The sequence below is a fragment of the Gynuella sp. genome, assembly GCF_050297175.1.
GTDB lineage: Bacteria > Pseudomonadota > Gammaproteobacteria > Pseudomonadales > Natronospirillaceae > Gynuella.
On the sequence record NZ_JBNKSF010000011.1, the window covers coordinates 1 to 115,343 of the forward strand.

General features: G+C 48.5%; 89 protein-coding genes and 5 tRNA genes (1 of these 94 running past the window's edge). 45 read left to right on the top strand and 49 right to left on the bottom strand.

Annotated features, from left to right (window positions below; genetic code table 11):
• From ACQY6I_RS03795 to ACQY6I_RS03835, 9 genes are all read left to right on the top strand, one after another.
• A partial coding sequence (locus ACQY6I_RS03795; RefSeq protein WP_428240144.1) for a thioesterase domain-containing protein occupies nt 1-1,132 on the top strand: 1,132 nt, incomplete at its 5' end.
• Between the two features lie 187 nt (nt 1,133-1,319).
• Nucleotides 1,320-2,216 (top strand): NAD(P)/FAD-dependent oxidoreductase, encoded by an 897-nt coding sequence (locus ACQY6I_RS03800; protein ID WP_428240145.1) that lies wholly within the window; start codon nt 1,320-1,322, stop codon nt 2,214-2,216.
• Nucleotides 2,217-2,691: 475 nt separating this feature from the next.
• Entirely contained in the window at nt 2,692-3,564 is an 873-nt protein-coding gene (locus ACQY6I_RS03805; protein WP_428240146.1) for a UbiA family prenyltransferase, read from the top strand.
• A 758-nt stretch (nt 3,565-4,322) separates the two neighbouring features.
• Nucleotides 4,323-6,953 carry an aminotransferase class III-fold pyridoxal phosphate-dependent enzyme gene (locus ACQY6I_RS03810; RefSeq protein WP_428240147.1) on the top strand — a complete coding sequence of 877 codons (2,631 nt, stop codon included), beginning with the start codon at nt 4,323-4,325 and terminating at the stop codon, nt 6,951-6,953.
• An 18-nt stretch (nt 6,954-6,971) separates the two neighbouring features.
• Complete coding sequence (locus ACQY6I_RS03815) at nt 6,972-9,686, top strand: PEP/pyruvate-binding domain-containing protein (RefSeq protein ID WP_428240148.1); 2,715 nt, start codon at nt 6,972-6,974, stop codon at nt 9,684-9,686.
• A gap of 8 nt (nt 9,687-9,694) precedes the next feature.
• Nucleotides 9,695-10,327: a CDP-alcohol phosphatidyltransferase family protein gene (locus ACQY6I_RS03820; protein ID WP_428240149.1), complete on the top strand. Its 633-nt coding sequence runs from the start codon at nt 9,695-9,697 to the stop codon at nt 10,325-10,327.
• Nucleotides 10,320-10,865: a CDP-archaeol synthase gene (locus ACQY6I_RS03825; protein ID WP_428240150.1), complete on the top strand. Its 546-nt coding sequence runs from the start codon at nt 10,320-10,322 to the stop codon at nt 10,863-10,865. The genes ACQY6I_RS03820 and ACQY6I_RS03825 overlap by 8 nt, the downstream gene beginning before the upstream one ends.
• Nucleotides 10,866-10,881: 16 nt before the next feature.
• The gene (locus ACQY6I_RS03830; protein ID WP_428240151.1) at nt 10,882-11,787 is read left to right on the top strand and encodes a phosphatidylserine decarboxylase; all 906 of its coding nucleotides are present in this window, start codon (nt 10,882-10,884) and stop codon (nt 11,785-11,787) included.
• A 64-nt stretch (nt 11,788-11,851) separates the two neighbouring features.
• Nucleotides 11,852-14,554, top strand: a complete 2,703-nt coding sequence (locus tag ACQY6I_RS03835; RefSeq protein WP_428240152.1) for a PEP/pyruvate-binding domain-containing protein — start codon at nt 11,852-11,854, stop codon at nt 14,552-14,554.
• Between the two features lie 236 nt (nt 14,555-14,790).
• Here ACQY6I_RS03835 and ACQY6I_RS03840 read toward each other — a convergent pair whose 3' ends face one another.
• The 5 genes from ACQY6I_RS03840 to ACQY6I_RS03860 all read right to left on the bottom strand — a co-directional run bounded on the left by ACQY6I_RS03840 (nt 14,791) and on the right by ACQY6I_RS03860 (nt 18,269).
• On the bottom strand, nt 14,791-15,066 hold the full coding sequence (locus ACQY6I_RS03840) for a hypothetical protein (RefSeq protein ID WP_428240153.1): 276 nt from the start codon (nt 15,064-15,066) through the stop codon (nt 14,791-14,793).
• 330 nt (nt 15,067-15,396) lie between these two features.
• Nucleotides 15,397-16,140 (bottom strand): ABC-2 family transporter protein, encoded by a 744-nt coding sequence (locus ACQY6I_RS03845; RefSeq protein WP_428240154.1) that lies wholly within the window; start codon nt 16,138-16,140, stop codon nt 15,397-15,399.
• Nucleotides 16,130-16,855 carry an ABC-2 family transporter protein gene (locus ACQY6I_RS03850; RefSeq protein WP_428240155.1) on the bottom strand — a complete coding sequence of 242 codons (726 nt, stop codon included), beginning with the start codon at nt 16,853-16,855 and terminating at the stop codon, nt 16,130-16,132. Before ACQY6I_RS03850 ends, ACQY6I_RS03845 begins: the two co-directional genes overlap by 11 nt.
• Nucleotides 16,848-17,771, bottom strand: coding sequence for an ATP-binding cassette domain-containing protein (locus ACQY6I_RS03855; protein WP_428240156.1), 924 nt, complete (start codon nt 17,769-17,771; stop codon nt 16,848-16,850). Before ACQY6I_RS03855 ends, ACQY6I_RS03850 begins: the two co-directional genes overlap by 8 nt.
• A gap of 243 nt (nt 17,772-18,014) precedes the next feature.
• On the bottom strand, nt 18,015-18,269 hold the full coding sequence (locus ACQY6I_RS03860) for a hypothetical protein (protein ID WP_428240157.1): 255 nt from the start codon (nt 18,267-18,269) through the stop codon (nt 18,015-18,017).
• A 278-nt stretch (nt 18,270-18,547) separates the two neighbouring features.
• Between ACQY6I_RS03860 and ACQY6I_RS03865 the strand changes: the two genes are divergently transcribed.
• Complete coding sequence (locus ACQY6I_RS03865; RefSeq protein WP_428240158.1) at nt 18,548-18,751, top strand: transposase; 204 nt, start codon at nt 18,548-18,550, stop codon at nt 18,749-18,751.
• Between the two features lie 339 nt (nt 18,752-19,090).
• Here the strand turns inward: ACQY6I_RS03865 and ACQY6I_RS03870 are convergent, their stop codons facing one another.
• The 3 genes from ACQY6I_RS03870 to traF form a co-directional block, all read right to left on the bottom strand.
• A complete protein-coding gene (locus ACQY6I_RS03870) occupies nt 19,091-20,503 on the bottom strand; it encodes an FAD-dependent oxidoreductase (protein ID WP_428240159.1) in 1,413 nt (470 codons plus the stop codon).
• Nucleotides 20,504-20,655: 152 nt separating this feature from the next.
• On the bottom strand, nt 20,656-23,334 hold the full coding sequence (locus ACQY6I_RS03875; RefSeq protein WP_428240160.1) for a molybdopterin-dependent oxidoreductase: 2,679 nt from the start codon (nt 23,332-23,334) through the stop codon (nt 20,656-20,658).
• Between the two features lie 197 nt (nt 23,335-23,531).
• Nucleotides 23,532-25,106 (bottom strand): conjugal transfer protein TraF, encoded by a 1,575-nt coding sequence (gene traF, locus ACQY6I_RS03880; RefSeq protein ID WP_428240161.1) that lies wholly within the window; start codon nt 25,104-25,106, stop codon nt 23,532-23,534.
• A gap of 297 nt (nt 25,107-25,403) precedes the next feature.
• Between traF and ACQY6I_RS03885 the strand changes: the two genes are divergently transcribed.
• From ACQY6I_RS03885 to ACQY6I_RS03895, 3 genes are all read left to right on the top strand, one after another.
• Nucleotides 25,404-26,003: an LPP20 family lipoprotein gene (locus tag ACQY6I_RS03885; RefSeq protein ID WP_428240162.1), complete on the top strand. Its 600-nt coding sequence runs from the start codon at nt 25,404-25,406 to the stop codon at nt 26,001-26,003.
• Between the two features lie 19 nt (nt 26,004-26,022).
• The gene (locus ACQY6I_RS03890) at nt 26,023-27,264 is read left to right on the top strand and encodes a flagellar assembly protein T N-terminal domain-containing protein (protein ID WP_428240163.1); all 1,242 of its coding nucleotides are present in this window, start codon (nt 26,023-26,025) and stop codon (nt 27,262-27,264) included.
• 269 nt (nt 27,265-27,533) lie between these two features.
• Entirely contained in the window at nt 27,534-28,721 is a 1,188-nt protein-coding gene (locus ACQY6I_RS03895) for a tetratricopeptide repeat protein (protein WP_428240164.1), read from the top strand.
• A gap of 345 nt (nt 28,722-29,066) precedes the next feature.
• On the opposite strand, the gene ACQY6I_RS03900 is transcribed toward ACQY6I_RS03895, so the two are convergent.
• The 4 genes from ACQY6I_RS03900 to ACQY6I_RS03915 form a co-directional block, all read right to left on the bottom strand.
• Nucleotides 29,067-29,378 (bottom strand): hypothetical protein, encoded by a 312-nt coding sequence (locus ACQY6I_RS03900; RefSeq protein ID WP_428240165.1) that lies wholly within the window; start codon nt 29,376-29,378, stop codon nt 29,067-29,069.
• A 27-nt stretch (nt 29,379-29,405) separates the two neighbouring features.
• Nucleotides 29,406-29,481 (bottom strand) — tRNA-His (locus tag ACQY6I_RS03905).
• A gap of 37 nt (nt 29,482-29,518) precedes the next feature.
• Nucleotides 29,519-29,595 (bottom strand) — tRNA-Pro (locus ACQY6I_RS03910).
• 82 nt (nt 29,596-29,677) lie between these two features.
• Nucleotides 29,678-29,752, bottom strand: a tRNA-Cys gene (locus ACQY6I_RS03915).
• Between the two features lie 1,525 nt (nt 29,753-31,277).
• On the opposite strand from ACQY6I_RS03915, the gene ACQY6I_RS03920 reads away from it, so the two are divergent.
• A complete protein-coding gene (locus tag ACQY6I_RS03920) occupies nt 31,278-32,096 on the top strand; it encodes a hypothetical protein (RefSeq protein ID WP_428240166.1) in 819 nt (272 codons plus the stop codon).
• A gap of 103 nt (nt 32,097-32,199) precedes the next feature.
• Here the strand turns inward: ACQY6I_RS03920 and ACQY6I_RS03925 are convergent, their stop codons facing one another.
• Nucleotides 32,200-33,225: an AraC family transcriptional regulator ligand-binding domain-containing protein gene (locus ACQY6I_RS03925; RefSeq protein ID WP_428240167.1), complete on the bottom strand. Its 1,026-nt coding sequence runs from the start codon at nt 33,223-33,225 to the stop codon at nt 32,200-32,202.
• A gap of 56 nt (nt 33,226-33,281) precedes the next feature.
• Nucleotides 33,282-34,250: an alpha/beta hydrolase family protein gene (locus tag ACQY6I_RS03930; RefSeq protein ID WP_428240168.1), complete on the bottom strand. Its 969-nt coding sequence runs from the start codon at nt 34,248-34,250 to the stop codon at nt 33,282-33,284.
• 318 nt (nt 34,251-34,568) lie between these two features.
• Here ACQY6I_RS03930 and ACQY6I_RS03935 point away from each other — a divergent pair, with 318 nt between their 5' ends.
• The 18 genes from ACQY6I_RS03935 to ACQY6I_RS04020 all read left to right on the top strand — a co-directional run bounded on the left by ACQY6I_RS03935 (nt 34,569) and on the right by ACQY6I_RS04020 (nt 59,481).
• Nucleotides 34,569-35,192 (top strand): glutathione S-transferase family protein, encoded by a 624-nt coding sequence (locus ACQY6I_RS03935; protein WP_428240169.1) that lies wholly within the window; start codon nt 34,569-34,571, stop codon nt 35,190-35,192.
• A 397-nt stretch (nt 35,193-35,589) separates the two neighbouring features.
• Complete coding sequence (locus ACQY6I_RS03940; protein WP_428240170.1) at nt 35,590-37,218, top strand: M28 family metallopeptidase; 1,629 nt, start codon at nt 35,590-35,592, stop codon at nt 37,216-37,218.
• A gap of 306 nt (nt 37,219-37,524) precedes the next feature.
• A complete protein-coding gene (locus tag ACQY6I_RS03945; protein WP_428240171.1) occupies nt 37,525-38,166 on the top strand; it encodes a LysE family translocator in 642 nt (213 codons plus the stop codon).
• A gap of 304 nt (nt 38,167-38,470) precedes the next feature.
• On the top strand, nt 38,471-38,665 hold the full coding sequence (locus ACQY6I_RS03950; RefSeq protein WP_428240172.1) for a hypothetical protein: 195 nt from the start codon (nt 38,471-38,473) through the stop codon (nt 38,663-38,665).
• A 955-nt stretch (nt 38,666-39,620) separates the two neighbouring features.
• On the top strand, nt 39,621-39,785 hold the full coding sequence (locus tag ACQY6I_RS03955; protein ID WP_428240173.1) for a hypothetical protein: 165 nt from the start codon (nt 39,621-39,623) through the stop codon (nt 39,783-39,785).
• Nucleotides 39,782-42,739, top strand: coding sequence for a sensor histidine kinase (locus ACQY6I_RS03960; RefSeq protein ID WP_428240174.1), 2,958 nt, complete (start codon nt 39,782-39,784; stop codon nt 42,737-42,739). The genes ACQY6I_RS03955 and ACQY6I_RS03960 overlap by 4 nt, the downstream gene beginning before the upstream one ends.
• Nucleotides 42,736-44,190, top strand: a complete 1,455-nt coding sequence (locus ACQY6I_RS03965; protein ID WP_428240175.1) for a sigma-54-dependent transcriptional regulator — start codon at nt 42,736-42,738, stop codon at nt 44,188-44,190. Before ACQY6I_RS03960 ends, ACQY6I_RS03965 begins: the two co-directional genes overlap by 4 nt.
• A gap of 1,088 nt (nt 44,191-45,278) precedes the next feature.
• The gene (pcnB, locus tag ACQY6I_RS03970) at nt 45,279-46,646 is read left to right on the top strand and encodes a polynucleotide adenylyltransferase PcnB (RefSeq protein ID WP_428240176.1); all 1,368 of its coding nucleotides are present in this window, start codon (nt 45,279-45,281) and stop codon (nt 46,644-46,646) included.
• A gap of 7 nt (nt 46,647-46,653) precedes the next feature.
• A complete protein-coding gene (folK, locus tag ACQY6I_RS03975; protein ID WP_428240177.1) occupies nt 46,654-47,133 on the top strand; it encodes a 2-amino-4-hydroxy-6-hydroxymethyldihydropteridine diphosphokinase in 480 nt (159 codons plus the stop codon).
• Nucleotides 47,134-47,211: 78 nt separating this feature from the next.
• Nucleotides 47,212-48,009 (top strand): 3-methyl-2-oxobutanoate hydroxymethyltransferase, encoded by a 798-nt coding sequence (gene panB, locus ACQY6I_RS03980; protein ID WP_428240178.1) that lies wholly within the window; start codon nt 47,212-47,214, stop codon nt 48,007-48,009.
• Nucleotides 48,006-48,872, top strand: coding sequence for a pantoate--beta-alanine ligase (gene panC, locus ACQY6I_RS03985; protein WP_428240179.1), 867 nt, complete (start codon nt 48,006-48,008; stop codon nt 48,870-48,872). Before panB ends, panC begins: the two co-directional genes overlap by 4 nt.
• Nucleotides 48,873-49,163: 291 nt before the next feature.
• Nucleotides 49,164-49,544: an aspartate 1-decarboxylase gene (panD, locus tag ACQY6I_RS03990; RefSeq protein WP_044619035.1), complete on the top strand. Its 381-nt coding sequence runs from the start codon at nt 49,164-49,166 to the stop codon at nt 49,542-49,544.
• 122 nt (nt 49,545-49,666) lie between these two features.
• Entirely contained in the window at nt 49,667-51,301 is a 1,635-nt protein-coding gene (pgi, locus tag ACQY6I_RS03995) for a glucose-6-phosphate isomerase (protein ID WP_428240180.1), read from the top strand.
• Between the two features lie 750 nt (nt 51,302-52,051).
• On the top strand, nt 52,052-53,443 hold the full coding sequence (locus tag ACQY6I_RS04000) for an SWIM zinc finger family protein (protein ID WP_428240181.1): 1,392 nt from the start codon (nt 52,052-52,054) through the stop codon (nt 53,441-53,443).
• On the top strand, nt 53,437-54,924 hold the full coding sequence (locus ACQY6I_RS04005; RefSeq protein WP_428240182.1) for a DUF5691 domain-containing protein: 1,488 nt from the start codon (nt 53,437-53,439) through the stop codon (nt 54,922-54,924). The genes ACQY6I_RS04000 and ACQY6I_RS04005 overlap by 7 nt, the downstream gene beginning before the upstream one ends.
• Nucleotides 54,921-56,000, top strand: coding sequence for an AAA family ATPase (locus ACQY6I_RS04010; protein ID WP_428240183.1), 1,080 nt, complete (start codon nt 54,921-54,923; stop codon nt 55,998-56,000). Before ACQY6I_RS04005 ends, ACQY6I_RS04010 begins: the two co-directional genes overlap by 4 nt.
• An 11-nt stretch (nt 56,001-56,011) precedes the next feature.
• Entirely contained in the window at nt 56,012-58,288 is a 2,277-nt protein-coding gene (locus tag ACQY6I_RS04015; protein ID WP_428240184.1) for a DUF5682 family protein, read from the top strand.
• Complete coding sequence (locus ACQY6I_RS04020; RefSeq protein WP_428240185.1) at nt 58,276-59,481, top strand: VWA domain-containing protein; 1,206 nt, start codon at nt 58,276-58,278, stop codon at nt 59,479-59,481. Before ACQY6I_RS04015 ends, ACQY6I_RS04020 begins: the two co-directional genes overlap by 13 nt.
• Before the next feature lie 455 nt (nt 59,482-59,936).
• On the opposite strand, the gene ACQY6I_RS04025 is transcribed toward ACQY6I_RS04020, so the two are convergent.
• Nucleotides 59,937-60,839: a DMT family transporter gene (locus ACQY6I_RS04025; protein ID WP_428240186.1), complete on the bottom strand. Its 903-nt coding sequence runs from the start codon at nt 60,837-60,839 to the stop codon at nt 59,937-59,939.
• 562 nt (nt 60,840-61,401) lie between these two features.
• Between ACQY6I_RS04025 and ACQY6I_RS04030 the strand changes: the two genes are divergently transcribed.
• Genes ACQY6I_RS04030 through ACQY6I_RS04040 form a run of 3 tightly spaced genes read left to right on the top strand, consistent with a single transcriptional unit; the run spans nt 61,402 to nt 66,207 of the window.
• Nucleotides 61,402-62,364, top strand: a complete 963-nt coding sequence (locus tag ACQY6I_RS04030) for an ABC transporter ATP-binding protein (RefSeq protein ID WP_428240187.1) — start codon at nt 61,402-61,404, stop codon at nt 62,362-62,364.
• The gene (locus ACQY6I_RS04035; protein WP_428240188.1) at nt 62,354-65,260 is read left to right on the top strand and encodes a Gldg family protein; all 2,907 of its coding nucleotides are present in this window, start codon (nt 62,354-62,356) and stop codon (nt 65,258-65,260) included. Before ACQY6I_RS04030 ends, ACQY6I_RS04035 begins: the two co-directional genes overlap by 11 nt.
• A gap of 11 nt (nt 65,261-65,271) precedes the next feature.
• A complete protein-coding gene (locus ACQY6I_RS04040) occupies nt 65,272-66,207 on the top strand; it encodes a DUF4340 domain-containing protein (RefSeq protein WP_428240189.1) in 936 nt (311 codons plus the stop codon).
• 68 nt (nt 66,208-66,275) lie between these two features.
• Here the strand turns inward: ACQY6I_RS04040 and ACQY6I_RS04045 are convergent, their stop codons facing one another.
• A complete protein-coding gene (locus tag ACQY6I_RS04045) occupies nt 66,276-66,941 on the bottom strand; it encodes a hypothetical protein (RefSeq protein WP_428240190.1) in 666 nt (221 codons plus the stop codon).
• A 136-nt stretch (nt 66,942-67,077) separates the two neighbouring features.
• Here ACQY6I_RS04045 and ACQY6I_RS04050 point away from each other — a divergent pair, with 136 nt between their 5' ends.
• Nucleotides 67,078-68,043 carry a patatin-like phospholipase family protein gene (locus tag ACQY6I_RS04050; RefSeq protein ID WP_428240191.1) on the top strand — a complete coding sequence of 322 codons (966 nt, stop codon included), beginning with the start codon at nt 67,078-67,080 and terminating at the stop codon, nt 68,041-68,043.
• Here ACQY6I_RS04050 and ACQY6I_RS04055 read toward each other — a convergent pair.
• Nucleotides 68,018-69,028, bottom strand: coding sequence for an ABC transporter permease (locus ACQY6I_RS04055; protein ID WP_428240192.1), 1,011 nt, complete (start codon nt 69,026-69,028; stop codon nt 68,018-68,020). The two genes, ACQY6I_RS04050 and ACQY6I_RS04055, sit on opposite strands and share 26 nt — an antisense overlap.
• A gap of 4 nt (nt 69,029-69,032) precedes the next feature.
• A complete protein-coding gene (locus tag ACQY6I_RS04060; RefSeq protein WP_428240193.1) occupies nt 69,033-69,911 on the bottom strand; it encodes an ABC transporter ATP-binding protein in 879 nt (292 codons plus the stop codon).
• Nucleotides 69,912-70,248: 337 nt separating this feature from the next.
• Here ACQY6I_RS04060 and ACQY6I_RS04065 point away from each other — a divergent pair, with 337 nt between their 5' ends.
• Nucleotides 70,249-71,016 carry a DnaT-like ssDNA-binding domain-containing protein gene (locus ACQY6I_RS04065; protein WP_428240194.1) on the top strand — a complete coding sequence of 256 codons (768 nt, stop codon included), beginning with the start codon at nt 70,249-70,251 and terminating at the stop codon, nt 71,014-71,016.
• Nucleotides 70,970-71,698, top strand: coding sequence for a replication protein P (locus ACQY6I_RS04070; protein WP_428240195.1), 729 nt, complete (start codon nt 70,970-70,972; stop codon nt 71,696-71,698). The genes ACQY6I_RS04065 and ACQY6I_RS04070 overlap by 47 nt, the downstream gene beginning before the upstream one ends.
• Before the next feature lie 56 nt (nt 71,699-71,754).
• Here the strand turns inward: ACQY6I_RS04070 and eutC are convergent, their stop codons facing one another.
• The 17 genes from eutC to rlmE all read right to left on the bottom strand — a co-directional run bounded on the left by eutC (nt 71,755) and on the right by rlmE (nt 89,618).
• Nucleotides 71,755-72,522: an ethanolamine ammonia-lyase subunit EutC gene (gene eutC / locus ACQY6I_RS04075; protein ID WP_428240196.1), complete on the bottom strand. Its 768-nt coding sequence runs from the start codon at nt 72,520-72,522 to the stop codon at nt 71,755-71,757.
• On the bottom strand, nt 72,519-73,922 hold the full coding sequence (locus ACQY6I_RS04080; protein WP_428240197.1) for an ethanolamine ammonia-lyase subunit EutB: 1,404 nt from the start codon (nt 73,920-73,922) through the stop codon (nt 72,519-72,521). The genes eutC and ACQY6I_RS04080 overlap by 4 nt, the downstream gene beginning before the upstream one ends.
• Before the next feature lie 157 nt (nt 73,923-74,079).
• Complete coding sequence (gene pnp / locus ACQY6I_RS04085; RefSeq protein WP_428240198.1) at nt 74,080-76,194, bottom strand: polyribonucleotide nucleotidyltransferase; 2,115 nt, start codon at nt 76,192-76,194, stop codon at nt 74,080-74,082.
• 290 nt (nt 76,195-76,484) lie between these two features.
• Entirely contained in the window at nt 76,485-76,754 is a 270-nt protein-coding gene (gene rpsO, locus ACQY6I_RS04090) for a 30S ribosomal protein S15 (RefSeq protein WP_428240199.1), read from the bottom strand.
• 155 nt (nt 76,755-76,909) lie between these two features.
• Nucleotides 76,910-77,827 carry a tRNA pseudouridine(55) synthase TruB gene (gene truB / locus ACQY6I_RS04095; RefSeq protein WP_428240200.1) on the bottom strand — a complete coding sequence of 306 codons (918 nt, stop codon included), beginning with the start codon at nt 77,825-77,827 and terminating at the stop codon, nt 76,910-76,912.
• A complete protein-coding gene (gene rbfA, locus ACQY6I_RS04100; RefSeq protein ID WP_428240201.1) occupies nt 77,817-78,206 on the bottom strand; it encodes a 30S ribosome-binding factor RbfA in 390 nt (129 codons plus the stop codon). Before rbfA ends, truB begins: the two co-directional genes overlap by 11 nt.
• Before the next feature lie 116 nt (nt 78,207-78,322).
• Nucleotides 78,323-81,025, bottom strand: a complete 2,703-nt coding sequence (gene infB / locus ACQY6I_RS04105; RefSeq protein WP_428240202.1) for a translation initiation factor IF-2 — start codon at nt 81,023-81,025, stop codon at nt 78,323-78,325.
• A gap of 27 nt (nt 81,026-81,052) precedes the next feature.
• Nucleotides 81,053-82,546 (bottom strand): transcription termination factor NusA, encoded by a 1,494-nt coding sequence (nusA, locus tag ACQY6I_RS04110; RefSeq protein WP_428240203.1) that lies wholly within the window; start codon nt 82,544-82,546, stop codon nt 81,053-81,055.
• A gap of 14 nt (nt 82,547-82,560) precedes the next feature.
• Nucleotides 82,561-83,031, bottom strand: a complete 471-nt coding sequence (gene rimP / locus ACQY6I_RS04115; protein ID WP_428240204.1) for a ribosome maturation factor RimP — start codon at nt 83,029-83,031, stop codon at nt 82,561-82,563.
• Nucleotides 83,032-83,222: 191 nt separating this feature from the next.
• A tRNA-Met gene (locus ACQY6I_RS04120) sits at nt 83,223-83,299 on the bottom strand.
• Nucleotides 83,300-83,370: 71 nt separating this feature from the next.
• A tRNA-Leu gene (locus ACQY6I_RS04125) sits at nt 83,371-83,456 on the bottom strand.
• 19 nt (nt 83,457-83,475) lie between these two features.
• Entirely contained in the window at nt 83,476-83,847 is a 372-nt protein-coding gene (gene secG / locus ACQY6I_RS04130) for a preprotein translocase subunit SecG (RefSeq protein ID WP_428240205.1), read from the bottom strand.
• A gap of 17 nt (nt 83,848-83,864) precedes the next feature.
• Nucleotides 83,865-84,614 carry a triose-phosphate isomerase gene (gene tpiA, locus ACQY6I_RS04135; RefSeq protein ID WP_428240206.1) on the bottom strand — a complete coding sequence of 250 codons (750 nt, stop codon included), beginning with the start codon at nt 84,612-84,614 and terminating at the stop codon, nt 83,865-83,867.
• A gap of 123 nt (nt 84,615-84,737) precedes the next feature.
• The gene (gene glmM / locus ACQY6I_RS04140) at nt 84,738-86,075 is read right to left on the bottom strand and encodes a phosphoglucosamine mutase (protein ID WP_428240207.1); all 1,338 of its coding nucleotides are present in this window, start codon (nt 86,073-86,075) and stop codon (nt 84,738-84,740) included.
• 1 nt (nt 86,076) lies between these two features.
• Nucleotides 86,077-86,922, bottom strand: coding sequence for a dihydropteroate synthase (gene folP / locus ACQY6I_RS04145; RefSeq protein WP_428240208.1), 846 nt, complete (start codon nt 86,920-86,922; stop codon nt 86,077-86,079).
• Between the two features lie 73 nt (nt 86,923-86,995).
• Entirely contained in the window at nt 86,996-88,936 is a 1,941-nt protein-coding gene (ftsH, locus tag ACQY6I_RS04150; protein WP_428240209.1) for an ATP-dependent zinc metalloprotease FtsH, read from the bottom strand.
• Between the two features lie 49 nt (nt 88,937-88,985).
• Nucleotides 88,986-89,618, bottom strand: a complete 633-nt coding sequence (rlmE, locus tag ACQY6I_RS04155; RefSeq protein ID WP_428240210.1) for a 23S rRNA (uridine(2552)-2'-O)-methyltransferase RlmE — start codon at nt 89,616-89,618, stop codon at nt 88,986-88,988.
• 113 nt (nt 89,619-89,731) lie between these two features.
• On the opposite strand from rlmE, the gene yhbY reads away from it, so the two are divergent.
• Nucleotides 89,732-90,043: a ribosome assembly RNA-binding protein YhbY gene (gene yhbY, locus ACQY6I_RS04160; protein ID WP_428240211.1), complete on the top strand. Its 312-nt coding sequence runs from the start codon at nt 89,732-89,734 to the stop codon at nt 90,041-90,043.
• Here yhbY and ACQY6I_RS04165 read toward each other — a convergent pair.
• Together ACQY6I_RS04165 and glyA are read right to left on the bottom strand one after the other, a co-directional pair.
• The gene (locus ACQY6I_RS04165; protein WP_428240212.1) at nt 90,033-90,953 is read right to left on the bottom strand and encodes a DMT family transporter; all 921 of its coding nucleotides are present in this window, start codon (nt 90,951-90,953) and stop codon (nt 90,033-90,035) included. The genes yhbY and ACQY6I_RS04165 overlap by 11 nt on opposite strands.
• 136 nt (nt 90,954-91,089) lie before the next feature.
• Nucleotides 91,090-92,352 carry a serine hydroxymethyltransferase gene (glyA, locus tag ACQY6I_RS04170; protein WP_428240213.1) on the bottom strand — a complete coding sequence of 421 codons (1,263 nt, stop codon included), beginning with the start codon at nt 92,350-92,352 and terminating at the stop codon, nt 91,090-91,092.
• A gap of 324 nt (nt 92,353-92,676) precedes the next feature.
• Between glyA and ettA the strand changes: the two genes are divergently transcribed.
• From ettA to ACQY6I_RS04185, 3 genes are all read left to right on the top strand, one after another.
• On the top strand, nt 92,677-94,335 hold the full coding sequence (gene ettA / locus ACQY6I_RS04175; RefSeq protein WP_428240214.1) for an energy-dependent translational throttle protein EttA: 1,659 nt from the start codon (nt 92,677-92,679) through the stop codon (nt 94,333-94,335).
• Between the two features lie 60 nt (nt 94,336-94,395).
• Nucleotides 94,396-95,496, top strand: coding sequence for a diguanylate cyclase domain-containing protein (locus ACQY6I_RS04180; protein ID WP_428240215.1), 1,101 nt, complete (start codon nt 94,396-94,398; stop codon nt 95,494-95,496).
• 168 nt (nt 95,497-95,664) lie between these two features.
• Entirely contained in the window at nt 95,665-98,358 is a 2,694-nt protein-coding gene (locus ACQY6I_RS04185) for a P-loop NTPase fold protein (protein WP_428240216.1), read from the top strand.
• A gap of 9 nt (nt 98,359-98,367) precedes the next feature.
• Here ACQY6I_RS04185 and ACQY6I_RS04190 read toward each other — a convergent pair whose 3' ends face one another.
• The 7 genes from ACQY6I_RS04190 to ACQY6I_RS04220 all read right to left on the bottom strand — a co-directional run bounded on the left by ACQY6I_RS04190 (nt 98,368) and on the right by ACQY6I_RS04220 (nt 107,709).
• Nucleotides 98,368-99,201, bottom strand: coding sequence for a carbon-nitrogen hydrolase family protein (locus ACQY6I_RS04190; RefSeq protein ID WP_428240217.1), 834 nt, complete (start codon nt 99,199-99,201; stop codon nt 98,368-98,370).
• Complete coding sequence (locus ACQY6I_RS04195) at nt 99,201-103,067, bottom strand: YhdP family protein (protein ID WP_428240218.1); 3,867 nt, start codon at nt 103,065-103,067, stop codon at nt 99,201-99,203. The genes ACQY6I_RS04190 and ACQY6I_RS04195 overlap by 1 nt, the downstream gene beginning before the upstream one ends.
• Nucleotides 103,068-103,179: 112 nt before the next feature.
• The gene (gene rng / locus ACQY6I_RS04200; RefSeq protein WP_428240219.1) at nt 103,180-104,667 is read right to left on the bottom strand and encodes a ribonuclease G; all 1,488 of its coding nucleotides are present in this window, start codon (nt 104,665-104,667) and stop codon (nt 103,180-103,182) included.
• Entirely contained in the window at nt 104,664-105,248 is a 585-nt protein-coding gene (locus tag ACQY6I_RS04205; protein WP_428240220.1) for a Maf family protein, read from the bottom strand. The genes rng and ACQY6I_RS04205 overlap by 4 nt, the downstream gene beginning before the upstream one ends.
• 2 nt (nt 105,249-105,250) lie before the next feature.
• Nucleotides 105,251-105,745, bottom strand: a complete 495-nt coding sequence (gene mreD, locus ACQY6I_RS04210) for a rod shape-determining protein MreD (RefSeq protein WP_428240221.1) — start codon at nt 105,743-105,745, stop codon at nt 105,251-105,253.
• Nucleotides 105,742-106,611: a rod shape-determining protein MreC gene (gene mreC / locus ACQY6I_RS04215; protein WP_428240222.1), complete on the bottom strand. Its 870-nt coding sequence runs from the start codon at nt 106,609-106,611 to the stop codon at nt 105,742-105,744. Before mreC ends, mreD begins: the two co-directional genes overlap by 4 nt.
• Nucleotides 106,612-106,674: 63 nt before the next feature.
• Nucleotides 106,675-107,709, bottom strand: coding sequence for a rod shape-determining protein (locus ACQY6I_RS04220; RefSeq protein ID WP_044619076.1), 1,035 nt, complete (start codon nt 107,707-107,709; stop codon nt 106,675-106,677).
• A gap of 251 nt (nt 107,710-107,960) precedes the next feature.
• On the opposite strand from ACQY6I_RS04220, the gene gatC reads away from it, so the two are divergent.
• The 3 genes from gatC to gatB are packed head-to-tail and all read left to right on the top strand — an operon-like array spanning nt 107,961 to nt 111,169.
• Complete coding sequence (gene gatC, locus ACQY6I_RS04225; protein WP_428240223.1) at nt 107,961-108,248, top strand: Asp-tRNA(Asn)/Glu-tRNA(Gln) amidotransferase subunit GatC; 288 nt, start codon at nt 107,961-107,963, stop codon at nt 108,246-108,248.
• A gap of 28 nt (nt 108,249-108,276) precedes the next feature.
• The gene (gene gatA, locus ACQY6I_RS04230; RefSeq protein ID WP_428240224.1) at nt 108,277-109,722 is read left to right on the top strand and encodes an Asp-tRNA(Asn)/Glu-tRNA(Gln) amidotransferase subunit GatA; all 1,446 of its coding nucleotides are present in this window, start codon (nt 108,277-108,279) and stop codon (nt 109,720-109,722) included.
• Nucleotides 109,723-109,735: 13 nt separating this feature from the next.
• Nucleotides 109,736-111,169 (top strand): Asp-tRNA(Asn)/Glu-tRNA(Gln) amidotransferase subunit GatB, encoded by a 1,434-nt coding sequence (gene gatB, locus ACQY6I_RS04235; protein ID WP_428240225.1) that lies wholly within the window; start codon nt 109,736-109,738, stop codon nt 111,167-111,169.
• 42 nt (nt 111,170-111,211) lie between these two features.
• Here the strand turns inward: gatB and ACQY6I_RS04240 are convergent, their stop codons facing one another.
• The 5 genes from ACQY6I_RS04240 to ACQY6I_RS04260 all read right to left on the bottom strand — a co-directional run.
• The gene (locus ACQY6I_RS04240) at nt 111,212-112,033 is read right to left on the bottom strand and encodes a crotonase/enoyl-CoA hydratase family protein (protein ID WP_428240226.1); all 822 of its coding nucleotides are present in this window, start codon (nt 112,031-112,033) and stop codon (nt 111,212-111,214) included.
• 319 nt (nt 112,034-112,352) lie between these two features.
• Nucleotides 112,353-113,357: an ABC transporter substrate-binding protein gene (locus tag ACQY6I_RS04245; protein ID WP_428240227.1), complete on the bottom strand. Its 1,005-nt coding sequence runs from the start codon at nt 113,355-113,357 to the stop codon at nt 112,353-112,355.
• Between the two features lie 93 nt (nt 113,358-113,450).
• The gene (locus tag ACQY6I_RS04250; protein WP_428240228.1) at nt 113,451-114,410 is read right to left on the bottom strand and encodes an ABC transporter permease; all 960 of its coding nucleotides are present in this window, start codon (nt 114,408-114,410) and stop codon (nt 113,451-113,453) included.
• Nucleotides 114,410-115,288, bottom strand: a complete 879-nt coding sequence (locus ACQY6I_RS04255; protein WP_428240229.1) for an ABC transporter permease — start codon at nt 115,286-115,288, stop codon at nt 114,410-114,412. The genes ACQY6I_RS04250 and ACQY6I_RS04255 overlap by 1 nt, the downstream gene beginning before the upstream one ends.
• A gap of 10 nt (nt 115,289-115,298) precedes the next feature.
• Nucleotides 115,299-115,343, bottom strand: the end of a protein-coding gene (locus ACQY6I_RS04260; protein WP_428240230.1) for an ABC transporter ATP-binding protein. The gene runs 771 nt beyond the window's last position; 45 of the gene's 816 nt are visible here — the last part of the coding sequence; its start codon lies beyond the right edge, outside the window — the gene reads right to left on this strand; its stop codon occupies nt 115,299-115,301.

Genomic DNA, 115,343 nt, shown 5'->3' on the forward strand with positions numbered 1-115,343 from the left:
TTATATGCAGCCATCCAGCTTTACCCGGATCGAATCCATTCCCTTGACCGCCAATGGCAAGCTGGATCGACAGGCATTACCGGAACCGGTTTGGGTCGATGAAGACAGTTATCAAGCACCCGAAACCGACCTGCAACAACAGCTGTGCGACATATGGCAGCAGGTATTGGGCCTGGAACAAGTGGGTATTCAGGATAACTTTTATCACCTGGGCGGAAATTCGATGGCCACCACACGATTGGTATCTCTGATCAATGAACAGTTCAACTGTCAGCTGTCACTTGCAGACGCATATACCCATCCGACTATCGCCCAGCTCAGCGGACTGCTATCGGTACCACAGCGCGATTTATCACTGGTTAAAACGCTAGCATTTTCACAACCTGAATCACCTACCCTGTTCATGATCCATCCGGCACTGGCTGGATGCGAAGTGTACTATTCCCTGGCTGTGACCCTTTCGTCTCACTTTAACTGCTACGGGCTGGATAACCACAATCTGCTAAATAAGGACAAAATCGAAACATTAAGTGATATGGCGAAAACTTATCTGCAGGCAATCGAGGAGACATACGCTCTTTCGCAAACGGTGTATCTGTTGGGTTGGTCCTTAGGTGGTCAGGTCGCACTGGAAATAGCCGCCATACTGGAAGGCAGAGGCTTTAAAGACATACAGGTCTTTTTGTTGGATTCGTTCTTACCAGCCGGTCATTTCGAACTTCGCAACTACGACATTAAGTCCGGCATGGCACAGGTACTACGCAACAATGGTTATGAGGAAAACCAAATTGAATCGGCGCTGGATAACATCATGGTTGAACAGGGAATCTCAGCTTCAAAGTTATCCAGAGATCTAATCTACACAAACGTTACGCTATTCAAGGCCTGCCATGCATCACCGGATGAATACCGTATTCATGAAGAAGGTCTGGTTAGCATGGAGACAGACATGTTGAATGCCAGAGATAACTTCCTTTCAACGTCTGTTAAAACCGAGGTTTCCATCTACAGGCTGGAACAAAGACATCACTATGATTTGCTGGATGAGAAAGAATTGATTTCCAGCGTACTGTTTCAGAGCTTACCGCAACCGGTCGTGGAGGAAATGGTGGACCAATTAGCCCTATCCTGAGGCAATAAAGAAGACATGAAAATACTGATAATCTCATGTCACTGTTTATGACGTAGTACCGATAGACTCATAGTCAGTAAAGTCATGCAGTGATTATCAAAAAGGGTGGCTGTCCACTACCGCCCCGGCAGATTGTCAGTTTTTTCATAGACGAAGTATCAACTAACAAATATGAGAAGCCAAATATATGAATTACGATGCAATAATTGTTGGTGGCGGTTTTGCCGGATTATCCGCTACTTTAACGTTGGCCCGGGCACGTAAAAAAGTCGCGCTAATCGATGCCGGAAAGCCCCGTAACCGATTTACCCGGGCGTCACATGGTTATCTGGGGATGGATGGCAAATCACCCGAGGAAATAAAAGCACAATGCCTTGAACAACTACAGATTTATCCAACGATTGAGTTTATTTCCGCCGAGGTTGTCAGTGCCCTAAAAGGGAGTGGTGGTTTTGTATTGAACCTGAAAGGTGATCGAGAGATCCACGCAGCACGCCTGGTGTTGGCGACTGGTGTTAAAGATAAGCTACCACACCTTACCGGCCTTGAAGCTCGCTGGGGAATATCTGCTCTGCATTGCCCCTATTGTCATGGGTTTGAAGTATCCGACCAGCCACTGGGAGTCATGCACAGCCATTTCGTCTCTTCGCATCAGGCGATGATTATTCCCGACTGGGGCCCAACCACGTATTTCACTCAAGGACTGTTTAAGCCGGACAGACAGCAGGAAGCAATATTTGCAGCTAAAAAAGTCAGATTAGAGTCCTCACCCATTGTGGAACTGCTGGGTAATGCCCCTGACCTCGAAGCGGTTAAACTACAGGATGGCCGAGTGATACCGCTCAAAGCCCTTTTTGTGACACCAACAACGACGATGGCTAGTCCATTGGCAGAGCAGCTGGGATGCGAATTTGATGAAGGCCCGTTCGGAAAGTATCTGCGCGTCAACGAATGGAATGAAACAACCGTAAAAGGCATTTATGCCGCCGGAGATATGGCACATGCAGCACACAATGCTATCTATGCAGCTGCTGGTGGAGCAACCGCCGGTGTTGGTGTACACCAGTCTCTGATTTTCTCGTAGTCTTCAATCCAATGTCCTGCGGCAGTGAGGTTCCGTGCCGCAAGACATGTCATCGGATATGGTCACGGTAAAGCCCGTGTATCGCACATACATAGCGATGCCGACCTAACGCCTATCCACTATATATGTCAGTGAACCAGAAAATACCAGCCTGCTCAATCCATCCGCGATGTGACTGCTGGATGGTCACCTTCCAACAAAACCCCCGTTTTTACCCAACACTGCAAACTCTGATTTACACTTTAATCACAATCGCACATTCAACAGGCATTTATGATACCTCATATTAGATGTAACATGGCGATTAAAATTAAGAAACCTCTGAAAAATGGCTTTTTCGCGCAGGACGCTATCAGCCTAAATCTCACATCCCCATTTACGCCCGTAAATTGCGGGGTTGCGAGTGGTACTTCCTCGCCCGCATCAATACTATTCCTATTTTTCAGAGACCCTTTAATACATAATGGAACTGAATTTGCTGAAAGCTCTGTATCTCTATTCAAGGGAACGCTGTCCACCCGCTATTTTATTGGTTATCGCTGTTACTTTATCTATCTCAGTACTGGACGACTGCGATTCTGTTCTATCCATTTCAGCGCTGTTCATTTCGGCTACGCTATTTTTATTTTTGATCCGCTTGAGTGATGACATCTGCGATCTGCCAATTGACCGGGTTGCTCATCCAGAGCGTTTACTATGCCGTGATCAGAACAATCTCAGAAAGCTCAAGCAGTTTCGGTTGCTCACCATACCATTGATTTTCTTCATAACCCTGCCAACAGCTAAAGACACGGTATTGACCGCCGTTTTCTTACTGTCAGTATTACTGGTGTGTTGGTTGTTTTTTGTATACAAACCCAAATTACCGACACTTGTTCATACTTTCTTACTGAATGGTTCACTGACCCTCCCCCCTCTCCACTCAAGCTTATTGATAAAAGGTTATATAGATACCTTTGCCATGTATATGGCTATATACCTCTGGCTGGGAAGCTTTGCACATGACCTGTCCCACTCACTGGTAGACGTACGCCAGACATCTATCAAGAAGATCAAACCGCTTAATCGAATCAGCCAGACTGGTTTGGCCATTTTGTCGTTAGTTTCTTTTTCTGCCTGCGCGGCAACAGGTGTTCTTATGTATGAAAAAAAATTCGCCGAGCCTGCATTTTTAATCCTATTATTGATCAATTTTTTTATTATGTTTTACCTGGAATTTCTTCTGATAAAAAAACCGGATCACTCTACTTCCAAACCTTTTTACATATTTGGCTTCGTATTTTTTCTTTCCCCAGTATTAGCGGGAATAGCATCAAAGATCATAAAAACCACATTCTTACACATATAAAATTTTCAGACAGACAGACAGACAGACAGACAGACATTTACAACACCTATCATACAAATTATTGATGAATGTCTCTCAGAATTTTCCTAACATAGTAATACAAGTATTTATCCATCAAATCCCATCAAGGCCATATGTATAAAATAGATTTTTTTCATAATGATGCATCAATATCAGGATTCATCATTCGTTCTGTGTCTTCCATGTATATTTATTTTCCATGTCTTATTTTAGACTGCTTTTCCAATTCCGGGAATTTGTTGTATTAGCATTCAACTGATACTCGGAACTTAATCAGCATTGGCGAGTATGGATACGGCAAATCCAACTTAGGGCTTTCAAATCAGAACCCCAACAGTTATGGCACCTTAAGTCCAGCCAAAGAATTGAGGGGCCTCTGAAAAATAGCAATAGTTTTGATGCAAGCGAGGAAGCACCCATCGCAACACCGCAATTTACGGGCGGATGTGAGATGGGGGCTGACAACGTCCTGCGCGAAAAAAGCCATTTTTCAGAGGTTCCTTAACATCCGGTTTCTTCGATATTGACGAACAAGTGCCCAACGGCCACGAAACCTGATCATCTACAACCCTGCAGACGTATCACTACATCTTCTGCATACACAAGCCTATTCCGATCATGAACGAATAATCACTGGCTTTTATTTTTACAGACACTTCAGTGACTGAAGATAAGTCACGATTTTTTTTCCTGAATCCACTAGGGAAAGCATTTTTTTTGCAAAGAGAAACTACGATATGAACCAGCACTTGAATATTGAACGCACAAAATTACTTGAACTGATTAACTTCAACAAAACCATTACCAAAGCCCGGGGATCGTATCTTTATAGTGATATAGGCGATGTTTATCTGGACTTTACCAGTCAGTTTGGCGCAGTGCCTTTCGGACATAATCCAGATTTTTTGTGGCAAACAATGATTGCGCAAAAAGCTATTGAACCAGGTGTGATGATTCAGCCATTTAGTACCAAAGGCGCCAGCCAGTTATCGGACTTACTTATCCGGTTCGCTCCGGGGGATCTGGAATATGTAACCTTTGGCTGTACGGGTGCCGAGGTGGTGGAAGTCGCGATTAAAATGGCTAAAGCCAAGACCCAACGCAATGCCATTCTCTCTACCGAAAATAGCTTCCATGGCAAGACGATGGCAGCCGCACTGGCAACTGGGAACAGCTACTACAGCGAATGTTTTTATCCTCCCAGCGAGGCTTTTGCTCATGTCCCCTACAGTGATATCGAAGCCCTGGAAAACGCCCTGGCAAGCAAACAATACGCAGCATTTATCGTTGAACCCATTCAAGGCGAGGGCGGCATGGTCGTCCCGCAAGATGGCTATTTGAAGGCGTGTGAACAGCTGTGCAGAAAACATGGCACGCTATTGATTGTCGATGAAGTACAAACCGGTCTGGGGCGCACGGGCAAATTGTTTGCGTGCGAGCATGAAAATGTGGAGCCGGATATTCTGCTCATTGCGAAAGCACTCAGTGGCGGCCTTATTCCTATCAGTGCCTGTCTCGCCAATAAACGAGCGTGGAGCAAAGACTTTGGTCAACGTCATAGCGCCACATTTGCCAATAACCATCTGGCAACAATGATTGGCTGCAAGGTGATGGAAAAACTGACAGGTGAACCGGAAATTCTCCACAATATCTGCGAGTCGGGAAACTATCTTCATCAACGACTGACAACATTGATCACAAAATTTCCAGTCGCATTTGCTGCTGCCAGGGGCCGAGGTCTGATGCGAGGACTGGTACTGAAGGATTGGGTCGATGAAGAATCTTATTTGTGCCCGACTATTTCTGGTCAGGGCTTCATAGTGCCGCTTGTGTCCGCTTATCTACTCAACCGTCATCATATTTTCACCATGCCGACTCTGAACGATAACAACGTACTACGCCTGCAACCGAGTTATCTGATTACGCATGAAGAAATTGACACATTGATCCAGGCGCTTGAGGAAGTAGGCTCCCTAATTGCCGAGGGCAAGTTCTCTGAACTACTCCGTGCCGCCATCGGACTTAAACCACAACCCTCTCAGATCACTACACGCCCTTACAAAAACCAAACCATTGTTCCAGTGGGAGAGAAACTGGGAACCTTCTGTTTTTTCGTCCATCCGGTCACAGAAATGCATACCATTGATTGTATGCCGGGAGGCAGAAATGCGTATAACGCTATTGAAACAGAAAAAGTATTAAACTGGCTGGACAACGCCAAATCGCTTTACGGAGAAGCCGCGCCAGCCTATTACATGCCATGCATCCCCTCAGCCAAAGGTGGTTATGTGGATGGCTGGTTGATCAGCAGCTTGTTGACGCCGAAGGATATGATGCGACTGCCCAAGGATAAAAAAACCCGCCTGATGGACAGTTACATCGGTATCGCCCAGGAGAAAGGTGCCAATGTTATCGGCCTGGGTGCGTTTACTTCGGTGATTACCCGCAGTGGTACTACCGTGGCTAATTGTGGAACACCGGTCACCACGGGCAATGCCTTTACTGCACTCACCAGCACTGACAGCTTACGCCAGATCTGCCAGGCCAGAGACATCGACACAGGTTATATGACACTTGGCATCGTTGGTGTTTCAGGTTCTGTCGGGCGTTTGTGCTTTCTGGATATCGGCGCAGAGTTTCAAAAAGTCTGTTTGATCGGAAATGCGCGTAATCTGAATAATGTGGAAAAACTTGAAGTGGTAGCGGGTGAATTCATACTGAAGCTGTTTACCACTCATATCTCCAGTCCACTGAGACCCATATTCCAGACCCTGGCTGAAGCAGGTATCACCCACCATCTGATCAATTCATTCGGTACTGATCAGGGTAATAATTATCCAGGCGAACAATTCCGCCAGATATATCTGACCGTACAGCAGAAATACCAGGATCATCACGGCGACCTCAAAAATTTTCCGCTGCTGTTAACCAATGATATCGAAAATACTCTACCCATCTGCGATGTGGTCATTACGGCAACCAGCAACGGTGAGGCATTTATCCAGCCGGAATTACTTACTGAAGGAGCAATTGTCTGCGATGTCGCAAGGCCCTCTGATCTGCAACAGGAAGTCAAACAGAAACGCGCCGATATCACCGCTTATGATGGCGGATTGGTTCAACTGCCGGCAGCTCTTCGCTTTGGTGGTCCAAATATCGCTGAGCTGGATTTAGGTATCACTCTTGCCTGTCTTGCCGAAACAGTAATCCTTACCATGTCACAGGTCAAACAGAGCTATAGCCTCGGCGGTGTATCCTCCATTGAAGAAGCCAGAGACATATTTCAAATGGCAAAAGAACACGGATTTAACACCCATCTATATGAGGAAGACATCATAGGTCCGGTGTTATCTAAAGAATATGCGTAATTCACAAGGAGTTTTGAGATGTCAGATACTGCTCAGTTTCCCCTGGTTATTCACTGGAACCAACCACTACCAGACTCTACTGGATCACCGTTGTTATTAAGAAAAAATCTCGGCGGTAAAGGGGCTGCCTTATGGGATCTACTCAATGTAATGAAGATGCCGGTACCTCAGTTCTGCTGTATCACTGCCAGCGCGTTCACAACGACCCTTGAGCATAATAATCTGCCTGCTTTGATCGACTGGCTGGATCATCCGACCCGGCCACTCCCTATGACTGAACAGGATATTCGCACCCGAATTCTTAATTGTGACATTCCCGATACCATCATTTTCGAGATAACAACATTCCTCCAGCAATACCCGGAAAATTATTTTGCGGTGCGTAGCAGCGGAACTGTTGAGGATGGTACAGAGGCATCGTTTGCGGGTTTGTTCCAGTCCATACTGAATGTACGCCATTTGCCTGATGTACTCGACGCTATAAAAAACTGCTGGTGTTCGCTGTTCAACGAGCGGGTGCAGACTTACATGTCCAAACAGCGTACCTCGGTCCCCTTGGGGTTAGCACTGGTACTGCAACGATTGGTACCGGCCGAAAAAAGCGGTGTTCTGTTTACCGTCGATCCGGTTCACGGTGCCGATACAGAAATCCTGATTGAGGCAACATTCGGCCTCGGAGAGGCGTTGGTGTCCGGTGCAGTGACACCCGACCTTTACCGATACGACTGGTACCGCGAAAGCGAGTGTGATCGGATCATTGCGGAAAAAGAATATCTTTATGTCAGAATTGACAGCGCCCCTTTCATCCAGCTTGAAGCCATCGATGCTGAACAGGCAACACAACCGGTACTATCCACTCAGGAAGTCAGTGAGTTGGCCAGACTGGGACTAAGCATTCAAACTCAGACTGGTTTTCCGGTAGATATCGAATGGGCCCTGGTAAACAATGAATTTTTTATTCTGCAAAGCCGACCTATCACCCAGTTTGGCTATGCTGCCATTCCCGGCGAATGGACAACAGCCGATTACCGTGATGGAGGCGTTTCTTCCAGCATTTGCACGCCTTATATGGCCTCTTTGTACAAATACGTCATAGATTCCACCATGGGCACTTATCTACAACATCTGCATCTAGCGGAAAAAACTGTCAACGTCTGGCAGAGAAGCTTTTTTGGCCGGCCCTACTGGAACCTTGGTGAAGTGAAAAAATGTCTGGCCAAAATTCCCGGCTTTAATGAGCGGGTCTTTGATGAGGGACTGGGTATCACTCCTCGCTACAAGGATGACGGCGTGGTGACCAAAACGACCCTGAAGAGCCTGGTCAATGGCATCAGAACTTTAACGATCATTAATGCCAGCGTGAAGCGTAAACTAAAAGCATCGCCACAGTTTGCCAGACAACAGCGAGCACGCCTGCAACAGTTGGCAGCAACAGATTTCAGCGCCATGTCCGACCCGGAACTGTTTGGTTGTTATGAGACATTTATCCAACAGGAATATTTCGTGAGTGAATCGACCTATTTCGATTTTATTTACGACAATACCAACTTGAATGGTCTGTTCAAAGAAGAAGTAGAAAAAACCTCTTTCGATATGAGTCAGTTTCCACTACTGCTCAGTGGTCTTTCCGGGGTATCGCACATGGCCCCTATTGAGCATTTATGGAAACTTAGGGATCAGATTCTGGCACAGAAAGATACCCGCGACTATTGGCTCAACAGCAGCGTGACCAGTATTGTCAAAGACCTGAATGACAATCGGCAGGAATATCATCTCAATGATGTCCGGCAGTATCTGGATACCTTCGGACATCATTCCAGACAGGAACTCGATCTGCTGGTACCCCGCTACGTGGAAGACCCGGCGTATGTGGTAGAGCAATTACAAGACGTTTTGTTACAGACTACCGACAAGGATCCGAGATCCCGTAATCATGCACAACAACGCAAAAACCAAGCCGTTCGGGAGGCACTGATACAGGCAGCTCCATTACGCAAACGCCGCTCATTAAAGCGTAAGCTGAACCAGGTTCGAGAGTTTTTGTGGTGGCGCGAAGAACTGCGTGATCTATCAGTACAGTTTTATCTTTATGTGCGAAAAATAACAATGGAAGTCGAAAAACGACTATTAACAGCCGGCGCACTGCAACAACCGAACGATACTTTTTTTCTGGAAATGGCCGACCTGATTGCCATCATCCGTGGCAACATGACGGTTGAAGAGGCTCGTAAAACCGTTATCAGAAACCGCCACTACTACCTGAGCTTCGCCCACTACGACATCCCTGATGAAGTGGGCGAACGCTACGGCAGCTTCGCCAGTTTCTCCACGCGACAGGATCATCAGGATGACCCCAATGCCATCACAGGAGTGGCTGGCAGCCCCGGTACGGTGACTGGCGTTGCTCGTGTGATCGCGGATATCAATGACGCTGACCGGCTACAGCCGGAAGACATTCTGATCACACGCAGCACTGATCCCGGTTGGACGCCCAAGTTTTCCATGCTCAGTGGAGTCGTCACAGAAACCGGCGGCATATTGTCCCATGCCGCAGTGATCTGTCGCGAATATGGTATCCCTGCAGTGCTAGCCGTCAAACACGCAACCCGCACGATCCAGGATGGTGAGACCATTACCATTGATGGCAGCCATGGCCGGGTAATACTGGCAGACCCATCCACGCCGGCAAATTCCCCTGCGTCCCGCGTAGCAGAGACAGAAGCCATGGTGTAAAGGATATTATGAAACTCATTGGTATTTATAACGCTCCGGCATGGATCACCTTGCTCGGCCTGAGTTCAGCCATGTTCAGCTGTTTTCTCGCCTTGACCGGACACCATGCCTTTGCCTTGGCAGCTCTGATCTGGGCAGGCATCTTTGATTTGTTTGATGGCATGGTGGCACGTAAATGCCAGCTGACAACCCAACAGTCGCGGCTGGGCATGCACCTGGATTCTATCGTCGATGTCATAAGCTTCGGCATTACACCGGCCATCATTGTGACCAGCTTGCACATCACCGGTTGGAGTTTTCTCATCGCGGCATTTTATGTCTTTGCCGCTACCCAACGGCTGGCATACTTCAACGTTATGCAGGAAGACAGTCCTCAACCACTGCAATGTTACCTGGGTCTACCGGTTACCTTTGCAGCACTTATTTTTGGTGTCGGCCTGGCACTCATGTGTTTTCTCCCCGACGCTATGAATATTTACTATCCCAACGGTCTGCTACTGATCACCGCTCTATTGTTTGTCACCCCATTTAAAATGCCCAAACCCAGAGGAATGGTCTATCTGTTCATGCCGGCACTGGCAATCCTGTTTACCGGTTTCTGGATATGGCAGGGAATCTATGGAGGAAATCATTTTGTCTGAAGTCATCATCACTGCACTGTGGCTAATGGTGCCACTCATTTTGTCCGGTTCGTTCCACATGCTGGTCGTCAGAAAGAACTGGTTTTCAGCCTGGGCTACACCTATTCATGAACAGGCCTTCGGTCGCAACAAAACCTGGCGCGGAGTCGCGGTGATGATTCTGGGCACCATTCCTGGCACCGCTCTTTTCAATCTGGCTACTCCTCTGGCCGGGAATATTATTCTGGTTGATATCACCCAGGTACATCCATTTCTTCTCGGATCACTGCTTGGACTCGGCTATGTTATTGCAGAGCTCCCCAACTCTTACATTAAACGCCGTCTGAATATTCCGCCCGGACAACAGGCATCGCGTCATGCATTCTGGTTCACGCTGCTGGATCAGGCGGATTCCGCCATCGGCTGTGCCTTGGTGTATGCGATCCTGACTGATATCCCGATTGCAGTGTTTATGTGGATTATTCTGCTCGGCCCACTGGTACATTTAATCGCCAACGTCACACTGTACAGCGCCGGCCTGCGAAAACGTCCTTTTTGAACCGGAACTAACCTTCATGTCCACCTCACTCGTGCAATATGTTAACCGGGAAACATCCAAACAGGAGACAGAACGGGTTTATGGTGAACAGGAACTGATGTTTCTGTATCACAACAGACTTGGAATACTGATGCGCAAATATCTGATCCGAAAACCATGGTTCAGCCATTTCAATGCCATCCCTAAAAAAGTCTGGTTCAGTCGTAAACGGATTCCGCATTTTGCGAAGACATACGGAATTGATATTCTGGAAGCGGAAAAACCTCTTGATCAGTATCAAACCCTTGATGAGTTTTTCAGCCGTCGGTTGAAACCTACAGCACGGCCACTCTGCCCTGATCCATCGGTGCTGATTTCGCCTGCCGATGGGCGCGTATTCGCCTATCACATTGATCAACACGCGGTTATGCAGATCAAGCAACACCCGGTTGCAGTAGCAGAACTGCTGCAGTCGAACGAAATGGCAGCAGCACTTTCTGGCGGAACAGCGGCGGTGGTGCGACTGGCCCCGAAGGATTATCACCGATTTCACTTTCCTTGTGACGGACAGCTCATAGAGGCACAGGCTCAGCCTGGTCCGCTGGAGTCAGTTCATCCGATTGCGCTGAGCGGTGGTGCCCGGAGTTTCCTGAATAAACGGGTCATCAGTATTCTTCATTCCACGATGTTCGATACACTGATCATGGTTGAGATCGGCGCTCTGACCATCGGCACCATTGAACAGACATATTCCGGCAATCAATTTCATCGTGGTCAGGAAAAAGGTTATTTCCGTTTTGGTGGTTCTACGGTGGCATTACTATGGGGCGCAAACGGACCAGTGATTGATCAGGATATTCTACACAACTCCAGAAATGGTATGGAAACCCTGGTCAAATTCGGCACCCGAATAGCCACCGCATCTCATTACACTTCTGACTAAATGATTGTCATATTAAGTATCAGCAACCTTTGCCCATTACCATGAAACCTTTATCCGGATCATCATGACTCATTATATTATCGATTCCAAAAACTACGCGGTCTATCCCAATGTCCCATTGGGTGGCAAAGCCAAAAACCTGTTCCTGCTACAGTCTGCCGGTATCCAGGTACCCGAATTCATCTGTGTGTCAGCACAGGCTTATACCCAGGTCACCGCTCACATTCAGACGCAAATTAATACCTGGCTGGATGCCTGTGATTTTAATTCTCTGGCCTCACTGACCACGACATCACAAGCCATCAAAGCGTTGATTCTTGGCTGCGATCTGGATAATGATTTCACGACACAACTCGACCACAGCCTGCAGCAACTGCAACCCTGGGGCCGTTTTTCAGTCCGCTCATCAGCAGTCAACGAAGACGGCGCACAAAGCTCTTTTGCCGGCCAACTGGGCACCTGGTTAAATGTCAGCCGAGAGAATCTTGTCGCTCGTATCAAAGACTGCTGGGCCAGCGCGTTTGAACCAGGCATCCTGACTTATATTCACAAACGAACAGACACCCGACATGACTCCAATGCGGTGGCAGTGGTCATCCAGCGCATGATTGACGCTGGCAGTTCTGGCGTTATGTTTCAGGCAGATCCACAGCACGGTATTGATAAACTGGCCATCGTGGCCGGATATGGTCTAGGTGAAGGCATCGTCGGTGACAAAGTGGAAACCGACGCTTATCTCTATCATAAGCAGACTGGGGAATGGCAACTGACAATCAATGAGAAACAGCGATACCTGTACTACCACCCCGAAGGCGGTACCCGCGAGTGTGTACTGGACGAACATCTTCGAACCCTGCCGGTGCTGACGGATTCACAACGATTTGAACTGCTGCAGGCATCAAACCAAATTGCCACCCTCTACGACAGTTACCAGGACATCGAATGGTCTTACGATCAGGACGGTCAGCTGCACATACTGCAATCACGGCCTATCACCACCATTCCACAAGGAGATGAGCGTGTCTTTGACAACAGCAACATCATCGAAAGTTACCCTGGGGTGATATTGCCGATGACGTTTTCAATCGTCCGATTGGACTATTACCATTGCATGAAAGGCACCATGCAGAAACTCGGTATACCTGCCAATACTATCGACCGCCGAGAAGAAATTCTGAAACACTTGGTGGGCTACATTAATGGCCGGGTATACTACAACATCAGCAACTGGTATCGGGTGTTTCTGACACTGCCTTATTTCAAACAACGGTTCATCCAATACTTTGAACAGATGGTCGGTACCGATGGTTCATTTTCAGAAACATTAGATGATGCTCCTTTGAGCCGCATTGAAAAGTTCAAAATCGCAGTCAGGTTTCCGCTCAAGTTTTTATACCACTCTCTGCGCCACAACCATTTGATCAGCCAATATTTTTCCACGACCGGCCAGATCCGCCAGGAATTCGAGGCGATCGACTTGGCCAACGCCGGTTCCGATGAACTGATCGGAGCACTGCAAAACTTTGTGGATCGTTTTACCAAAGCCATGACCGTGCCATTATTAAATGACTTCTTCGCCATGTTTTTTATGGCCATCAGCCGGGAACAATTTACCAAAGCCGGGCTCGCCGACGGCGAAAGACTAATCAACCAACTGCTGGCCAATCAATACATTGAAAGCACCAAGCCGGTTGACTCGTTGACGCAACTGATTCACCTGGTACGAGCAGATGCCGGGCTTTGTACATATCTGCAAAACCTGCAACAGCAACCTGAACTGAACCAGCCCGACCATCTGGCGCGGGTATTAATGCAACAGGGCTACAAAACGTTCTCACGGCAACTCAAACAACATATTGATCACTATGGCCATCGCTCTCCCAGAGAACTGATCATGGAAGCCAATACCTTTCGTGAGAATCCGTTTCAGTTGCTGGCCATTCTGGTGGAATCCGCTTCCCAGAGCGAACCAACCACTCCTGAAACAGATGACACCGGACAACAGCTTGAACAAAGTCTACAAAACCACAAGCGTGGCTGGTGGTTAAAATGGCTGCTCAAAAAAACCCGTCAGGCCATCGCCCATCGTGAAGCAACCCGGCTGGACCGGGGACTGCATTTTTCTTTTTTCAGAACCCTGCTGCATCGGATTGGTGACCGCCTGGTCAATGAAAATATACTGATAGCCAGAGACGATATTTTTTACCTGACCGTATCGGAACTCAACGATTATCGCCAGGGTTGTGCAGTCAATGATGACCTCAAACGCCTGATTGAACTGCGTAAAAACCAAGTACAACGATGGCAGCAGAAACAACAGGAAGGCAAGATATTCACGCGCGGCAGTGTCTATGCCAATACCATTCCCGACAACCATCTGCACCTGCAGGTCAATCCCGATAGTCTTAAAGGCGTTGGCTGTTCTGATGGTGAGGTCAGCTCAGTGGCGCGCATCATCAGTGATCCCAGTCAAGAAATGGATATCAAAGGTAAAATCATGGTATCGGAAACCACCGACCCTGGCTGGGTATTTTTGATGACCTTATCAGCAGGACTCATTTCCGAGCGCGGCAGTCTGTTGTCGCATACAGCCATTATTGGCCGGGAACTCGGCATCCCCACAATTGTCGGAGTCAAAAACGCAACCCGTTATATTCAGGATGGCAGCACCATCAGCATGAATGGAAAAACCGGTGAGATACACTTACAAACAACTGAAGACATAGCGACTTCAGCCGCAGCACAACCTGCTGTTTCCGAAGCCTGAATCTGGTAAGACAAATGAGGTTGGGATTGCCGAAGCACAAGTCGGTGCCCGACCTCTGTCTTTTTTGGGCTTTAAATATTTTTAAAGCTTCCTATACGTTGGTTCCATACAAACCAATTTCTGCAAACGTGGCTTTGAAACTACCGTAAATATCTTCATCGGCTTCATATAACGCTTGATGATTGGCGATACACTCGATGTCTCAGGAAGGCGATTGCTTTTAAGCGTATGCGCTATTAACGCCAAAAAAGTGCTGGCAGCATCTGAACGCTCATAAAACCCAAAGTCGCCATTAATGACATAATCACGAACCCCAAAGATGTAATATTGGAATGGCTTTTAGGCAGCCAATAAAGATCTTCAGACCGCCTAAGCACATGATCTTTGTGCTTAGGCAACATCTCAGCATTACTCTTACCGATAAAAATATCATAGGCGTGTGCAACATCGAGATCTTTGATAAGACCAAATGAAGATTCGATCCAATCTTCTTCAGTCGGTATTTGACTCATCGGGAAGGCACTTCATCTTGAGCCTGGATACTTTTTCGTACAAAAAGCTTAGGGAGCTTGCTGGAATAGTTCATTGGCAATACAACTGGATTTGTAGTTTATTTCATCAATAGAAAGTTTAAGTGAAATATATAAAAAATCTGTACACTTCCAGTGGTTTACTTCTGCTTCATTGTAGTCACCAAAAAAAATATTATGATAACCAAGCCAAGACATCTGCTGTTCAAAAATTGTTTGTCACTGACATCAAAATTTTTCTGACGCAATTTCAAGTAATAACTGCGGATCTTTATAAATTCTTCGAATGATAAAATCCGCATACCGGCGCCTCTAGCTTGCACTGTTATAACGATACATTAACCATTGCCAGGCCTTCTCCTGAAAAAAATACAGCATTAGTGTAATAGCAAAAAATACAGATAAATCTTGAATCGTCGAGTGCGTAATCAGTCCTATTGGTTTCCATATCAACAAACCCAGAGGAACGATAAATTTAATAACAATACCAAAAGGCACAGGAAAGTGCTCCGGTTTGAACTGGGCTAGGGAAAAAATATTAACAAATATGGCATTTAATGGCCCTGGATTTACCTTGCTCGCCAATAATGATGAAATGATCAGTAATCCGGAAAAAAGTATTATATTTGCCATAATCAGTAGGATGCAGGTTTTCATAATAGAATATATATTGATATCTGGTAATCCATAAATAACCAGCACTGTTCCAACAACAATATTCAAGACATCTTTTACTGAAAAATCGTCCAGACAATAATATAGCTTCGTATTAATTGGAGCTAAAAAATAGCGATCGAGCAAACCTTGTCGAAAATTGACAGGCAAGGCCAAAAGTTGGTTTAAATAGAACGTTCTTGAAACCCCGACGAGCAATCGCTGTATACCCAACACAAGAATTACTTCATAACTTTGGATTTTTAATATATCTCCCATCAAGAAACTAAGAAAAAAGTATATGGCGACTACTTCAACAATCGCTCCCATTAAGTAAAAGAAAAGCTCCAACTTAAGAAACTGAAAGGTTTTTATTTGATGAAAAATGAGCTTAGCTACCATACGCCATATATTTCCTTTGAAACGCAATTTCTAAATACTTGGATATCATATAGGTTATTATTAATACTCCACCTTGTGCAGCAACCAGGGTAGATGGTAAGTCGGATAGGACGAATACTTTTGCTGGGACATACACATAGTACGGGAATGGTGTAAACAAAATAATATTTAAAATCCAACTGGGAAGATAATCCAGTGGAAACATCGTTCCTGACAACGGTAGAAGCAGAGCAAACCAAAAGGAAATTATTCCCATACTTTGAACTGTCCAGGCAGAAATCAAACCCAATATAATTGAAATATTAAATTGTATTAGTACTGAAAGAAAAATGGAGGCCAATCCGGGCAATATGCTTAGATGTTCATACTCAAATCCCATATAGATAACCATCGCCAATACCACCAGCAGTGTTGGTATAACAAAAATCAACATAGCTATTCTGGAAAGAAAATAGGTGTACCGAAAACTTCTGGGAAGAATCAGGATATGTGAAATTTGGCCGGATGAGACGTCTCCGGCAAGTTGATTGGCTGTCCATCCATTGACAACTTGTGAAATAAAAAAAACAAGTAGATAGTATGTTGATATACTTTCTGATCTTACAATAACGGCAGATATTAATGGCAAAAGTCCATACAACATAAAAACGATGATATTGACTTTATAGGTCAGCAGCTCTTTAAGCCGCAAAAAAATATAAAGTAAACTATGCATGATCCAGATTCTTGGTTGAGATAATGTTCATGATGGATTGTGAGAAAGTCTTTTCTTCCTGTCTTATAGAAATTACTCTGATTTGATGGTTTTTTCTCAACTTATTAAGCTCTTCTGGAATGTCTGACATGTCGCAAATTATTTCATGAAGAGTCTCATCTGTGTTGTTCTCGTAACAGATTCTATATTGCGAGTCTGGAGAGCGATTATTTACGATCTCAGAAAGAAAGTCGTTAAACACCACTTCCCCTTCAGACAGCCCTACCATTCTGCTGCAAGTATGACTAATATCTTCCATATTATGTGAGGACAGCAGGATCAATGATTTTTCTTCTTCATTTACCAGTCGAATGTACTTTCTGAATGTCAATTGTGTTTCCAAATCCAAGCCTATTGTCGGTTCATCGAGTAATAATATTCTTGGCTTGTGCAGCAGTGACTTAATCAATTCACATTTCATTCGCTCTCCAAGGCTTAGCGCTCTTGCTTGTTTTTGCAGTAAATCTGTTGCGCTGAATAAGTCGGCTAACTTTTCGTATTGTGATATGCAGCTTCTTTTCTCTAGTCCATAGATATAGCCATGAAGTTTAAATGAGTCACACACGGGTAAATCCCAGCTCAGGGAGTCTTTTCGACCCGATAAGAAAGCAATATTAGACAGAAGGGATTTGTTTTTCTTAAAAGGATCCTCACCCAGAATGCTGATTTTTCCTGAAGAAGGATAAAGCAACCCACAGATTAACTTCATCAATGTTGTCTTACCTGCGCCGTTATTGCCAACAAGGCCAATAATCTCAGGAGAATCGAACGCTAGGCTTATGTTTCTAAGTGCGGATTTTTTAACCTTTCTTGATCTGAAGAATCCATCTCGATAGTTGACTTCGTAATTCTTACAGAGTTCATGTATCTCAATCATTAATATATTGACTCGATTTTTCAATCATATAATTGAATGCCTCTTCAGGATTGCAGGACAAAAGGTCACCAGTTATTCTGCCTTACTTCTGATAAAAAACATCCTGTAATGAAGATTTTTAATTGGACAATATTTCTGAAAATTCTTCATCCAACAGTTGCCAGTCAGGCCTGCCAACAACTTCTCGAATTAAAATAAAACTACAGGGTGAAACTATTTGAGATTTCTTCCGTTGGGTAGTCTCTAATGTGTTTTTGATAAACTTGCAAACATCACCGATTCGCTCCTATAAGCTACCTTTAACCTAATTAACATCCTCTTCAGGCGCAATTGAGGCAAATAATCTAAAAGTACATATTTACCTGAAGATGTCAGTCCTCCACTACTGGCGGAGCGGGGTCTATCTAAATTGGGAGTACAATTCCCTGATTTTTGGATCTTTTCTTGTTTTAAAAATTCTTCCCACTTCTGAATTTCCTGGTCTGTAAATTGTGTCATTTACAAACCTCTATTGATCCAGTCTGTACGATAAGGGGGGCTTTGAATTCTAAAGCGGAGACAATGTATTTAAGTCTTTTTTTGCGAACAATACACCAAAAGTACCAGGGCAATTCTGAAAACACCCAAAACATGAGGTAATTTGGGCATAATCGATCCGTAAAGGAACGCATCATGTCTCAACTTAGTTCTTCAGATGCGGAAAACCAGGCGATACAAAAACAGGCCCGACGCGAAAAGTTTCTGGCTGAGATCGACACATACTATCCTGGAGTAATATGGAAAAACCTAACCTGCGTTATTACACCAACCCCCTTCCCTTATCCCGTATGCTCCGGATTCATTGCCTGCAATTATTTTATAACCTGAGCAACCCGGAGATGGAAGATTCTCTCCATAAAATCGAATCTACGTGCTGGTTTACACGCATCACTATAGATACCGCTCCAGATGAGACCACCAGCCTAACGTTTCGTCACTGACTGGAAGCATATTGTTTAGGGGACCTCTGAAAAATAGGAATAGTGTTGATGCAGGCGAGGAAGCACCACTCGCAACACCGCAATTTACGGGCGTAAAGACGACATGAGACTGGGGCTGACAACATCCTGCGCGAAAATAGGTCTTTTTTCAGAGGTTTTCTGACAGTTTTATTCTTGTCAATTTGATGTACGTGGTTCAACTGTGTTTCGATCAGGTCAGGATAAACCTGAAGTATCTGCCCGAAGGAATTCAATACCTACCGTTGGTAATACTGTCCATCGATTGTAACTAATGATCTTAGTTGTTAACGGGTGACGATGTGTCGTTTCGACGCGCGCTCAGGCTTCACTGTGCAGAATTTCCCGGATCAAACTAGCGCAGGAGCCGCAGGTCGAGGCTGCGCCAGTTGTATGGGTAATACTGCCAAGATCTTTGCAGCCGTTTTGAATAGCGTCGCGGATGTCACCTTTGTTGACCCGATTGCACCGACAGACCCAGGTATCATCGCTCATACTGGTGATATCAAATGTGGATGATGGACGAAAGGCTTCGGGCAGAATCATGTATTCCGGTGGGCCGGGCAACTCCATCTGATCCACCATCAGCGGCAGCCACTGGTCATAATCTTTGCTGTCTCCCACCAGCACTGCACCGAGCAGACGTTTTCGATTTGAACTCAGCACCACTTTCCGATAGCTCTGGTTTTCCTGATCCTGCCAGCTCAGACAACAACAATCCGGTGTGCGGCCATGGGCGTCACCAATAGCTGCCACGTCAACTCCGAGCAACTTAAGCCGGGTACTCATGTCAGCGCCGTTGAAACATTCATCCGTTTGCCCGTTGAGATGAGCCACAGCCACCCTGGCCATTTCATAACCGGGGGCTACCAGGCCAAAAATACGGCCATTACGCAAAGCACACTCGCCAATGGCATAAATGTCCGGATCAGAAGTCTGACAAAACTGGTTGATTACAATACCGCCGCGTTCACCAACCGCCAGGCCGGCCTGACGGGCCAGGTCGTCCTGAGGGCGGATACCCGCAGAGAATACAATCATATCGGTTTCGAGGTACGTGTTGTCAGCGAAATTCATGCGATATCTCTGTTCGGTACCAGCAATGATTTCGAGAGTGTTTTTGCCGGTGTGAACACCCACTCCCAATGCCTCGATCTTCTCCTTTAGCAGCGCCCCTCCCTCGGCATCGAGCTGCACCGCCATCAGTTGCGGCGCAAATTCCACTACATGGGCTGTCAACCCCAAATCGTGAAGAGCCTTAGCAGCTTCCAGTCCCAACAGGCCCCCACCAATAACCACACCCACACGGCTCTGACGGGCGGAGTCCTGGATGGCCAGTAAATCTTCAATGGTCCGGTAGACATGACAGTGGGGCTGATCCCTGCCAGGCACGGGTGGTACAAAAGGAACCGACCCAGTGGCCAGAATAAGTTTGTCATAGGCATATTCGTGACCTTCTTCGGTTCTTACTTTTTTGCCTTTTCGGTCAATCTGACAAACGTTACAGGACATGCTGACTTCGATGCCGTAACTACGGTAAAAATTATCATTGACCAATGAAAGATCGCTGCTTCCCTGACCGGAAAAAAAACTGCTCAGATGAACACGGTCATAGGCCGGCCGCGGTTCTCTACCAAGCACCTGAAGATGATACTGCGACTGAGAGGTGAGGAGTTCCACGGCTTTGTGACCGACCATGCCGTTACCGATAACCAAGAGTTTCTGCTGCTTCACTGAAATGTCCTGTCATTGTTGCTGCACGAGATTACAGCAATCCATATGCCCGTCGGGTCTGTGGTACCTCTCAATAGGTAATGCCGGATGGTGACGGGCGCGTAATGAGATGATTTTGGGTGGTGATGGTGCAAACCAGATACAGAATTGGCCTACGTGCTTTCCAGTTCCGACATTAGCTCCTGCTGAGTCTGCAACAGTGCGCGAATTTCGGGCAGGCATGAACCACAATTGGTACCAGCCCGGGTGCAATGACCCACTTCTTTTTCACTGCTCAGACGCTGAGACTGGATCGCATTGATTATCGTATTTTTACCGACAGCATGACATGAGCAGACCGTTTCTCCGGGATCGTTAGCAAGCTGTTTATCATCGCTCAACAACATGGCCATTTGTGCGCCATCCAGTGTGGAGCGGTTGAATAGCTCTGTCAGCCACTGACGGTTGAACGGATCTTGCTGTTGTACCAATAATGCCGCAATCAATTGTTGCTGATGTAGTAAAGACAATCGAAGTGTCATCGGCTCAGCGTGGCGCTGCGTGATGACTTGTAAACCATCCGGAATGACAGATAGTTGTTGGAATAACCATTTTTGCCAATTGTCGATGGTTTCGTCTCCTGCCAGATGGTAGATAAAACCGAATGACGTCCGTTCCCGCACGCAGTAGTCGACTTCCGGCAGCGGCAGGGCTTCCCGGGTCAAAAGCTTGGCCTGCCAGACCGGTAGCCACGCATGAATCCTAACCGGTGTGTGTTTGGATTCCGGCTGGCCGGAGAAAGGATCCACCGCTGGATTAACCACGGCTCCCAACCAGGCAGAATTGGCCAGTTGCCGGCTCCAGTGAATTGGAACAAAAACCTGCTCGGGTCGAATCCGTTTGCTGATCATCGCTCGTACCCGGATGTTTCCCCACTGGCTGCCAATACTGAGCCAATGACCCGTACCAACGCCATATTGCGCGGCAGTATCAGGATGTATTTCCGCCCAGGGCTCTGAACGATGACGATTGAGGGTCACTGACAGTTCGGTACGTGTCATGGTATGCCAGTGGTCACGACTGCGACCGGTGTTCAGCTGCAGAGGATATTCTTCGTTAACCGCATATTGAGGTGGTTGGCTGGTAGCAGCAATTAACTGTGCCTTGCGATTCGGAGCGAAAAAGCCACCGTTCTTGAACAGTCGTTTGCAACCATCAGGATATTGTTCATTGACTGGCCACTGAACGGGTAACAGGGTGTCATATTCATCATCGCTGATCTGGGCGAGAGCAGAAATATCAAAATCTCGGCGTCCGTGATTTTGATATCCGGACAATCGGGCGTGTTCACGAAAAATATCTGCTGGAGATGTAAATTCAAAACCTTGCCGAAAACCCATGGCGATGGCAACGTCACAAATGATCCGCCAGTCCGGACGCGCTTCTCCTGGTGATGGCAGCAAACGTCTTTGGCGTGAAATCCTGCGCTCGGAATTAGTCACCGTACCATCTTTTTCTCCCCAGCCTGCAGCAGGCAATAACACATCGGCAAATGCTGACGTATCTCCCTGGGCCACAACATCGGACACAACAACGAATTCGCATTGTTGCAGCGCCCGGCTGATTATCGAAGCATTGGGCATACTGACGACTGGATTGGTGGCCATGATCCAGATCGCTTTGATTCGTCCGCTGTCAACGGCTGAAAACAGATCCACCGCTTTTAAACCAGCTTGCCGGGCGATGGTCGGGCTGTTCCAGAATTGTTGAACGGTGGCGACATCTTCTTCTTTGAAGTCCATGTGCGCAGCCAGCGTGTTGGCCAGCCCACCGACCTCACGCCCCCCCATGGCGTTGGGTTGACCAGTCAGCGACAGCGGGCCACAGCCAGGTTTACCAATACGCCCGGTAATTAGATGACAATTCAGCAGTGAGTTGACTTTGTCCGTTCCCTGGCTCGATTGATTCACGCCCTGAGAATAGCAGGTTACCACTTGTTCTGTGTTGGTGAACCAGTCATAAAACTGCTGTATCCGGTTTTCGTCAACATCACACTGTTTGGCTACTTTAGCGATGGAGAGCTGTTGTCCGGCCAATTGTTTTCGGGTTTGTTCAAAGCCGTTCACATGATCATGCAGATACTGATGATCCAACCGGTCCTGTTGCACGAGGTAATTAAACAAGCCGTTGAACAGAACCACGTCGGTGCTGGCTTTAAGATTGATATGCAAATCAGCAATGGCCAGGGTATCGGTCTCTCTTGGATCGATGACCACAACCTTCAGTTCGGGGTTTTTCTGCCGGGCATGCTTTATTCGTTGGAACAGGACCGGATGACACCAGGCGGTGTTGGACCCTGTCAACACAATCAAGCGGGCTTGCTCCAGGTCTTCATAGTTATTTGGTACGGTGTCAGAGCCAAAGGCTCGTTTATGGCCGGTAACCGATGACGACATACACAACCGGGAGTTAGTATCGATGTTGGCGCTGCCGATATAACCTTTCATCAGTTTATTGGCGACGTAATAGTCTTCTGTCAGTAACTGACCGGACACATAAAACGCCACTGCATCAGCACCGTATTTGGCGATAGTGTCGCTGAACCCTCTGGCTACGGTGGCAATTGCCTCCTGCCAACCAACGGACTGACCAGAGATTCTGGGTTGAGTCAATCGACCTTCGGTTCTTACAGTATCTGCCAGAGTGGAACCTTTGACGCACAAGCGACCATGATTGGCAGGATGATGGGCATCGCCGGACAGCGCAATGATGGCGTGATTCTCGACTTCTGCAGTTATGCCGCAACCAACGCCACAATAGGCACAGGTGGTATCGATAATTCTGGAACTCATAACGGGTACCGGTGAGAGGAACGATGGTTATGACAATCGCAATTCATGTGCCAGAAAAACAGCGCTTCAGAGGGATATTTTTACCACTATGGGAGTATTCTGTCGGGGTGTTTTGGTGCGGCTCTGCCCACACCTGGGGTTGTACCGGGCACTCAGATGAGGCCCGGTAGCACAACCGTAGAAGGGAGAGAGAATGGCTAGAAGCGAATTGAAAGCTGTGCCATGACACCTGCGTTTTTAGCAATTTCGCTTTCTTTGTCACTGGGCGATCCCCATACGCTCACGTCAAAGCCAACACCAAAGGGTGTCAGTCCAAGTCCCAGAGAAACCGCGCTGGAATCTGATTCACTCAGGTTGTTTTTGTAGCCGATGCGGAATGCGGCCCAATCGTAGGCATTCACTTCTGCCCCTAGTGAGAGGTAACGGGTAGCGACACCAATATCCATAGGCTTGTTTTCCGTGACATCCAGGTCAGCGACTAACGTGGTAAAGCGGGTTTGGTGTGCCGCACCAATTCTCACCTGCGGGCGCAGTTTAATGGTTTGTCCGCTGTTTGATTCAAGATCCCAGGGAACGATGTTTTTAATAACCAGTCCTGCTGTAATCTGGCCTTTGTAATCAAAACTTTTGACCACACCAAGATCAGCATTGAAACGGTAGTACTCTTTCTGGTTTTCATTGACGGCTTCGTCAACAGCCTGGGAAGCATCATTTTCTATTTCGCTGTAAATGATATTTTTTTCAAACACGGTAATTTTCTGCATTTTAACAGCAGCACCACCAGAAAATTCTTCTTCAGCGATTTTAAAATCACGCCCCATGGCAAACGATAGTTCCGTAACCCAGACCCCTACCAGATCAACAGAGGATTTGAAGTCATCGGTATTCAGCTGGGTAACGCCATCGTAATCACCGTTGACGAATACGCCGTTACTGGTATTGGCGTTGTCGACTGCATTGACTGCATTTGAGAAGTCAGTCTGAGCGGCATCATAAGCTGCGACGCTGCCGGAATCACCGGCGTCGTAGGTGTCGGCAACTTCAATGACCGTATCCAAGCTGGTGGAAACGTCACTGACCAAATTGAGGTATTCATCCAGGTCATTCAGTGTCAATTCTGTGGGTTCCAGGTCACTGTCGACCAGATTGAACTGGCCTCCAGCATAGGCGTTGGTATTGATTGCCAGCGCGAAAGGATAATTCTTGCTGGGTAAACCGATGCCCAGCATCCCCATAACACCGGCCTGAGAAGGACGGGAACTGAAACTTTCAAAGGTATCCCGGGTTTGAGCCACAATGGAATTGATGTCAGAAAGATCCGAACGGACGGTAGAGATGGAACTATCAAGATCTGCATTGGCACTTTTCAGTGCGGCCAGATTGGCATCACTGGGGTCATCTTCGTAGTTTTGTACAGCAGTCTCAACATTGTTAGCGGTATTTACCATGCCATCGATACTACTGCTCAGATCCAAATCTTCCAGGTCCTCATAAGATGGATAGAGTTCATCGATAAACTTTTCCACCTCCCTGAACAAACCTTTCTGGTCTTCACTATATGCACCCGCGCCCAGCACAATGACCTGTGCCTTTTCGTCTTCGTCATAGTTTGCCAGTAATCCAGGATTCAAATTGATGGCTTGTGCCGGGAGGGCCGCAGCGACACCGGCGCCCCCCATTGCATTAGTACGGCTGTCGTTTGCGACAAAACTGTCGGCGAAAGCAGTCGTTGATAGCAACATGCCGGAGATTATTAATATGTTGGTTTTCATGTGGGCTTCAGCCTTTGACGTCGTGTTTATTTCTTTAGACTAGACTTGCTTACACAATGTGCAAACTCTGTATACATGGCTTTCTCTGTCGTTTTTCGTGGTTTTCTGCAGAAATTTGGGATTCGCCAATCATTTTTCCGACCTCATTGCACAATTCGTCATTTTGTTGACTGTTTTATTAAATAATTTTTTATAACTAATAGGAATTAAGGAAAAGGTCCTTTCAAGCCGATAGCTGTAATTGGAGGGGCGAGGGAAGACTCAGCCAATAGCCAGATTTTAGACCCCGGAGCCGCTATGCGTTTACATAAAATTACCATATTAGTACCGATCACAATACTGCTTATTTCCGGTTGTAGCCTGACATCAGGCGCAAAAAAACAGGAAAAAATCGCTGAGATTGAGTCTCAGGTGCAGCAGATCAACAATAAATTGCCGTCAATGGAACCCATGGTACTGCGGGTGATTGGCTACGGTGCTATTGACCCCAAGGCGAAAGACCTGTCGCCGGTGCAGCGCAAGTTGATGGCACTGCGGGCATCTAAGCTTGACGCTTATCGCACCCTGGCCGAACGGGTGTATGGAACATCTATTACCGGTAATTCAACGGTTGAGAATCTGGTTGCCAAAGATGACCGGTTCCGCGCCTATGTTGATACCTATATTCTCGGAGCACGGGTGGTTTCCCAGGACAAAATGGAGGATGGTAGTTACGAAACCATTCTCGAAATGATTATCGATGAAGGGTTTCGTAATTGTCTGACCATACAAAGCAATGGTCGTCGTAATGCCCAATGTGCTTCTGAGATGATCCATGATCTGGAATCCTATAAGCGTAATGGCCTGAGCCGTCAGAGCGTTAATGACCTGGATACCGGTCTTTATTTTATCGAATAACCGATAGGAGCTTAGCACCGTGAAACCTGTAATCCTGGCAATGATTCTCTCTCTCCTGGGGAGCCTGGCAATCGCCGATGAGCTAAGCCCGGATTGGCGGGATGACAGCGCTTATGGCTCAATGGTTAAAGCCAGTGGTCAGGCCGAAATCGCCTTCGGCGATAAGGATGCTGCAAGAATGCGTGCACTGCGACAGGCGATTGAAAATGCCTCCATGCAAGTGAATGCCAAAGTACGCAGCACACAGGTGTTGGAAAACGGTTCACTGGTAGTTGACCATCTGCGTATCAATTCGGCTGCCAAAGTGAAGAGTCTGAAGGTGGTTGAAGAATACAGTCGCAGCGGTACTTACTACGTGACTATTCAGGCGCTGGTCAGTGAAGATCAGGTCTGTGCCACCCATGTGGCCAATGATTTTCGTAAAACAGTGGCTGTGACCGGCTTTCCTATGCAGTATCCTGAACAGGCATCGATTGGTCAGCTGGGTGCAGTAGATCGAAACTTTCCGTCTCAACTGGTCAACAGTCTCAATGGTCTGCCGGGAATTCAGGCATTGGATGCCAGTTACATGATGCTGTATCCAACCGTTGCCAATGCCCCCACCAACTGGAATACCGATAATACTCTGACCAAAGCCGTAGAAACCGCCAAGCAGTTGGGGGTACAGTTTGTGGTCAGTGGTGTTGTGCGGGATATTTCCATGGAAAACCCCAATGCCCCGGATATCAAACCCTGGACCGGATTTATGAAAACTGTCGGTCTCGGCAAACATGCCAGAATGCGCCATATGGTGGTTGACCTGTATGTTCATGATGGCTACTCCGGTGCAATGGTGTTCCAGAGCCGTTATGAAGTGAAAGGACGTTGGGACGCACGGCGCAATGCCATTGTCGAGTTCGGGAGTGCGGCATTCTGGCGGACCGACTTCGGCACCCAGGTGAGCAAACTGATTGCCGAGACCATTGTCGATTTGCAGGATACCATTCAGTGCCAGCCATTCATGGCCAATATCTCCAAGGCCGATAAATACCGTATCTATGTTAACCAGGGTGCCAGCAGCGGATTGCGTCCGGGAGACATGTTGGCAGTTTATCGCACCATTGATGTATTCGACCGCGATCAACAACGGATGGTACAACTGTCTGACACCCGAATGGTTGCCAAAATCAAACAGGTGCAGCCCCACTTCAGCATTGCCGAACTGCCGGTTCGGGTGGAAAATCTGAATTTGCAACCCAGTGATGTGGTGATTGCCTGGTAGGCATAACACTCAAAACGGTTATGTTGTTAACCGGAATGATAATCGCTGTGGTTTCGTAGAGCGTTACAAACCGCAAATAGGATCCCTTCTGAAGGTTTTTTTGAGCGTTATAAGCTTTTCGATTGATCACTTCATCGCTTTTTGTCATCTGCTCGCTATCGAGTGCTGGCGATAGCCGATATTTACTCTTAAACTCAAGGTTCAAATGGACGAACGCTTCACCTTGCGTAGTCGTACAGTTAGTTAATGGATATAGGAAATCTACCTGAATGCGTAAAATATTGTTTTCTCTTCCCGTGTTATTTTCTGCTTTATGTGCCTTCCAGGCTCAGGCCGGTGATATCAAAGTTCTTAGCGCGGTCGTCAAAGACCAAAGCATCGACAATGCCCAGATTATCTGGCAGCGCACAGGCGAAAGCTCGCAACAGGCCGTGACCAATGCCAATGGTGTTGCCAGTATGCCTGCGGATTTGTCGGATGACGGTGATACCACCATGATCATCAACAAATCCGGTTATTCAACGCTGGTGGTACGTTGTCCCTGTGACAATTTTACCTACGCCCTGTCACCCGTAATGCAGAATCTGGATGGATTGAGAGTGGTTTTGACCTGGGGACGCAACCCTGAAGATCTTGATTCTCATTTAAGTTATCCAGGCAACCATGTGTTCTATGAAGACAAGCGGGGTCAGGATGCCAATCTCGATGTCGATGACACCGACAGTTATGGCCCGGAAACCATTACCATCGAGCAGAAGCACAGTGGGCAGCGCTATGTATACGCAGTACACGATTACACCCACGGCTCAGGAAACGAAAAAGATTCAACCGCAATGAGCTTTAGCCATGCCCGGGTAGAAGTGTATGTGGGGCAGACATTGATTCGTACCTACAACGTCAAACAGGATACAACAGCCACCAGTTGGATTGTGTTTGGTATCGATGAAAGCGGTGCGTTCCACGACATCAATCAGTATCTGAGTTTGAGCCGTCAGGGGCTGGCCCACCATATGTCCAGTCTTATTGAAGCCGCTTCATTTGAAGATCATTCCCTGATTACCCCAGCCATCAAACAGGAAGCCAAACGCATCAATACCCGGGGTGAAAGTCTGTATCATGATAAGAACCTGGAAGACGCCATGTATGCATTCCAGGATGCCATCAACCTTTATCCAAGTTACGGCCAGGCCTACAGCAATCTTGGGCTGACTTATCAAAAACTGGATCGTACCGCAGAAGCGTTGTGGGCTAACCGCAAAGCGATTGAACTGGCCAGTGGCAATACCAAAAACCGGGTACAGGCCAGCAGCTATTACAATATCGCCCGTATCTACGAAGCCAGTGGCCGTTGGCAGGAAGCATTGGATAATTTCCGTCAGGCGAAGTCGCTACGCGAACACAGTGCTTATGACAAAGGCATTGCCCGGATGCTGGAAAAACTGCAACAGTCGCAATAAGCCTCTTGGCTTGGACGACCCGGCTGATAGTGGCCGGGTCGATGGGCCACTGCAATCGAACACCGAGAAAGAAGCTTGTTTCAACCCCGCCATGAATTCCTTCCTGTCAGTTTGAATAAGCGCATCCGTGCTGAATTTTCTCTGTAACAATCCATATTCATTTCAAGGGAACCTCCGAAAAATGGCCTGTTTTCGCGCAGGACGTTGTCAGCCTCTGTCTCACATCCTTATTGACACCCGTAAATTGCGGTGTTGCGAGTGATGCTTCCTCGCCTGCATCAAAACGATTCCTATTTTTCAGAAGCCCCCAAGTGTTTCCGGTAGTAGCGTTTGAACGGATGGTTGTCAGAATCCTGTATCGCATTTGGTTTTGATAAAGTTAGTGCCATCCCTTGAGGCGTAGCCATCTTTGCTGAGTTCTGTGGTCAGTAAGGCTCGTTTGCTACGATCAGTTTCGGTGATTACCACAAACTGCGGCAGCAGTGCCTTGGTTCTGGCCCATTCGAGAATGCTTTTACCGTCACCACGACCATTCAGGTAAAAATCTATCGCCAGAACAGATATGCTATTTTCTTTCAGTACTCTTTTGGCGGAATGAGTATCCGCACAATAAATGTCAGCGTGATAATTTCCACGCCTGGTAATGGCAACCCGCATGACAATTTTCTCCGTATTAAAAATATCTGGGGTGACTGAAGAGATTCGAACTCTCGTCTGCCTGACTCACAATCAGGAGCATTAACCACTATGCTACAGTCACCATAATCGGTTGGCGTGTTGGTTGAAAAAAGGGCATATGGTCTGGGTGGCAGGACTCGAACCTGCGCCTCCGGGCTCCAAACCCGGTGCTCTACACGAACTGAGCTACACCCGGATAAATTGTGAATGATGCTGACGATGGATCTGCATGTGTGTCTCCTACCGGCTAAACATATTGCCGAAAATAATAGTTAATCTGGAGTACGAGGCCGGATTCAAACCGGCATAAACGGAGGTTGCAGCTCCGCGCATCATCATTCTGCCACTCGTACATTTTCTATTTGACCAGGCCATAACCTGTGCAAATCAACTGGTGGACGTGGCGGGATTCGAACCCGCGTAAAGCAATCACTGAGGCATTACTCTCAGCCACCCTGCCACTTGGATAACGCGCGCCAGCTGACACCCGCTTTAGAGCATCGAGCCTGCATCCTCAACCATGCATGACAGAATATTTCAATTGCTTCCGGTATTACCCGGCTACCTCCAAAAACCGTTTTAGGCAGTGGTACTCCATTCTCGCCTGCACGCCCCAAAATTTTTTCTTACGGTAATGACTTTTCCAGGAGCCAATAAAAAACCCCGATTGTTGCCAACCGGGGTCTTAATGACAGTACCGGAAGGCATCAGCCTTCCAGTCAGAAAAGCTGATTAACTAAATTTGCTACGATGACAAAGTGATAAATATGAGCGATTCGCATTACTCATAAATGGTTTCTTATTTGCTGGTTCGTGGCAGTTAGCCGGAGCAACAAGTTGTGCTACATGTTTTTTCATAAAGCAACTCATGGGCATTACGTTAAAAGTTTTATTTCGCTGTGGTGCAAATCTTTTTAAACAATACGATTGGTTTTGGATGCATTCAAGTATTGTATTTGGGTCATTTTTCAGCGAAATATCCTTTGGTTATATAAAATAGAAAACGATCCATTTTGCTCGGATGAATGAAATCCTATCGCTCTTTTTTGCAATATTTCAGGCATGGGTTATCGGAGAAAAATTGATCAAATCTCAAAATTTCCCTACCGGTCATAGATCGTTATTCATCTATAAAAAATTAGTCTAAGGAGCCTCTGCTCAATTTGATTACGGTATCCTCTTGCATCTGTTGAATCGAATGATTCAGGTGTTCGTCAAACATTTTTTAACCGTTAATCGATAACCCGAATCGGTTTATTCACAAATTCCGGGCGAAAAAAAACCCGAAAGGTGAAGTGCCTTCCGGGTTTTGTGTGTCTGATAAACTTAAACCAACAACTGGAAGGCCCAATGCCTACCAGTTTGTTCGACTAGCAGGCAAGCAGGATACACGGGTGATTTTCCTGTGAATGACAGGCCATCCCGAGTGTCCGGATATTCTCGCAGCTGAGCTTCGAACGATATAAAGTCATGATATTCTCAAACTTAGTTTGCGGGGATTATAGTTGCCCTGCTTGCAAAAGCAAATTGTTCGAAAGAGCTTCGGGCATATCTAAGCGGCCTCTGAAAAATAGGAAATGTTTTTTAGTTGGAAAGCAGCGGAAATGCCTGCCTCTCTGTCGCAATTGCATTGATCCTGTTCTGCAGATTTCGACCACACTCAATACGCACCAGCTCCTGGCACAAACCTCTGTATATCAAACTGCGCACATATTTTGCTGATTCGACTCTGACGCTGTTATCACAATACCCAACACGGACGATAGCCCGGTGCAATGTTGTATAAGCGGCATATCCATGCCACTTTGACGGCCAGTATTTACCGCCGTTCCGGCCATAAACGCCCGTCATATAACGGTTTATGCAGGAGAACAGAATATGAGTATTTCAGGATTGGGTTCATCTTATTATCTCAGTCTGTATGCCCAACAGCCGCCACCCGCAAAAGAACGTGAAGATAAAACGTCTGAGCTTCATCAGCGTCAGTCTTACAGCGACGGTGACCCGAAACAAACCGCGTCGACTGATGCATTCTCGGATGCCTTGAACAATGCGCTGCAATCGGTGCAGGTCGTGACCGGCCCCACGGCAGTACAGGCGTCCAATGTTGAAAGCGCTATTAATGCTGCAACTGATGAGTCTGGCCAGGTAATCGAAAATATTAATGGTATCAATGTCATCGTGGGTAACCACTCTCTGGATAATGTCAGTGGCAAGTCGTTACTGAGAACGATGGACCCGGAACAATCGGCTGCTTTTCTTGAGTTGACTCGTCAGTTTGGTCAGGATGGCAACATAACGCCAGGTATGGAAGTGATCAGTTCTGAGGCGATTTCCAAGCCAGACGGGGTTCCCATGCATATGAATATCAATATGTATGCTCTCGCCAACGGCTGGACTACCAACCTGGCTATGGATGTTGATAGTCATGACCCGGAATATCTCCGCCGTGTAGATGCCTATATGGATCTTGTGGGTGTGGAACGTCAGCTCAAAGAGCAACATGGTGATGATATTAAGCTGGTCTATAGTCATGCAGACAGTGGTTACATCATGCTGACACCGGATGATCTACACTACGACGAGATGGACTCGGCGGAAGATGCCGTGCAGTCTATTATTGAGAGTGTGCGCAACGGCTTTGTAGAGGCTGAGACGGTTCGTGACTCACTGGCACCTTATGGATACAGGGTGTAACGGATATCTGCTTAATGGCAGTGTGTGGCAAAGAGGGTGATTGTTGGCCCTCGTCGCCAGAACATTTCTGCCTCCTGACTTAGACGAAGATATCCTCTCAGGGTTAATGATGCTGAACGGGCTCCACTACATTCAGCGCCCGCCATTCACCGGGGGATATACCTTCCCAGTCTTTAAACGCCCGATAAAATGACGTGGTATCCTGATAACCCAGCATATAAGCCACTTCACTGATATCAATATCCGGATCAGTCAGCATTTGCTGCCCCAGTTCACGTCGTGCGTCAGTCAGTAGAGTTCTGAAGGTGGTGGCCTCATCAGTAATTCGTCTTTGCAGTGTGCGTTCACTCATACCAAGTTCTTTGGCAATCATACCTATTTCCGGACGGCCGCTGGCCAAAGCCCGTTTCAGAATAACTTTAACCCGTTCGCTGGTACTGCTTTCGGCTTCGATTTCTGCGAATGCGCTGGCCAGGTTCGGGGTAATAAGTGCCAGAAATTCAGGACTGTATCCGGGAAATGGAATGGCCAAGTCACTGCGTTTAAAGGTAATGGCATTACGGGAGGCAGCAAACATGATCGGGCAGCCAAAATAGTCTTTTAACGCCTCATTAGGATCGGCCACGCGATTATATTCAATACGGATCGGTATCAGATGTTGTCGGGTTCCCTGTCGTCCCAGTTCCATCAGAAAAGCAAACGACAGATCAATAGAGGTGGCGGGTTCCGGTTCTCTGGCATGGGGCCATTCCTTGATGATGGTATATTCATTGTCCTGTTCCACCGTCAGGAATTTTTCACAGGCCCCCATACGTTTGAAGCGTTCTATCCGGTGAATGGCATCGCGGAAATCTGATGCATACAGAGCGGCGATAAAAGCCGGCTGGTAACCTGTTTGACTAGCCGAGGCTATCAGACTCAAAGTCAGCGTCGGGTCATCAGTCAGGAATTCCACCGCTTTCCAGATAGCGAATATCTGTTCAGTGGTAAATGTTATCCTGGTATCAAGATGAGCCGTTACAGGTAATCCTGCTGTACGAAGAATCGCCGGTGGTTCCAGCCCGGTTTTTTCAAGAGCTCGCCACAGAGTCGGTGGAAAACGGCCTTTGTCTATCGCCAAACTGTTCAATTTATCAAACTCCTGTCATCGTGTTGTTGATGCAGCCATATAGGTCGTTCGGATATTTATTTAAACGTAACCTGTCCATGTGCACCAGCAAACTCTTTTAAGGCATTGCACGCCTGAGACCAGGCAGGATCGTCATTGAACAAGGCGGAACGTAAATAAGCCCAGGTCATGCGCAGGACGATAGCCAGACGCTCAGGATCTTCGTCATCTGTTTCTTTGGCATCATAGCCAGCAACACCACCCAGGCCATGTTTGGCCCCGATCAGGGTCAGCAGAGCATGACTGCCAGGCCCTTCATAAAAAGGATCCATATGCCACTCTGCACCCCGATGGGTCAAATGCGGGTTCACATCACTGTCGCCAGCAACCACAAACGCCGGGGTAGTCATATCAGAGAAGTCAAGTGATGGTAGCGCATAATTTTGCACGGCAAATTCGGTATAACTGTCTCCACCATTACCGGGCGCAGCCATTAATACACCGGCCTTGATCCGCGGTTCAATCATACTGACATGGGTTTCGGTTTTGTCTGCTGGATCCAGAATTCTCGCACCCATTAGCACGCTCACGGTCTGCCCACCCATAGAATGGCCAATTGCGGCGATTTTTTCCTGGTCCAGGCGACCGGCAACAAGGGGCACCAACGTTTCAATTTCATCGAGCCGGTCCAGAATCATCTTCATATCCTCCACTCGTGAACGCCAGAATAATGGGCCTCCCGGTGCGGTGACATCAAGCCCGGCCACCTTTGAACTGACATGTGTTGGTTGAATTACCACAAACCCGTGTTCCGCAAGAAAGTTAACCAACGGCCCATAACCATCTTTGGAAGGAATATAAAGAGACGGGCCATGACCGTGAGAGATCAGGATGACCGGCAGATTTTCCCCGGTTACCGGAGCGGTGATACGTAATTCAAGTGGAATACCACGGTCAGGAGCTGACAGAGTCACTGGGCTGATGGAAATAGTTTGTACGGTTTCGCTGGTGGGAATATAGCTTGCTTCTTTAATCAGGTTGTTCACGTAAACTCTCCAGGAATGAAAAACGATTAGTCATCGACCGATGACTACAGAAGCAAGCATAAGAAAAGCCCGGGCAGGAAGAATTAACAGAGTACGCCAATTCAATTCCATTTGGCGCCAGAGTTCAGGCTCTGACCATGCGGTTATGATATGTGATTTAAGGGGCCTGAAAAAATAGGAATAGTATTGATGCAGGCGAGGAAGCACCACTCGCAACACCACAATTTACGGGCGTAAATGAGGATGTGAGACTGGAATTGACAACGTCCTGTGCGAAAATAGGCCATTTTTCAGAGGTTCCTTAACTGAGGGGGATGTATGGAACTCAAGCTGTACAGCGCAGTCGGCTCAAATAGTTCAGAACGGGTTGAGTGGGCTTTGAATTATAAGTCGATTCCTTATCAGCGTATCGAGGTGAGCAATAAAGCACTGGTTTCCTCTTATCTGCACATCAACCCATTCGGATATGTACCGTGCCTGGCGGTGGCAGGTCATATGATTTCAGAGTCCATGGCGATCATTGAGTGTATTGAAGAGTTATTTCCCCAGCAAAGTTTACTGGGCAACTCCGTTTTCCAGCGGGCAGCAGCACGCGAAATTTGTGAATATGTCAATTCCAGCATTCATGCACCCCAGAACCGAACCGTGCTCAAAACCTTTAATCCAGATCTGCCAGAACAGGCGAAGCGTGAGTTGCGGGGACAGTGGATCTCCGAATGCCTTTCGAAGCTGAAACAGAAACTTTGCAAAGATTCTCCATTTGCCATTGGGGAGGATTTTACGATTGCCGATATTTTCGTCGCTACCATTTATAAGAAAGCCTTACAGCATGGATCACCTGACAACGACTTTTACGATGAACATCTGCGCTGGCTACGACAGGATAATCGTATTCAGGCAGCTGAACCCTCAATAGATAAACCGTTGTCACCGGTTAAATAATATATCCTCCAGTCAAGGGCGACACATACTTTTGGTGCCGCGCAACACAATTCAATGTTATCCATTGCCCGGTATCCAACCTCGTCGAGACGACCGAATTCAAGAAACAAATACGATTTAGGATGATGAAAATGGATCTATTCCTGTTTCACTTTTACCATAAAGTATGCACTTTTTTAGTTCTCATACTAATTTATTAGCCCTTAAAACCCTTCTGTCATGCACTTTCATCTCCCTATATTGAACTGATTCACAGTTGCCGGCTTTGTGCCATTGGCGCTCCTTAAGCGCCTCTTTAAACTGCTGAAGTCCTATTTTGGTCGGTTGCAGTACAAAAAAGGATTCGGCAACCCTGACACTTCAGGGTTCATCACTGTATCAACACAAAGGAAACACTATGCAAAGCAAGATACTACAAGTAGCAGGAGTACTCTTGACAGGTTCGCTGTTGCTTTCGACACAGGCAATGGCGGGTGGATCCCATCAACAGCGTTTTTCAACATTTATCGATAAATACTGGAGCGACAATGACCTGCCGCCATGGCAATGTCGTTTCATCCCCATGGCATCTCCTCTGTTCCTGCCTCATTGTATGCAGGCCGATAATGTGACCTATCACCTGCAACAATTGCAAAATATTGCCGACGCCAACGATGGCACCCGTGCTGCTGGACTACCGGGTTATAGCAGCTCGGTCAGTTATATTACCGATACCCTTTCGGCGGTTGGCTATGATGTAACGTTGTCACCCTTTGATTTCAATGCCTTCTACGAGAATGCCGATGGAGCACTGAGTTCACTGGCACCAGAAGCAATTGAATATGTCTGGGATGAGGATTTCGGTTATCTGTCGCAGACCGAACCTGGAGATGTATCCGGTCCGGTGGTTGCTGTAGACCTTGAACTGGGAGAAGGAAATGCCTCAACCAGTGGCTGTGAAACCGAAGATTTTGAAGGATTTGAGCCGGGCGCTATCGCGCTGGTCCAGCGCGGTAGTTGTACATTCCAGCAAAAAGCCGAAAATGCGGCAGCGGCCGGTGCAATTGGCGCAATTATTTTTAACCAGGGCGACAGCGATGATCGTACCGGACTAATAAGCGCCACTCTGGGTGCTGACTACAGCGGTGGCATACCGGTCTTTTTCGCAACCTATGACAATGGCGTAACATGGTCAGAAACTGAGGACCTGGAACTCAGGATGGTGGCCGATGTATTACGTGAAATGAGATCCGTGAATAACGTGATTGCCGAGAGCAGATGGGGCAATGATGAAAATGTCGTCATGCTTGGGGCTCACCTGGATTCCGTGTTTGAAGGACCCGGTATTAATGACAACGGCAGCGGCAGTGCCGGCATTTTGGAAATGGCATTATTGCTGAAAAATGCCCGCACCAAAAACAAAATCCGTTATGCCTGGTGGGGAGCAGAAGAAGCTGGCCTGGTGGGATCCACCCAATATGTACTGGGCCTGGAGCCTGAAGAGCTGGCAAAAATCAAAGTGTATCTGAACTTCGACATGATCGGTTCACCGAATGCTTACTATGGTATCTATGATGGCGATGGTTCAACCTTTGAGCTTGAAGGACCTCCAGGATCAGCGGCAACAGAAGCGTTGTTCGAACAATACTTCGATATTCGCGGTCTGCCATTCGAAGGCAGTGAAATCAGCTTCCGTTCTGACTATGCGCAGTTTTTCGAAGAAGGCATTGCATTCGGTGGCCTGTTTACCGGTGCTGAAGAAATTAAAACAGACGAACAGGCTGTACGTTATGGTGGCGAAGCCGGACTCGCATTTGACGCCTGCTACCATCGCTTCTGTGACGATATTACCAACCTGGATCAGCGCGCGCTGGAAATCAACGCCGATGCCATTGCCTACGTCACTGCCGTATTGGCTAACAGTACCAGCGCCATTGATGAAGAAATTGACGACTCAGAACTACCGGACCTCAACGCTCAGAGCCTGATGCGGAAGTCCTCAGTCAGCTACGACAAATCTCATTGGGGCAAATATTGGATTAAATAATCCTGCACCTGAACCGGCACCCGGATATCCGGGTGCCGCTATATCACCCCATTACAGGTTGGCTCTTTAGAGTCAAACAGAGCTATAAACTATTGCCATCATTAGCCTTTCATGTTCAAAATGAGAGCACGGTTAGTAACATCTAACCGCCCGGCACCTGAGAGCTTCATTACGTAAAAAGCGAAACCGGGGCCAGATAATGATATGGCGACACAAGCCTCATTGTCAGACTAAGTAAAAAATATTGGATGTTATGCCAGGCATTAGCTGACACCAATGCCCCTCCCAATTTATAACGGAGAAAATATGGATATCGGTAATATTCTGGCTTTTATGGCCGTGGCATCTTTGCTTGTTATATCTCCCGGCCCGAATGGTCTTCTCATCGCCAAAAATGTTCCCTTGTTTGGCAAAAAGGTGGGTTTTGCCAATGTTGGTGGGTTCGTTTGTGCATTTTATGTACATGGCACCCTATCAATGCTGGGTATTTCGTTACTGCTTGTTCAGTCCGCTCAAGCTTTTTTAATTATCAAACTACTCGGTGCAGCCTATCTAATTTGGATCGGTATTAAAGCAATGTATGCAGCCATTAAAAGTGGTCATCCAACTGAAATCCATCAATCGACAGAGAATAGATTAGTTGGCGTGCCAATCCTTAAAGCCTTCTTCGAGGGTTTTCTGACAAATATGCTTAACCCGAAAGTTTCATTGTTTTATTTGGCCGCGTTTCCACAGTTTATTCCTGTGAATGAAGACCCCATAAATTTATATGTACTGGTAACGGCACATGCGCTGGTGAATCTACTGTGGTTCTCTTCTATGGTTTTAATACTAAACCGAGTTAAATACGTAACAAACTCAGTTCGTTTTAAGAAATGGCTAAACTCTATCACAGGAGCGGTTTTTATCGGTTTTGGTTCGAAACTGGCTCTCATGAAAAGTGGTTAAGAACTGTAGATAAGAGATATGCACCGGCTCAACTAACGCATAATCAAAATCGATATCCTTCTATCTATAGTGCAAGATATCCTGAAAACCCTCAGTACCGATTATCCATAAAAGCAATAAAGAAAAGCGAAATTACAGGTGTTCGAGATGGGCAAGACTGCTTAACGTTGGCGCCGAGGTGACTCTGATCATCACACGTGTTACAGCCGTTAGTTTTACGAGAAAGTTATGAGAAATATACTGATTTTATTTCTAATGTTTAGTTTACTGCGGTGCCTTAACCATAGGCCCAATAACAGATGAAGTGAGAAACGTTCAGTTAAAACAAGATACCAACAAAAATGTCACGCTAATCGATTCGATGGTTTGGTATGACTTTAATCGCTCACATGGAATACTGTTTCCCGAAGGGGAGTACGTATTGGAAGCAGAAGATGACGACTACTATTATTTCACGGCACCAAGCTCTCTTGAATTTCGAACATTTCAGGACCGGTAGACAACAGACAGTCGGTTGGAGCAGGGTGGATTATTTCTTGGCAAAAATACTTTAAGCCTGGCGCATATTTATCAACTGCGAACGGCAGCAAAACACTTGTTTGGAAGTTGGGCGGCAATTTTATGTCAATGCATGGCAAGAAATGGAAAAAAGCTATTGAAAGCGAAGGAAGGTCTGATAGGCGCATAACAGGCGTACTACACACGCATTCATAAATACTGTTGCCACAATAACACCTTTTAAGTCATAAACAGATTCACCAGTGCACAGGATACAAATAAATGCTGGGCATTTTTGCCCAATCCCTTGCACCGCACTTCTGGCAAAGCCAAACCGGTTATTTATGGCACCCCAAAGGTATTCAAGTTTAGCACGCACATTCGACTTACTTCGGTTTTTGGCGCACGCTCTGTCTCTCCCTGTTACGTAACGACTGCCATTCTTATCGGTGAAGTCTGTCACCATCCGTACATGGCAAGTAATCACTTCGCCCTGACCAGCCTGAGTCGAATCCCCCCAGACTTCGCGCTCATTTTCGTGCCGCAGATCACCGGGAATGGCGGACTGACAGCGGAGTGAATCAACGTGGTGTTACTAACGACATCAATATCGGCCTTTATACCGAAGCCCTTTCTCACCTGATACATCTATGGATCACGTTGCTGCGGCTTGCGTTTAGTAGAATCCGGGTCACTTATAATACTGACATCGACGATAGTCCCCCGGCCCACCTTACAAGCTATTTTTCTTGAGGTATTGATTGATCAGATGAAACCGCTAACCACCCTGATTATGGGCACCTGGAGCAAACGGTTATCTCAGGACAATTTAAACCTATGCGGCGGCGTTATATTGGCGCTTCTGCATAGCGACAAGTTGAGCGAATCTGCGCTAATACTTTTTATCTGCCACAACAGTTATTAGAATCGCTTCTCAAACCCTGGTTGAGAAATTTATGTTCCTGCTTCGTATCCTGGCGATTATCTCGTTCTTCGTTTATCTGGTATCGCCGGCATTACTGCCGGAAACGGCTGACCCCTGGTTTAACCCGTTTATCATCTGGTTTGGGTTGATCTGTATTACCTTTTTCCTCTTTCTACCGGAGGAAAACTCACAATGACGTTCAGCCTGAGTCTGCTGTTTGCCATTGGCTTTGGATATCTACTACTGCTGTTTCTACTGGCTTATGTGGTTGAAAAAGAATGGATTGCCCGGGAATGGGCCCGACACCCGCTGGTGTATGTGCTATCGATCGGGGTTTACTGCTCAGCCTGGGCATACTTTGGCACTACCGGCCTGGCCTACGAATACGGGTATGGCTTCCTTACCTATTACATGGGGTTGTCGGCAGCTTTCCTGCTGTATCCCTTCCTGCTCAAACCGTTTTTAAAAATCACCAAAAATCATTCTCTCGGTTCTTTGGCCGATGTATTTGCCTTTCGCTATCGCAGCCGCTGGGCTGGCACAGCCACCACGATTTGTATGCTACTGGCTATTCTGCCGTTACTGGCATTGCAAATTCAGGCCATTACTGATGCCACGGTTATCCTCGCCCCCGACACCAATGCCGCACCCGTTGGCCTGGCGTTCTGTGCCATGATGATCGCCTTCACCACATTATATGGAGCCCGCCAGATTCATCCGCGGGAACGCCATCGTTCGCTGATTTTTGCCATCGCCTTTGAATCATTTTTTAAATTGCTGATGTTTGTCGGTCTCGGAATTGTGGCGGTGTTCTATGTGTTTGAGACACCGGAAAAACTAGAGCAATGGCTCAACGGTCCCGGATTCATTCTGCGTAATCGCCTCAATACCATGCCTATTCAGACCTGGATGCTGATGTCTCTGCTGTTTATCTTCGCACCACTCACCATGCCCCACCTGTTTCAGGCCCTGTTTCGGGAAAACCGTAATCCAGCCCATCTTCGCTATGCAACCTGGGCGGTTCCCATTTACCTGTTTCTGATGGCATTACCTGTATTACCGATCATGTGGGCCGGCATGTATCTGGGTCAACCTACGAATCCGGAGTTTTATTCCCTGGCGCTGGGTCTGGGACTGGAATCACCGCTCATCACCATCCTGGCCTATCTGGGAGGTGTTTCTGCCGCCTCTGGCCTGCTCATCGTTGCCACTCTGGCGATGGCTTCGATGACACTGAATCATGTCATTCTGCCCATTCACACCCCCAAAGGCGACGAGGACATTTATCACTGGCTGTTATGGACCCGACGAGGCCTGATTGTCACCATTATTTTGGCCGCTTATCTGGTCTACATGCTGCTCGGACAGATTCATAATCTAAGCTCCCTGGGTATTGCCAGTTTTGTCGGAGTATTACAGTTTCTACCCGGCATCATTGGCACGGTGTTTTGGAGCCGGGCCAACCGTAAAGGCTTTCTCACTGGTCTGGCAGCAGGCATGCTGATCTGGTTTACCAGTATCTTTTATCCCCTGCTGGTGGATTCATTTTCACTTACCTATCGGCTACCGTTGCGTTTTGCCCTCAGCGAATCAGCCTGGGCCTATGCCACGTCCATTTCCATTAGCATCAATCTGGTGCTGTTTCTGGTGGTTTCATGGTTTACCGAAACCTCTGAAGAAGAAAAGAAGGCCGCCCGCGCCTGTTCTCAGGACGCATTGGCGGATACCAAACGCCGGCAACTGGTCGCCCGCAGTTCTGATCAGATTACCGAAGCACTCTCCACCGCCCTGGGAAAAGTCAGCGCTGAGCGCGAGGTTAACCGGGTACTCAAGGAACTGAGTTTGCCGGTCGGCGAATATCGACCCTTCGCCCTGCGCCGTATGCGGGACCGCATAGAGACCAACCTGTCTGGCCTGATGGGGCCATCAGTCGCGCAGACCATCGTCCAACGCTACCTGCCATATGCCAGTGACGATGAGTTTGGTAAAGAGGACATCAACCTGATCGAAAGCCAGCTTGAGGGCTATCACACCCAGCTGACGGGTCTGGCAGCGGAACTGGATAATCTGCGCCGTTACCACCGGCAGACCCTTGAAAATCTGCCGGTCGGAGTCTGCTCCATCGGCAGCGATACAGAAGTGCTGATGTGGAACCCAATCATGACAGAGATCACAGGGGTCGAGGCAGAGGATATTGTCGGTTCCCATCTCAATTCTCTACCCTCACAATGGCAGACCCTGCTAAGCCGGTTCATGCAGGGGCTCAGTACCCATGCATATAAAAAGGAACTGGTGATCGGCTCGCGCAAACGTTGGTACAACCTACATAAAGCATCATTACCCCAGGGCAAAAAAACCCTGTCCGAAGGCACCGTGATCCTGGTCGAGGATCAGACCGAAATTCAGATGCTCGAAGATGAACTGGTTCATACCGAACGTCTGGCCTCCATCGGCAGCCTGGCCGCTGGAGTTGCCCACGAAATCGGCAACCCGGTTACCGGCATTGACTGCCTGGCCCAGGATCTACTCTATGAAAGTGACTCTCCCATGGTAAAAGAGGCTGCTGAACATATCCGTGAGCAGACCCGGCGTGTCACTCAGATCGTCCAAAGCCTGGTGAACTATGCTCACGCCGGCTCTACGACGGGGAAAAGCGAACACATCGCCCACTCCCTTTACATGATCGTACATGAGGCAATCAAACTGCTGGAACTGTCGAAAAAAAGCCGGGACGTGGAATTTATCAACAATGTGCCACAACATGTGGAAGTCATCTGCGACCCTCATCGTCTGTCACAGGTATTCATCAATCTCCTCAACAACGCCCGCGATGCCAGCGAACCTGGCTCTTATGTAGCGGTGAATCTGCACGAGCCTGAAAATAACCATTTTGTTACCGTTGAAGTGCTGGATCGTGGCAGCGGCATCAATCCCGAGCACCTCGACCACATTTTCGAACCTTTTTTTACCACCAAGGATGTTGGCAAGGGCACAGGCCTGGGTTTATGGATTGCGTATAGCATTGTTGAAGAACATTATGGGCAGATTCAGGTCGAAAGCCCTGCGTTTAAAGTGGAAGGGATCGGTACAAGCGTTATAATCACCCTCCCAAAAGCCAACAGGCCTTCTAATCCAGAGGAGCAATTATGAGTCATATACTGGTAGTCGAAGATGAAATTATCATCCGCGGAGCACTGAGAAGACTGTTAGAGCGCCATGACTACCGGGTTACAGAAGCAGGGTCTGTACACGAAGCAACTCAATATCCACTGGACTCGTTCGATCTGATCATCAGTGATCTGAGGTTACCGGAGGCACAGGGGACCGACCTGATTGACATGGCACCCGATGTACCTGTGCTGATTATGACCAGCTACGCCAGCATGAAATCAGCCGTAGATGCGATGAAAATGGGGGCTGTGGATTACATCGCCAAACCCTTCGACCATGATGAGATGATTCGAACCGTTGAACGAATCGTTAAAAAAGACCACCGCGACACCGTACAGACCAAGGAATCCTTCAGCGAAAGCAACCACACCAAAATGACCGGTCTGGGCGAGATGGTTGGCTCTTGCCCGGCGATGAAAAAGCTTTATACCCGACTTCTAAAAGTCGCTCCTGCTGATATTACCGTGCTGATACATGGAGAATCGGGAACCGGTAAAGAACTGGCTGCCAAAGCCATCCACAGCAACAGTACCCGCGCCGATGCACCACTGGTCAGCGTCAACTGCGCCGCTATTCCAGAGAGTCTGATCGAATCCGAACTGTTTGGTCACGAAAAAGGAGCGTTTACCGGTGCCAGTGCAGCCCGCCAGGGGCTGGTTGAAGCCGCGGAAGACGGCACACTGTTTCTGGATGAGATTGGTGAATTGCCCATGGAAGCTCAGGCCAGACTGCTGCGGGTGTTGCAGGAAAATGAGGTTAGACGGGTGGGATCGGTGCATGCCAAAAAGGTCAACGTCCGGCTAGTGGCTGCAACGCACCGTAATCTACGGCAACTGGTAAAAGAGGGACGCTTTCGTGAAGATTTGTACTACCGGTTACAAGTGATTGAAATCACCCTGCCGCCATTGCGGGAACGGGGTAAGGATATTCTGGAAATTGGCAGAAGTCTGCTCATCAAGCACAAAGAACGGCTGAAACTGAACCAAGACATCCATTTTTCCAAAAAAGCTGAAGAAGCCATGACAGTGTATTCGTGGCCGGGTAATGTTCGGGAGCTTGAGAACGCTGTCCAGAGGGCTCTGATTCTGGCGGAAAGCAATGAAATCAATGCCGACCTGTTGGGCATAGAAGAAGACGATTTCCGTATTCCCGAGACCCTTGTGAATGTCTCGGCCAAAGCTCCATCGCCCCCTGTTATAGAAAACCAATCCGTAGAATCATCTGACAGTGGCTTTGATGATCTCTCACTGGAAGATTATTTTCAGCACTTTGTCATTGAACACCAGGAATCCATGAGCGAAACGGAACTGGCCCAAAAACTGGGAATCAGCCGTAAATGCCTGTGGGAACGACGCCAGCGCCTGGGTATTCCACGCCCCAAAAAAGGTACTGCCAACCTGTCGGCCCAACAACAGGCCGGAAACGGCTGAACGCTTAAAAACTTACCAACAGCCTGAATATCTCATCTTATGATCAGGCTGATACTCAATTTGAATTAACCTATTTCTGTTGCCAGACAGGGTTATCTGACCTCCGTTACCCGCTTCAATGCTTCCTCCAAGTACCGATTGGAACTTTCACTGATCTGTATCAAATATTCAGAACTGCATCAAAATTAATCAATACTGAACAATTAGCCGATGTTTTCGAGATTTGTTACCTACGTCCCCTAATTTGTTACCCTTTTACCCGTCTTTACGTAACACACCAGAATTTATCTCAGATCAAAAACTTGATTTTTTTGTAACTAATTGATTTATAAGGGTTTTTTATTTTTGGCACGGCTACTGCTAATATCTGGGCGCAACAATGATAAACAAAGCCGGAAAACAAAAATAAAATCGGCTAAGAATAAAACATAGGCGCCCGTCACAAAAACAAGAATAAGGGCGCGCGTTTTTATTAAGACTCTCTCCTTCTGATTATCTCCACTATATTTCCAAATCACTGCACTGTGCTTTCCAATACAAAATTTTATTTTTGATTCTGATCGGTACCAATTATTTCCCTAACCTATATTGACCTTCAAACATCCCGCACAAAATAAAATCCACGACTCATATAAAGCAATAAATTAAAGGTCGGTCGCGTGCCCAAAATGGACTGTTACGCAGTCAGGGAAAAACGGTAACAAGGATGGCACACATGGTAACGAATAGTCTTGACAAACCCTGTACAAAAAACAATCAAATGATCATAACTATATGTTTTAAAAGGATTTTTATTTTCTGGCACACCTTCTGCTCTTTATAAGACATACAGGAAACGTTCTCTATCCAAAAACAAAAAGAACAGCAGAACAAGTACTGGGGAGCTTCGCCTAAAAACAAAAATAAGAAGCTATGGACACTGCTTAATAACAAGAATAACAAGCAGATGGGTCGCACTAGATACTGCTAAAAAGCCGACGAAAGTCGGCTTTGTCGTATTTGCATGACTGTATTTGAATAAACGCATTCCAAAAGTTCAATCTACTACGTTACACTTCCGCATGGATTAAGCTACGGAATTCACTTTCTTGATTGACAGACTACTGAAAATATTTACCCGACCTGAGCCAAAGTTAGGGCTTGTCAGCATTCCCAGGGACCAACACACGATCTCCCGAAAAGATATCAGCCCAAATGCCCTTAAAGTTCTGTATCGGCTTAAAAATGCCAATCATCAGGCTTATCTGGTGGGCGGGTGTGTACGGGATCTGATGCTGCACAAAAAGCCCAAGGACTTTGATGTCGCCACCAACGCCACGCCTGAAGAGGTTAAACACCTGTTTAAAAACTCACGGGTGATTGGCAGGCGCTTCAAAATCGTCCATGTATCATTTGGCCGGGAAATTATTGAAGTAACCACTTTCCGGGCAGGTCACGACAGCGCAGAAAGCCAGGAAGAACTCCATCCCAAACATGCGGTGGCCGCTAAGAGCGAGCATGGCATGCTGGTGCGTGACAATGTCTACGGCACAATGGAAGAAGACGCCCTGCGTCGGGATTTCACGGTTAATGCTTTTTATTACAGCGTCGAGGATTTTTCCCTCAAAGTGTTTAATCAGGGCATTACAGACATCCAGTCCAAAACATTGAGAATTATCGGCAACCCGGAAATCCGCTATCGCGAGGACCCTGTCAGAATGTTACGGGCGGCCCGGTTTGCGGCAAAACTAGAGTTTGAGCTTGAGCCTCAGACTGCCAGCAAAATCCCTGCGTTGTCAGAACTGTTGCATAATGTTGCACCTGCACGGTTGTTTGATGAAACATTAAAACTGTTTGTATCCGGTCATGCGCTGGCCTCGTTCCGCAAACTTAGAGAACTCGGGCTACTCAAAGCACTCCTGCCAGCAACAGAACAGAGTCTGCAACAGGATGAGTCCGGCTTTTATACACGCTTCATCGAACAGGCCCTGCTCAATACCGACCAACGGGTACTACAAGGCAAACCGGTCACACCGGCCTTTTTATATGCCGCACTGTTGTGGCCAGCCACCAATGAGCAGTTTCAACAACTCAAAAACAACGGTACACCTCCTTCGGTCGCTTTACACAAAGCCAGCCAACACATTACTGGAGAACAAAACAAAACTACGGCTATTCCCAAACGATTCTCGATTCCCATGCGCGAAATCTGGGAATTACAGTTGCGGCTACCCCGGAAGCAGAGAGCCAGAGCACTGGCAGTGCTCGAACACCCCAGATTTAGGGCCGCGTATGATTTTCTGTTATTAAGAGAAGAAGCCGGAGAAAACACCGAAGGTCTTGGCCCGTGGTGGACAGAGTTTCAGCAGTCCGATCCTGCAGCACAGGAGATCATCAGCAAGAAACAGGTACCCGTTAGAAAAGAGCCTGGTTCAGGCCGGCCTCCTCGTCACCGACGCAAGAGACCGTCTTTCTGAATCCGCTATGACGACAACCTGTTACATTGCCTTGGGCAGCAACCTGGATGATCCTGCTGCCCAGATTGAGATCGCCCTGGGAGAGTTGGACGCTACAGACCATACGCAACTGGTGGTCTGTTCTTCGTTGTGGTCATCCAAACCACTTGGTCCTCAGGACCAACCGGATTACATCAATGCTGTTTGTCAAATCAGCACCCTTCTTGCCCCCCATCCCTTATTAGACTGGTTGCAAAGTATTGAACGGAGTCATCATCGTATCAAGACCCGGCATTGGGGTGAACGTACCCTGGATCTGGACATCCTCATCTATGGCGACCAGGAAGTCCAAACGGAACGATTGACGATTCCTCATCCACAGATAACGTTTCGTAACTTTGTTCTGTTACCGCTGGCGGAGATTGCTCCACAACTGATGATTGCCGGCGAGCAAGTCAGCAGCAGAGCAGAGTCAATTAATCAGACAGGCATTTTCCGAATTAAATGACCCTCGACAAGTGCCCACGCATTGACATCAGCGGGTGAGCTGACACCATAGGCGCTTTTTTAAAATCCGGGCAATTCCATGAAGAAACAGACGCTCACATCCCTCAACAAACTTGTGGCGGAAGGCGGTAAATTCACCTGTTTGACGTCTTATGATGCCACCATGACCAGCCTGATTAACGCCGCCGGCGTGGAAAGTATTTTGGTTGGTGATTCTCTGGGTATGGTCATTCAAGGACACCAGTCTACTCTGCCAGTCACCGTAGACGATATTATCTACCACACTCAGGCTGTTGCCCGTGCCAATTCAACGGCTTTCATTCTGAGCGACCTGCCATTCATGTCTTATCAGAATACCGAGACTGCATTAATCAACAGTGGCAGAGTGATGCAGGCAGGTGCCGAAATGATCAAACTGGAAGGTGGTGAATGGCTGACAGAAACGGTCTACAGACTGGCTCAGAATGGTGTCCCCACCTGTGTGCATATGGGCCTGACCCCGCAGTCCGTCAATAAGTTCGGAGGTTATCGGGTCCAGGGCCGGGGCGAAGATGCCAGCACCAGAATGCTTAACGATGCCAAAGCCATTGAACAAGCTGGTGCGGATTTCCTGTTACTGGAATGTGTTCCCAAACCACTGGCCCAGGCGATCACCGCACAGGCAGGTATTCCGGTCATTGGCATCGGTGCTGGTCCGGATACTGATGCACAGGTGCTGGTCAGCGCCGATATGCTGGGAATGAATCTCAGTCATAAAGCCAGGTTTGTGAAAGATTATCTGGCCCTGACCGGCCATATTGTGCCGGCCATGGAGTTGTTCGTAAAAGAAGTCAAAGAAGGTCTTTATCCCGCTCCCGAACATTGGTTTGAATCATGAAAACAGTTGCCTCCATCACCGAACTTAGAGCGCTTATCCGAGAATTTAAACAAGCGCATAAAACCATCGCACTTGTCCCCACTATGGGAAATCTGCACTCCGGCCACATGCGCCTGGTCAAAACGGCGAGAGAAAAAGCCGATATCGTGGTCAGCTCCATTTTCGTCAATCCGACCCAATTCGGTGAAAACGAAGATCTTGATGCTTACCCACGCACGCTCGAAGAAGATAAAAAGAAATTGATTGCTGAAGGCTGCGACCTGCTGTTTACACCAAACAGCAAAGAAATGTATCCCGCCCCGGATCTGGTCAGAGTCATTACCAATCACATTTCCACCCTTCATTGCGGTGCTTCACGCCCCATTCACTTTAACGGTGTCACCACCGTGGTCGCCAAATTTTTCAATCTGGTACAACCCGATTATGCCGTTTTCGGGCTGAAAGATTTTCAGCAGTTCACGATTATCAAAATGATGGTGGAAGAACTGATGATGCCGATAGAAATGGTGGGCGTAGACACCGGACGTGCCGATGATGGGCTGGCTCACAGTTCGCGCAATAATTATCTGACATCAGAGGAACGCGAAGTTGCACCGACCCTCTACCAAGTGCTGCAGGATACCCGACATGCCATTTTAACGGGTGAGCTGGATTGGTCGACCCTGATCAAACAGGCGAAGGTACGGCTGTCTGCAGCAGGCATGACACCTGACTATTTCAGTATCTGCCGGCAGCATGACCTTGAACCCGCGAATACTGATGACCCGGATCTGGTGATTCTGGCTGCAGCCTATCTTGGCAAAGCCCGGTTGATTGATAACATTCACTTCAGCCAAAACAGCATGCAGATAACAGAAGAATAGATACAAATCTGTGACGGAAAGATCAATTGGCTTTGAAATGCAAATTGGTTCATACTCCGCCGCGCGTGATTTTGACAACCGCATGACCGGGCAGTGACAGTTCTGTGATACAGCCCGGTTGTCAGTTCAAAAATTGCTGAGGGCGATATCGAAAGGACCCGGGCGAGGCATTATGGAGAACATGCGACGATTGCCCCTGCTGTAACCTGACAAATTTCTACCGAAGAATGGGCTCTATATCTGATCACCATTCTCAAGCCATAAAACCATAGTGTATTAGGGTTTATAACGATGTTACATTGTATGTTGAAAGCCAAATTACATCAGGCAAGAGTCACCCATTCCATGACAGACCAGGAAGGTGCTTGCGCGATTGATGGCAATCTGCTGGACATGGCCGGACTCAGGGAATACGAACAGGTACATATTTATAACCTGGAAAGTGGAAAGCGTTTTATCACCTATGTCGTTCGTGGTGAAGAAGGCAGCAACATTATTTCAGTCAACAGTGCCGATGCCCATAAAACCCGTGTGGGGGACCGCATTGTCATTTGTGCCTATGGCTACCTGAAAGATAAAGATCTGGATGGTTTCAAACCCAGAATGCTGTACCTGAACACCGACAATACTGTAAGCCACACCAGCAATTCCATCCCAGTAAAATCCTCCTGATCCAACACTTCCAGGCATGATCTGAATCAGCGATGGGCGCAGTCATAAATCTTCAGACTGGCTCCCACCGCTGTTTTGTAATTTAATGACATCAGTTCACTTAGCAATCCAAGGAAAACAAGATGGCGTTAAATAAATCTCCGGCGTGGGATAACCTCGTCGCCCATCAAAAAACGGTCGCACCCGTGCATCTCAAAGAGCTGTTCCAACAAGATGCAGAGCGCGGCAAACGATTCTCTCTGGAAGCTGCCGGAATCTTTCTGGATTATTCAAAGAACCGCATCACCTCTGAGACCATAGAACTGTTACTGCAACTCGCACAACAGCAGGGAGTTCCACAACGGATCGAACAAATGTTCTCCGGGGCCTACCTTAACGGTTCCGAACATCGTCCTGTCCTCCACGTGGCATTACGTAACCGATCCAATCGGGCTATTACCGTTGACGGCCAGAACGTTATGGACGAAGTCAATGCCACGCTGGCGAAAATGCAGAAATTTGCTGAAGCCGTTGATAGTGGCGAATTTGCTGGATACACCGGTAAAAAACTACGTACCATCGTCAACATTGGCATAGGTGGCTCATTTCTTGGTCCGAAAGTTGTGTCCGATGCATTGAAGCCCTATTGGCAGGAGGGTTACGACCTCAAATACATTGCTAATATCGATGGCACCGATGTCACGGAAGCAGTCAAAGGGCTGGATCCGGAAACCACCCTGTTTGTAGTCTGCTCTAAATCATTTGGCACAATTGAAACCCTTAAAAATGCTCAGGCCTGTCGTCAATGGTTCTATGATTGTGGTGGCAAACCTGAACACGTCAAACATCACTTTATCGCTGTTTCCACCAATATTCCGGCTGCAACAGAGTTTGGCATCGACGAAGAAAACATGTTCCCAATGTGGGATTGGGTTGGTGGACGTTATTCATTGTGGTCAGCCATCGGACTGCCGCAAGCCATTGTCCTCGGTTTCGATAATTTCGAAAAACTACTGTCTGGCGCCCATGCCATGGACGAACACTTCCGCACTGCGCCATTGGCTGAAAATCTACCAGCTATTCTTGGCATGCTGGGAGTCTGGTACCACAACTTTTTTGGGGCTGAATCCCATGCGGTACTGGCATATGACGAATACCTCAAAGACCTGCCCAACCATCTGCAACAGGTGGATATGGAGTCAAACGGCAAGTCCGTGACAACAGAGGGTACCGCTGTCAACTGGCAGACGGGTCCGGTGATCTGGGGTGGCACCGGTACAAATGGTCAGCACGCTTATCACCAGCTGCTGCATCAAGGAACCCGTCTGATCCCGGCAGATTTCATTATGCCGCTGAAGAGCCACAACCCGGTAGCAGACCATCATGCCCAACTGTTCGCCAATTATCTTGGTCAGCAACAGGCCATGCTGGAAGGTAAAACCTATGAAGAGGTTCTCGCCGAACTCAAAACCAAAGGCATCGATGATACCCGGGCCAAAGAAATTGCCCCACACAAAGTCATTCCCGGCAACCGTCCCTGTAACAGCATTCTGTTTGAGAAAGCCACTCCCGAAACCGTGGGAGCCCTGATCGCCATGTACGAGCACAAGGTCTGTGTTCAAGGGGCAATCTGGGAAGTCAATTCCTTCGACCAGTGGGGTGTAGAACTCGGCAAAGTCCTCGGCAACGGCGTTTATTCAGCGCTGGAATCCGGTAACCTGGAAAACTACGACAGCTCTATTGCCCAGTTAATTGAAAAATTCCGTTCAGCACAGTAATTCCCGTTACTGCATCAGCCCGCTAAACGTTATCAAAGAGCCTTTAGCGGGTTTACTAAACAGCACAAAAACAATCACTGATATTCATTATATGATTTAAAACCAATAAAATATGATTGTCTGCCTGAATATCCTTTTAGGGAAAGGTATGTAGTATTGATCAGCGGACTGTCAATATTAAAAAGCCCCCATAATTATTCAATGAGTGCCTACTCTATAAACTTTCCGGAAAAGCTGGGTTCAAAATCACTCCAAAAAAACAGTTAACACGAAAACCAATAACAACAATGAAGCATTAAAAAAACAGGAAACCCTCAGTCACTTTTCCCCCAAAAGACACAAAACTTAAAACTATAAGTGCAGATAAAAACAATGCGCCACATAAAGCAATCGATACTAACGTTAGTCGGGCTCTCAGAATAAAGTTAAGGGGCCTCTGAAAAATAGGAATAGTATTGATGCAGGCGAGGAAGCCCCACACTCAACATCGCAATTTACTCACGTAAATGAGGATGTGAGACTGGGGCTAACAACGTCCTGCGCGAAAATAGGCCATTTTTCAGAGGATCCTTAATAAATGACATCATTAACAAAGCATCCATTGCTACTTGGAATGACGCTGAGATATTGATGCTGGAGGACAACCATCGGCTCTTCAGCGGGTTAACCTGCAAACCATTTCCTTAAACAAAACAATCCTTTATATTCCTGTGCTCAATGTAGTTCCCAGGATTACCATCAGGACGATAAATGGATATTTCTCTGCAAGTCATTCAGGACCTCGCCCCCGATCAGGCCTCACTGAATGCCGCTAAAAAACTCATCAAACCCGGAAAATGGCCTACGCGTGGAAAGTCCGCCGCCGTCCACAGCATTTGGGGACAGTGCCAGGGCTCAGGTGCCAATCCTTATTACACCATGGCGGATGTGGTCGATCATGGTTACAAATGCACCTGCCCATCACGTAAATTTCCGTGCAAACATGTTCTCGCGCTGCTCTGGCAGTTCGCCGAAGACGCTGAGGAGTTTACTGAAGGCGAACCTCCGGCATGGGTACAGGAATGGCTCGGGCGTCGCCGTAAATCCGGTGCCACCACCACCGCTGAAAGCAAACCAGTGGTCAGCAAAAATATTCACGCTGCAGACACCCCCGTTACCACACTTTCAGCCGCCGAACAGGCTAAAAAGGAAGCGGATAAAGCCCGCCGTGCTGAGCAGAACCGCGCCAAAACCAATGCCTTGATCACAGCCGGACTCGAAGAGTTTCAGCAGTGGGTCGACGATCAGCTCAGAACCGGAATAGCGGGCTTCCTGAAAGAAGCTCCGGCACGGTGTCGCAGAATTGCCGCACGCTTGGTGGATGCCAAGGCCGCCGCACTGGCATCGCGAGTTGATGAGCTGCCGGCCAAACTGCGCCAGCTTGAGAACGAGCATCGTCCGGCGGCCGTATTCAAAGAACTGGGGCAATTGATTCTGTTGTCTGAAGCCTGGCTGGCCGACCCGGATGATGCCGACGCCCGTAGGGCCGTAGCCAGTACCGAAACCCGGGAACAAGTATTGGGACACAGTCAGACTCTGCGCCGACACGGCGTATGGGAAAACATTGGCGAAAAAGTTGAAACCCGCCGTGATGGATTGATCAGCCACAGCACCTGGTTGGTCAACATCGAATCAGATACTCCGGAATTTGCATTACTACAGGACTACTACCCTGCCTCCGCCGGCAAACGTGAGGTAGGGCTCGGTAATGGCATGCACTTAAAAGGAGAGCTGGCGTACTACCCCAGCCGCTTGCCGCTTCGAGCCTTCGCGGTCGAATACCAGATCCAAAACCATGCGGATGATCACCCCTGGCCTGTTTCCAGCGTGGATGTGTGGACTCATTATCAGCACAGTCTCTTCCAGCTGCCCTGGCAGGAACAATGTCCGTATCTACTGGGCAAAGGTCGCATTCTCACCGATGAGGAAGGCCGTTATTGGTGGTGTAGTCTGACCGACGACAATCGCCTGCCACTGCTCAATCACTCGCTGCCGACACTGCTACCGGGTGCTATATTGCAAGCGGCTTTCATAACCTGGAACGGCCGCCACGCCGAGTTGTTCAATGTACACAGCGAACAATGGGGACGATTATCATGCTGACCGAAACACAAGTGCGCGAAGAACAGCTGTGCATCGAGCAATTGCAGCAACGCTGGATGGTGGGTAGCAACAGCCCTTTGAACCGGGAAGATCTACCTACCGACTGGCAGCCGCTGTGCCACGGCATTGCCCCAGAACGCCTGTCCATCATGGCTCTGGCGCTGGCCAGCCAACACCAGGAAATACTCTATCAACATCATGACAGTACCCCGCTGCCGTCACGCCCCCCTCTGCCGGCATTATCTTTACCGGTGTTGCCTGAACGTCTGCGCCCCTGGTTCAGGCAGGCCCTGGAAAGCATTCATAAGCGTACCCAGATTGGCCACAGCGCGCTGATGCATCTGTTGAGTCAACGGGGATTCGTCGCTCACCCTGCCGACTGGCTGTTATCCGAAAGCGATGACGATCTACCTGACGTTTATCTGCCCTGGCAGCAATGGGTCAGCCAGACTGGCACCACAACCGCTGAGCCAGAAGCCCTGACCGCCGAAAACTGGGATGACTGGTTTCCGGCCCCACGCCTGCAACAACTGAAACGACTGCGCAGAACAGACCCCGATGCCGCCCGGACATTACTGGAAACCTGTATCAGTCGGGAATCAGCGGATAAACGGCTCAAGTTGGTGGAGGTGCTGGCCGTCCGTCTGACAGAGGCCGATGGCTCTTTTTTGCAGACTCTGCTTCAGGATCGCTCTGGTAAAGTGTCGGCACTGGCCACCCAACTGTTGATCAGACTGGGGCATTATCCGGCGGATGATCAGAACCAGCGCCAACTCACTGAGGAATTGGCCACTAACCTGGAGCTGAAAAAAGCCGGTCTAATCAAAAAGCGCCTGCTGGTATCCAGTAAACCGCTGAACAATAAGACGCGCCAGGCCATTCGCACCCAACAACTTGAAACCGTGATTCTGGCCGAACTGGCGACAACCCTCGGCATCACCACCAAACAACTGCTCGACAGCTGGCAGTTTTCCCAACATCGTTCCAGTGACAATCAGGCATTTGTCACCAACGCCGTCAACACCCTGGCGGATGAGCTGCTGCAACCACTGCTGGACAACCTCATGAACTATCTTGTCAGTGAGCCAGAGGAACTGTGGTTATTGAGGCTATTGAGTCCACGGCTGTCAGTACAGCAGCGTCATAATATTCTCCAGACATTGATCAGTCAGAAAGGCCCCGGGATAGAATTTCACAGCTGCCTGGCGTTTTTATCGGAACCACTGACCACTCTGACCTGGCAATCATTAACCAACACCACGGCCTGGAAAACCTTACAGGAAAGCATCAAAACCCAATTGACTGACAGCCGTTACCTCGACGACCCGCTGATCGACCGCGAACTGGTTGCTCTGGGGCTACTATTACCGGCTGAGCTGGCCGCCCAGGTTCTCCAGTATCTCTGGCAGATCGGCGTGCAACAGGCTGATCCCGTCACCGACCTATTAAAATTAAATGCAGAATTAAGGACATCATTATGAGCAATGTACTTCGCCAGGCCGTTGAGCTGACTTACCAGGCAGAACTGGACGCACTGAAAGCTGAGGACCATGGCCACAAACCGGCCAATTGGAGTCTGTCTCCGCGTGCCGTGGTAACGTATCTGATGGGTGGCAAAACCGCCGATGGGACCGACATCAGTGCCAAATATATCGGCCATCGCCGGCTGATCGAAACGGCGGTCGCCACACTCGCCACCGACCGGGCATTGTTACTGCTCGGAGTACCCGGTACCGCCAAATCGTGGGTTTCCGAACATCTGGCCGCCGCCATTTGCGGAGACAGCACCCGCGTCATTCAATGCACTGCCGGTACTGATGAAAACCAGATCCGCTATGGCTGGAACTATGCGCAACTGCTGGCGCACGGCCCTAGTCGCGAGGCACTGGTACCAACACCTCTGTTCCGCGCCATGGAATCCGGCACGTTATGCCGGCTGGAAGAACTCACCCGTATGGGCTCAGATGTTCAGGACACTCTGATCACGGTGCTGTCTGAAAAAATGCTGCCTATTCCCGAACTGAACGATGTCGTTTATGCCCAACGCGGTTTTAACATCATCGCCACCGCCAACAATCGGGACAAAGGTGTGAATGAGCTGTCATCCGCATTAAAACGCCGCTTCAACGTAGTGGTCCTGCCACTGCCGGACGATTTCAACGAAGAAGTGGAAATCATCGCCCGCCGGGTCGCCGAAATGGGCTCCAGTCTGGAACTGCCCGTACCCGCCAATGCCCGTGCCGAAATTGAAAAAGTGGTGACAATCTTTCGCGAATTGCGCGGCGGCGAAACCCTGGATGGCAAGGTGGCATTAAAAGCCCCGACCGGTAATCTCTCCACTGCCGAAGCCATCGCCGTCATGGTGGGCGGACTCAGTCAGGCCAGCTGGTTCGGCGATGGCCGTTTCAGCGCTTCCGATATCAGCAGCAACCTGATCGGTGCAATTGTGAAAGACCCGGTGCAGGACAAAGCTGTATTAGAGGAATATCTGGAAACGGTGCTGAAAAAGAGACGCGAATTTGCCGATTACTATCAAACCCTCAACGACGTGTTATAAGGATCCCGCACGTGTCCAAGTCTGATATTCACTATCTTGGCATCCGTCATCACGGACCGGGTTCTGCCAAACGGCTGATCGCTGCGCTGGACACTCTGCGGCCGAGCCAGCTGTTGATCGAAGGGCCGGCGGACTGCTCGGAGCTGATGAGCATGCTGGCTGATTCAGGCATGCAGCCACCAGTGGCTCTGCTGGCCTACGCCACCGACAATCCGGAGCACAGTATTTATTATCCCTTCGCGGAGTTTTCACCGGAATATCAAGCCTGCTGCTGGGCCGTCCGGCATCAGGCTGAACTGCATTTCATCGATATTCCGGCCGGCATTCAACTGGCCGGGAGCAGATCTGACGAAGCGACTGAAAACGATGAACCGACTGCTCCCTCAAACGACAATCAGCAACAACTGTTTGAAGACCCGATTGCGGTGCTGGCGCGGTTATCTGGCTATCAGGACAGTGAGGCCTGGTGGAATGACCTGATCGAACAGAACCACGATGACGACCTGGCCATTTTCGATACCGTTGCGCAGGCCATGGCAGCATTACGGGAAAGCATCACGGAAGAACATCCGTCACATTCCCGAGACCTGGTTCGTGAGGCCTACATGCGCCGAGAAATCAGCCGGTTGAGCAAAAACACTGAAGGTCCAACCGTGGTCGTCTGCGGCGCCTGGCATATACCGGCATTGCAGGCCCGGCACAGCAGTAAAGACGATCGTGCCCTGATTGCCACCCTGGCCAAAAAACTACCGGCCAGCAAACTGAAAAGCACCTGGATACCCTGGACATCCCCGCGTCTGGCGCTGCGCTCAGGTTATGGTGCCGGTGTTGCCTCCCCGATGTGGTACCAACACCTGTGGGATCAGCGCGATAATAGCCAGGCCCTTGAACACTGGCTGACCCGGGTGACCCAGGCACTGCGCAACAGCGGTCAGGTTATATCCAGTGCCTCGGTCATCGAAGCTGTCCGCCTGAGCCACAGTCTGGCAGCCGTACGCAACCGTCCGTCACCGGGATTCGAGGAAATAAGAGAAGCAGTGATCGCCTGTCTGTGTTTCGGTGAACCATTGATCTGGAATCAGCTGGAAACGCAGTTGCTGCTTGGACACGCGGTCGGCAGCATTCCCGAACATGCGCCACTGGCACCGCTCTTGGAAGATCTGCAGAAACAGCAAAAACGACACAAATTAAAGGCCGAAGCACTGGATCGGGAACTGTCTCTGGATCTGCGCTCGGAAGCCGGCCTGGGTAAATCGATACTGCTACATCGACTCAATATTCTCAATGTGCCATGGGGAAAAATCACCGACGCCGGCGGCAGCCGCGGTACGTTCCGGGAACGCTGGCAACTCAGCTGGCAACCTGAATTTGCCGTCCAGCTGGTGGAGAACCTGGTGTATGGCAGCACCATTGAGCAGGCTGCCGGCAACCGCCTCTCCGAAGTCCTGGCATCAGAACACAACCTGACACAACTGGCGGAAACCACTCAACTCGCCTTGGAAGCTCAGCTGAACAGCGCCGCGGAAACCGGTCTGGCGCAACTGGATCAACGTGCTGCACATACCAGTGATGCTTTGGAGTTACTTGAGAGTATTGCCCCGCTGGTGCAGATCCATCGTTATGGCAGTGCCCGGGAATTATCATTCCAACACGTCGGCAAATTGATTGACCGGCTCGCCACCCAGTCAGCACTGGCCCTACCTTATGCCTGTCGCAACCTGAATGATGACGAAGCCGAACACCTCTGCCGCAGTATCACCAAAGCGCATCAGGCATTGCAACTGGCCGAACTCGACAGCGAGTTAATGGCACAGTGGTGGCACAGCCTGCAACAGGTGATCGAACATCACAGTTCCAGCATGCAGGTGGCCGGCCTGTGCTGTCGGTTACTGTATCAGGCCGGGCATCTGGCTGCCGATAGGTTACAAATCCAGCTTGGCAAAGCTCTGTCACCAGCAGTAGTAACCGCTGAAGCCGCGCGTTTTTTCGATGGTTTTTTCACCGATGCAGTGCAACGCCTGTTGTACGACATCGTGTTGATGACTGCTGTGGAACAATGGTTACTACAGTTACAGGAAGAGGAATTTATCGAACACCTGCCACTGTTCCGGCGCGTATTTGCCACCCTGGATGCCAGTGAACGCAAACGCCTGCTCGACAGCATCAACCGAGACCGCAGTCATTCTCAACCCACTCACCAGATACGCACCGAGGCGCTGGCAACCTGGCCGGAGCAACTGCAGCGATTGGGCAAATTGATTCAGAGAGACAAGACATGGCACCAATAGAGCCAACCACACAACCATCCACCGATACCGACAAAGAACGCCGCTGGCGACTGGTGCTGGGTGCTGATGACAACGACCAGAGCAGTGCCTTGTCTGCCGATGATAAACGCCTCTCGAAAGCATTGAACGCACTCTACGGCCACGATGCCCATAAAGGCCGTGGCAGCCTGTCGCGTTCGGCACCGAAGGTCTCCAGCTGGCTTGGCGACATCCGGGAGTTTTTCCCGGCCTCAGTAGTGCAGGTTATTCAGCGCGATGCATTTGAACGTCTGGGCCTGAAAAACATGTTGCTGGAACCCGAGTTTCTGGCAGCTATGGAAGCGGATGTACACCTCGTGGCAGATCTGATCAGCCTGCGAACCATCATGCCGGAACAAACCATTGAAACCGCCCGACAGGTAATCAAACGGGTTGTTGATGAATTAATGGAACGCCTGGAACAGAAAACCGCCGAAGCGATTCGTGGTGCGGTCAACAAATCCAAACGCAGCTTTCGTCCCCGGTTCGCGGATATCGACTGGCCCCGGACCATTCAGGCGAATCTGCGCCATTATCAACATGAATTCAAAACCGTGGTGCCGGAAAAACTAATCGGTTATCAGCGTCAGAGCCGCCGCATTGTTGACCTTGATGAAGTGATTCTCTGTGTCGACCAGTCTGGTTCCATGGCTTCATCGGTAGTTTACAGCTCGATTTTCGCCGCTGTCATGGCTTCGATTCCTGCGGTCAAAACCCGACTGGTCTGTTTCGATACCGCCATACTGGATCTGACCGACGACCTGGCTGACCCAGTCAGCGTTCTGTTTGGTGTGCAACTGGGAGGTGGTACAGACATCGATCAGGCCATTGGCTACTGCGAAACCAAAATCGAACGACCGGGAAAAACCCATCTGATCCTCATCAGCGACCTCTACGAAGGCGGTAATGCCGACAGTCTGAAAGGCCGGATCGCTAACCTGATCCGCCAGGATGTCAATGTCATCACCCTGTTGGCACTCAATGATGATGGTCGTCCATCCTATGACGCAGAAATGGCCGCCACTTTCGCAGCACTCGGATCGCCGGTCTTTGCCTGCACACCAGATCAATTCCCTGATCTCATGGCAACCGCTCTGAAACGCGACGATATTCTGAATTGGGCTGCCGATCAGGATATTAAGGCCATTCGTGCAGACAGTGCGGGTTCGTTTTAAGGGGCCTCTGAAAAATAGGAATAGTGTTGATGCAGGCGAGCAAGCACCACTCGCAACACCGCAATTTACGGGTGTCAATGAGGATGTGAGACGGGGGCTAACAACGTCCTGCGCGAAAATAGGCCATTTTTCAGAGGTTCCTTAATTATTAACCCGACAAGCATTTATGTCGGCTTATTCCGCGCGATACAGGATCACATCACCATAACCATAGACTAGCGGGAAAGCTGATAAATCAAGAAGTTTCGGGCAACATAAGGATCTGTTTGGAACGTGTGGACTTCACAATTTTTTATCGAAAATAGCGCAAATTGACTACCGTTTGAGTTTGCCGACAGGTCCCCCGGATGCCAGTTATCTGATCAGACCGGCCATTTTCTTACATGACAACTGCGAGACCCGCACCGAGTAAATGATCAGGAATATCGGTCACTCATTTTCTCAGCACAACAATTCTACCGATGCAGCACCGATGCCTTCACACTGATCAGCGCCAGGCGAACAGCCCTCCAACGGGCAATCAGCATCGCCAGAAAGATCAGGCTGCAACCCAACAATTGCAGCCCGCTCATTTGATCATTCAACCACCAAGCCGCCAGTATGGCGGTCCAGACGGGTTCGAGTGTCATGATGATTGCAGCATGGCTGGCAGGAGCCATTCCCTGAGCACGGATCTGGATGAAGAACCGCAGACTGGTGGCAATCAATACACTGGCCAGCAGCCATACCCAGATATTCAACGGCTGATCCAACTGCCAATCTTCAAACACTGCGGAGACCAGTAACGACATCCCGCCGGCCAACATTAGTTGAATCGTCGTCAGTGCTATCGTTGGCATTCCGGCAGAAGCACGACTCAAAAGGATAAAGCTGACAGAAAAGAATGCCGCCGCCGCCAGGAAACAAAGCTCCCCAAGACCCATAACAAACTCACTGTCGAGGGAGAGACAGGCCATTCCGGCAGCGACCACCGGTAAAGACAGCCAGGCAGGCAACGATGGCCGCTCGCCGAAGAACAGCCCGAATACTGGCACCAACACCACCCCAAGACTGTTAAGAAACGCTCCGACACCAATGTGTTCGGCAAAATGCAAACCCATGACCCAAAACATCATGGCAACGGCAAATAAGCTCCCGGCCAACATGCCCGCCCGCCATTGCGCTTTGGAAAGCATTTGTAATGATCCATACCCACCGACAACCAGCAATACCATGGCTGCGCCGGAAAACCGCAGGCCCATAAACAATAACGGTGAAAAACCTTCCAGGGCTGATTTCGAAAACATCCATCCAAATGCGGCAACAATGGTCGTAACGACCAACAATACATCAGCTTTCAGATGGTCAGACGACGACATGATAAATATCCTTGAACAACAGCATGACACACTAGAGTGAGGAGAGAGATACCGCACGGCATACGGCGGCGGTATTGTCGCATCTAAATCACAGAAATACACAGCAAAATCTCGCGATTAGGCAAATAACCTGCGCACTGTCCGGTCAGGAAAATTTCCAGGGTGCACTCGCCCGCGACACTTCCAACGAATGAAAAATTTCACCACATAGCAGGCTGCAAATAGCAGAACATCAGCAGCAGATTTTTATTCATCGCCTGAAGACAAACATTAATTGAGAAGTCTCTAATATTTATGATTATTTCAAGAATATGACCTCGGTCCACAAACATCGCGTGATCTGGTTCGTTGGTTTTGTAATGTTTTTTTTTATCAATTTAAAACAAAATGTAAACAACCGGCTTTTGCCTTGAAAGCCTCTACTCATATCACCATTTCGCGCGCATCCTTCTTTTTCTTATTTCATTAGTTACCAGGTTCCCTGGTTTTTTTTTAACATTCTTGACCCTTTTTTCACTCACTCCGGTGAGTACTGGTATATACCCTGAAGATAGGAGGAAGCATGCTCGACGTCAGCAATTTGACCCGCCGTTACGGCAGTTTTGTCGCGGTCGATAAAGTCAATTTCAGTATTGGCAAAGGTGAAATTATTGGTCTGCTCGGCCACAATGGTGCCGGTAAAACAACAATTATGAAAATGCTCAGCGGTTATCTTGAGCCAAATGAAGGCGGTATTACTGTCGACGGCATGGATCTCGCTACCGATACCAAAAAAATCCAGAGGTTGTTAGGTTACTTACCAGAAAATCTGCCGGTCTATCCGGAAATGACCGTAGCGGATTATCTGGATTACGCCGCAGAACTCAAAGGTCTTAAGGGACAGGAAAAAATATCAGAAATTAAACGGGCCATTAGTGCTACAGACATCAGTGAAAAACTGCTTGCACCGATTGCAACTTTATCCCGGGGTTTTAAACAACGGGTCGGGGTCGCTCAGGCCATTCTCGGCAAACCCAAAATCCTGATCCTGGATGAACCTACCAACGGTCTTGATCCCACTCAAACGGATCACATGCGTCAATTGATTAAAAGTATCGCTCTGGAAGCAACCGTTATTTTGTCCACTCATATCATGCAGGAAGTCGATGCAATCTGTGACCGGGTTTTGATCGTACGCAACGGTCAACTGGTCATCGATGAGCACCTGGAGGAACTACGCAATAACCATCAATTGCGGGTGGTCAGTTCATTGTCCCCACAACAGGCCGGGCGTGTATTCGATCAGATCGATGGTATCGAAAATGTTGAAAACATCGCCTCTGAAGCCGATCCGCAGCGTTATCACTATCGTCTGAAGCTTGCTACCGGGGCAGTTCAGACACATATCTGTGCCAATATTGCCAGACAGATCATCAGCGAAGATGCGGAGTTGTTTCAACTGCAGCCTGAGCAGCGAGATCTGGAGACATTGTTCCGTGAAGTCAGCCAACATACTCAGCAGGAGAATCTGAACAATGCAGCCTGACCAACAAGCCTTGCCCACAATTCGTCGGATTGCGGCCAAAGAAGTCACCCTGTTTTTTGCTTCACCGATCGCCTATCTGTTCCTGGCAACTTTTGCCGCAGTCACATTATTTATTTTCTTCTGGGGAGAATCATTTTTCGCCCGTAACATCGCAGATGTCCGGCCGATGTTTGAGTGGATGCCAGTATTGCTGATCTTCCTGGCCAGCACTCTGACGATGCGTTTATGGAGTGAAGAACGACGCACCGGTACTCTCGAGTATGTGCTGACCCAACCAGTACCATTGTGGCATTTTGTAGTAGGTAAATTTGCCGGCTGTCTGCTGTTACTGTTGATTGCTCTGATTATCACTCTCCCGTTGCCGATTACTGTCTCAATAATTGGTGATCTTGACTGGGGTCCGGTATGGGCCGGATATCTGGCAACGTTTCTGCTGGGTGCAGCCTACCTGAGTATTGGATTGTTTGTGTCCGCCCGCAGTGACAACCAGATTGTCAGCCTGATCACAGCAACCGCACTAAGCGGTTTTTTCTATTTACTTGGCTCCAATACCATTACCGATTTCTTCGGCAACGATGCCGGTGAATGGCTTCGCCTGCTGGGTACTGGTTCGCGGTTTGACTCCATCACCCGGGGAGTCATCGATCTGCGTGATCTGTACTACTACGTCAGCATCATTGCGGTGTTTCTGACTCTGAACACATTCATGCTGGAGAGAGAGCGCTGGGCCAGCCAAAAACGCAACCCTCAACACAAGCTCTGGGGTACGGTGACGGTATTGTTACTGATCAATGCCCTGGGTGCCAATTTCTGGCTGGGCCAAATCAATGCTTTGCGCCTGGATACGACCGCCGGCAAGCAGTATTCCATTTCCAGTGCGACACAGAATTACTTGAATCAACTCCAGGAACCATTGTTGATTCGCGGCTACTTCAGTAGTAAGACGCACCCCCTCCTCGCCCCATTGGTACCGCAGTTACGTGATCTTTTGAAAGAGTATGAAGTGGCAGGCCATGGCAACGTCAAAGTGGAATTCGTTGACCCGGCAACCAATCCGGAAGAAGAGAAGGAAGCCAACGAGCAATATGGCATTCAACCGGTCCCATTCCAGGTGGCAGACCGCTATCAGTCAGCCATCGTCAGCTCTTATTTCAATGTGCTGGTGCAATATGGTAATGAACACGAAGTCCTGGGGTTCCGCGATCTGATTGAAGTCAGCGCCCGTTCTGAAGCAGATTTGGATGTTCAGTTACGCAACCCGGAACATGACATCACCAGCGCGATCAAAAAGGTCATGCATAGCTATCAGGCCGGTGGCAATTTATTCGATACTGTCAAAGACCCGATCAAGTTCACTGCGTACATTTCCGCCGACTCAACGTTGCCTAAAGAACTTCAGGATTTCCGCAAGGTAGTCACTCAGTCTGTGACTGACATGGCGAAAAAATCCAATGGCCGGTTGATCATTGATTTTGTCAATCCGGATGCCAATGGCGGTGCGGTTGGTCAGCAGATTGCTGAACAATATGGGTTCAAACCCATGACCACCAATCTGTTGAGTAATGATCGTTTCTATTTCTATCTGACTCTGGCGCAGGGCGATCAGGTCGTGCAGATTCCTTTGGGCGATATGAAGAAAGAAGGGTTCCAACGCGACCTGGAATCCGGCATAAAACGTTTTGCCAGTGGCTTTACCAAAACCGTTGCCCTGGTCACTCCCAGCGGCGGTGCCAATCCGTATAACCCATATGGTGGAGTGTCCGGCCCTCAATTTAATCAATTGCAGCAGTTCCTCGGATCGGATCTCAAGGTGGAAAAAGAGGATCTGAGCGACGGCAGCGTTTCTGGCCAGGCAGACATCCTGTTTCTAGCAGCACCTAAAGAGCTGGATAAAACGCAATTGTTCGCCGTAGACCAGTTCTTAATGCAAGGCGGTACGGTCATTCTGGCGACCTCGCCGTATGAGGCAGATTTCGGTAACCGTTCCATGACATTACAAAAACACAAAAGCGGTTTGGAAGACTGGCTCAAACACAATGGTCTGAGTATTGATGATCAAGTGGTATTAGATTCTCAAAACTCGGCATTTCCGATTCCTGTGACCCGCAATGTCAGTGGCTTTCAACTACAGGAAATCCGGATGATGGATTATCCCTACTTTATCGATATCCGCCCGGATGGCATGAACAGCGACAATCCCATTGTGTCCGATCTACCGCAGGTCACCATGAACTGGGCCTCTCCGATTACAATCAGTAAAGACAATCAGGGTGACCGGAAAATTACCGAACTGCTACACAGTTCCTCTGGTTCCTGGCTCTCCTCGTCAACGGACATTCTGCCCAAAGTCACAGCTCAGGGCGTATCTGGTTTCAGTCCGCAAGGCAATACCGGCTCTCATCTGCTCGGCGTCATTAGCAATGGTCGCTTTGAGTCCTATTTTGCCGGTCAAGATTCACCACTGCTGACAAAAACGGACGATGCACAGAATAAAAAAGATGGCGACAAAACCGACACCAAGGATAAACAACCAACAATCACCAGCGTGATTGACCATTCACCGAAGTCGGCCCGCATCATTTTGTTCAGCTCCAATGACTTTCTACGTGACCAGGTCATCCAGTTGGCGGATTCGGCCAATCGCACCAAGTATCTGAATACCCTGCAACTGGCTGCCAATACTGTTGACTGGTCTGTGGAAGATGCGGGTCTGTTGAGCATACGTTCACGTAGCCACTTCAACCGGACATTGCCACCGATGGAGCATAACAACCAATTGTTCTGGGAATATCTCAATTATGCATTGGCAGCGCTGGCTCTAGTGGTGATTGCAGTGATTCAGAGACAGCGGAAAAAATCCCGTGAACGCCGTTATCTTCATCTATTAGCACAATAACAGGAGGCATCATGAAGAAATTTCAAACCTGGCTGGCCGCTCTGTTGGTCGTGCAGATTGCGCTGGCAGGAGGTCTGTTCTGGAACAGTCAGAACAGACACTCCGGCAACCAGCCACAACAATTGCTCAGTTTTCAGAGCAAGGAAATTGATAAGGCTGTTATTAGCGGTGAAGACAAAAACGTTACCTTAAAGAAAGCTTCTGGTGAATGGCAGCTGGCCGATAATTCTCTGCCGGCAGACAGCCAGAAAATTATCGAACAACTCAGCAAACTGGAAAAACTCAAAACCGGCTGGCCGGTGGCAACGACCAAATCCAGCCACGAACGTTTCGAAGTGGCGAAGGACAAGTTTCAGCGTCATATTGAGTTGTTTAAAGGAGATCAAAAGGTTGCCGAGCTTTACCTGGGCAGTTCACCGGGCTTTAAACAGATTAATATCCGTCGTCCGGATGATGACAAGGTTTACAGCGCGGCCCTGACCAGTTACGAGTTTCCAGTGGATGACGAGGGTTGGCTGGATCGCTCGTTACTGGCAGCCAGTGATGTCTCAGGCATAAAAGGCAGTGATTATGCTCTGACCAAAAAGGACAAACAGTGGCAATTGACCGAAAAGGATGGCCAAAGCACGGAACCCGCCGACAGCCAGAAAGCCAATGATCTGGCAACGGCTCTGAGTAACCTGAAGGTGCTATCGATATTGCAGAATAAAGATGAAGCCCCGGATCAGCCAACAGCCGAGTTAACGGTTTCCAGTGGCGATACACAATGGGTTTACCGGTTCAGTCAGCGCAATGACAATTACTATGTTTCACGCAATGACCGTGATGCAGTATTTAAAATCAGTAAGCCGATTTACGATTCAATTGTGGATGTCAAAGAGCCTCAACTGGCAGGACAGGAAAGCCATAACGATGAAGCAGAAACAGACGATAACAGTCAGAGTTAACCGTTACTAACGGTGCAAAAAGGCCGGCAACATGCTGGCCTTTTTAATGTTGAGATCAAATCAGGGAACTAATCGTCCTTTAACACCCAATCGGCGGATTGCGATGAAGGTAACACCAGCTCAGCATTGAGCCGGTCATTACCGGCAATTTGTACCAGAGCTTGCTGCCGGCTCATACCCCAGGCACGCATATGCCGTTGACAGAGTCGCTCCATGGCCACCTCTATCGGCACATCAAAATACCAACGTTCATCAAAACAATTACCGACCGCTGACCAGCCGTGATCGGAATATAGCAAATACAAACCTTCTACCAGAACCAACCGGCAATCAGCCGGAACCTGATGCGCTGCATCCACCGGGTCACCAATGTCATGCTCAAATCCAGGCCAATCGCAAACTGCTGCCTCATAACTGTCTTTCAGTCGCTGTAGATGGCAACTCATAAGATGGGGATCAAATGTCCATGGTGCACCACGTCTGGCCAAAGCCTGTTGTGGATCAGGCAGGGTATTCAATTGAGCTTTGCTGAGATGAAAACCATCCATGCCCAAGTTCACCATAACCGGCGTGTTAAAATATTCATTGACCCGCCGGGAGAGCTCACTGGCTAATGTCGTCTTGCCCGATCCGGGGATACCGGCCAAAGCGATCAACCGGCGAGATCGCGCGCTGTTTACCTGTGCGATGAGGCGCTCAACTGCCTCATCTATCGAACTGTGATGCATTCTCATTACTTAACCCATCATAAACATACTGTCAGTATTCACAAAATCTTAAGGTTATTCACGTTTACTTCCTACATGACCGTCCCCACAATGATTGCATAGCATCTCGGTTAACCCATCTCCTGACTCACGGTGATCATTTATGCGTAAGAAGGAAAAAACCGTTTCTTTGGTTCTTGGTTCTGGTTCTGCCCGTGGTATGGCTCACATTGGTGTCATTCGGCTGCTGGAAGATCGGGGATATCAGATTCAGTCGATTTCCGGAACATCCATCGGCTCATTAATCGGCGGATTCTATTGTGCCGGCAAACTGGAACTCTATCACCAATGGCTGCTGGAACTGGACCGAACCTCAGTACTCAGACTGCTGGATTTTTCATTTGATCGTCGCGGACTGCTCAAGGGCGAGAAAGTGTTGTCGACACTGAAGGAAATCATTGGCGATTATGATATTGAGGAGCTTCCAATTAAATACACGGCGGTCGCAACCGATATCGAACGCGAAAAAGAGGTATGGCTCAGTGAAGGCTCCATGTTTGAAGCTATTCGTGCGTCAATTGCCGTCCCTTCAATTTTTACACCTCATTATTACCGCGGTATGAAACTCATGGATGGCGGTCTGCTGAACCCCGTTCCAGTCGCTCCAACGGCAGGTGATACCACTGAGTTGACAATTGCTGTCAATCTCAATGGTAAAAGTCTGATCAAAGATCTGGACGCCAAAAATGACCGCAAACTCAGCACCGAAGCCAATGGTTTTCAAAAACGACTAGGCGATGTTCTGGAACGGGTTCTGCCAGATAAGAAAAACGTCAGATCCAAAGGCCCGGCAACCCCCAACATGATTGAAATGACCACTCGCAGTATCGACATCATGCAGAACACCATTGCCCATGCAAAAATGTCGATCTACAAACCGGATATCCTGATTGAAATCCCCAGGGATGCGTGCGGTTTTTTCGACTTTCATAAAGCCGAGGAAATGATAGATATCGGATATTCCATGGCCGACACAGCACTGAATAACTGGCATGAACATCATCCTTACAGTGATGAGCCCACGTATCCTCAGAGGGTCCCGGTCAGCGATGGTCCGATTCCCAGTTAAACAGTAACGTTCCGACCAGTACGAAGATAACCGTCATGGCCAGCAGGATCAGAATATGATCCCACTGCTCACCAAGGGTCTCGCCTTCAATAGCAATGGCGCGGGCGGCCTGAACAACGTGCGTCAGCGGCAGAAACTCGGCAAATCGCTGTAACGACAGCGGCGCCCCTTCCATTGAAAACCAGGCACCCGATAACCCCAGCATTGGATAAGCCGTCATATTCAACAGTCCGCTGGTCAGCTCTTCACTACGAGTTCTGGAGGCAATCACCAGAGCCAGACCAATCATAGCCATAATGCCTAATGCCAGAATCACAAAGAAGTCCAGGTAGCTACCAAGCATCACGGTAGAAAATGTCCAATGACAGCCAAAAAAGATGACGGAACAGAAAAACATCACCAGGATCCAGCGCGACGCCACTTGTGCCGCCAGAAATTCAAAGGCCGTCAATGGTGTGGCTTTAAACCGCTTTAACACACCGATACGACGATAACGTACGATTGCATATCCGACACCAAACAGGCAGCTATACAGGATGTTCATACCAATAACACCGGGAATGACCCAGTCAATATAGCGAATAGCATCACCTTCCACTTCACGCTTGCGAAAATCAGGATCACTGCTGTGCAGCATTTTCTCCAGAAAATAACCCTTAGAGGATTGCTTGTTCACCCAGTACAAACGGTCATCCAACTGCAACACCAGATCAATCTGATGCAACCGGAGCTTTTTCTTGGCTTCCTGCAGATCCTGATAAGGAATAATCTGCAAATGCGACATAGCCAACAACTGCGGCCGTGATAAGTAGGCATCCTCCTCACCAATCACACCAATGCGGTAGTCAGGTCTGGGATTAGAAAAAATATACGCAAAACCGAATACCAGAAGAAATGGCAGAAACAGGTTCCAACCGAAATTCCTGCGGTCCCGAATCGTTTCCCGGTTTCGTGCGTTGAAAATAGCCAGAAATCTCGCCAGCATGAATTTAAACCCTGAGCTCGTGGCCAGTCAGCCGTAAAAATAAGTCTTCCAGATTTGGAGACTTGACCTGCAGATCCTGCAATGGCACACCACTGCTGATTAATTGTTGAAGTGTCAGTTCCAGATGATCGGTCAAAATCTCGTAACAGCCATTACGTGCAGCTGCACCAAGACCCGTCATGACGTCAGCATCACACTGATGCTTGGGAACCTGTATATACACGCCATTGAAATAACGATTAAGAAGGGCTTCCGGAGTGCCCGCCTCTACAATCCGTCCCTCATCCATAATGACAATCTCGTCACATAGGAATTGTGCCTCATCCATATAGTGAGTCGTCAGAATGATCGTTTTGCCGCGAGCCTTAATCGTCTGTATCAATTGCCAGAAGTGAAAACGCGCCTGTGGATCCAGGCCAGTGGAAGGTTCATCCAAAAATATGATGGCCGGATCATTTACCAGCGCCAGTGCCAATAGCATTCGCTGTCGCTGGCCACCGGATAATAAGCGGGTATCCCGGTCAACAAAGCTTTCAAGCTGGCATAACTCCATCAACTCAGCAATGCTCAGACGACGTTGATAAAAAGATGCAAACAGATCAAGCGTTTCGCGTACTGTCAGATAATCCGGCAACGCGGTATTCTGAAACTGAATACCAATCCGCTGATACATTTTTTTTGAAGCCCGCTCGCCAAAATAGCGAATGGTTCCGGATGTTGGGGCAGATATGCCCTCCATCATTTCTATCGTAGTAGTTTTACCGGCACCGTTGGGGCCTAACAGACCAAAACAAACCCCTTCTTCAATCGTAAAGGAAACAGCGTCCACAGCCACCAGACCGGCATACCGCCTGGTCAGTTTCTCAACTTCAATAATGGGCATAAACAAACCTTAACGGGTTCCCAAACCACCACTCTCATAACGAGCGCGCATCCTACCAGAAAAAGCGAGTTCTCACACAAACGCACTTTGCACAAGTTATTCACAGGGAGTTCCGCTATTTGTGCAATGGAAATCTGTGTAGAATCGCCGGTTACATTAAAAGCTCCAGCCCGTCATTAAGTGTGCTCTTCCTGCCGATGGACCATCTGTCCACGACGATGCCGCAATCACACTTGTGCTGAGACGTCGATAAGACCGATTCAGGATGAAAACCCAATGGAGTAGAACTTATTTGTCGAGTTTTTTTCGGCGCATCACCATAACACTGTGAAGATTCATGACCATTCAATTTGGCGAACGTTTACTGTCGATATCTCCTAATCTGGCTATGCAGATCGGCCTTGAAGAAGCTGTTCTGGCCCAGCTCGTATTCGAGTTATCCACAATCTGCCCCAATAAAACACTGTTGGGCAAGGAATGGTTTTATCTGGCACCGGAACGGTGGCCTGAACTGGTTCCGTTCTGGAACATGACAAAGTTAAACCAGATTTTCAGAAATCTGGAAGCACTCAAAGTGATTGAACGTCACTTTAACGATAACGGTCAGTTTCTGGTTCGTCTGATCCCTGACAATGCGTTTAACCCCGCTGCAAATCAGGGGCATCAGCGTGTTAGCCATAATCCAGCGCAGTCGCTGAACCGTCCCAGCCAATCAGCTGCCACCACGAACGCAGCACGGGCCCGAAATCAGCGCCATGCTGGACTGCCAACCTTTATGATTGAACAAAGCCAGCAGTTTCAGCAGGGCCGAAACTATAAGACTGCAATGCGTCAAGACTGGTATCCTGACGAAAACCTGTTAATCCCGCGCCTGCAAGCTGATAACATCACGGTTGATTTTGCCCGCGAGCAACTTCCGGCATTTATCGGCCATTATATGGAAACAGGTGTTGCCGCTGCTGACTGGAACAGTCGCTTTATTCGCTGGGTTAAAGAAGAATGGGCCAAAATGTATCGCTCAGCACCACAGCACTCCAATTACCGTCAGGATCAGCGTGATGAAGTCAGACGAAAAATCATGGATATCTACGACACCAACTGGTAATCAGCCCCAGGGGCTCGACGAACAGACCAAGATCCTCGTCAATATGGTATTCGCCAGGCTGCGCGCCAGTTATGGCCATCGTTTTGACAGTACTTTTGGCGATGGAGATTCGCTGAATATTGCCAAGCGCGAGTGGGGGTTCTGTTTACAGGGTTACAGCGAAGCACAACTGGCCAGTGCACTGCATGCCGCCAAGCTTAAATATGCCTGGCCACCTGCGATATCCGAATTTCTGGAACTGATGCAGACCAATCCCGAGGACCTTGGTCTGCCCAGTGCTCGTGATGCCTATCAGGAAGCCTGTAGTTGTCGTATAGACCCTCGACGTTTTCCGTGGCGTCATGCCATTGTCTATGAAGCTGCCAAACGCACGGAATTCTGGCGTCTCAAAACCGCAACGGAAAAAGAAAGCTGGCCTCTATTCGAAAAAAACTACAAAGAACTGGTCAAAAAGGTATTGGATGGCGAAGACTTCACAGTCCCTGACAGCATCAGACTGGAAGACAACAGCTCCGTGACGGTAGCTTTGGATATTCAACAGTTGGCAGAACAAAATGGTATCGACTCCAGCCTGCTCTACTATATGCAAAAGCCCATGCACAGCCCGATACGTCAACAACTCCGACAACGTGCACTTAAAAAACTGTCAGAGCTTGGCATCGATCTGGTGCTGCCAGATTAAGATTCTTTCTAAAGCACCAGGATGCCTAATGACACGACGAGACATGCTTCAGTCTGTCATTGATCAGAACCTATCTGCTTGGTGGCATCCAGCACCCGTTCGTCAGAATTATCCTTAATTTGCACACCACTTATTTTTCGTATCAAAAACTGATCAATCAAATATCCAGCCTTGGTGGCCGCCTGATCAAAACTTAAACCCCCCGGACGAATATTGGAGATGCAATTGCGATCAGCGTCGGTACAGCCTGTTTTAGGCCGATAGGTCAGGTACATACCAAGGCTGTTGGCAGCACTCAATCCAGGGCGTTCTCCCACCAGGACAATCACCAGCTCCGCCCGTAATAACTCCCCGACAGCATCGCCCACTGCAACCCTGCCTTGTTCGACGATGACCACCGGCGCTATCAGTTTCTCTTTCAGACAAGGCAGCTGACACAACCTGTTGATCATTTGACCGGCATTTTGCTGTACTGCGATGGTCGATAAGCCATCCGCCACGACAAAGACCACCTCTGCAGCCGGCATTTGTTGTAACTGCGAGACAGATGGCGGGTTCAGCTGTCGTCCCAGATCCGGTCGGGTCAGATAAGCAGCACGATCAGAAGCCTGACTATGCAACACCACAGACTTTATTCCGACATCGGATAATTCCGCCGCTAATGATTCACAATCCAGCGCAGTCCAAACCGCGTCACGGGCACGGGCATGATCCAGTTGAAACTTCAACTGAGCGGTAGTGGGCTGGCTAACCCCAACTTTGCCCAGACCAATACGGGCCTCAGTATACTGACTCAGAGCCTGCCATAGTTTATTGGTATTCATGATTCTATCCGCCCGAGTAATTTACTGGAAAAACCCGATAGAAAAGGGCTTTTCATAATTCCGGCATCCAGTACCCGGCCGGAATTATCGGTAATTGACATCTGTTTTAACCAATTAGCAAATTCCGGTGCTGGGGTCAGATTTAATGCTCTGCGTATATATAGCGCATCATGGAAACTGGTTGTCTGATAGTTCAACATGACATCGTCGGACCCAGGTATACCCATAATAAAAGCCCCGCCGGCTACGGCAAATTGAGTCAGCAACATGTCCATATCATCCTGATCGGCCTGAGCATGGTTGGTGTAACAGATATCACACCCCATGGGTAATCCGAGCAGTTTGCCGCAAAACAAATCTTCCAGCCCGGCCCGGATAATCTGCTTGCCATCATATAAATATTCCGGACCGATAAATCCAACCACAGAATTGATCAGTAAGGGATCAAACTGCCGGGCCACAGCATAAGCCCGGGCCTCACAGGTCTGTTGATCGACACCATGATGGGCATTGGCTGAGAGTGCACTGCCCTGACCTGTTTCAAAATACATGCAATTGTTACCCACTGTTCCTCGGGCCAGATGCTCCCCTGCCTCTTTGGCCTCTTTTAACAACGCGAGGTTAATACCAAAAGACTCATTGGCTTTCTGGGTACCGGCAATGGACTGGAAAATAAGATCTACAGGCGCACCTTGATTGATTAAATCGATCGTAGTCGTTACATGAGTCAAAACACAACTTTGAGTTGGAATCTGATATTCCTGAATCAAACCATCCATTAAAGCCAACAACCGACGTACCGTCGCCGGATTATCTGAAGCCGGGTTGATACCGATAACGGCATCACCACATCCCATTAACAAACCATCCATCATTGACGCTGCAATGCCCAATTCGTCATCCGTTGGGTGATTGGGTTGCAGACGTACGGATAAACACCCCGGCTGTCCGATAGTGTTACGAAAGCTGGCAACATTGTGGCATTTTTGCCCAACCAGAATCAGATCCTGAATACGCATGATTTTGCTGACGGCCGCAGCCATCTCTGGAGTCAGTGCCCATTTCAGCTGCTGGATCAATGCCGGCGTGGTGGTTTCAGCCAGCAAAAACTCTCTAAACTCGCCGACTGTCAGGCCGGCAATCAATCGAAATGCTTCTGCATCATGATTATCCAGGATCAAACGGGTTACTTCGTCCTGCTGGTAAGGAATAAATACATCATCCAGAAAATCCTCCAAAACCACTTCAGACAGACAAATCTGCGCAGCCACTCGTTCCAGTTCTGATTCTGCGGCAATACCCGCAAGCTCATCACCGGATCGGCGCGGAGTCGCCTTGGCCATCAATACTTTCAGATTGGGGAACGTCCAGCGAGTGGAATCAAGTAAACAGTGATACATAGCTATCGACAACCTGCAGCCCTAATAAACATCTGGCTTTAGGTCAGCAAAGCTAGTGCCAGATGACCGGCATAATGGGTAGATAAAAACTGGGAAGGATTTGGTTTGATATTCAGGTAAAAAAAAAGCGCCAAACGGCGCTTTTTCATAGGATCAATTATACCGAGGCTTTTTCCTCGTCACTGATCTCTTTCATAGTCAGCTTAATACGGCCACGGTTATCAATATCCAGCACTTTGACCACGACTTCCTGACCTTCTTTCAGAACGTCAGCGACAGACTTAATACGTTCCTCTGCAATCTGGGAGATGTGAACCAGACCATCCTTACCAGGCAAGAATGTCACAAATGCACCAAAATCGGCCAACCGCGCGACAACACCTTTATAGATTTTACCAATTTCCGCTTCCGCAGTAATCGCCAGAATCCGATCTTTTGCTGCCTTCATGGCCACACCATCCGGTGCATAAATACGAATCGTACCGTCATCATCGATATCAATTTCAGTACCGGTTTCTTCAGTCAGCGCACGAATGGTCGCACCACCTTTACCGATCACATCGCGGATTTTATCAGCATCGATTTTTACGGTTTCATTGGCCGGAGCATTAGGCGACAGCTCGGGACGTGCTGCAGAAATAACTTTGCTCATTTCACCCAGAATATGAATGCGGGCATCATGTGCCTGTTGCAGCGCAATTTCCATGATTTCTTCGGTAATACCTTCAATTTTGATGTCCATCTGCAGCGCAGTAACACCCTTGGCCGATCCAGCCACTTTGAAATCCATATCACCGAGATGATCCTCGTCACCGAGAATATCGGTTAGTACTGCAAAACCATCGCTCTCTTTGACCAATCCCATGGCGATACCAGCAACCGGAACAGATACTGGAACACCCGCATCCATCAGCGCCAGAGAAGAACCGCAGACTGATGCCATAGAGCTTGAACCATTGGATTCAGTAATCTCGGAAACAACCCGGACCGAATAAGGGAAATCCTCAGTGCTTGGCATGGATGCCTGAACACCACGGCGGGCCAGACGACCATGACCGATTTCACGGCGACCAACAGCCCCCATACGACCACATTCGCCCACACTGAATGGAGGGAAGTTGTAGTGCAGCATGAAGTAGTCATCACGCAGACCGGTCAGATCTTCTTCCATTTTGGCATCACGTTTAGTGCCCAGCGTACAACTTACCAAAGCCTGGGTTTCACCACGGGTGAACAAAGCAGAACCATGCGCCCGTGGCAGCACGCCCACTTCCACTTCAATCGGACGAACAGTCTTGTTATCCCGACCATCAATACGTGGTTTGCCTTCTACCACATTGCGACGTACGAGTTTCTTTTCCAACTTACCAAAGATGGCCTTAATATCGTCAGCAGAGGGTTGACCTTCTTCTTCACCTGACAGGGTTTCAATTGCTTCATTACGCAGCAGTGTCAGTTGATCATAACGGGCCGCTTTTTCAACGATGGTATAGGCAGCCGCAATTTTGTCATAGTAAGCTGCTGATACAGTTTCCAGCAGTGAGGTGTTTTCCGGCTCTGGCTGCCAGTCCCATTTTTCTTTACCTGCTTCGCTGGCGAACTCAGTAATACCTGTAATGGCAGACTGCATTTCCATGTGCGCAAACAAAACGGCACCCAGCATCTGATCTTCAGTCAGCTCTTTGGCTTCTGATTCAACCATCAATACCGCATCTTTGGTACCAGCAACCACCATGTCCAGTGAAGACTCTGCTGCGGTAGCAACATCAGGGTTAAGAATATAACCATGGTCATCACTGTAGCTGACACGTGCCGCAGCAATCGGACCGTTGAACGGGATGCCGGAAACCGCCAGTGCCGCAGAAGTCGCCAGCATTGCACAAATATCAGTTTCTTCTTTGGCTGATGCGGAAATCACGTTAATGATGACCTGAACCTCGTTCATAAACCCTTTGGGAAACAATGGACGAATGGGGCGATCGATCAGACGGGATACCAATGTTTCTTTTTCAGATGGACGGCCTTCACGTTTCAGATACCCACCCGGGATCTTTCCGATCGAATAATATTTTTCCTGATAGTGAACAGACAGGGGGAAGAAACCCTGGTCAGGCTTAGCTTCTTTGGCAGCCACAACGGTGGCCAGCACCTTGGATTCGCCCATAGATGCAATCACAGCACCCGTTGCCTGACGGGCCACTTTACCGGTTTCAAGAGTAACGGTATGAACACCAAATTGAAAAGTTTTAGTCTTTGCGGTTAAAAAACTCACTATGTTTTTCCTTTTTATAAACAATTTATTGTTTACCAGACCACCGCAGAGCGCTTCTACCGTTGTGGCCGAAGAACAGCCACAATGGATAGAAGCACTCGTCTCTGGAGCAGACTGGTTATTAAAGTGTGACCCGGACAATCCGCTTCACACGGCCGGACGAATCATACAGTAGTTATTTTTAATACTTATGAAACAGCCGGTGAGCCATTAACGACCCATTATTGCAGATACGAAACATATATCGGGAAATGAAAAAGACCCCGGACGGGGCCTTTAACTGAGAGAAATCAGCGACGAAGTCCTAAACGACCAATCAATGTAGTATAACGGTCCAGACTTTTGCCTTTGAGATAATCCAACAGCTTACGACGCTGGTTAACCATACGGATCAAACCACGTCTTGAGTGGTGATCTTTTTTATGGGCTTTGAAGTGAGATTGCAACGCATCAATATTTGCACTCAACAAAGCAACCTGAACTTCTGGAGAACCTGTGTCACCTTCAGCTTGTTGATATTCTGTTACGATTTCTGCTTTTTTCTCAGGGCTTAATGCCATGTTTCTTATCTCCAAATAAAAATATGCCTGCTGCCTGGCGGAAAACCTGAAAGACAGCGCCTTACTGTTAGCGGCCGTGCATATTAACAGCGGCAACAGGTCTTATGCTGAAATGTCCAACATAGACGGCGGCGGATTATATCGAAAACATTCGCCTAATCCCAGTTAATTAAGCGTGCCGGTTTGATCAAACCATTCTCAGCCCGACCAACACCTATCATTTTCTGCGCCTGCTCGTCATAAACGCGGATCTGTGGAGTCTGAATCTGAGGCATATCTGGATATTTCACCGGATTGCCATGACAGAAACGTATCACTTGCTCCCCTGTCAGCGACACCATGGGCCATTGAGTAATCATGCTATCGACAGGCAATAGCTGAGCCTGCAATTGTTCTGGAGTAAATAGCTGTAATTGCGCCAACTCAACTGCTTGCTGCAAGTGGTAGAGGCCATGCTTGATTCGGTGCAAGCGCGATACATGGGCACCGCAGCCTAACAACTGACCAAGTTCATCCACCAGGCTGCGAATATAGGTGCCTTTGCTGCAATGAATCTCCAGATCAATGGTTCGTTCATGAATTGCCAACACCTCAAAGCGAAATATGGTAACAGGCCTGACTTTGGCTTCTACTTCGATACCTGCTCTGGCAAGCTCATACATAGGCCGCCCATTTACCTTTAACGCCGAATATATCGGAGCAACCTGTTGAATCGTGCCGGTCAAATGCTCAGCAATGAGATTTTGCAGCTTTTCGGTAGTCACAGCAGCTGGAATATCTTTCTCTTCCACAACCTGACCATCAGCATCACAAGTATCTGTTCTCACACCCAGAACTGCTGTAGTCTGATAGGTCTTGTCACTATCGAGCAGCAATTGCGAAAACTTGGTGGCCTCACCAAGGCATATAGGCAACAAGCCCGTGGCCAAAGGGTCAAGCGCCCCAGTATGACCGGCTTTCTGTGCCTGATAGCATCGCTTGACCTGTTGCAGCACCGCATTGGAACTGTAACCCGAAGGCTTGTTGATCAACACCACGCCATGTATTGGATTACCTTTACGCTTACGACTCATCTTGCCCCTGACGATCTAGATCAGACTGCACGGCATCATCGATCAATCGACTTAATTTATGCCCTTCACCCAATAAATCATCGTAATGGAAACGCAATTGAGGAATGACTCTCAAGGACAATCCTTTTGCCAGCATCGTACGCAGGAAACTGGCAGCACCGTTAAGCACCGTTTCACTCTGTTTCTTGCTGCTGTCTGAATCATCCAAAGCCATGCAGGTAAAATACACATCGGCGTAACTGAGGTCCTTACTGACCTTCACGTTATTGATGGTCACCATACCAACTCTGGGGTCCTTGACTTCCTGTTGAATCAACATCGCCAAATCTCGCTGCATTTGATCAGCAATTCGACGGGTTCTGCTAAATTGTTGTGCCATTTTCTTTTCCTATATACCAGGAAACAAAAAGCTCTCAGGCTTACACCGGAGAGCTTCCTTAATTGTTTGATTACCAGATCCCGGCTAACCGGTACCTACGATCTAAAGTTACCTGGTTAATCAATAGTCCGGGCGATTTCCTTAATATCAAAGACTTCGATTTTGTCGCCGACTTTAACATCAGTATAGTTTTTCACGCCGATACCGCATTCCATACCGTTGCGCACTTCCTGAACGTCATCTTTGAAGCGACGCAAAGATTCAAGCTCACCTTCATAAATCACCACATCATCACGTAGGACGCGGATCTTCTTATTACGGTAAACAATACCTTCAACAACCATACATCCGGCAATCTGGCCAAATTTAGGCGAGTTAAAGACATCCCGAACCTCGGCAACACCGACAATATCTTCGCGCAATTCCGGACTCAACAAACCACTCAGTGCCGCTTTAACATCATCAATGATGTTATAAATAACACTGTAGTAACGCAGATCCAGCCCCTGGCGTTCAATAATCTCACGAGCCTGGGCAGATGCACGAACATTGAAACCAAATATAACCGCACTCGCTGTCACAGCCAGATTAGCATCTGATTCAGTAATTGCACCAACTCCGCCGGAAACAATATTGACCTTAACCTCTTCATTACCCAACTTAAGCAATGAAGAACGCAAAGCTTCCAGACTTCCCTGCACATCGGCTTTCAATACGATGTTCAAAGTCGCCACTTCGCCAGCGGTCATATCTGCAAAGAGGTTATCAAGCTTGGTTGCCTGTTGGTGAGCCAGTTCATTCTGGCGGGCCTTTTCCTTACGGAACTCTGCCACTTCGCGGGCTTTACGCTCGCTCTCAACCACAATGAAATCATCACCAGCAGTAGGTGTACCATCAAGACCCAGTATCTGCACGGGAATAGACGGACCTGCACTCTGAACCTGCTCACCGGTCTCATCCAACAAAGCACGGACCTTACCGAAACATTCGCCGGCGAGGACAATATCACCTTTGTGCAAAGTGCCGGTCTGAACCAATACCGTTGAAACCGAACCACGACCACGATCCAGGCTGGACTCGACAACAACCCCTCGAGCCCGGGCATCCACAATTGACTTCAGTTCGAGTACTTCCGCCTGTAACAATACTGCATCAAGCAAAGCATCAATGCCCTGGCCAGTATGCGCCGATACCTGAACAAACTGTGTATCGCCACCCCAGGATTCAGGCACGACATCTTTAGCAGAAAGCTCGTTGGTCACGCGATCTGGATCAGCTGCTTCCTTATCGATTTTGTTAATTGCGACAACAATCGGTACTCCAGCAGCCTTGGCGTGTTGAATCGCCTCTTCTGTTTGTGGCATAACACCATCATCAGCCGCAACGACCAGAATCACCACGTCTGTACTCTGGGCACCACGCGCGCGCATCGCGGTAAAAGCTGCGTGTCCAGGAGTATCCAGGAACGTAACCATACCATTAGCGGTTTCCACGTGATAAGCACCAATATGCTGGGTAATTCCACCAGATTCGCCTGCCGCTACTCGGGTTTTCCGAATATAGTCAAGCAGCGAAGTCTTACCATGGTCAACGTGGCCCATAACGGTTACCACAGGAGCTCTTGGTAATTCTTCACCTACATTTTCTTCAACGAAGGAAATCAGGTTTTCTTCCAATTGGTTTTCATTGATCAGGGTATACTTATGACCCATCTCTTCAACAACCAGTATGGCCGTGTCCTGGTCAAGTACCATATTAGGATTGGAAACAACCCCCATCTTGAACAGCACTTTTACTACTTCTGCCGATTTCACTGACATTTGATTTGCCAGATCACTGACAGAAACACTTTCACCAAAAGACACATCCCTGACAACCGGCTGTGTTGGCTGTTGAAATTGGTGTTCACGCCGTTTTGATTTTCTTCGTCTGGACCGGCGGCCGCCGCTGAAATCACCATCGTCGTCAAGCATTTCCAATATCTGCTGGTGTTTATTACCCTTATGACGCTCTACGGGCTTGTGATGCACGACAGCTTCTTTGACAACCGTTTCGCCTTTGGTTTTCTTGCTCGGCTTCTTGGTTTCTTCACGCTCCTCTCGAGCAGAACGCGCTTCTTTAACCTGCTCTTTCTTGACTTCTTTACCGGTTTTCCGCTCATTCTTCGATGCAGAGGATGAGTCGGATGCCTCATCTGCAGAATCCGCAGCAACTTCGGCTTTTGCCGCCTCAACTGTCTCACCAGTTGATTCACTCGCTAGAGATTCTGATTCCGCACTAGCCACAGATTCTTCCGCATTACCAACTTCTGTGAGCTGCTCGGCTGGCTGCTCTGTATCTACAGCTTCAACGGAAGGTGTCGCTTTAGCAGTTTCGTCAGCTTCTGTTTTAGCCTGTTTCTGCTGTTCTGATTTAACCTTTTCTTCCTGCTCGCGTAGACGGGCAGCTTCTAACTTGGCGTTCTCTTCTTCCCGTTTACTAGGCGATACAAGCTGCTCTTCTTCTACTGGAACAGCTGTCTCTTTTTTAACGTAAGTTCGTTTTTTTCTGACCTCGATATTGACGGTCTTCGCCCGGCCACCCAGGCTGGAAGACTTAATTTGTGTGGTAACTTTACGTTTTAACGTTATTTTTTTGGGACCTCCAGATGATTCACCGTGGCTTTTTTTGAGAAAAGCCAGTAACGCCTGCTTCTCTTCATCACTGACTGAATCGGTCTCATTACTATGCGGTAAACCAGCTTCTTTCATCTGCCCTAGCAAACGATCTACTGGTGTACCGACATTTTCGGCTAGCTCTTTGACTGTCACTTCTGCCATGCTGCCCTCCTTTAACAAATCGTCTGCTTATTCGTTTTCAAACCAGGGAGCGCGGGCAGTCATGATCAGTTGACCAGCGCGCTCTTCACTCATACCTTCAATTTCAAGCAAGTCATCTATGCCCTGTTCGGCAAGATCTTCCATGGAAATAATGCCTTTACTGGCCAATGTATAAGCCAAGTGTTTATCCATACCATCCATGTTAAGAAGGTCATCAGCGGGCTCAGAACCTTCCAGTTGCTCTTCAGTTGCCAACTCTTTGGTTAATAACGCATCTCTTGCCCGCTGTCTTAATTCTGCCACGATATCTTCATCAAACCCTTCGATATCCAGCATCTCTTCAAGTGGTACATAGGCAATTTCCTCCAGCGAAGTAAAACCTTCACTGACCAATACCTGTGCCACTTCTTCGTCAACATCCAATGAGTCAACAAAATCTGATACGATCTGACCGGCTTCAGCCTGCTGTTTGGCTCCAGCTTCATTTTCGGTCATCACGTTAATTTCCCAACCTGTCAGTTCGGTTGCCAGACGAACATTCTGTCCTCCCCGGCCAATTGCCATAGCGAGGTTTTCTTCAGCTACAGCTACATCCATGGTATGAGTTTCTTCATCGATGACGATTGAAGCTACATCCGCCGGAGCCATTGCATTTATCACCAGCTGAGCAGGATTATCATCCCACAGGACAATATCGACTCTCTCATTACCAAGTTCATTTGATACCGCCTGAACTCTGGAACCACGCATACCAACACAAGCACCAACCGGATCAATACGTCCATCATTAGTTTTAACTGCTATTTTGGCGCGTGAGCCTGGATCCCGTGCACAGGCACGAATCTCAATCACTTCCTCTTGAATTTCTGGCACTTCAATTCTGAACAACTCCACCAGCATTTGCGAACTGCTTCGACTTAACACCAGCTGAGGTCCACGACCTTCTGTTCTTATTTCATGTAAAACAGCACGCACTCTATCGCTGATCCGGAAAATTTCCCGGGCAATTAGCTGGTCTCTTGGCAATATCGCTTCTGCATTACTTCCAAGATCAATAATCAAACTGTCTCTGGTAACCTTTTTAACCGTTCCGGAAACCATTTCACCCAGTTTTTCCCGATATTGTTCAACGATTTTGGCCCGCTCAGCTTCACGAACTTTTTGAACGATTATCTGTTTGGCGGCCTGGGCACTGATCCTTCCGAAACCTTCATTTTCCACTTTGATTTCGTATACATCACCAGGCTGTAAGGTGGGATCTATTTCTGCGGCTTCTTCCATGTTCAATTCATATCCCAGACCCGGCACAACCTCATTACTGACGACCAGCCAGCGTCTGAAGGTTTCATAATCGCCAGTTGTCCGATCAATTACGACATGAATATCAACCTCTCCTTCATCATCGTAGCGTTTCTTTGCGGCTGCTGCGAGAGCCATCTCAATAGCCTCAAAAATGACATCTTTAGCAACGCCTTTTTCATTAGAGACCGCCTCTACAACCAGAAGCATTTCTTTATTCATCGTCCTCGCCCCTACTAACCGTCAATCTGATCAAACCGTGGAATAATCCGTGCTTTTTCTATTTGTTCGAACGGTAATACGTACTCTTCTTCCTCGATTACCAAAAGAACATCAGAATCTTCCACCCCGTTTAATAAGCCTTTAAATTTTTTTCTACCTTCAAAGGGCCTGCTGAGCCGGATTTCTATTTCATGACCTTTGTAAACAGCAAACTGTTCCAAGGTAAACAAAACCCTGTCCATACCTGGAGAAGAAACCTCCAGTGTATAGTTGCTCTGAATAGGGTCTTCTACATCCAAGACACTGCTGATCTGACGACTGACCGTGGCACAGTCCTCCACATCAATCCCTTCTTCATGATCTATATATATGCGCAATAGCGATCGGTTACCCTGAGGAATATATTCAAGTCCCCAGAATATAAACCCCAGCCCTTCTACAACCGGGCGGGTCAGCTGTTCTAAAACCTGCTGTTTTACACTCAAAGTATGTATTCCAAAAACAAAAAATGGGCATCATGTGCCCACAAATTAAAGCTGCACAATGTATTTATCATGCAACCTGATTTGCATAAACAAGTACCTAAAATCCAAGTATGAAAAACCAATGCCCTTACCAGGACATTTCTACTCTGCTTTTTTTAGGTAGAAAAATTCGTCGAACGGAACAACAAAAATGGTAGCGGGGGCTGGATTTGAACCAACGACCTTCGGGTTATGAGCCCGACGAGCTACCAGGCTGCTCCACCCCGCAACATGCGCCCTAAACGGGCGCGGATTATAATGCTCGTATCGCCTGATTACAACCGAACACGAACTTATATATGGTGCCGATGACTAGACTCGAACTAGCATGAGCGATGCTCACCACCCCCTCAAGATGGCGTGTCTACCAATTCCACCACATCGGCAATTCTGTATCTAATATCCTCAGTCTGCGCTGGGGATATCAGAAGTATTCTGATCTGTTCCTTGGGTATCAATGGTTTCAGCAGCAGGCACCGTCGTATCGTCGACTGTCTGCTCTACCGGCACTAAACCAAAATTACCCGCATCCTCTGCTTTCTGTTTAGCAAAGTAAGCCAATGTCAAACTGGTAATAAAGAAACCTGTCGCCAGAATTGCTGTCGTACGACTTAAGAAGTTTGCACTTCCTTGGCTTCCAAAAACCGTTTGTGATGCCCCACTGCCAAAAGATGCTCCGGCTTCAGCTCCTTTGCCACGCTGCATCAAAATAAAACCGATGACACCAATAGCAAGAAACACATGAATAATAATAATAATGTTATCTATAGAGACCATTATAATTCCCGCAAACCTTATTCAGCAGCCATGCATATGGTGACAAAATCATCTGCCTTCAAAGAGGCTCCACCAACAAGACCACCATCTATATCTGTCATGGCGAACAATTCTTCAGCCGTACTGGCATTAACACTGCCACCATATAAAATTTGTACTTTTTCAGCGATTTCAGCACTTTGCTCAGCAACAACCCGGCGAATATATGCATGCACATCCTGAGCTTGTTGTGGCGTTGCTGTTTTTCCTGTCCCTATAGCCCAGACAGGTTCATAAGCAATGACACTTTGACCTATGCCCTTCGCACCAACCAAATCCATTACAGTTTTGACCTGCTGACCAACGACATCTTCAGTAACGCCTGATTCTCGTTGCTCAAGGGTCTCTCCCACACACAAGACAGGAGTTACTCCAGCCGCCAACGCCGCTTTAACCTTTGCTGCACATATCTCATCGGTTTCACCGAACAATGTGCGACGCTCAGAGTGACCAACCAATGCATACTTACACCCAAATTCCTGCAGCATCCCGAGCGATACTTCTCCGGTAAACGCTCCGCTGGCTTCGGTGTAAAAGTTTTGTGCACCCCAGGCAATATTCGATGCACCCAACAGCTCCTCTGTCTGATAAAGGAAGGGATAAGGTGCGAATATAACCACATCGGCATTCTCAGCCCTTATGTTCGACTTAAAATGGCCCAACAATTGTTTAACAAGTGTTTTATCACCATTCATTTTCCAGTTGCCAGCAACCATCGGTCTACGCATAAGTCTGACTCCTATTTTCAAGAGGGCGCAATCTTAATGACTTTGTTCGCAGCTTACAAGCTGCGATTGCAACATTTAAAACAATATTTATTGATGCTAACTGATTGATTTTTCATAAAGTTATCACTTAATCGCATTCTCGACCTGTGCAGCCAGATGACGACAGACTTTTCTGACCAGAGCAGGGTCCTCTCCTTCTACCATAACCCTGACAACTGGCTCAGTACCGGAAGGGCGCAGGAGCACCCGACCACTGTTTCCCAGCTCTTTCTCGGCCGCCTGCACCCCAGATATCACTTCGGGCTGGGCCAGAATATCCATTTTTTGGGGCAACTGTACGTTGATCATTTCCTGCGGAAACTTTCTCATACCAGACTTGGCCTGGTACAGACTCTGGTCATATGCCACCAGAGCCTTCAATACCTGTAACGCTGAAACAATTCCGTCTCCCGTGGTAGACACATCCTTACATACCAAGTGACCGGAATTTTCTCCCCCTAAAACCCAATTATGACGGCTCAACAGCTCCAGCACATAGCGATCCCCAACTTTTGCCCTGACCAGGGGGATATCGAGTTTTTCCAGCGCCCGTTCCAAACCAAGATTGGTCATCAAAGTTCCGACCACTCCACCGTTGAGACCACTATTTTCCTTTCTGTTACGGGCAATGATATACAGCAACTCATCACCATCGACCAACTCGCCCTGGTCATCGACCATCAATACACGATCTCCATCACCATCAAAGGCAATCCCGAGATCTGCACTGGACTCCAGAACAACCTGCTTGAGCTGTTTGGGTGACGTTGAGCCTACACCTTCATTGATATTCAAACCATTTGGCTTGTTACCTATGACAATAATATCTGCCCCAAGTTCTGAAAAAACCTTGGGGGCCACGTCATAAGTCGCACCATGAGCACAATCAATTACTATTTTTTTGCCCTTTAAGCTCAATCCTGGAGCCGTAGACTTACAATACTCAACATAACGCCCTCCAGCATCATCAACACGACGTGCCTTACCAAGATGGTCAGACTCGACCGTTATCATCGCCTGCTGTAGTTCAGCCTCAATCGCCAACTCCAGCTCATCAGATAATTTCGTGCCTTCACCAGAAAAAAACTTAATCCCGTTATCATAAAATGGATTATGAGATGCGCTGATAACAATACCGGCATCTGCCCGAAATGTTTTGGTCAAATAAGCAATTGCAGGAGTCGGCATTGGCCCCAGCAATAAAATATCCACTCCCGCTGCCGATAAACCGGCCTCCAGAGCAGACTCAAACATGTAGCCGGAGATACGGGTATCCTTACCGATCAAAATCTTACTTTTGCCATGACGCGAAAACACTCGTCCAGCTGCCCAACCCAGCTTAAGCATGAAATCAGCGGTAATAGGCGACCGTCCTACACGACCACGAATACCGTCCGTTCCAAAATAGGTTTTAGCTGTCAATTCACTTCTCCTGATTTTTTTGCCATGGCTGTTGGGCATTAAATACCTTAATAGCCTCTACACTTTCTTTTACATCGTGAACGCGAACGATATCTGCACCATTCATCGCTGCAATTACTGCCGCGGCCACACTCCCCACCATTCTTTCCGAAACCGGTGTATTGAGAATATCACCAATCATGGTTTTTCTAGACATCCCCACCAATACAGGCAGTTGCAACGATTTGAATTCTTTCAGGCGAGCCAGTAACGCGAGATTATGATCCAGTGTCTTGCCAAAACCAAAACCTGGGTCAATCAGCAATCGATTAGCACCTATTCCTGCCTGCATACAGACATTAACCCTTTCCTGTAAATACTCGATGATATCCAGCACAGGATCCTGATATCGGGGGCCTTCCTGCATACTCGCCGGACTACCCCGCATATGCATCAGACATACCGGCAAACCAGTTTCAGAACAGGCCTGTAAGGCTCCCGGAAGCTCCAATGCTCTGACATCATTTATCAAATGAACACCAGCGGCGGCGGCGGCGGTCATGACCCGTGGGCGACTGGTATCCACCGATACAAAGATATCAAAACGGCTTACTATTTTTTCAATGACCGGCAAAACCCTCTCAAGCTCTTCCGTCTCACTGACTTCTGCGGCTCCAGGCCGGGTGGATTCACCGCCAATATCGATAATATCAACACCCGCTGCAATCATGGATTCAGCATGAAAGAGTGCCTTGTCGAGCCCATTAAAATGGCCACCATCAGAAAATGAATCCGGGGTCATATTTAGTATCCCCATGACTCTTACTTTATCCAACGTCAAGCGCCGGCCATTACCTTGAACAAACATACCTTCCCCACAAAAAGAAAAGCACCGAATGATTCCATTCAGTGCTTCTGAAACATTGCTTAGACTTGCTTTATCAGCTTTCCTTTGGAATTTCCTTGCCCGTCGCAGGCTCACCCTCAACACTATCTACCGGATCAGCAGATGGCTTCGTTTCCTCTGCCGTATCTTGCGAAGTGGCAGTACCGCTGCCATTGTTATCATCCCAAGATGCAGGCTTACGCGGCTTTCTGCCTTCCATAATGTCATCGATCTGCTTGGAATCGATAGTCTCATATTCCATCAGCGCGTCTTTCATCAGCTCAAGCTTGTCGCGATGCTTATTCAATATATCTGTAGCCAAAGAGTACGATCTGTTAATGATTTTCTTAATCTGCTCATCTACTTCTCTGGCCGTTGTATTGGAAATATGAGTAGAACGGGTCTGACTACCCAGATAACCCTGTTCCTCTTCCTCATACTGAATCGGACCCAATTCGGACAGCCCCCACTTGGTTACCATGCTACGAGCCATGCCGGTGGCCTGCTGAATATCATTTGAAGCTCCGGTCGAGACACTGTCAGTACCATAAATCAACTCTTCTGCAATCCGGCCACCATAGGCGGAAGCAATTCTGCCTTCAATATAGCGCTTGCTATAAGAGACTTTGTCTTCTTCTGGCAGATACATAGTCACCCCCAACGCTCGGCCGCGGGGAATAATGGTTACTTTATAAACGGGATCATGTTCAGGCATCAGACGACCGACGATTGCATGACCTGCTTCATGATAAGCCGTCATTTCCTTGTCTTTCTCACTCATCACCATGGTTTTGCGCTCAGCACCCATCATGATCTTGTCTTTAGCGCGATCGAACTCTTCCATACTGACAATGCGCTTGTTCAGACGGGCAGAAAACAGTGCAGCTTCATTCACCAGGTTAGCGAGATCCGCACCGGAAAAGCCGGGAGTACCACGGGCTATAACCTTGGCATCGACATCATCACCACAAGGGACTTTACGCATATGGACTTTAAGAATCTGTTCACGACCACGGATATCCGGCAGCGAAACCACCACCTGACGGTCAAAACGACCAGGCCGCTGCAACGCAGGGTCCAATACATCCGGTCGGTTGGTAGCTGCGATAACGATGATGCCATCGTTGACTTCAAAACCATCCATTTCGACCAGCAACTGGTTCAACGTCTGTTCGCGCTCATCGTTGCCACCACCGATACCAACACCCCGGGAACGTCCGACCGCATCAATTTCATCGATAAAAATGATACAAGGCGCTTGTTTCTTGGCCTGATCAAACATATCACGAACACGGGAGGCACCTACACCGACAAACATTTCAACGAAGTCTGAACCAGAGATAGAGAAAAATGGTACTTTTGCTTCACCGGCTATGGCTTTGGCCAGCAAAGTTTTACCGGTTCCCGGAGGGCCGACCATCAGCACACCCCGGGGAATTTTACCGCCGAGACGCTGGTACTTGCCTGGATCACGCAGAAAATCCACCAACTCTTTAACATCTTCTTTGGCTTCATCAACACCAGCGACATCAGCAAATGTGCTTTTAATCTGATCTTCACTCAGCAGTCGGGCCTTGCTCTTCCCAAAACTCATAGGGCCTTTTCCACCGCCCCCACCGCCCTGCATCTGGCGCATGAAAAACATAAATACAGCAATAATGATCAGTATCGGAAAGGATGCTATCAACAGCTGAGTCCAGACACTTTGTTGCTCTGGCGCCTTCCCTTCAATCACTACATTCTGAGATCGCAACTCTTCGAACAACTGGCTGTCATCGATGCCATAAGGACGATCAGTCTTAAATCTTGAGCCATCACGACGCTCACCGGTGATTTGCAAAGGTGCAATCGTGACTTTTTTGACCCGGTCACGCTCAACCTCGGTGATGAATTCAGAATAAGTAATACTGTCTGAGCTTCCTGTTGCGGGGAAGTTTTGGAAGATCGTTAATAAAACCGCCGCTATAACGATCCATAAAATCAAATTTTTAGCCATATCGTTCAATTTTCACCTTCTCGGTCATTTATCCTGCCGCACTGAACCGTTAGGATCCAGACAGGCCATTATAATCTTCTGCCACCAGATAAACCTCTCTTGACCGGGATCGAGAAGAACTGGGTTTGCGGGTGGAAACCTTTCTGAAGTTATCTCGCACACTGCGTAAATAAGCATCAAACCCTTCACCCTGGAACACCTTCGCAATAAACGCGCCTCCCGGTCTGAGGGTCTGCAGCGCCATATCCAGGGCAAGCTCTACCAGATACATGGCTTTCGGCTGATCAACCGCTGACATACCGCTCATATTGGGGGCCATATCAGAGATTACAAGATCAGCAAGCTGAGCATCCAATAATTCCATAATCTGATCAAATACTTCCTGTTCAGTAAAGTCGCCTTGAATAAAGTCGACTCCGGCAATTGCATCCATCGGCAAAATATCAGAAGCGATTACCGTACCATGATCTCCGACCAGTCTGGCAGCAACCTGTGACCAGCCACCAGGAGCTGAACCCAGATCGATAACCGTCATTCCCGGTTTTATAAACTGACCTTTCTCATTAATTTCCAGTAATTTATAACTGGCCCTGGAGCGATAACCATCCTGCTTGGAGCGCTGAACATATACATCATCGAAGTGTTCTTTCAGCCATCGCCCTGAACTTTTTGATCTTGCCACTTAGTTAACTACTTCCAAATAATAGTGTTATATAAAAAATTTAGCGCTGGCAGCCATTTTTCAGCTCTTATACAATGCGCGCCCATTTTGAGAATGAAGCTAAGTTTAGCATTATGAATCTGACAGCAGAGCAAAAAAAATTCTATCGTGGTATTAGTCACCATCTAAACCCAGTTGTCACGGTAGCAGGTAACGGATTAACAGACACTGTACTCGCAGAAATCGACAGAGCCCTTGAAGACCATGAACTCATTAAGGTTAAAGTATCTGTAGGTGATCGCGATTTGAGAGCTGAAGTCATTAAGCAGATTTGCACAGCCACCCGCGCCACTCTTGTTTTTACGATAGGAAACGTCGCACTGCTGCTGCGCAAGGCCCGCAAACCAAACGCAAAACTCTCCAATCTGATTCGCTTCAAGAACTGATATCGACCGAATCGAATTCAATGGCTTTGGTTGGCCGAAAGGATATCTGGCTAACAACCACTCCTCCGATAATCAAAGCAACTGCATACCATTGTGACAACCGAATGTGTTCATCCAGGATCAGGAACGCAAATAGCAATGTAAATACCGGAATAAGATTGGAAAACATCACCACCTGTGTCGCAGGCAAAAAACGAACGCTGAAATTATAGATGCCGTATCCCCCCAGCGTAACCACCACACCAAGATAAAGCACTCCGAGATTGGCTGGCCATAACGCGAAATCCGGCAAACCATCGACCAGAAGCATGATGGGCATGAAAAACAGCAGCCCTATCACGCTCTGAAAAGCCGTCAAAAATAATGACGAATAGCGTGCGGAAAGTGACTTTAGAATAATGGTGTAAAATGCTGCACTGACCATAGCAATAAACTCAAGAAAATTACCCAGCATGGGATTGCTGGCCTGATCAGAGGGACTACCGGAAAAGGTCAGCCAGATCACCCCGGGCACAGTCAGTAATATTCCCGCCAGATGATTTTTCCGTACCTGTTCCCCGAGAATCCACCCCGCCAGCACAGCGACGATCAGCGGCAACATGGCAGTTACAACACCGGCTTCAGAAGCTGTCGTCAGTTTCAAAGCCCAGGCTTCGAACATAAAATAGATGCATGGCTCAGCCAGGGACATCAGTATCAAAAACTTGATATCTTTGCGCTCTATCTGCTGCTGCAGAATCAATGGCAAAAACAGCGAAAACACCAGTGACGCTGTCAGCATTCGAAACGCTACCGCCTGTAGTGGGGAAAATCCTTCCAACACAAACTTAAACGCAACAAAAGAGCTACCCCATATCGCCATCGCAAATATCAATGTCAGCGATGCAAATACATTCCTGGACTGCAACATTTATCTTCACTCATAAAACAACTATTACGGCCAGTCGTCATAACTGCCGCACAGACCGAATGGCCTGCAATTTAACAGGCCGATAAAAAAGGGGGCGTTGCAAGCAACACCCCCCTGAACTACAGGTTACTGGAAATTATTTATACACAGGCAATCTGGTACAGATCTCCAATACTTTCTGTTTCACTTCCGCAATAACGGCGCTGGCATCGCCAGCTTCCAGGCCGTCCAGAATATCACATATCCAGCCGGCCAGCTTTCCAGACTCTTCCTCTTTGAAACCTCTGCGGGTAATTGCAGGCGTACCAATTCTGAGACCAGAAGTTACAAACGGAGAGCGGGGATCGTTGGGAACAGCGTTTTTGTTGACCGTTATATTAGCCTGACCCAGTGCTGCGTCCGCATCTTTACCGGTATATTCCTTACCAATCAGATCAACCAGAAACAAGTGATCATCAGTGCCATTGGAAACGATTTTAATACCACGCTCCTGAAATACGCCAACCATCGCACGGGCATTTGCCACTACTTGCTGCTGATAAGCTTTAAATTCTTCACTCATGGCTTCCTTAAAGCAGACCGCCTTACCGGCGATGACATGCATCAGAGGGCCGCCCTGACTTTCCGGGAATACCGCAAAGTTCAGTTTTTTATTCAGCTCTTCATCATTATTGGCCAGAATCAGACCACCGCGAGGCCCACCCAGAGTCTTATGCGTAGTCGTCGTCACGACATCGGCAATGCCCACCGGAGTCGGATAATTTCCGGCTGCCACCAATCCTGCGATATGAGCCATATCAACAAACAGATAAGCACCCACTTTATCAGCAATGTCTCTGAACCGCTGCCAATCAACGATACGGGAATAAGCCGAAAAACCTGCCACAATCATAGTGGGCTTGTGTTCTTCCGCCAGCTGTTCAACCTGCTCATAATCAATCTCGCCAGTTTCAGGGTTCAAACCATACTGCACGGAATTGTAGATACGACCGGAAAACGACACAGGGGCACCATGGGTCAAATGACCACCGTGCGCCAGACTCATACCCAAAACGGTATCGCCCGGTTTGCACAACGCCATATAGACGGCAGCGTTAGCCTGTGAGCCGGAATGCGGCTGCACGTTGGCATACTCCGCACCAAACAATGCTTTTGCGCGATCGATAGCCAGCTGTTCCACCACATCAACGTGCTCACAACCACCGTAATAACGTTTACCAGGATAGCCTTCAGCATACTTGTTGGTTAACACAGAACCTTGGGCTTCCATGACTCTGGGGCTGGTATAGTTTTCTGAGGCAATCAGCTCAATGTGCTCTTCCTGGCGTTGAGCTTCAGCAGTCATTGCCGCGTACAACTCGTCATCATAGCCCTGGATTTTCATGGATTTCTCAAACATCAGCTTCTCCTGGTGTTATTGATCAAATTGGATTACAGGTTTTTTTTATTCTTTCTTTGTAGCCTGAGGCAAAAAAACATCAATGCCATACGAGGTTTGTCACTCATCTTCCACACCCGCCAGGTTCGCCACCTTGCCCGGCCATGGCGACCACGAGTACCAACCAGTCTCAAGCCGGCTGCTATTCTAACTAAAAGCACAAACAAAACTCACATGAAAAAACATTGTCGCTGCTATGAAGATATTTTGCCCGAAGACCTTGGGTTTAGCCGCTGTTTTGACTAACCTTGTCAGCCTTTAGAATACCAAGAGGTCATAAGCCACGTGGCTCAATACGTTTATACCATGAACAGGGTCGGTAAGATCGTCCCGCCCAAACGCGAAATCCTGAAAGATATTTCCCTGTCATTTTTCCCAGGTGCCAAGATCGGAGTGCTGGGTCTGAATGGTGCGGGTAAATCAACACTACTCAGAATCATGGCCGGTATTGATACCGAGATACAGGGGGAAGCCAGACCTCAGCCGGGTATCAAGGTGGGTTACCTTCCTCAGGAGCCACAACTGGACGAAGAAAAAAACGTTCGTGAAATCGTCGAAGAGGCACTTGGTGAAATCAATGAGGCCAAGACCAAACTGGATGAAGTCTATGCTGCCTATGCCGACCCTAATGCAGATTTTGATGCACTGGCGGCCGAACAGGCGCGACTGGAAAATATTATTCAGGCCGCAGACGCACACAATATGGAACATAAACTGGAAATCGCCGCCGATGCATTGCGCCTTCCACCTTGGGACGCCAAAGTCAAATATCTCTCAGGTGGTGAGCGTCGCCGTGTGGCACTGTGCCGGTTATTACTGAGCTCTCCGGATATGTTGCTACTCGACGAGCCCACCAACCATCTGGACGCCGAATCAGTTGGCTGGCTTGAACGTTTTCTGCATGAATTTCCCGGTACTGTGGTGGCAATTACCCACGACCGTTATTTCCTGGACAATGTTGCCGGCTGGATTCTGGAACTGGACCGTGGTCACGGTATTCCTTATGAAGGCAATTATTCCGGCTGGCTCGAAGCTAAAGAAAAACGACTGGAGCAGGAAGCCAAACAACAGGCAGCTCATGAAAAAACCGTTAAATCAGAATTGGAATGGGTGCGTCAAAATGCCAGAGGGCGCCAGGCCAAATCCAAAGCCCGGTTAAAGCAGTTCGAAACACTGAACAGTCGTGAGACCCAAGCCCGCAGTGAAACCAATGAAATCTATATTCCACCGGGGCCTCGTTTAGGGGATGTGGTCTTCGAAGTCGAGCATGTCGCCAAGTCCTTTGAAGAAAAAGTACTCTACGATGATCTGTCTTTTACCGTTCCGCCAGGTGCCATTGTTGGTGTCATTGGTGGTAATGGTGCCGGTAAATCAACACTCTTCAAACTGTTAACTCAACAGGAACAGCCTGACAGCGGTGCAATTCGTATCGGCGACACAGTCAAAACGGCCTACGTCGGCCAAATGCGCGAGCTGGATGACAGCAACACGGTCTTTGAAGAAGTCTCTGAAGGCCGGGATCTGATTCAGGTCGGTGGATATGAAATTCCGGCCCGGGCCTACCTTGGGCGCTTTAACTTCAAGGGCTCTGACCAGCAAAAATATGTCAAACATCTGTCCGGTGGTGAACGTAATCGCCTGTTTCTAGCCAAACTGCTGAAAGAAGGCGGCAACGTGTTGTTGCTCGACGAACCAACCAACGATCTCGATGTGGAAACGCTGCGGGCGTTGGAAGAGGCGTTATTGGTATTCCCAGGCAGTGCGATTGTCATATCCCACGATCGCTGGTTCCTCGACCGTGTTGCCACTCACATTCTGGCCTTCGAAGGCGATTCCAATACGGTATTCTTTGAAGGCAACTACAGCGAGTATGAAGAAGAGCACAAAAAACGGGTTGGCGACCAGGGTCCGAAACGCGTTAAATATAAACGGATCAAAACCTAACCGATCCCATTGCGGGAGGTCTCCTCCCGCTGCTATCACCTTTTACAAAGCGATGTAGTAATGCAAAAAAAGCTTAATAATCAGTTGTTCGCCCTTTCCGGCCTTGGTCTGGTCGCCGGGATTCTGCTCACCCAGGGGATCAGTTGGATCACCAGTGCCCAGAAACTGGCGCATATGCAGATACTCGGCTTTCTCTGCATCGGCATCGCAATTATTCTGCTGACGGCGTGTTTCAAGCTGATCGCCATGGTACGGCTCGATATTTCTAACCAGATATCCGCACAGCTGCAGCAGTTACTGAATAAGACCAACACCATTCTGAGTGCCTCCAAAAAGATTAAAAATGACCAGCAGGGGCTGATCCGGCTGCTCAATGAAACCTCTGAAGGCGCCTGGCTGAAAAACCTCGATAATGAATTCATTTTTGCCAATGAACATCTCGGCAAATTATTAAATGCTACCCCCACAGCACTGGTTAACAGGGATTCTTCGGTGGTCGATTCTGACTTCCTGCATCATCTCAATCAGGTTGATGCGAGGGTAATTGCATCCGCAGAAACAGAAAGTATCGAAATCGAAACCGGCAACCAGCACCGGTTTGTCATTCGCTCCACCCCTATACTGAATGCTAATGGTAAGGTTTCCGGTACCGCTGCCACTGTCAGTGACATCACTCACCTGAAGACCTTGCGGGAACTGCAGGATAAGTGGCAGTTCATCGATCCGCTGACCAGTCTTGGTAATATCCTGATGGGACAAAACTGGTTGAAAGACGCGCTAGCTACCCGCCAACAGGATGAGATTGTTGCTGTGCTGATGTTCGAATATGAGAATTTTGCCGAGATCAGCAAACAACTAGGCTCAATGGTTGTAGATTTGATAGTGGCAGAAACCGGCAACAGAATCACCGGATTAGTTGGTCAAGAGCAACTGCCCATTCGGGTTTCTGGTGATCAGTTCGGCTTACTGATCCGAAAAATATCTGATCCTGCAGACATCCTGTCTCTCGCAGAGCAGATCAAACAGCAGTTATCAGAACCGCTCACCGTTCATGAGACAGAACTGTCTTTGACGCCCCGGTTGGGCATGGCCAGAACACCGGTCCATGGTGATGACCCAATCCAGCTACTGGCAACTGCAGAGCAGGACATGCGGGCCTGAGCACGATTCATCCTGTCAGCCCGCCAGCTTTTGCTCTATATTGACAGCCCTCTGCAGTCGGCATTTCAATAACCAGGTCAATAGCTTTACCTGGTTAAATAAAAAATCATAACGCCGTAGAGTTCGCTCCATCCAGATCACAATATCCGGACACAAGCAGGCTCTCACATGATTAACCCTGAACAGCTGTCACAATCATCACAAAACGTATTCTGGTGGGCGACCGCCCTGGCCCAGTTTCGGGCAGCCAGACACAATGAAACATCGGTTTTGGTCAACCTCAGTGATGTGGTAGTTGGCATGCTGTTAGAGTCTCCTACCGATCCAACCGCTACGACATTACTGACCCATTTCCATCTGACACCCGGTCAGATATTACCGGATGACTATTTGATTCCCACCCTGCAGGAGCTGGAGCGGCAATTGCAATCTATCCCTGCGGACACGTCCCCCGGCTTTGATTCAGAAGCGGACGATTTCCTCAAACTGGCTTATGAAATAGCGGCACAGAACAAATATTCCCAAGCACTTGAACCGTCATCGTTACTGATCGCGTTATTGCAGAATCCTAATACCATCGCAGAAAAGCTGACAGAACTGTTTAGCCAACGAGGCATAGAGATATCTCAAATCCAGCAGCTGAGTCAGGAATTTTTCAGTCAGCCTGAAAACAAACAAAGCTACGCTGAATTTCTACAAACCCGCCTGCCTTATCACGCCAGTCCGGTTGATATTCCCAACTACAAGGCTGATCACGGCAATCTGAATGATCTGACCCAGGATCTGGTTGGCATTCGGGCCGAAGTGGATGCATTTGCCTATCTGCTGGCATCCAGGGGGCTGAAACCTCCTCTGGCGGTTGGCCTGTTCGGTGAGTGGGGATCAGGCAAGTCATTTTTCATGCAGGCAGTCAGAAGCCGTATCGAACAATTGACCGGCAGTGATCAGATCAATCAGCGTTCTCAGGCCGACGTTCCGTACTGGAAACGCATCATTCACATTGAATTTAATGCCTGGCACTACGTGGAGGGAAATCTCTGGGCCAGCCTGGTTGACCATATCTTCAATCAACTTCGGCTCAAGGGAGAGAAAGAGGATCTGGTGGAAAAACGGCGTAACTACTGGTTGCAAAAACTGGACAGTAAACGCATGGAGCTCGCCGAACTGGAATCAGAATACAGCGTAGCCAAACGGGATCTCGATAGCCTGGAACAGCGAATGGGCCTGTTGGAACAGACGTATCAGACAGAAATGGAACGTCTGCGTCAGCTTAAAGCCAGTGCCAGCTCCGACGTAGTCATCCGAGACAGTCTTGAAGCTGTTTCCAAAGTGCTCGATAACAACCTGCTTGCTATCGGACTACCCAGGGCCAGCGACATTTTCAAACAACTGGATGAGGCACGCCACGAGATCAAATGCGGTCGACGCTTGTTGACGGAACTATGGCATCATCAAAACCGGTCATATCGATATCTACTGATTCTGGCAGGAGTGTTCCCACTGGCAATTGCATGGGGTTTGACCAGCCTGACAGGGTCAATGAATACAGCCTGGCTCAGCGGCGCAGGCGCAACAGCTGCAACCGTGACTGCACTGTTTTCGAAAACCACCTTGTTTATCAAAGACCGGCTAAAACAGCTGCAGCAGGCCTCCGCCAAGGTGCAGCAGGAAGTCGTAGATAAACAACAACAGTTGGATAGCCAGCTAACGGCTGCTGAGCAGGCAGTAGAAGGTACCCGCCAGCGACTGAATGATTCCATTCATAAAAGAAGCCTAGCGTTGGACAGTATTGACAGCATCCAGAACAAACTGAAGGACGTCACTCCTACACAAATACTGAATGAATTTGTCCAAGAACGGGTGGGCTCCGGTGACTATCGCAAGCACTTGGGGATTCCCGCATTGATTCAGCAGGACTTTCAACAGCTGGCGACATTGATTTCAAACCATAATCAGGCTTTGGTAGCGAGAGACAATACAGAAAACGAAGTACATGATGATTATGGTTTTAACCGTATTATCCTCTACATAGACGATCTTGACCGCTGCCCCGATACTCACGTGGTGCAGGTATTACAGGCCGTGCATCTGCTGCTGGCATTTGAATTGTTCGTGGTCGTGGTGGCAGTCGATTCACGCTGGCTGTCCCACGCTCTGATCAAACATTTTGATGCCCTGGCTCCGGAAAACAATGGTACTTCAGCAGCCACTCCTGATGACTATCTGGAGAAGATTTTTCAAGTGCCGTTCTGGGTACAACCACTGAATGACCATGCCCGTCAGAACATTATTAATGGCCTGCTCGAAGGCCATTTGCTGACCACCCGTCAGGACCCCGGCAGTCAATCATCAACTGACAACAACATTCCCAAAGTCTCCGAAGCGCATCAGCAGATACTGGACTCCCTTAACCCCGCCAGTGCACCTCCAGAGCTGGATGTAGCAGCACTGAGCATTCATGCCGATGAACTCGATTTTTTAAAACAACTCACACCACTACTGGGCAATACTCCCAGGGCCACGAAACGATTTGTGAACCTGTATCAGTTGTTACGGATCATTCACCATCTCGCCCCGGAAAACGATCAGGAGTCACCACCGGATTACCAACTGCTCAGTTTTATGCTTGCCACCGGAAGCACTGTGCCAGGTCTTGAACAATCCATTCTCAACGCAGAAAAACACAACCCATATGGTGTACTGAGTGACGTTCTCAATAACCTGGAACCGGTTCATGCAAATCAAATTCAATCGTGGATGGATTCAAGACCACACTGGCAAGCCATTCCTCTGACCCGAATACAACAGGCATACCAACAGGTAGAACGTTTTCTGTTCCGGGTCAGCAGGCCAGGTACGTAGAAGGATATCTCACCGTGAACGCCGTCTGGCCTGAATACGATGTTCCTGATTCGGCATGGTCTGACGCATAGTGTGAACCCTGGTCAAATCGATTTGCCCGAGCAACCAACCAGTCTCATCAGAGAGACAGGCCTGCACCGTTCCCCAGGGCTCGACGACCATCGAATGTCCCCAGGTCTGACGACCGTCGTCATGTGTACCGACCTGTGCCGGGGCCAGCATATAACAGGCATTTTCCACCGCCCGCGCACGATTCAATAACTCCCAGTGAGCCATGCCGGTAGGGCGGGTAAACGCCGCTGGTGCCACCAGCACCTCTGCGCCCATAGCCCGCAACCGCTGGTAATGTTCAGCGAAGCGCAGATCGTAACAGACTGACAGCCCCACCCGGCCCACAGGAGTGTCGACTATGGTCAGAGTGCTACCATGACGGTAAGTAGCACTCTCCCGATATCGATTATGACGGTCAGCAATCACCGCATCAAAGAGATGAATTTTGCGGTATTCGGCCACCCGTCGGCCACTATCATCAAAAACAGGGCAACAGGCCCAGGGTTTCTGTGTGACATCATTTTTAAATGGAATCGTACCTGCAATCAGCCACAGCCGGTAACGACGGGCCAGGGCACTGACATGCGCCATGATCATCTGCTGCTGTTCAAGGGATTGTCGGGATTCGCGGGTAATATCTCGATTCCCATAGCTGGCCCAATTCTCCGGCAGCATGGCCAGATTCACATCAGGATGCTGATCAGCCAACTGCCGAAACGCTTCACTGACCGTCTCCAGATTGACAGCAATATCGTTAGAACTGGTCATTTGCAGCAATGCGACGGTGCTCATTATTTTACCTCTTTATCCTTCAGTTTTTTGTCCTGAAGGGAATTATCAAATGCCTTATACAGCTGGTATTTGGGGTTTTCCCAACTGCCGGTAATCCGGTATTTCACCGATGAAAAACGTTCCAGTCCAGAGTTCATGATGCGTTCGGTAATAAAAATCGCCACTGCCACTTGCGGTGTCACACCGGCCAGTAGAGCGGCCAGAGGAATGGCACTTGAGACCGGTACAGTAAAAACCATATCCAAATCAAGCTGCTGGTCAACCATATTGTAACCGCCGTTAAAGCGGAATTTGGTGGCTGCGCCATCTATGACAAATTCATTGGCCACCATAGCAAAGCCATCTTCAAACAGCAGAGTGCCATCCACAGTGTCAAACGAGATACCTTTCTGCACGATGTCAGAAAAGTCCAGCGCCAGGCGTTTCAGAATCCGGGAGAAATTAAAAATGCCGAACAGCTTAATGTCCTCATACTCCTCAACATTCAAAATAGCACCTTTGCGCATATGAATATCGGTTTTGCCTTTTACCGTCTCTGCCCGATAAGCCAGCGGTGATCCTGGCCATTGAAGCTCTAAAGTCGATTCCGCGGACTGAGTACGAATGCTGCGGGCATAACCCATCTTTTCCAAGACACTGCCAACATCACCGGCCTTCACATGACTTTGCACGTGGGTAGATACAGAACCATCGGCAGCAGCCAGCCAGTCCAGCGCTCCGGTTAGCTCAAGACCATTGACACTCCCCTGAATATCAGTGACGGTCACACCATTGTTGACGGGTTTGATACGTGCACTCCAACTGCCGAAATCCCGACCATCCCATTCCAACCGTTTAACCTGAACCAAAGCCGGATAAATGGTTTTCAAATCAACAGTCGCCAGCGGGTCATCGTTTTTGCTGCCGGAAGCATCAGGCTGTGTATGCAATCTGAGAAACTCAAAGTCCAGTACCAGTGGCTCATTTTCGCCATGCCCCCAGCCCATGTTGCCCTGGACATCTGGTCCTTTGAAATCCGCTGTCCAGCCCTGGTCTGTCCGACTGACCAGCACCTGCATATCCGGCCAGGTTTCAGTGAAATAGTTCAGTTCATCAGTATGAATGCTGATCTCACGAATCAATTGATCAAAAGACCTGGCGCCGGCTGTATCTGGCTTTTTCGCCGGCCACTGTTGATACAGTCTGGTGATCTTCTGGATATTTTCCTGCCAGCGATCACCATCCAGTTTCGCCTCATGAATATCAATAAAGACACCATCCTCTTCTGGCAGCTTCGCCCCTGTCCCAGACTGAATCGTGCCTCGTTCGATCTGGTTATTCACCATCCGCATGTTGGCCGAAAGCGTGTCTGCCAACTGTACCTGTAGATAACTTTTGTCATTCTCAAACTGCATACTCAAAGTGCTGGGCCATACCTCGTCAGCAGTTTTTTGCAACGGACTGGAATAATTCATGGCTATGCCGGTCAAATCGCTGTTTACCGTCAAACGGCTGCGACTGCGGCTGGGCTGAATGTCGAGTTGTGCCTGATAGGGCGTAACCCCTCCAGTTTCATATACCAGTGCATCCCCGATCCACTCACCCACATCGGCGACATCGGCCTGCCCGACGGCATCAATGAGCCAGTGCGGGTCAGTGCTGCCAAAGCCGCGTGTGGTGATATCAAAGGCGGTATCATGACCAAAGAAACGACCATGCAGTCCAGACGAGGAAAACCCGGTACGACTGGAAAAACTGACACGGCCTGCGGCCTGATCCACTGCCAGCTCGTAATCAGGCAACACCAGCTGGTTATCACTGAGGCGAACATCCACCTGAGCCTGAACCTTGTTTCCCTGTACTGGAATCCTTAGCTTTGCCTGACCGGATAATTCCGCACCATCAACTATCCAGGTATCCAAAGTATTGCCGCTGAACTCCCGTAATGGCGAAGTACGGACAAAATCCAGTACAGCTTCCGGTGCACCACGAAACCGGGTATCAACAAGGACATCGGGTTGGTGTTGATCCAGCGCTACCGATACCTGAGTGCTTTCAGCGGTCAGGTCCATATAATGCAGCGGATCGACTTTCACATTGAGCTGATCCGGAGACAAATCTATGCTGCCTGATAATTTTTGCAGCATCGGCCATTCCCGTTCAGCAATGAAATCGACATCCTGCAACTGATCTTTCAACAACACAGAAATACCATTACGCGTATTGCCAATCAGCGGCGTTGAAATCACCAGAGCACCGTGACCATTGCTAAATGAGCGGACAGAATTCAGCAGCCATTGCCGCAGCTGGCGATCCATGACAATTGGCAAGGCCTGTTCCAACTGCTCCCGGCCACCGCCGCTGAAAGCCAGATTCAGATCAAATCGGGGTTCGCGTTCATGGTCCGGAGACTTGAAGGGAATAAACACACTGAAGTCTGCATTGGCGGAAGTCAGTCCCCTCGGTTGGCCAATAATATGATGACCACTGACCCGTAAACTGTTACCTGGATACCAGAACCATTCAACCTGGCCCTGAAGCGCATCGATATCCACCGATGAATCCAGTACCCCGGATAAGGTCATGGAAGTATCAGAGGGTGTCACAGTGACCAGCCCATGACCGGCTGTCATGTCGATATAACCATTCATATCGGATAATCCCGGCACCCCCTGCCAAGGATCCATAGAAACATTCTCAAACCGCCCCTGAACAGTCAGCCGGTCAGCCGGAGGCTGGGTTGTCCGCCAAACAATACGCGAGTTATATAACCGACCACGGGGATTTAAATCCATGACCTTTCCCTGTGGAAACAACACATTGGTCAGATTGGCCAACACGTCAACATCCAGCCGGTTGCTGTTGATTTCCAGCGATTCACCATTCCAGAAAAGGTAATGTTTACTGGGTTTCCAGGTGTTATTCTGGAATTGAAATGTCAGCCCGCTCAGCCACGCCTGGGTCCGATTTCCACCGAATTCCACGGTCAGATCGGATTCTACATTCCGCAGTTCTAAGTGACGGTTTTCCTGACTCAGAGCCAATTGTGGTACTTTGATCCGGCCATGTACGGAATCCAGCTTGCCGGCTTTCAACAAAATCCGATAATTGGACTGTGAACGGAATACATCCCACTGAGTACCTGTGTTCCTGACTGACATCCATGGTGCCCAATCGAAATCCTCCTGATCAAAATAAATGTCCGCATCGGGCTGATCCTGATCCCAATTCCAGAACCGGGCAGCCCCCTGAAAACCAGATTGGGGACTATCGGCACCCAATCGGCCGATAAAGTTAAGAGTCTTTTCGTTACCAACAGAAATGGCCTGCAATTCCGACAGCTCGATACTCATGGCACGCTGAGCCGCAAACTGCAGATTCAGTTGAATATCACTGAGATAGATCTGTTCATTGTCAAACAGAGGCTTGATATCTTTCAGGAAACGTCCGAGAGAAACAGGTTCGGTACTTTGTTTGCGGGATAACTGCCAGTCTCCGATAGACCAGCCGGAAGATTCGGTTTTCTGTCGCATCTCCATCTGCACACCGGAAATACTGACGAACTTGGCAATCGGCCGGCCTTCGGCCAGGGTCGGCAAAATGGATAAATCAAAGCGCATATGATCGACAAACAGGACTGAGCCGATACTGACCTGGCTGGCCGAGAGGGACGGACTGAATCCGGACAGCGTGCCATGCAACTCGCCAATGGATACTGGATAACCAATCCGGCTGGAAATAATCTCTGCAATCTGATCCTTCTTGTTATTGATCAGCGGCAGTAATTGCCGTCCTAACACAACATAAACGGCCAGGATCACCAACAACAGTGCCAGCAGTTGCCAAAGCTGGACCATGTAACCACGAAATAAAACAGATAAACGCAAGAACCTGATACCGATGTCGAAAGTAGACCGGCATTTTAGGAGACTTTCAAAGACTATCCGAGCGCTTTATTGCAATCTTATTTAAAATCTATCTACAAGATACTGCTGGTTATTACTGCAGTACCACATCAAACTGTTCCTGACTGTACATGGGCTCAACCCGGAAATGAATCGGCTTCCTGATAAACTCTTCAAGATCCGCCACTGCAGCCGACTCTTCATCAAGCAAACGGTCCACCACTGTCTGGGCTGCCAGCACCATATAGCTTTTGGTATCGTAGGCTCTCACCTCACGCAGGATTTCACGAAAAATCTCATAGCAAACCGTTTGCGCAGTTTTAATGCGTCCCCGGCCGTCACATACCTGGCAATATTCCGTCAACATATGTTCCAGACTTTCGCGGGTACGTTTACGGGTCATTTCCACCAGCCCGAGCTCTGATACCCCTGTGACCTTGGTCTTGGCATGATCTTTTTCCAACAGTTTTTCCAGCATCCGTAACACTTGACGCCGATGCTCGGTATCTTCCATGTCGATAAAATCAATAATGATGATGCCGCCAAGGTTACGCATGCGTAACTGCCTGACAATTGCGGTCACGGATTCAAGATTGGTCTTAAAGATGGTTTCCTCAAGATTCCGGTGCCCGACAAACGCCCCGGTATTTACATCGATCGTGGTCATGGCTTCGGTCTGATCGATAATCAGGTAGCCTCCGGACTTGAGCTCAACCTTACGCGACAGGGCGCGGCGGATATCTTCTTCCACATTGAACAAATCGAATACCGGCCGTTCGCCCGGATAGTATTCAAGGATAGGTTCGACTTCCGGCGTATATTTGCGTACGAAATCGAGCGTATTCTGAAAGTTTTCACGAGAATCGATGCGTATTTTATCCACGTCAGAACGAATCAGATCCCGGGTAATGCGCAAGTGGAGAGGCAGATCTTCATAAACAATCTGCGGCGCTTTTTCGCTTTTGATGCGCTCCTCAAGCACCCGCCAGAGACGACGCAGGTAGTCCATATCCTTGCGAATTTCGGTCTCACCAATGGACTCCGCTGCCGTGCGTAAAATGAAGCCACCTTTCTCGATGCCAACTTCATCCTTACAGCCATTCACCAGTTCCCGTAAGCGCTCACGCTCGCTTTCCCCCTCAATACGCTGACTGACCCCAATGTGATCGGAGTCCGGTACGTACACCAGATAGCGCGAAGGAATGGATAACTGGGTGGTCAATCGGGCACCTTTGGTGCCGATGGGATCTTTGATGACTTGTACGGTGATGGGTTCGCCTTCACGCACCAGCTGAAAAATAGGCAAGACGTTTTTGTTGTCGGAAGTTTGATGTTCATCCTGAAGACGGGGATGGGAGATCTCAATATCAGAAGCATGAATAAAGGCTGCTCGTTCGAGGCCGATATCCACAAATGCCGCCTGCATGCCCGGGAGTACCCGGACCACCTTGCCGCGATAAATATTTCCGACAATGCCGCGATTCTGGCTGCGCTCTATATAAACTTCCTGAACAGCACCGTTTTCCACAATCGCAACCCTGGTTTCCATCGGCGTTACGTTAACCAAGATTTCTGAGTTCATTCGATATCCTGCCAGATTTCAACATTGAACTGTTTCAAAAGTTCAGTCATCACTTCCAGAGGCAACCCCATTACACCTGAGAAACTACCTTCAATCCGGTCAATGAACGCCGATCCAAACCCCTGAATCCCATAAGACCCTGCCTTATCGCAGGGCTCACCACTTTGCCAGTATCGTTTCATCTGCTCAATACTGATAGTTTTAAACCATACCCTGGTACGGCTCAGCCCATAATGTTCCCTGTCAGTATTCATAACACATATACCGGACAGTACCTCATGCTCCCGCCCGGAAAGTTTGGTCAGCATGGCAATGGCATCCTGTTCGGACTCCGGTTTGCCAAAAATATGCTGATCACAGACAACCGTGGTATCGGAACCAATGACCACCGCATCACGACCAGTGTCAGAATTCAGGATCACCCTGGCTTTCTGCTCACTCATTCGTTTCACATAATCAGTCGGAGACTCTTCCGGCAGCACAGTCTCATCAATATCAGCTGGACAGACTTCAAACCTGACTCCAATCTGTTTTAAAAGTTGTTTACGCCTTGGCGAGGCAGATGCCAATATTAATGTCATGCTTACTGTACTCGGAATCGTCTTTGAACGGATAACATTACCAGAGCAACAAACGGCCAGATAACGGCACTGCTCACAGAGGGAATTAAAAAGGAATAGCCACTGCTGACCACACTCAGCTGACCTTTGATCCAGTGTAACAGCGACAAGTGCAGACCAATAATCAGGAAAATCACCATGGCCTGTTGATAGAGCGGGTATAAGCGCATGCGCTGATGCAACAAGGAAATTAGATAGGCACTTAACGACAGCGTGAAGGCCTGTAGTCCCAACAGATTGGCTTCCAGCAGATCCAGAATCAGACCAATGACCCAGGCGGTAAAGATGCCCACCCGATAAGGCAGCGCCAGCACCCAGTAAAGAGTCACCAGGTATGTCCACTCGGGACGCAGGAAGGCAATAGTATCTGGTATCGGAACGATATCGAGAATAAAGGCGATGACAACTGTCAGAACAATGATCAACAGGTTTTGCGGTTTTGGGTTTTCACTGCTCATTGGGTGGCATCACTGTCACTTGATTGGTTAGCTTCGAACTTTTTCTCAGCCCCGTTAAATACCAGCAACACATGTTTGCTGCGATTCAGATGGGCGCTGGGCTTAGCTTTAATAATGGCAAATGGTTCGCCGGGATCGTGTTCCACACTATCGACGACCGCAACCGGATATCCCTGGGGAAAGCGCCCACCCAAGCCGGATGTGACCAATAAATCACCGACCTGGATATCTGCAGTGTCGGGCACATAGATAAGCTCCAACTGACTCAGATCCCCGGTTCCCGAAACCACCCCGCGAAGACCATTACGGTTCACTTCCACGGGAACGGCATGGTTGGCATCGGCAATCAGCAGAACACGGCTGGTGTAGGTATCGATCTGAATGACCTGCCCCATCAATCCAGTCGCATCGAGTACCGGCTGACCGACAAAAACACCATCCTCGGAACCTTTATTAATAATCACCTGATGGGAAAAAGCATCGGTATCCAGCCCGATCAACTGGGCCGCCAGAATCCGCTCACTTACCTGTTCTGACGCATTCACCAGCTCCCGGAGACGACGGTTTTCAGCCTGAATGATCGGTAATTGCTGAGTCTTGCGCTGCAGCATCAATACCTGTGCTTTCAGGCTCTCATTCTCGATCATCAGTTTTTCCCTGGAAGCCAGAGTACTGGAACTCCAGTCCACTGCTTCTGAGGGCACATTGGCAATCCACAAAATCGGTGTTAACGGATATCCAAGGATCTGCTTCAGCTTGTCGGTCTGCGGAATACGCAGATCAGCAAACATCAACATCCCGGAAAGAAGCAAGGCAAATAAAAACCGATAGCCTAAATGAGGGCCATGGGAAAAAATAGACTTCAACGGGTCCTCCGGATGATGGTCATTGCTTTGTCAGGCGGCAGAAGTCTGCCACCGAAGACTTATTCAGTCTGCAACAAAATCAAAAACTTTATCATCCATCATTTCCAACGCCCGACCGCCACCTCTGGCAACACAGGTCAATGGATCATCAGCAATGATGACAGGTAATCCTGTTTCTTCGCTCAGCAGTTTATCGATATCACGCAACATCGCGCCGCCACCGGTCAGCACCATACCGCGCTCAGCGATATCAGCGGCCAGTTCCGGGGGCGTCTGTTCAAGTGCACTTTTGACGGCCTGAACGATAGCAGAGAGTGATTCCTGTAACGCCTCCAACACTTCACTACTGTTCAAAGTGAAGCTGCGGGGAATACCTTCGGCAAGATTGCGTCCGCGAACGTCAATTTCGCGAATCTCAGTACCGGGATAAGCACAGGCGATTTCAATTTTGATCCGTTCGGCGGTTGCATCACCGATCAGGCTGCCATAGTTTCTGCGGATATAGGACACAATCGCTTCGTCGAAACGGTCACCACCAACACGGACCGATTCAGCATAAACAATACCGTTGAGAGAGATAATTGCGATTTCAGTCGTACCGCCACCGATGTCGACCACCATCGAACCGCGGGCTTCTTCCACCGGCAGACCAGCACCAATTGCCGCAGCCATTGGCTCTTCGATCAAATACACTTCGCGGGCACCCGCTCCATAGGCTGATTCCTTAATGGCTTTACGTTCAACCTGAGTGGATTTACAGGGCACACAGATCAGCACCCTTGGGCTTGGAGCAAACCAGGTATTTTCATGTACCTTGGCAATAAAATGCTGGAGCATTTTTTCAGTGACCTGGAAGTCGGCGATGACACCGTCCTTCATTGGTCGGATGGCGGTAATGGAACCAGGCGTTCGACCCAGCATACGTTTTGCCTCGTGACCCACTGCGGCAACTGAACGTTGATTCCCCTGCATCCGCACAGCAACGACCGACGGCTCATTTAAAACGATATCTTTGTCTCTAACGTAAATCAGGGTATTTGCTGTGCCTAGATCGATTGAAAGATCGGATGAAAACAGACCTCTTATTTTCTTGAACATCTAATGGTTACCATAATCTGTGGTCAAATATGAAAAACTGGTTGGCAATGTATCAACGGCGGGGATTTTGGGCAAGCCGGAAATGTGCTAATCTCGCCGCCCTTCAGTGCTTTTGTCGTTATTGTGTGCTCAGACATTGACGCTGGAATTACAGAGCTTATGACCCAATATAATATCACCAAATAAAATACACGCCCTCTTCAAGTGATCCTTCACGGTGGTATTGAAACATTATCTGCGGGAGAAACCTAATGAGCTTAGAACGCTCTGATGTAATCAACATCGCTCAGTTAGCGCGACTCAGAATCGAAGATCAGCAGATCGACGGTTATACCGAGACGCTTTCCAACATTCTCGAACTTGTCGACCAAATGCAGGCCGTTGATACGTCAAACGTTGAACCGTTGGCCAACCCCCTGGACGCCACACAGCGTCTGCGGGCCGATGAAATCACTGAATCCAATCATCGTGACGACTACCAGAAAGTTGCACCACTGACCGAAGCCGGTCTGTATCTGGTGCCCAAAGTCATTGAATGATACGCAGTCATATCTCAGGAATATAAAGATGACAGAGCAAACTCTTGCCCGACTGAGCGAAGGGCTCAAGAACAAAGAATTTTCCAGCACCGAGCTGACAAAAAGTTATTTACAGAACATTCAGTCGGCCGATGCACAATACAACGCATTTATTACCGTGACCGAGGAACAGGCACTGGCACAGGCAAAAGAAGCCGATGCTCTGATCGCCACAGGTAATCATCAGCAACTCACAGGGATCCCGATTGCACACAAAGATCTGTTTTGTACACAGGGCGTAAAAACGTCCTGCGGCTCAAAAATGCTGGATAACTTTGTCGCGCCTTATAATTCCACCGTGGCGGAAAAATTTAATCAGGCCGGTGCGGTGGTGCTGGGCAAAACCAATATGGATGAGTTCGCCATGGGGTCATCCACGGAGTCCAGTTATTACGGTCCAACCCGCAACCCCTGGGACACTAACAAAATACCCGGCGGATCTTCCGGCGGATCTGCTGTAGCAGTGGCCACAGGCATGGCGGTGGCAGCCACCGGCACAGACACCGGTGGCTCCATCCGCCAGCCGGCAGCCTTTTGTGGTATCACCGGCATCAAACCCACGTATGGCCGGGTATCACGCTGGGGCATGGTCGCCTACGGTTCGTCTCTGGATCAGGCCGGCCCTATGACCCAAACCGCAGAAGATGCAGCCATCATGCTGAATGTCATGGCGGGGTTCGATACCAGAGACTCCACTTCGGTAAACCGCCCTGTGCCAGATTACACCGCTAACCTGGATCAACCTCTGACCGGGCTGCGAATCGGCCTGCCCAAGGAGTTCTTCGGGGCAGCATTGAATAACGAAATTGCCACCCTGATTCACGCAGCGGTTAAAGAGTTTGAAAAGCTTGGTGCCACCATCAAGGAAGTCAGCCTGCCCAGAACCGAGCTGTCAATTCCGTCGTACTACATCATCGCCCCGGCAGAAGCATCCACCAACCTGTCACGTTTTGACGGAGTACGCTACGGCTACCGCTGCAAAGATCCACAGGATCTGCAGGATATGTTTACCCGCTCGCGGGCTGAAGGTTTTGGTGCAGAAGTCCAGCGTCGTATCATGATTGGTACCTATGCGCTGAGTGCTGGTTACTATGATGCCTATTATCGTAAAGCCCAGCAGCTGCGTCGGCTCATCAAAGATGATTACGTCGCGGCCCTGGCTGAGGTGGATGTCATCATGGGACCGGCGACCCCTTCACCCGCCTGGGAGCTCGGTGCCAAAAACAATGACCCGGTCTCCATGTATCTGGAGGATATTTACACCCTGTCAGTGAATCTGGCCGGCTTGCCAGGCATGAGCATTCCCTGTGGCTTTGTAAATAACATGCCAGTCGGTCTGCAGGTAATCGGTAACTACTTTGATGAAGCCCGCCTGCTTAACATAGGTCATCAGTTCCAGCTGGCAACTGACTGGCATAAACAGAAAGCGGTGTAAGAGGAATATCTGGATGGAATGGGAAATTGTAATCGGTCTGGAAGTGCACGTTCAGCTTTCGACCCAATCAAAAATCTTTTCCGGCTCCAGCATTCAGTTTGGTGCTGAGCCTAACACACAGGCAAGTCTGGTGGATCTGGCCATGCCGGGTACACTACCGGTGTTTAATGCTGGAGCACTAAAAAAAGCTGTAGCATTTGGTTTATCCATCGATGCCGAGATCGGCCGGAAATCGGTCTTTGACCGGAAAAACTATTTCTACCCCGATCTGCCAAAAGGTTATCAGATTACCCAGATGGATTATCCGATCGTGGGTAAAGGTCATGTTGATATCGTGCTCGAGGATGGCAGCACGAAACGCGTTGGGGTCACCCGTGCGCATCTCGAAGAGGATGCTGGCAAATCCCTGCATGAGGATTTTGATGGCTACAGCGGTATCGACCTGAACCGGGCCGGCACGCCACTGTTGGAAATCGTCTCAGAACCAGATATGCGTAGCGCCAAAGAAGCGGTCGCTTATCTGAAAAAAATTCATAGCATCATAACCTATCTCGGTATTTCCGATGGCAACATGGCCGAAGGTTCCATGCGCTGTGACTGCAACGTTTCCCTGAGACCCAAAGGACAAACCGAGTTTGGCACCCGTTGTGAAATCAAAAACGTCAACTCATTCCGGTTTGTCGAAAAAGCCATCAATCACGAAGTACAGCGACATATCGATATTCTTGAGGAAGGTGGCAAGATCACTCAGGAAACGCGGCTGTATGACGCAGACAAAGATGAAACCCGCAGCATGCGCTCCAAAGAAGTGGCCAACGATTATCGCTATTTCCCGGAACCAGATCTGCTACCGGTGGAAATCGATGATGAATTCATCAATGCCATCAAAGGTACCTTACCGGAACTGCCCGATGCCAAGCAGCACCGCTTTATGAGCGAATATGGTCTGCCGGAATATGATGCCATGGTACTTTCCAGCACCCGGGCCATGGCCGACTATTTTGAGACTGTTGCTCAAAAAACCGGCGAAGCCAAACTGTCAGCCAACTGGATTATGGGAGACCTGTCCAAGCATCTGAACAAAGACAGTCTGGAAATCGAGACCTGCCCTGTCAGCGCTGATCTGCTTGCTGGCCTGCTGCAGCGAATCCTGGACAATACCATTTCCGGCAAAATCGCCAAAACGGTGTTTGAAGCCATGTGGAACGGTGAAGGCAGCGCCGATGAGATCATCGACAGTAAAGGCCTGAAACAGGTATCTGACTCTGGTGCCATCGAAAAAATGATCGATGAAGTCATTGCCGCCAATCCCGGTCAGGTTGAACAATACCGCAGTGGCAAGGACAAGCTGTTTGGATTCTTTGTCGGCCAGGTCATGAAAGCTTCCAAAGGCCAGGCAAATCCAGCCCAGGTCAACGAAATTCTGCTAGCCAAACTGAAAGGTTAAGCGATCATAGGGAACCAACGGGTTCCCTTTTTTATAGCCGGGTCATAAAAATGATCGACGCTGCCCAAATGGTTTTTTCGGCTGATCTTTTGCCAAACCATTTTTCATGGCAATCATCTGATTACGCCTTCCCAGCAGTCGAAACTGCACCCAGCGCTCCCAACGCAACGCTTTCCAGGTATCTGCTTTCCAGGTCTTCCGATACAGATATTTCGCTGCTGCCACGGCATCAGGGGACTGTTGGGCAATCTGTTCTGCCAGTGACTGCGCATCTGCCATAGGCTGTTCAGACAAACGACTCACCAGCCCATATTGCAATGCCTCTGCAGCGGGAAACTGCCGACCGGTCATGGTCAATTCCTGGGCGATATCGATACGGGTCAGACGCGACAGCGTCACCATCCCGCTCATGTCGGGAATTAATCCCCACTTCATTTCCATAATGGCCAGATTGGCCGTTGGTGCTGCAATACGATAGTCACAGGCCAGCGCGATCTGCATGCCGGCGCCAAAGCAGTTACCCTGGAGAACACATATAACCGGTATTGGCAGATCACGCCAGCAATGAGCAACCTGTTGAGCCGGATTCTGTTTTCGCCACGGCCACTTCAAAAAAAACCTGGGGACCATCGAAGGATTTTGACTGACAGCGCGAAAGTCCAGGCCGGCGCAAAATGATGGACCTTCACCGGACAATACCACCGCCCGGATATTCCGGTCTTTTCGAATACGTCGCGCAGTGGCAATGATCGCCAGCATCATTGGCATATCCAGACCGTTGTGTTTGTCTGCCCGGTTCAGCGACACATAAGCAATGTAATCACGTACGTCATACAATACACGGGGTTCAGTGGGATCGTTCATACGCACCTCTTTTTTGGAGAGGCATATTTTCATAACAGGTGAAAGGACACTACGATTTTATCCTCATCAGATCAGATCACCGGTTTGGTTAATGTATTCATTTCGATAGCGATTGAAACCAGCCACTGCCTCACTGAATGCAGTGACCGGATTGGGTGATCCCAAAAGACATACAACTCGACTGGGGAAAGAAATTATATCAGCCCCACCATCAAAACATCTCTACAAGCTCAAACACAGCATCCATGCTCTCTTAGGTCCAAAACAAGGTCCACTCATTCCAGACATATCATGAATCACTAAAGATCAACCGACAGCATTACATTGCCATCGCTTTATCAAATACGACGTGGCTGTACGCACCTTCCGGCTGCTTCGTGATCACTGGCGTGGATGCGCTGCCCAGCAGTACGTCCACCGTGCGCTGATAGGCTGCCGGGTCAAGATAGCCGATACCTTTATTGCTGGTACTTAACAGTTTGGCCACCTCTCCCATCATCCGAATCTGATGCTCTTCAGTCTGGGCTCCGGTATCGTCATGCTCCAACACCATCAACGCAGCGTCCTTTGGATTCGCTTTTGCCCACTCCCACCCCTTGATAGAGGCTTTCAGGAACTTCGCCAGCTTGGTCACCATCGCCGGATCATCCAAAGACTTCTGCAATACATACAATCCATCTTCCAAAGTGGCCACCCCTTCATCTTCATACTTGAACAGTGTTAACTCATCGGGTGTCATCCCACCATCAAGTACCTGCCAGTACTCGTTATAGGTCATGGTGGAAACACAGTCAGCCTGGCCCTGGAACAACGGGTCAACATTGAACCCCTGCTTCAACACTTTAACGCCATTTGCACTGCCATCAGTTGCATAACCCAATTTCGACATCCAGCTCAAGAAGGGATATTCGTTACCATAGAACCAAACACCCAGGGTTTTGCCAGCGAAATCTTTCGGTGTTTCGATACCGCTGGATTTCAGACAAGTCAGCATCATGCCGGATTTACCGTAAATCTGAGCAATGTTGACCATCGGCAATCCCTTTTCACGAGTCGCCAGGGCCGAGGGCAACCAATCCACAATAACATCTGCACCTCCACCCGCGAGCACCTGAGCCGGCGCAATATCCGGGCCTCCCGGTTTAATGGTGAGATCCAGCCCTTCATCTTTATAAAAACCTTTGTCCAATGCCACATAATATCCAGCAAACTGCGCCTGTGTGACCCATTTAAGTTGCAGGGTCAATTTATCCGCTGCCAGCGTCACTGCACTGGATGCCATCAAGACCATGCCGGCCACAAACGAAACCAGATTATTTTTCATTATCTCTTCCTCTCAACAAGCTCAATGATAAACTGCATCGGTAGTCGTTTTCTGATGCGTTCCCCTGCACAGGCTTTTCATACCTGACCAGAATTAATGCTTTACTCCGCGTATCGACGGATGCCAGAAAGTTATCACCCTCTCTAACAATGAAAGCAAACCATAACTGGCAGAACCTGCCAATGCAGCTACAAGGATCGTGGCCCATACCATATCCATATTCATACGTCCCACCTCAGTGGAAATTCTGAATCCCATGCCAACAATCGGAGTACCAAAAAACTCAGCAACAATAGCGCCAATTAGTGCCAACGTTGAATTCAGCTTGAGGGCATTAAAAATAAATGGCATTGCCTGGGGCAGTTGATTTTTAAAAAAGATATGGCTCTTTTTTGCCGCATAAGTACGCATCAAATCAGCATGTAGAGGGTCGACCGATTGTAATCCGGCAACAGTATTAATCAGCATTGGAAAAAAAGTCATAATTACGACCACTGCAGCTTTTGAAGGCCAATCAAAACCAAACCACATCACCATAACCGGGGCAATACCAACAATGGGAATAGAAGACATGAAGTTCCCAAACGGCAATAAACCGTTCTGCAAAAAACGACTGCGCACTGCCAGCCTGGCCGCCAGAAATCCAGATCCGCAGCCAATCACATAACCGGCCACAACTGCTTTCAGATAGGTTTGCTGGAAGTCTGCCCATAATAACGGCAAGTTGTTCCAGGCCGCGGTTACGATCAATGTTGGTGCAGGTAATAGCACCAATGGCACATCAAAGCCGCATATCAGGGACTGCCAGACCAGTAACAACATAAATGCGAAAATCAACGGTACAGACAATTTTGATACTTTAGACAAAAACCCGCCAATATCATTCATACGGGTTAATCCGGACAACAAAAACCATGACAACAACAGAGCCAGGATCAACACAACCAACAAGCCCATGTGGCGATTATAAAATCCGTTTTCCAACGTCACGACGAAAAATACCTGCAAAGCAATCAGTATCACTGCAGCCATTTGCCTGATCGTAGATACCATTACTTCTCCCCTCTTCTCGCCAGCACTCGCTTTTCGGTAAAGCCTACTAACCAGACCAATAGTGATCCAAGCAAAGCGGACATCAACAGCGCCGACCATATCTGTACTGTCTGACCATAGTACGAACCACTGAGCAGCCGTGACCCCAGTCCCCCCTGTGCACCTGTGGGCAACTCACCGACAATGGCACCCACCAGTGACGAGGCAATGGCAACTTTTAAGCTGGCAAACAAATACGGTTGCGCAGCAAACCAACGCAGCTTCCAGAAAACCTGCCGGGCACTGGCGTTATATGTCATCATTAGTTCCATATGCATTTTATCTGCTGCCCTGAGACCCTTAACCATTCCTATCGTGACTGGAAAAAACGAGAGATACATGGAAATAAGCGCCTTGGGAATCAATCCGGTCAGATTAATTGCGCCCAGTACCACAACCACGATAGGTGCAATCGCCAGAATAGGTATCGTTTGCGAGGCAATCACCCAGGGCATTAGGCTGGCCTCCAGAGTCCTGTTGTGAACAATACCAATAGCGATCGTTATTCCCAGAAGAGAGCCCAGTACAAACCCCAGCAAGGTGGAGTTCAAAGTGATCTGCGCATGATAGAGCAAAGATCTTTTGGAGGTGATTCTGGTCTGAAATACACTTTTGTAGATCTCCGCCAGTACCTGATGCGGGGCAGGCAAAGAAGGACGTTTGATCGCGTAAGCCTCAGAAAGGATCTGACTGTAAGTCCACGATTGCTGGCGACGCTCCTTGTTTTTGATCAATTGATTACCATTCAGTATCAACGCTGCCAAATACCAAACAATCGTTAACAAGATAAAGATAGTGACCACTGCCAGCCATTGTTGTTTATACCATTGACCCGACATAACTCCCCCGCTAGTCAATTTGATGATCGGTTGCCAGCGCGGCTCTGATTTCTGC

Coding starts and splice junctions, on each gene's coding strand:
- ACQY6I_RS03800 (WP_428240145.1), top strand. CDS start 1,320: ATGAATTACGATGCAATAATTGTTGGTGGCGGTTTTGCCGGATTATCC.
- ACQY6I_RS03810 (WP_428240147.1), top strand. CDS start 4,323: ATGAACCAGCACTTGAATATTGAACGCACAAAATTACTTGAACTGATT.
- ACQY6I_RS03815 (WP_428240148.1), top strand. CDS start 6,972: ATGTCAGATACTGCTCAGTTTCCCCTGGTTATTCACTGGAACCAACCA.
- ACQY6I_RS03820 (WP_428240149.1), top strand. CDS start 9,695: ATGAAACTCATTGGTATTTATAACGCTCCGGCATGGATCACCTTGCTC.
- ACQY6I_RS03830 (WP_428240151.1), top strand. CDS start 10,882: ATGTCCACCTCACTCGTGCAATATGTTAACCGGGAAACATCCAAACAG.
- ACQY6I_RS03835 (WP_428240152.1), top strand. CDS start 11,852: ATGACTCATTATATTATCGATTCCAAAAACTACGCGGTCTATCCCAAT.
- ACQY6I_RS03840 (WP_428240153.1), bottom strand. CDS start 15,066: ATGAGTCAAATACCGACTGAAGAAGATTGGATCGAATCTTCATTTGGT.
- ACQY6I_RS03845 (WP_428240154.1), bottom strand. CDS start 16,140: ATGGTAGCTAAGCTCATTTTTCATCAAATAAAAACCTTTCAGTTTCTT.
- ACQY6I_RS03850 (WP_428240155.1), bottom strand. CDS start 16,855: ATGCATAGTTTACTTTATATTTTTTTGCGGCTTAAAGAGCTGCTGACC.
- ACQY6I_RS03855 (WP_428240156.1), bottom strand. CDS start 17,771: ATGATTGAGATACATGAACTCTGTAAGAATTACGAAGTCAACTATCGA.
- ACQY6I_RS03860 (WP_428240157.1), bottom strand. CDS start 18,269: ATGACACAATTTACAGACCAGGAAATTCAGAAGTGGGAAGAATTTTTA.
- ACQY6I_RS03865 (WP_428240158.1), top strand. CDS start 18,548: ATGGAAAAACCTAACCTGCGTTATTACACCAACCCCCTTCCCTTATCC.
- ACQY6I_RS03875 (WP_428240160.1), bottom strand. CDS start 23,334: ATGAGTTCCAGAATTATCGATACCACCTGTGCCTATTGTGGCGTTGGT.
- traF (WP_428240161.1), bottom strand. CDS start 25,106: ATGAAAACCAACATATTAATAATCTCCGGCATGTTGCTATCAACGACT.
- ACQY6I_RS03885 (WP_428240162.1), top strand. CDS start 25,404: ATGCGTTTACATAAAATTACCATATTAGTACCGATCACAATACTGCTT.
- ACQY6I_RS03895 (WP_428240164.1), top strand. CDS start 27,534: ATGCGTAAAATATTGTTTTCTCTTCCCGTGTTATTTTCTGCTTTATGT.
- ACQY6I_RS03900 (WP_428240165.1), bottom strand. CDS start 29,378: ATGCGGGTTGCCATTACCAGGCGTGGAAATTATCACGCTGACATTTAT.
- ACQY6I_RS03920 (WP_428240166.1), top strand. CDS start 31,278: ATGAGTATTTCAGGATTGGGTTCATCTTATTATCTCAGTCTGTATGCC.
- ACQY6I_RS03935 (WP_428240169.1), top strand. CDS start 34,569: ATGGAACTCAAGCTGTACAGCGCAGTCGGCTCAAATAGTTCAGAACGG.
- ACQY6I_RS03940 (WP_428240170.1), top strand. CDS start 35,590: ATGCAAAGCAAGATACTACAAGTAGCAGGAGTACTCTTGACAGGTTCG.
- ACQY6I_RS03945 (WP_428240171.1), top strand. CDS start 37,525: ATGGATATCGGTAATATTCTGGCTTTTATGGCCGTGGCATCTTTGCTT.
- ACQY6I_RS03955 (WP_428240173.1), top strand. CDS start 39,621: ATGTTCCTGCTTCGTATCCTGGCGATTATCTCGTTCTTCGTTTATCTG.
- ACQY6I_RS03960 (WP_428240174.1), top strand. CDS start 39,782: ATGACGTTCAGCCTGAGTCTGCTGTTTGCCATTGGCTTTGGATATCTA.
- ACQY6I_RS03965 (WP_428240175.1), top strand. CDS start 42,736: ATGAGTCATATACTGGTAGTCGAAGATGAAATTATCATCCGCGGAGCA.
- folK (WP_428240177.1), top strand. CDS start 46,654: ATGACGACAACCTGTTACATTGCCTTGGGCAGCAACCTGGATGATCCT.
- panB (WP_428240178.1), top strand. CDS start 47,212: ATGAAGAAACAGACGCTCACATCCCTCAACAAACTTGTGGCGGAAGGC.
- panC (WP_428240179.1), top strand. CDS start 48,006: ATGAAAACAGTTGCCTCCATCACCGAACTTAGAGCGCTTATCCGAGAA.
- panD (WP_044619035.1), top strand. CDS start 49,164: ATGTTACATTGTATGTTGAAAGCCAAATTACATCAGGCAAGAGTCACC.
- pgi (WP_428240180.1), top strand. CDS start 49,667: ATGGCGTTAAATAAATCTCCGGCGTGGGATAACCTCGTCGCCCATCAA.
- ACQY6I_RS04000 (WP_428240181.1), top strand. CDS start 52,052: ATGGATATTTCTCTGCAAGTCATTCAGGACCTCGCCCCCGATCAGGCC.
- ACQY6I_RS04005 (WP_428240182.1), top strand. CDS start 53,437: ATGCTGACCGAAACACAAGTGCGCGAAGAACAGCTGTGCATCGAGCAA.
- ACQY6I_RS04010 (WP_428240183.1), top strand. CDS start 54,921: ATGAGCAATGTACTTCGCCAGGCCGTTGAGCTGACTTACCAGGCAGAA.
- ACQY6I_RS04020 (WP_428240185.1), top strand. CDS start 58,276: ATGGCACCAATAGAGCCAACCACACAACCATCCACCGATACCGACAAA.
- ACQY6I_RS04025 (WP_428240186.1), bottom strand. CDS start 60,839: ATGTCGTCGTCTGACCATCTGAAAGCTGATGTATTGTTGGTCGTTACG.
- ACQY6I_RS04030 (WP_428240187.1), top strand. CDS start 61,402: ATGCTCGACGTCAGCAATTTGACCCGCCGTTACGGCAGTTTTGTCGCG.
- ACQY6I_RS04035 (WP_428240188.1), top strand. CDS start 62,354: ATGCAGCCTGACCAACAAGCCTTGCCCACAATTCGTCGGATTGCGGCC.
- ACQY6I_RS04040 (WP_428240189.1), top strand. CDS start 65,272: ATGAAGAAATTTCAAACCTGGCTGGCCGCTCTGTTGGTCGTGCAGATT.
- ACQY6I_RS04045 (WP_428240190.1), bottom strand. CDS start 66,941: ATGAGAATGCATCACAGTTCGATAGATGAGGCAGTTGAGCGCCTCATC.
- ACQY6I_RS04050 (WP_428240191.1), top strand. CDS start 67,078: ATGCGTAAGAAGGAAAAAACCGTTTCTTTGGTTCTTGGTTCTGGTTCT.
- ACQY6I_RS04055 (WP_428240192.1), bottom strand. CDS start 69,028: ATGCTGGCGAGATTTCTGGCTATTTTCAACGCACGAAACCGGGAAACG.
- ACQY6I_RS04060 (WP_428240193.1), bottom strand. CDS start 69,911: ATGCCCATTATTGAAGTTGAGAAACTGACCAGGCGGTATGCCGGTCTG.
- ACQY6I_RS04065 (WP_428240194.1), top strand. CDS start 70,249: ATGACCATTCAATTTGGCGAACGTTTACTGTCGATATCTCCTAATCTG.
- ACQY6I_RS04070 (WP_428240195.1), top strand. CDS start 70,970: ATGAAGTCAGACGAAAAATCATGGATATCTACGACACCAACTGGTAAT.
- eutC (WP_428240196.1), bottom strand. CDS start 72,522: ATGAATACCAATAAACTATGGCAGGCTCTGAGTCAGTATACTGAGGCC.
- ACQY6I_RS04080 (WP_428240197.1), bottom strand. CDS start 73,922: ATGTATCACTGTTTACTTGATTCCACTCGCTGGACGTTCCCCAATCTG.
- rpsO (WP_428240199.1), bottom strand. CDS start 76,754: ATGGCATTAAGCCCTGAGAAAAAAGCAGAAATCGTAACAGAATATCAA.
- truB (WP_428240200.1), bottom strand. CDS start 77,827: ATGAGTCGTAAGCGTAAAGGTAATCCAATACATGGCGTGGTGTTGATC.
- rbfA (WP_428240201.1), bottom strand. CDS start 78,206: ATGGCACAACAATTTAGCAGAACCCGTCGAATTGCTGATCAAATGCAG.
- infB (WP_428240202.1), bottom strand. CDS start 81,025: ATGGCAGAAGTGACAGTCAAAGAGCTAGCCGAAAATGTCGGTACACCA.
- nusA (WP_428240203.1), bottom strand. CDS start 82,546: ATGAATAAAGAAATGCTTCTGGTTGTAGAGGCGGTCTCTAATGAAAAA.
- secG (WP_428240205.1), bottom strand. CDS start 83,847: ATGGTCTCTATAGATAACATTATTATTATTATTCATGTGTTTCTTGCT.
- tpiA (WP_428240206.1), bottom strand. CDS start 84,614: ATGCGTAGACCGATGGTTGCTGGCAACTGGAAAATGAATGGTGATAAA.
- folP (WP_428240208.1), bottom strand. CDS start 86,922: ATGTTTGTTCAAGGTAATGGCCGGCGCTTGACGTTGGATAAAGTAAGA.
- ftsH (WP_428240209.1), bottom strand. CDS start 88,936: ATGGCTAAAAATTTGATTTTATGGATCGTTATAGCGGCGGTTTTATTA.
- yhbY (WP_428240211.1), top strand. CDS start 89,732: ATGAATCTGACAGCAGAGCAAAAAAAATTCTATCGTGGTATTAGTCAC.
- ACQY6I_RS04165 (WP_428240212.1), bottom strand. CDS start 90,953: ATGTTGCAGTCCAGGAATGTATTTGCATCGCTGACATTGATATTTGCG.
- glyA (WP_428240213.1), bottom strand. CDS start 92,352: ATGTTTGAGAAATCCATGAAAATCCAGGGCTATGATGACGAGTTGTAC.
- ACQY6I_RS04180 (WP_428240215.1), top strand. CDS start 94,396: ATGCAAAAAAAGCTTAATAATCAGTTGTTCGCCCTTTCCGGCCTTGGT.
- ACQY6I_RS04185 (WP_428240216.1), top strand. CDS start 95,665: ATGATTAACCCTGAACAGCTGTCACAATCATCACAAAACGTATTCTGG.
- ACQY6I_RS04190 (WP_428240217.1), bottom strand. CDS start 99,201: ATGAGCACCGTCGCATTGCTGCAAATGACCAGTTCTAACGATATTGCT.
- rng (WP_428240219.1), bottom strand. CDS start 104,667: ATGAACTCAGAAATCTTGGTTAACGTAACGCCGATGGAAACCAGGGTT.
- ACQY6I_RS04205 (WP_428240220.1), bottom strand. CDS start 105,248: ATGACATTAATATTGGCATCTGCCTCGCCAAGGCGTAAACAACTTTTA.
- mreD (WP_428240221.1), bottom strand. CDS start 105,745: ATGAGCAGTGAAAACCCAAAACCGCAAAACCTGTTGATCATTGTTCTG.
- ACQY6I_RS04220 (WP_044619076.1), bottom strand. CDS start 107,709: ATGTTCAAGAAAATAAGAGGTCTGTTTTCATCCGATCTTTCAATCGAT.
- gatC (WP_428240223.1), top strand. CDS start 107,961: ATGAGCTTAGAACGCTCTGATGTAATCAACATCGCTCAGTTAGCGCGA.
- gatA (WP_428240224.1), top strand. CDS start 108,277: ATGACAGAGCAAACTCTTGCCCGACTGAGCGAAGGGCTCAAGAACAAA.
- gatB (WP_428240225.1), top strand. CDS start 109,736: ATGGAATGGGAAATTGTAATCGGTCTGGAAGTGCACGTTCAGCTTTCG.
- ACQY6I_RS04240 (WP_428240226.1), bottom strand. CDS start 112,033: ATGAACGATCCCACTGAACCCCGTGTATTGTATGACGTACGTGATTAC.
- ACQY6I_RS04245 (WP_428240227.1), bottom strand. CDS start 113,357: ATGAAAAATAATCTGGTTTCGTTTGTGGCCGGCATGGTCTTGATGGCA.
- ACQY6I_RS04250 (WP_428240228.1), bottom strand. CDS start 114,410: ATGGTATCTACGATCAGGCAAATGGCTGCAGTGATACTGATTGCTTTG.
- ACQY6I_RS04255 (WP_428240229.1), bottom strand. CDS start 115,288: ATGTCGGGTCAATGGTATAAACAACAATGGCTGGCAGTGGTCACTATC.